Origin of the sequence: Motilimonas sp. 1_MG-2023 (assembly GCF_030547455.1) — a bacterium.
Taxonomy (GTDB): Bacteria; Pseudomonadota; Gammaproteobacteria; order Enterobacterales; family CBDFNC01; genus Motilimonas.
In genome coordinates this window covers 1-105,119 of record NZ_JAUOPX010000015.1, presented here as the reverse complement: position 1 = coordinate 105,119, position 105,119 = coordinate 1, and the positions used below count along the sequence as shown (strand labels likewise).

The window sequence follows — 105,119 nt, the reverse complement described above, 5'->3', positions numbered from 1 at the left end:
CTCAGAAGTGAAACGCAGCAGCGCCGATGGTAGTGTGGGGTTTCCCCATGTGAGAGTAGGACACCGCCAAGCGCCAATTTAGCTCATAGCGAGCAGTAGAAGCCTGATTCGAAAGAGTCGGGCTTTTTTACGTTTGAAGAAAAAACTCACACCAAACAAAAAACCACTCGAAAGTGGTTTGATAAAGGGCTCTGTTGATTCATTTCGAGTAGCTAAACTGTAATTTTTTTGGGGGTTGTTTGAAAATGTCTTTTAAACTCTCGACTAAATTGAGAAGGACTGCTGTAACCCACCAAATGAGCTGCATCATTGACCCTTTTACCTTCTAATGTGATCAGTTCTTTTGCTTTATTAAGGCGAACTTTCTTTAAATATTGTAACGGTGATTCTAGTGTTACCTGTCGAAAAGCGCGATGAAATGCCGATATACTCATACTCGCGCTGGCAGCTAAGTTGTCAACAGTAAGCGGTTGGGAATAGTCTTGATGTACTAAAGTGAGCGCTTTGGCTACGCGCGCATAATGGCCATCTTGCTTGGCAAGATTAAACAAAACATTACCTCTCGGCCCTGTCAAAATTCTATAAATCAGCTCTGTGACAAGGTGCTCTCCTAAAATTTCGGCTTCAGCATGGTTTAGTAATGACTGCAGTAACCTTTCACAAGTCTGCAGCATCGCTTGATCCATTCGTTCTGCGACCAGTCCACACTCAGGAGCGACCGAAGCGGTTGTGTTAGCGTGATGCTTTTCTAGTTGGTTAACCAGTTGCAATAATGTATGTGGATCTACGTCAATGGCGATGCCATAAATAGGTTGGTCATCTCGGCTAAAAGCTTCACATTCTAGCGGCAAAGGCACACCTAGCACCAAGTAATCACCTGGCCCGTAACTGAACGCCCGCTCATTTAAATGCACCCTTTTGTCACCGTGCCCCATAATGATAATGCCAGATTGATACAACAAAGGTTGGCGCTGGCTACTCTGGCCAGTACGATAAAACTTAACGCTTTTTATCGCAGTATCAACAACGCCGTCCAGCTGCTCTAAGTTGTGCTGTATTGCATAAGACAACATCAATTGACCTAAGGGGTGCATGTTCTACCCTTTTTTTGATAGCGGTAAATAAAATCCAACATATCTCTTTTGGTAGGAATAGGCAATAAATCGCGCAGAATATGCCTATTTTAAAGCGGGTTTAGCGACTAATATACATGCTTAGGTTGTATAAACCACTTAGAACCCCATAACTGCAAGAGACTGCGAGGGCATCGAATGAAATTTTCTTATGTAAATCCAACACAGATCCATTTTGGTCAAGGGCAAATAGCCAGCATTAGTCATGCTATCCCGAGTGATAAAAAGGTACTGTTTTTGTACGGTGGTGGCTCGATTAAACACAACGCTGTTTATGACCAAGTAGTTGATAGTCTGAAACAACATCAGTTTGTAGAGTTTGCCGGTGTTGAAGCCAACCCAACGGCTGAAACGTTAGATCGCGCGGTTGAACTGGTGAAAGAACAACAGCTTGATTACATCCTCGCGGTGGGCGGTGGCTCGGTGATAGATGGCGCTAAATATGTGGCTGCAGCCTCGCTATATGATGGTGAAGGTTGGGATATTTTGACAGGTAAGCACCAAGTGACCAAAGCTTTACCCATTGGTGCGATCTTAACATTACCGGCCACTGGGTCTGAATCAAACATGGGGGCTGTTATCACTCGCGCAGCCACTCAAGATAAGTTGGCTTTCTTTGCGCCGGCAGTGCAGCCTAAGTTTGCTGTAATGGATCCAGATGTAATGAAAACCTTACCAGAGCGTCAGTTGATAAACGGTATTGTGGATGCTTGGGTACATACTTGTGAGCAGTACTTAACCATGCCAGTTGGCGCATTTGTACAAGATGGCTATGCACAAGCATTATTAATTAGCCTTAAAACGTTGGCTGAGCAATATGAACAACGCGATAATGATCAATGGCGAGCGAACTTAATGTGGACAGCTAACCAAGCGCTAAATGGCTTAATTGGGTCAGGTGTGCCACAAGATTGGGCGACACATATGATCGGCCATGAGCTGACTGCTTTATACGGTGTTGATCATGCCCGCTCACTGGCGATAGTACAGCCGTGGCTGCTCCGCAATCAGATTGAAGCAAAGCGCGTAAAGTTAGAGCAAATGGGCCAAGCGGTATTTAATCTGGACCCCAGTGAAGATTTAGCTGAGCGTACAATCGATGCCATAGAGCACTTTTACCAAGGTTTAGGCGTTGCCACTCAGCTGGTTGAATATGGTAGCGATAAAGAGGCTGCAATTAATACTATCCTTGCCCAGCTAGAGCAGCATGGCATGGTGGCACTTGGTGAGCATCAAGCTATAACACTTGAGCGCAGTCGTGAAATATTAACAGCTGCGCTTAAATAACCTAATCACACGGGCAAAACTAATCATTTTGTCCGTATTTCTCATTAAAAAAACTATTGATAGCCTCTAAAATAAATAATTTAGTCATTAAAATCTAAAACTGAAACTAAATTAGACCTAGCCAACATTTTTTTTTCAATTCATCAGGCAAAATTTGTCTCTAGTACTGTTTATAGTTTTAACAGTTCGTTCTTTGCAAGGATGTAGAGACGGGTCAGAGTAATTGTTATGACAGCTTTTATTTCAATTGCTTATTTATAAAGGAGTAGGGTGTATGATTTTTTATTTTGCCATTTTTGCTTTGCTGGGGATTACCTTTGCATTGTTGTACAAACAACGTCGAGCGGATGTTCGTTTAGTTAAGAAACTGATTAATAGTCAGACTTTTTATTTAAATAATAGTCCTATTGCTGGTGACAATCTTTCGTTGGTGTCTGTTATTCGCAGTACGCCAAAGCAAAAAGTTGGATTAGAAACACACTTCACTATTTATTGCTTTGATAAAGAAGTACAAAAACCCCTTTGTGTGACATTAGAGTTAGTTCATAACAAACTCAAAAGAGCAGAAATTCGTCAGTCGAAAGGGCTACAATTGCAGAATGTAATGGATAATTTAGTACTTGATTGATTTAAAAGGGTTTCTCAGTATAAATTGACTAGGCTACCATTGGGTAGCCTTTTTTATACCAAGCGTTATGATCAAAATCTTGTTTACCAGCGTTTTTTTTTGCTGGAAACCCGCAGTTACTAGCATTTTTTTGCCAAACTGGTCGAAGATAAACGGGCTGTTGTTTGTTACACTGCACGCTCCTGAGACAAGGATTGTAACGGGAAGAAGCTACTTAACTGGCTTAGGCCAATTAATCATTTCGCACTATCATGGAAGTTTTGGGCTATGAGTCTGATTTTTTTAGCAATGACCTTGCTAATTCTCTGCACGAATTTGGCTGCAGTGGCCGTTGTTGGGCAACGATACTTGGGGCATTATGCGGTTGGTAAATTCGCTGGCACCTTATTATTTTGTCTAGTTTTATTCTTTACTGAGCATTACATTGGCTTGGGTCAGTTGCATTGGCTATGGCCTCTCACCACTCTTGCTTCTGTTTGGTTTTTGTATCAGCAACGACAATGTTTTAAGCAAATGCTGTGGAAGCACGAAGTCGTATTTGTTATTGGCTTGCTCTATGGTTTGCTCTGGAAGATGGCTTTTCCGGAAATTGATGGTAGCTCAGAAGCACTTACCGACTTGTCCTTTGTCAGTAACTACTATGCTGGCGCCCAGCTGCCTCCGCCAGATAACTGGCTACCGGGTTACACTTTCAATTTCTACTACGGTTTTCAGCACTATGCTGCAGCTTTAATGGGCCGAATCCTAAACCTTAGTGTTGGTCATTCCTATAATTTAGCCAGCGCTGTGATGATGGCGTTTATGTTTAGCTTAGTGTGGTCAATTGTCAGCACTTGGTGTCGCAACAAATACTTAAAAATTGTACTGTTGTTGGCAGTTGTAGCAGGTGGCACGGGTGTTTCCCCTTTTGTTTCTTACCTTTATGACTATCCAGAGAATCAACCGACTTATTCTGCGCAAAGTAAACTGTGGGCTAGCGTGCGCTATATCGGTATGTACGATGCTAGGATGAATACTGAGTTTGCTAAAGAAACGCTAGGAGTTGCACCTGATACCAATTTGGAGTTGCCACTTGAAACCATCGGTTATCTGACCTTTCAAGGTGATTATCACCCACCTTTAGGTAGTTTTGCTTTATTGCTGCTAGCCCTTGCCTGTATTTTCCAATTAGAGCGTATTAATACTCGTTTATTTCAGCAACGCATACTAACCGCGATTTTAGTGGCAACCGGGCCACTGATGTTAATTACGAATACTTGGGTGGTGCCATTACAAGCGTTACTGGTTTTTGGTTGGCTGATATATCGTCAGGTTAGTGGCCGTTCACTTTGTTATAAATCTGTTTTGATTGGCGGTCTGGTTCCGCTGATCCTGTCTTATCCTTTTTTATTTGAATTCACCAGCCAAGCGTTAAGCACGCCGATAAAGTGGGTTGGTGAAGGTCAACATGTTGACTTTAAGCAATGGCTTTTGGTGCTGTGGCCACTACTTTGCTTATGGTGCTTAGCTGCATTTATGGTACGAAAATTTCCAATTGTTGCCTTTATCATGGTGATGAGTGGACTGTTTTTAGGCTTAGCAGAGTTAGTTATTATTGATGATCCCATGGGCGGTGTCTGGGAGCGTTTTAACACTAGCTTAAAATGGTGGTCATGGACGCAGGTATTCATGCTAGTCGCTCTAGGCAGTATATTATTTGCTAAACAAAGCAAGTGGTTGCGCTGGGTCAGCTTGATCCCGGTATTAGCGTTGGGTAGCTATAGCATTACCATGATTGAGTATTTCGACGCTGCGGACAAGTCATCGTTTGGTAAGCTTAATGGCCATCATTGGCTAACTAAGTTGCCAGAAAATAGGCAAATGCTGCAATACCTAAAAGACGCACCTGATGGTGTGGTGTTAGAAGGGCTAGATCGTATGGCTTACACCTCTGCATCGGCGATGGCATTGTTTGCCAATAAACCTTCATTTACCGGTTGGCCGTCGCATCAAAAGCAATGGCGTAGTAACTCTGACTTTATTTACCAACGTGGGCGTGAAGCGCAGCTACTGTATGAAGGGAAATTAGACAATAGCTTGGATTGGTTAGCAAAGTATAAAATTGAATACATTGTTTATCGACAATCAGATTTTGATCGAAACAAACAGGGTTGGCTGTTGATCCAGCAGCAGATTGCTCGCGATTATGTTTGGCTGCCGTTTAAAGAATATGGCGATTTAAGACTGGGTATTTGGCAGCGTAAAGAACAAGGAAGTCATTAACCATGCATTATATTTATCTCACCCTCACGCTGGGGATTATTTGGCTTAATCTAGCGGGCTTAACCTTGTTTTGCCGTCGTTGGCTACCTAACTTTGCCTTAGCGCGTGCCTTAGGCGTTTTACTGTTTGCCCTAGTGTTCTTCTTTGTTGAACACTTTGTTGGTTTAGGCTCACTGAACTGGCTCTGGCCTATCACCTCGCTGGCCAGTGCTTATCTAGTGCACCAACAAAAGGATCAGCTTAAAGCCAATGGCTTTTGGAGTGCTGAACTGGTATTTGGTTTGGCATTTTTATATGCCTTTATATGGCGTTTTTCACTGCCTGCTATCAATGTTAGCTCAGAGCGCATTACCGATCTCTATTTTATAAGCAACTACATGGGCGGCGACACGCTCCCCCCTGATGATAATTGGTACTCACCTCATAAATTTGATTTCTACTACGCATTCCAGCATTACCTAGGTGCGCTCATTGGGCGTATTTTCAGCCTAGATATAGGTACGACATACAATTTATCTTTCTGTATTTTAATGGCTTTACCGGTCACGTTAGCGTGGCACTTAGCCGGTCATTTTGTGAAGTCTTCTTGGCTTAAATTGCTATTAGTCGCCACCTTGGCTTTTGGTGGCACCGGCTTATCACCGTTACTGCACTTAGTTTATAAACAGCCTGCCGAGCCACAAATTCTGCAACAAGGATTTGTTGAAACAGCCAGTGAGCGCGATATTACTAATGTGGAAAATAGCTATCGTCATCAGTTCTCTAATCATGCTTTTATGAATTTAGTACGGGGTGCTCGTTTTACCGGTTCTCATGATGAAAATGCCCATGAGGGCGGTGATAAAACCAATGCTGAGATGGCGGAAATCTTCTTTCCAATCGACAAGCCAAATGAACAGTTTGAGCTGCGCGTCCTACCACTAGAAAACTTTGGCTATCAGTATTTTGTTGGTGATTATCATCCTCCGATAGGTGGCTTTTTAATACTGTTAATTACACTAGTATTGATCATGACTATTCAAGCACAGCAAGCAGTGCGTTTGTGCACCGCGATGTTAGGCGCCACGGTGCCATTGATGTTGATCACCAATACTTGGGTATTTCCGTTGCAAGGTTTGTTACTTTGCGGCTGGTTAGCGTTAACTTACTGGCAAAAGCAAAAGCCGGATTGGGCGGCTCTTATCGGGGGCGGCTTATTTGCCGGAATATTGGTATATCCATTCTTAATTGGCTTTACCAGTGGGGGCGTATCCACGCCAGTTAAGTTAGTAACAGGTGATGATCATACGCCTTGGGCACGCTTCGTTGGTATGCAGTGGCCAGTGTTAGCCTTGATGCTATTGGCACTATTTGATCGAAAGTGGCGTCAATTGACGGTGGTGTTCTTGCTTACGTTTGGCTTGTTATTGCTGATCAGCGAAATGATTTACATTGATGACCCGACTGGCGGTAAGTTTATCCGTACCAATACCGTGATGAAATGGTGGGGCTGGATATATGTTGGCGCATTAGTCTTGTTTGGCGCTATCTGTTTAGGTGCAGAAAAGCTATGGATCAAAGTGCCTGCAATCATTGTATTGTTGCTGACCGCTAGTGCGGGGATCGACGTGGTTAACTATCTCACTCACTCTAATAAAGCACACATGGGTAAGCTACAGGGACATGAATGGTTTACTAGCAACCCTGAAAACCGCGACATGTTTAATTTTTTAAAACAAGCTCCGCGCGGGGTGGTATTAGAGAACGTGCCTAATAACGCTTACATGCATTCCAGTGTCTACGCTATTTTTAACAATAAGCCGGTGTTAATGGGTTGGCCTTCTCATTTGCGCACTTGGCATGGCGAAGTGCCACAAGTGTGGAAAATGACAGAAAAAATACGCAGCTTTTATGCTGGTACTTTAGGTGGAAGTCGTGATTGGCTGCAAGCTCACCGCGTAGAATATGTGGTATTTGATGCTGGCCAGCAGCAAAACTGGCATGCTATAAACGAACAAATAAAAAGCCATTATGATTGGTTTGGCTTTAATCGCAACGGTCAGCCGCCAAAAGGGATTTGGATGCGCCGCCAATAATAATTAGATATTACGTTTTCTCAAGGAAGAGAGACATTAGAAGGGGAACATATGGTTATTAACCCAGAGCTTAGCGTCGTGGTATGCGTGCTGAACGAAGAAGAAAGTATCGATCTATTTTTGGATACGCTGACACCAATCTTAGAGCAGGCGGTATCGTCTTATGAGATATTGTTTGTTAACGATGGCAGCACAGATAAAACCTTTGAGATCCTGCATCAAAAAGCACTTGATCCTGATAGCCATGTACGCTTAATCAATCTATCGCGTAACTTTGGTAAAGATGTGGCACTAACCGCAGGCTTAGACAATGTTAAAGGCCAAGCGGTGATCCCGATGGATGTGGATTTACAAGATCCACCTGAATTAATTACTGAAATGGTCGAGAAATGGCGCCAAGGTGCTAATTCCGTGGTGGCCGTTCGTAGTGATCGACGTGACGATAACTTTGTTAAACGTAAAACGGCGATGGCCTTTTATCGTTTGATCGGTCGGATCAGTAAGGTGGATATTCCGCAAAACGCCGGTGACTTTCGTTTGATCGATCAAAAGGTTCTGGATGTAGTGCGTAAAATGCCGGAAAAGGCTCGCTTTATGAAAGGCTTATTTGCTTTTCCTGGGTTTAAAACCGAGTACGTTTATTTCCATCGTCCACAGCGTGCTGCTGGCGAAACCAAGTGGAACTACTGGAAGTTGTGGAACTTTGCTCTAGACGGTATTTTAGGCTTCTCCACAGCTCCTCTTAGGATCTGGAGCTATCTTGGTGCCGGTGTCGCCGTTATCGCGTTTCTTTATATGGCATTTACTATTTTCAAAACCTTAGTGCTAGGTGTTGAAGTGCCTGGTTATGCTTCTTTAATTTCCTTAATTTTATTTTTCAGTGCGATAAACCTGATTGGTATTGGGATATTAGGTGAATATATCGGACGAATCTTTGAAGAAGTGAAAAGTCGGCCATTGTATGTAATTGAGGGAATCTATGACAGCCATGATCAGCAAGCTGAAGCATCAGATAAATGTGCATAATATAAACCTTGGTCAGCTGGTTTCTTTTGCTGTTGTTGGAGTAGGGGCGACGCTCACCCATGCGATGGTATTTCATGCTTTGTACGCTTGGGTGAATGTTGCGCAATTACCGGCCAACATTTTAGGTTTCTTAGTGGCTTTTAGCGTGTCTTATTTGGGGCAATTTAAATGGACTTTTAAGACTGAGGCTCAGGCCGTCACTAGCCAGAAAAAAGCTTTTATTCGCTTTGCAAAGACCGCTGCTATCGGTTTGTTACTTAACTTAACGTGGGCTGGAATAACCATCGATTGGTTAGGGCTACATCATTATGTTTATTTGGTGTTACTGACCTTTGTTACCCCTGTTGTCATTTTTGCCCTAAATAAATTTTGGGTGTTTAAGTAAAGACCTCCAAGTTATGCCTGAATCGACATGAAATGACCGCTAATAAGGTACATTTTGTTTCGATGCAGGCTTGGCTTTGGCGCTGAAATGCCTAGCGCGGAGGGTCTAACTTTTCGGTATTGTTAACCCTGAACCAGCCTGCGATACTGTATCGGTCTCGCATTGCGGGTAGCACTTCATGAGGAAACTCCTCACTTAAAAATATCACCATAGTGCCGAAGGTAGGCATTACTTTTTCTAAAATCGTATTTTGATTGACGGGATCATGTTCAGGGTAGAGCACTAACTCGCCACCATCTTCCGTAGTCCAGCTTGGGTTCAAGTAAAAAACGGTCGTTAAAACTCGGTTGGCTTCGCCACGAAACGCATCCATGTGTTTCTTATAAAAAGCGCCAGGGCGGTAGTGGGCGAAATGACTTTCATAAGAAAACAAGCCAAGAAAGAGGCGTCGATTTAAAAAGTTTTGTAGTCGCTTATTCCAATCTAACCATGCCTGTTCAACAGGGGTTTTACCATCAATCCAGTGAATTTCATCACGGCGCACAAAATTATTCTGCATGTGATCTTGTTGTCTGCCGATACCTGCCATACTAAAGGCTTGCTCTGGCATTTGGCTAGCCTGTAAAAATAACCCTTGGGTTAAGTCGGGCTCAGAAATTAAGGCATCAGGAATAATACAGTAGCCTTGCGTGATTAATGCCTGAGCGATTGCCTCAAAGTGAGTTGGAATGCCATCAGAAGGGGGCTGTTGTTTAATTAACGCAGACATGAGCTCAATCCAAATAAGTCGGCTGACTATTTACAGTAGAAAGAGCTTCAGAGTAAAACGAAATAATTTTGTTGTGGCGGTGAAGAGAAAGCAAGATAAGCAAACCTAAGTTTGCATATCTCTCTGGGGGCTTATTTTGCGACCAAGACAGTGCCTTGGAATCTGATACCACTCCAGCCGTACTTAATAAAATTGCGAATATTGCCGTGGTCGTTACCTTCAGGGTTTTGCAGTACATCTTCACGGTAAAAGCGTCCAAATAAAGCCAGTGTCTGCGCTTGATCTAGCAGGTTCAATTGAGCGAAGGCAAATAAACGGCATGAGCCTTCATTGGTGCCAGCGGCATTAACGACAAGATCATTATCAGCACCATTACTAAACTCTGTCGGGCTGTAGTCATAATTAGCTTCAATGACAGCCATCACATCATTAAACTCAATACTATTTGGTTGGTTTTTTAGTTGTGAAATTAGTTCCGCTATGCTCATTGCTAGTCCTTGTGCTTAGATTAAAGTTAGGCAGTGATAGAAAGTCACCAACAGCCATAAAATAAAAGCATTAGTTTAAGTGATGAGGTTAGATAACTCCAACCCTAGCGAGGGATAAGCAGTGAGAATACAAAATATTAGTTTTATGATATTGAGCGCTTACCTGTGCTTCGCGACCGTTTGGGCTGACGAGGCACTAGTCATGTCGCCGCCGTTCAGCATTGAGGGAGTTGACCCATATTCGGAAGATTTATACTTGTACTTATCTGATGCTAATAAAGTACATCTAGCAATATCAATAGAAGGTGACGGGCAAATATTATTACTTAATGACCAGCCGCCAACTCCCGAGCAATTGAAAGTGTTGAAAAAAGCATTGGCTGACTTGCAGGACCAAAGGCCCATTGACCCACAAGCCAGCCAAGCTATTGACTACATAATTCAGTTTTTGAGCAAATAAGTTAAATTCACTATTTAGGCTAATGTATCTGTGACTGGTAAGACCCATTGTGCTTAGCATGAATCATTTGGGCCTTCTTGTGCCAGTATTCTGTTAACTGAGAAGCACACTGAAACACGACAAGAGGGAGAAATATTCCCAGTTGTAAAGCAAATATAACAGGCTGTTGTAGCGCAAACAGAGTTATAAGCATAGTTGGAATCAGAATGCTGAGTGCAATTATCTCTTTCATAAATCTCCCGCGCTTCTTAGTGATAAAGCAAATAATAGAGTAATAAGTCAAAAGTGCTAGTAAATTTATCAATTTTTTGTAAGTGCGTGATTAGCGATTCACTTTGGCCATTTATGCTATCCACTAATATATTGTTTAGCGGAGTATTTAATTTTAAGCCGCAGTTACCTGTTTCTAATATACCCAGTCAACCTGGAGATGCTTGATTTCAGCAAGATTTTACACGCGTTTAGGCAAGGCATTGATTGCAGGTAATGCCTTGCCCTTATCAAAATCAATAACACAGCATAAACGTGTGTAAAACGTGCCCTTTGGGAGCGCCGCCGTGTTTCCACTACGTTGTTACGCTAATTTGAAAGGTGCCTACATTCCTGCATTAGCGTGCCTAGTATTGAAAACACGGTGGTGCTCTGAAACATGCATCTTCAAGTTGATTGGGTATAAATGTCACGCCTTGTTTATATTCACTGTCTAAACTTAGGGTTAAATCAGCAATATTTTCTCTCCGCATAATTGTTACGCCGCTGGGGGCAAGGAGGTTTAATGTTATATCAAAGTGATGCTCTAAGTGTGATTCAGCACGAGCATGGGATAGCTGAAATTCGTTTCGACAGTGCCGGTTCAGTGAACAAATTTGACCAATGCACCTTAGTCTCTTTCGAACAGGCGTTGCAATGCTTACAAGATATGAGTGAGTTGTCAGGGGTCATTATTAGCCATAATAAGGCTGACTTTATGGTGGGCGCTGATATTACCGAGTTTTTACCTAAGTTTGCCTTACCTGACAATGAGTTAAGTGAATGGTTGGTCAAAGCCAATGACATCTTTAATCAGTTAGAAGATCTAAATGTACCCACTATTACCGCTATGCGTGGCTTTGCGCTGGGTGGCGGTTGCGAATGTGCGTTAGCCAGTGATTATCGGATCGCGACTTCTTCTTTAGTAATTGGTTTGCCTGAGGTAAAACTAGGCATTATGCCCGGTTTTGGTGGTTCAGTACGTTTACCGCGCTTGATTGGTGCAGATAACGCCTTGTTGTGGATCACCTCTGGTCAACAGTTTAGCGCTCAAGCGGCACTGGCGGTGGGGGTGCTAGATGCAGTGGTTGACCATGATCATTTGCAGCATGCCGCTTTAGACATGTTGCGTGCAGCGATTGCTGGCAAGCTAAATTGGCAAGCGCGGCGACAGCAGAAAAAATCGCCACTCACCTTAAGTGCTGTTGAAGCGGGGATGTGTTTTGCTACGGCCAATGCCATGGTCGCAGTCAAGGCCGGTCATCATTATCCAGCACCTATTACCGCGGTAAAAGCCATTGAAAAGGCGGCAGGGTTGGCGCGTGATGAAGCATTAATGGTAGAAAACAAGCACTTCGTCAAATTAGCTAAAACCAATGTAGCCCGCTCGCTTGTAGGTATTTTTCTTAATGATCAGAATCTTAAACAACAAGCTAAAAAAATCGCTAAACAAGGTAAAGATGTTCAGCATTTAGCCGTGCTAGGTGCAGGTATCATGGGCGGGGGGATCGCTTATCAAGGTGCGAGCAATCAGTTAACAACAGTAATGAAAGACATCAACCCTGGGGCGCTTAAATTAGGCATGCGAGAAGCCAATAAGTTACTTAATAAGCAACTTGAGCGGGGCCGAATTGATGGCCAAACCTTAGGTGAAACCCTCATTAATATCACACCGAGTTTACATTACGGCTCTCTCTCTAATGCCGATGTGGTGATAGAAGCCGTTGTCGAACACCCCAAAGTGAAAGCGCAAGTATTAGCTGAAACAGAGCAGCATGTTAGTCAAGATTGCGTGTTAGCCAGTAATACTTCCACTATTCCTATTTCCTTATTATCAAGAAGCTTAGCCAACCCCGAGCGTTTTTGTGGTATGCATTTCTTTAACCCGGTTCACCGGATGCCACTGGTGGAGGTGATCCGCGGCGAACAAACATCAGAAGAAACTATTAATACCGTGGTGGCGTTGGCCAGTAAAATGGGTAAATCGGTAGTCGTGGTCAATGACTGTCCTGGTTTTTTTGTTAATCGTGTTCTCTTTCCCTACTTTTTTGGCTTTACGCATTTAATTGCCAAAGGTGTTGATTTTGCCCAGATAGATAAGGTGATGGAAGGTCAGTTTGGTTGGCCGATGGGGCCAGCCTATTTACTAGATGTGGTCGGAATTGATACCGCCCATCATGCGGGTGACGTGATGGCGCAAGGTTACCCCTCCCGTATGGCCAAGCAGCACGAGGATTGTATTGATATTTTTTATCAAGCGCAGCGTTTTGGCCAAAAAAGTGGTGAAGGCTTTTATCATTATGCTCGCGACAAAAATGGCCAGTTTGTTAAAGAGATTGCTTCGTCAGCATATGATTTACTCGCTCAACATTACCCTGCAGATGCCGTCATCGAGGATGAAGAAATCATCGATTACCTTATGATCCCAATGGTTAATGAAGTACTGCACTGTTTAGATGAAGGCATTATTGATTGTCCAGCACAAGCAGATATTGCGTTGGTTTATGGCTTAGGTTTTCCACCTTTCCGTGGTGGTGCTATTGCTTGGCTACAGCACCTTGGCTTAACGGCGTTTATCGCTAAAGCCGATGCTCTTAGTCATTTAGGGAGTTTATATCAGGTTCCTGAATCCCTAAGACAAAAAGCCATTGCTGGCGAAATTTACTATTAAAGGAGCGAAGCTATGGCTGAATTAAATTCAGTGGTCGTGGTTGATGCGATCCGAACGCCAATGGGGCGAAGCAAAGGGGGAATTTATCGTCATGTTCGTGCAGAGGACTTGAGTGCCCACCTAATGCAGCAGTTACTGCGACGTAATGATGCATTAAAGGCTGATGACGTCGAAGATATCTACTGGGGCTGTGTCCAGCAGACGTTGGAGCAAGGCTTTAATATTGCTCGCAATGCCGCCTTGCTAGCTGGGTTGCCAGTTAATATTGGTGCGGTGACGGTGAATCGGCTGTGTGGCTCGTCAATGCAAGCACTACACGATGCTTCGCGAGCCATTATGTGTGGTGATGGCGATGTGATGCTGGTGGGCGGCGTTGAACACATGGGCCACTTACCTATGACTCATGGCGTCGACTTTCATCCTGGTATTGCTAAATATTCGGCTAAAGCGGCAGGTATGATGGGGCTTACCGCTGAACTGCTAGCGCGTAAATTTTCAATCTCACGGCAGCAACAAGACGAATTTGCTGTCCGATCACACCAACAAGCTTATGCGGCTAGTCAAGCTGGCTTGTTTGCAAATGAAGTGGTTAGTACCTTAGGTCATGATCAACATGGTTGCTTAACGGCGATAGAATTTGATGAAGTAATAAGAAGTGAAACCAATCTTGAGCAGCTAGCACAGCTGCGTCCAGTGTTTGACCCCGTCCATGGCTCGATTACAGCCGCTACTTCCTCTGCCTTATCAGACGGCGCCGCGGCGATGTTATTAATGAGCGAAGCCAGAGCCCATCAGCTCGGTTTACCTATTAAGGCAAAAGTGCGTAGCATGGCTATTTCTGGTTGTGAGCCCTCGGTAATGGGATTAGGGCCGGTAGAGGCGTCACGCAAAGCGCTGCAGCGAGCGCAGTTAAGTCTAGCTGATATGCAGGTGATCGAGCTCAATGAGGCATTTGCTGCGCAATCGTTAGCGGTGTTACAAGGGTTGCAGCTGGATGACTGGCAAAGCAAGGTAAACTTGAACGGTGGCGCGATTGCCTTAGGTCACCCATTGGGTTGCTCTGGTGCGCGTATTTGCACCACCTTACTTAATGTGATGCAAAGTCAAGACGCTCAATTTGGTTTGGCCACCATGTGTATTGGTTTAGGTCAAGGTATCGCAACGGTGTTTGAGCGAGTTAAAAACTAACTCGCTGTTCGATAAAAAAGGATGGTATTGCACTATCCTTTTTTATTGGTCATTTTGAAAATATTTTATCACTTGCTGAATTTGCTCAATTCGATCGCTATCGGGTAAGTAAGCCGCATAAACGCTGCGCTCTAAACTAATCGCATCGGCAATTTGTACCAGCTCGCCAGCCTCAACATATGATTGAATCAAAGCTTGAGGTAAAAAAGCGGCGCCGCCATTTTGCAGTATAAAGTCTAATCCGATGCGCACCGAGCTGGTGTGTAAAATGGGTTGCGGCAAATCAGAGAACTCTCGGGCATGTTGCATGTTAAATGCTGTGCCCCAATCAACTTTAATGTAGTTCTTTATATTTTTAACCAAAGGCTCGCAACTCATATCACTGCTGACCATCACCAACTCAACTTGCTGCAACAGTTCTCGTTTTATGTCGTCAACCTTAGGCGGATCAAACAATACTGCAATATCTAAACTGCGCTCAAGCAATTGACGGGACATTAACTGTGGTGAGATCACGTCTGCACGCAGAGCCAAACCGGGTAATGAGGTGTATACCAAATTGATATAGGGCTGTAAAAATGCGTCCCAAAGATTAGGGGCTGCACCAATAGATAGCTGTAATGCATTGTTTTCACTAAGCGCGATATCTTGCTGTGCGCGATCCCAAGCGTTTAGCATCGCCTCGGCATAGGGTCGCATTCGTTCACCCGCTGGAGTAATTTGAATGTTGTTGCGGTGGCGACTAAATAACTCTACACCTAACAGGCCTTCCAGCTGTTTTATTCTAAAGCTGACGGCAGAAGGAGTGAGGTATAAATTTTCGGCTGCCTTACCAAAGTGGCGCGTATGTCCCACTTCTAAAAAGGTTTTAAGTAGTTCGGTATCCATCAAAAACCTTCACGCTAGAGGAAAAAAAATTTTGATTTAGTAATTGCGAATAATGACTAAGATTCAGCTGAATGCAACTAAAATCAGCAAAAGAAGGAAAATTAATTATGGCTACCAGTTTTGTATGTGGTAAAGCTTTCTATGACGATCAGTCTTTTCCTTATGGTTTTAAACGTAGTGGTGATTTTACCATCAAGGAAGCAGAGCTATTAGAAGGTATTGGACACTCTTTGATGGCTTTGGCTAAAGGTGATCAATCGCCAATGACTGATGAAGAAGCGCGCTTTGTTAAAGTGGCGCAAGGCGAACTACCTGCTGAATCAGTCGTTGAGAAGGTGTGGATCAAGTACCGTACGCTAGCGAAAGGCAAGACGTTCTTTGGCGTAACCGGAAATCCAAATAAGAGCCAACTCAGTCGTGAAGTAGAAGCCGAAGAAGACGAAGAGTAAACATTACCATAGATAAAAAAAACGGCAGCTTATGCCGTTTTTTTATGTCTTAACAACAGCCTTACAGCCATTTTTTCCACCAAAACAAACCAATAAGTGAGCCTGTTAGCGCGAGCAGCAAGGCAATGAAAATGTAAAACGCCGCAGGATTTTCTGAGCCAGGAATACCGCCGACGTTAATGCCTAACAGCCCAGTTAAAAATCCTAATGGTAAAAAAATTGCGGCCACCACTGACATCACATACATGCGCTGGTTTAATTGCTCCGAAAGCAAATCCGAGCGTTCTTCGTAAGCAATTTGGGCGCGCTCGACAATCACTTCAAGCTCTTCGACATAGCGCATCAGGTGGTTAGCTGTTTCCTTAAACTCATGCCGAAACGCTTCGTCAATCCAAGGGTAATTACTTTCATAAAGTTTACTCAGTGCCGCTTGTTGCGGTGCAATATAGCGCTTTAAGGTAATGGTTTGACGGCGAATAGAAGATATCTCTTGGCCGATTGTTAACTCTTCTTCTTGGTATAGTTCATCTTCTATGTTGTCGATACGTTGCTCTAAACTATCGATAACATGCTGCATCCGCATGGTGAGTCGCTCAGTCAGGGAACTGATCACTTCCGTAATACAAGTGGGTCCATCACCCTGCGTCAGTTGTTTTCGAATATCGTCAATAGACAACAGACGGCGTTTTCGCGTACTGATAATGCGGTTGTCATCAACATATAGGCGAATCGAGACCATATCTTCAGGGGTTTCAGTTGGGTTTAAATTGACGCCACGCAGAAAGATTAAGCTGGCACTGCCGTAGTTAGTCCCTGTTACTCGCGGCCGAGTTTCCCCAGCTAACAATGCATCAACGACATGTTCAGATAGGCCTGACTCTTGTGTTATCCAGTGGCGAGACGCCGCGTCAGTATAATCAAAATGCAGCCATAGTTTTCCATCTTCAGGGCGCCATTCTGTTATGGCTTGATGAGTGTCAACAGGAGTGGCACCACCTTTACCATCGAGTAATAAGCCATGAACTAGACCATTTATTGGCATGTTAAATTCTCATTAAGTGGACAATTAGTGCCCTATCATAGCGGAAAAGCACTAGAGTATAACTATATACCCAATCAACCTAGAGATGCATGCATCTTCAAGTTGATTGGGTATATACGTGGTTGCTATAAATAATCACAAGGTCGTGTTATTTTGCTTGTGTGGTTAAGGGTTTAGGTATAAAAAGCATGCCCCTAAATAATCTCAGTTAAGCATGGGTAGGTACAAAGGAGTTTCATGTGAATAAAAACAAATTACAGGTGGGGTGGCGCGAGTGGGTTTCCTTGCCAGAATTGGGTATTTCACAGATAAAAGCCAAGGTCGATACAGGTGCGAGGACGTCCTGCTTACATGCATTTAAAGTAGAAGAATTTGAGCGTGATAACGCAACATGGGTGCGTTTTTGGCTGCACCCAGAGCAACAAAATAATGAGGTTGAGTTGGTCTGTGAGGCACCGGTTTCAGATCAACGTAAGGTAACCGACTCTGGCGGTCATACCGAAACGCGTTACGTGATTACGACTAAGCTTGAGATAGCGGCGCAGTCTTGGCCGATAGAAATAACCCTAACAAATCGCGACAGCATGATGTTCAGAATGCTGTTAGGGCGCACCGCGATGAACGGTCGCATTATTGTGGATCCGGAAGGTTCATACCTTGCCAGCCACTAGGAACTAAATGTAATGAAAATTGGTATTTTATCTCGTAACAGAAATCTTTATTCCACTCGTCGCTTGATTGAAGCGTGTGAGCAGCGCGGCCACGAAGTTAAAGTGATAGATGCGCTACGTTGTTATATGAACATCAATTCAGAACAACCTGAAATTCATTTTAAAGGTGAAGAACTAAGCGGCTTCGATGCGATTATTCCACGCATTGGTGCATCCGTTACCTTTTATGGTTGTGCGGTTTTACGCCAGTTTGAAATGATGGGCGTATACCCAGTTAATGAGTCGGTAGCGATCACTCGCTCGCGCGACAAATTGCGCTCAATGCAGCTACTGTCACGCAAAGGTACCGGCATGCCTATTACCGGGTTTGCTAGTAAGCCCGATGATGTTAAAGACTTATTAGACATGGTTGGTGGTGCACCTGTGGTGATTAAGCTGTTAGAGGGCACCCAAGGTATTGGCGTAGTGCTAGCAGAAACCCGCAAAGCGGCTGAAAGTGTTATTGAAGCCTTTATGGGCCTAAAAGCTAACATTATGGTACAGGAATACATTAAAGAAGCAGGTGGCGCGGATATTCGCTGTTTTGTCATTGGTGAAAAAGTGATCGCTGCGATGAAACGCCAAGCGGGTGAAGGCGAATTCCGCTCTAACTTACACCGTGGTGGCAGTGCATCTTTAGTAAAAATTACCCCTGCGGAGCGTAGAACTGCCATTGCCGCAGCCAAAGCCATGGGGCTTAATGTGGCGGGGGTTGATTTATTACGCTCAAGCCGTGGCCCACTCGTGATGGAAGTCAACTCTTCACCTGGCTTAGAGGGGATTGAAAAGGCAACAGGCAAAGATATTGCTTCGTTGGTGATCGATTTTGTTGAGCAAAATGCGGCATCAAAAAGGACAGCGACACGTGGCAAGGGCTAAAAAAAATAGGTCATTTACCTTACTGGGTGAGGAAATCTTACCGGGTGAACGTAAAACATTAGCGTTAGAAGCGGCGAAGTTATATACCCACTCCACGCTGGACTTCCCCATTGAAGTGATTAATGGGGCTTATCAAGGTCCCGTGCTAATGGTATGCGCCGCGATTCATGGTGACGAACTTAATGGCGTGGAAATTGTTCGCCAGTTGTTGGCGAAAATAAATCCACAGCAACTCAAAGGAACCTTAGTTGCAGTGCCTGTGGTGAATGTATTTGGCTTTATTCATAAATCCAGATATCTACCTGATCGCCGCGACCTAAATCGGTGCTTTCCGGGGTCGGCAAGGGGCTCGTTAGGCTCGCGCATGGCGCACATGTTTTTTGATAATATCGTTAAACATTGTTCCCATATTATTGATTTACATACAGGTGCGATTCACCGTACTAACTTACCGCAAATTCGCGCTAATTTAGATAATCCTGCCACCAATGCCATGGCGTTAGCCTTTGGAACTCCTGTCATTATTGATGCATCTCTGCGCGATGGTTCGTTGCGTAGCGAAGCTGAAAATTTAAATGTGCCCGTTATTACCTATGAAGCGGGAGAAGCATTAAGGTTTGATCCCATTGCAATCGCGGCTGGTCTCCAAGGTGTTGAGCGTGTCATGCGCAGCTTAGGCATGCTGCGGTCGTCACGTAAAAAGCGTTTGAGTGAGCCAGTGATAGCGCGCTCAAGTAGCTGGGTTCGCGCTGAAAGCGATGGCATGTTACGTAGCCAAGTATCTCTAGGTGAGCGGGTCAATAAAGGCCAAATATTGGCTTACATCAGCGCACCGTTAGGGCATGGTGAGTGGGAACTAAAAGCGCCGCGTAGCGGCATCGTCATTGGCCAACAAACTTTACCGCTGGCCAATGAAGGTGATGCTGTGTTTCATATAGCCTTTTTTGCCGAGCCTGATCATTTGGTTGAGCAGCAAGTTGAAAGTTATATTGGTGAAGTGATCGAAGCGGATGACGAAATGTTGCGAGCAGGCTTTGTCCACGATAGTGGTCATTCACAGCCTTGATATTTTGTCCCAATAAAAAAACCAGCGTGAATGCTGGTTTTTTTATACCTACTGATTCTATAAAATCAGTAGGGTTGCTGTCCCTAAGAAGGCAAAAAAGCCAACTACATCGGTCACCGTGGTTAACACCACTGAGCCTGCTAATGCAGGGTCGAGTTTTAGCTTGTCTAATACCATTGGAATGAGCACGCCGAATAATGCGGCGGTGATTATGTTGATACAAATGGCTAACGCAATAATGGCGCCGATCATTGGCGATTGAAACCAAAGTCCTGCCAGTAGGCCAATCACCAGCGCCCAAAGCAAACCGTTTAAAGCACCAATGCCACACTCATTTTTAATTAACGATATTAAGTTACCAGCAGAAACTTGGTTCAGCGCCATGGCTCGGATCATCAAGGTTAAGGTTTGGCTACCAGCGATGCCTCCCATAGAGGCAACAATTGGCATGAGTACCGCAAGGGCGACCACTTCTGAAATCACATCTTCAAATAAGCCAATGGTGATGGAAGCAAAAATCGCTGTAACAAGGTTTATTCCCAGCCAAACAGCGCGTTTTTTCGCACTGTCGATCACTGGTGCGAATAAATCCTCACTTTCGCTTAAACCAGCGCGTGCCATTAAGGTGTTTTCATATTCCTCACGAATAATCGACATGCCTAAGCGCACACTAATTTGACCGATCAAACGATTATGCTCATTGACTATGGGTAGACAATCATATTCGGCATGTTCAATCAGCTCTGATGCTTCTAATAGCCCTAAATCGGCTTGCAATGCGGGTTGTTCTTGATCCGCTAAGCTTAATACTGGGGTGTCCAATGGTGCGTTGAGTAATTTATGTGTCGCTAGCGTAGCGTAGTAAGTGCCATGTTTATCAACAAGATAAATTGTGGGCTGAGCATTACTGGGATCTCGGCTGATTAACCTTAAAGCATGGCGCACCCGCAAGCTTTTGGCCAACACCCACATTTTTCGCTCAGCGTAACGGCCTATTTCTTCATCGTTATACTCGTTAGCTTGATCATAGAGTTCAATTTCTTGTTCATCGATCAGGCTTAAGGCTTTTTGTACTATTTCATCGGGTAAGTAGTCGGCCCATTCAATTAAGTCTGCGTTGTCTAAACGAGATAAAACTAAGTCGAGTTCAATAGCTGAAAGGCTTTGAATGATCGAGTAACGCGCATCTGAACGCATTTCCGTCAGTACATCTACACTGTGGTTTAATGACAGACAGCGCCATAAATGAATACGTTTTTCTATCGGTTGAGACTCAAGAATCAGTGCCAATGCACCATCATCGAGCTCTTTTTCAGCCAAATTAAACAAGGCATCCTGCTGCTCTAGAGGGGCTGCAGAGATTTGTGAAATCACTTGGCTAATGTCTTGTTCCATGATGCCTCCTGTGCGAGCGCATTTAGGCCTGAGTTTTGCCTATTAGGCGTTTTGTGTGCACTTTCTTGGCTTTTTCCGGTGGTTGAATGAGCACCATTACTGGGCGAACTATAAATAAGTTATTGGGGTAAATGACCTTGTTGCCATCTAAATTTTCCATTACCACATTCATCAAGCCCATTTCGATGATCCGGCCTTCCACAAAGTTTGCGCCATCAACCACTCGCACCCAGTGACCGACACGGCAGTCGTTTTGAATAAACAGTAACAAGAATGAAGTCAGGTTACTCAACAGTGACCAGCCCGCAAACAAGGCTACGCCGAGCATGGCAAATAGCGATGAGCCCACAACCAGCAATCCGCGCAGCTCAATGCCCCAAATGATCAATAACAAACACAATAAGACAAAGGCAGAAATAATCTTTAACAATAATCCCGCGCGGTAGCGGCGATGGGGATCAATGCGGCCTCTTACCATATTTTCTAAGATACGATTTTGTATTTTTACAATTTTGGGAAAGCTAACAATGACCAGTATGGTAATTAGCAGCTTATATTGCTCCATGATTAAATAGATGACTTCCATCATTTTTTCCCACCCTAAAACAGTAGGGCAAATGTAAAGTAAATGCCTACAGGATCAACCTTTATTTCGATATTAAAGGAGAGAAAATCTTGTCCAGAAGAACAAATTATTCCAACTAGCCCTCAGTCCACAGTCAACTTTAAGCCATTAGCATCATCTTGTTTGAATAAAATGTAGAAAAAAACATAACCAAAGTGATCCAAAGCAATCAAATACTTGTACATATAGTTGCTGTTAGTACAACTTTTGACTAATTTTAAAACACCTATTGCGTACAAGGACTTTGTTTATGTATCAGTTTGAGCCAGAAAAAATAAAAATCGGAATCAGTTCGTGCCTATTGGGCCAAGAGGTACGTTTTGATGGTGGCCATAAACAAAGTAAATATTGCCGTCATGATTTAAGCCAATATTTTGATTTTCAGCCAATTTGTCCTGAGATGGCGATAGGCATGGGGGCGCCACGTAAAACTATTCGCTTGGTTAATCAACTGGGCGATATTCGTATTAAAGCCTCTGATGACAGCTTTGATGTGACCGATAAATTACGCGAATTCTCAGCTTCTAAATCGGCCCAACTAGGAGGCATTACTGGCTACATTTTTTGTGCCAAGTCGCCAACGTGTGGTATGGAGCGAGTGAACTTATACAAAGACGGCACCAAAGATGCCGTAAAAGAGGGGGTAGGTGTATTTGCTGCTCAGGTGATGAGTGATCACCCGCTTATTCCGGTGGAAGAAGAAGGGCGATTAAACGACCCCATTTTACGTGAAAATTTTATAACCCGAGTTTTTGCTTACCACGATTGGCAAAAGCTGCGTGCAGCAGGTGTGACGCGTGATGCTTTATACAAATTTCACGCACGCTATAAATACTTGCTGATGGCTCACGATGTGAACTTGTACTACAAGCTTGGGCCATTGCTGGCTCATGGTGACGGTGATGCGGAAACAATCGCTGATCAATACATAGTAAAGTTTATGCAAGTGCTAAAAGGGCATCCAACACGTAAGAGCCACGCCAATACCTTGTCTCATATTCAAGGCTACCTAAAGCGTAGCTTGCGCAGTGAAGAGCGTCAGCAATTGGCTAAAACCATAGATAAATACCGTCAAGGCTTGATTCCATTAATGGCTGCAATGACCTTGATTAAGCATTATCAAAGCTTGTATCCAGATGCTTATATCGAGCAGCAAATATATTTAAATCCGCATCCTGAAGAGCTGAAATTACGCTATGAGCATTGATTTAATTCTCAGGCTAAAAATTGAACAGCCGTATTAATAAAGAAAAAATAGAGACATGTTATGAGTATTCATCAGGCGTTATATCCCATCCGCGAAGTGTCTGAGCAAACAGGGGTAAACTCGGTCACGCTGCGTGCTTGGCAGCGCCGTTTTGGTTTACTAAATCCACAACGAACCGCTAAAGGACACCGTTTATACAGCGAGCAAGATATTGCACGGGTACATGACATTGTAAGCTGGTTAGAAAAAGGGGTGCCAATCAGTCAAGTGAAGCCTTTATTGGAGCAACAACCGAGTAATGAAGTGCTGGATAACTGGCAGCAACAAATGGAGTTATTGCTGGCAGCTTCATTTGCACTAAAGGCGAGCAAGCTGAATCAACTGTTAGATCAACTTACCTCACTCTACCCTTATGGCTTGGTGATGAATAAAGTTTTGATTCCTTGGTTAAAGCAATGTGATGAAGACTGTGTCACTCGGGCTGATGGCACTATCGTGATGGTCTGGCTGCAACAACAAATAAAACAACGTTTTTACACCCGATTGCAGCTGGCTAATCAAACCAATCAAGGGCTTGCAGTTTGGTTGCTGCAAGTAGGAGAGCGACCTTGGTGGCAACTATTATTACAAGCTAATGAATGGGCTCTAGCGGGCTATAGAGTGACCACCTTACATCTACCTGATTTAACACCATTGCCGTTGGTGATGGACCGTATTGAAGCGAATGACATCCTATTTGATTTGCCGGCGCAAGTGACCACGAATCAAAAACAATTATTCAACCAGCTTGGTTCACATGCTTATTTAACCGGAGAGTTTGCTGTTTTGCATCAAGTTAATTTAGGTTTAAAAGTTGCCGACTGTCGCCAGCCAAAGGAGGCGTGGCAATGAATTTGGTTTGGTTAAGAAAAGACCTTCGTATTAGTGATAATCCCGCGCTAGCCGCTGCCATGGCCACAGGCCCTACTTTAGCGTTATTTATCAGCAGTCCTGCGCAATGGCATAAGCACAATCTTGCGTCCATTCAAGCAGATTTTATCGAGCAAAATTTACAATCTGTGGTGAATGAGTTGGCGCAGCTAGGTGTGGCAACCTTACATTATCAAGTGGATTTGTTTGCTGATATTCCTTCGTTTTTATTGGATTTTTGTCAGCAGCACCAAGTTGAGCAAATTTTTGCTAATACTGAGCCTGAATTAAATGAGGTGCGTCGTGATCGTGCAGTGTTAGAAGCAGGTTTGCCGTTAAAGTTATTTGAAGGCCATAGCATCATGGCACCGGGCACGGTTTTCACCCAAGCGGGCACCATGTTTAAAGTGTTTACCCCATTTCGCAAACAGTGGCTGGAAAAAGTGATGCAGCAATGGGTTCCGCCATTGGCTAAACCGATTGCCATTGGACCTGCGGTAGAGGCTATTAGCATTAAACTGGACTTTCCAAAGCGCGATAGCAGCGCTTGGTTAGCAGGTGAAGACGAAGCTCTGCAACGCTTAAGCACTTTTGTGCAGCATAAGGTAGCAGATTATAAAACTTATCGTGATATGCCTGCACTCGATCAAACCAGTGGCTTGTCGGGATACCTCGCGGTGGGGGCTATCAGTCCTAAGCAATGCTTGCATCAAGTATTACAACATTACCCCAGCGCATTAAGTGAGCCTGACAGTGGCGCATTTTGCTGGATCAGTGAGCTAGCTTGGCGCGACTTTTACCGGCATCTGTTGATTGCCCATCCAAAATTATCCATGGGCTATAACTTTATTCCTAAAGCCGCCAATATTCAGTGGCGTCAAAATGATGATGACTTTGCCGCTTGGTGCGAAGGCCGTACGGGCTACCCGTTAGTGGACGCTGCAATGCGGCAACTAAATGAAACCGGTTGGATGCACAATCGCTTACGCATGGTGGTGGCGAGTTTTTTAACCAAACATTTGCTGATTGATTGGCGTCGCGGTGAGCAATATTTCAGTCAGCAGTTAATTGATGCTGATTTAGCGTCGAACAATGGTGGTTGGCAGTGGGCTGCCAGTACAGGCTGTGATGCGCAGCCGTATTTTCGTATTTTCAACCCCATCCGCCAGAGCGAGAGATTTGATCCCGATGGCAGTTTTATACGTAAATATTGTCCGGAATTGATTAATTTAACAGCAAAAAATATTCACATGCCAAAGGCCAATGAACGACCGATTCGTTATGTTAAACCGCTGGTGGAACATAGTGTTGCTCGCAAGCAAGCATTAGATGTATTTGCTGTGTTAGGCAAAGGTTAATCGATTAATTGAATCTTGATAGCTAGAAGGATGCGTGAGTGAAATCAGCCATAGTGAGCCAATTTGTAGAGCTGTACCAGCAGCTAGACAAAGACAATTTAGAGCGCTTGGGAGAGGTTTACGACTCTAATATACGGTTTGTTGACGCACTTCATGAAGTGAATGGCTTGGTGGCGCTGATGGAATACTTTGCAGGTTTATATCATTCCTTAGAACAATGTGATTTTGCCATTCATCAGGTGATTCAAGATCAGCAACAGGCCAGTCTTTTTTGGGTCATGACCTATCGCCATCCGAAGCTCAATGGCGGCAAGGCCATTAGTGTCCACGGGGCGAGTCACCTTAAATTTACCGATAAGATCACTTATCACCGCGATTATGTCGATCTAGGCGAAATGCTATACGAACACATTCCACTGCTGGGCGCTTGTATTCGCCAAGTAAAAAAACGTGCTAAGCGATGAGGAAGCAACTATGAAGCAAGTATTGATTACAGGCTGCACCTCAGGCATTGGCCAGCAGCTCGCGTTGGATTATATCAAGCAAGGTTGGCAGGTGTGGGCGTGTGGTCGCAATGAAGTGGCATTGGCCGAACTGAAACAGCAAGGTGGCGAGCGCTTGCACCCTTTATGTTTTGATTTGAACGACACAGTGGCCATGGCGCAGGCGGCGGAAAAAATCACCGCGCTAGATTTAGCCATTCTTAATGCTGGCACTTGCGAATATATTGATGACCCAAAACAATTTGATGGCGCCCTATTTGAGCGTGTGATTAATACCAATCTTATTGGTTTAGGTTATTGTTTAGAAAAGTTTTTACCTCTTCTTAACCAGGGGGGGAAGCTAGCTCTGATGGGCTCAAGTGCCAGTTATGTGGCGTTGCCAAGAGCCGAAGCTTACGGCGCAAGTAAAGCGGCGGTGAGTTATTTGGCTCGCACTCTAGCGATTGATTTAAGGGCCCAAGGAATCAAGGTTAGTTTGATTAGCCCAGGTTTTGTGAAAACGCCACTCACCGCCAAGAATGATTTTCCCATGCCAATGAGTGTTGAAGTGACCGAAGCCAGTCAGGCCATTATGCAAGGGTTGGCACGCAATCAGTTTGACGTACATTTTCCAAAAAAATTTACCTTTATATTAAAAACATTAGCCCTATTGCCTGAATTTTGTTGGCAACAACTGGCTGCAAGGATACAAAAATAATGAAAAAAGTCGCCATTGTTGGAACGGGAATTTCAGGTCTAGTGTCAGCTTATTTACTAAACCGAGAGCATGATATTCAAGTGTTTGAAGCCAATGATTATATTGGTGGTCACACCGCCACGGTGGACGTAGAAGTGGATGGCCGCAGTTGGGCCATCGACACTGGCTTTATTGTGTTTAATGATCGCACCTATCCAAACTTTGAGCGCTTGTTAGCACTGTTAGGTGTGCAAGCTAAGCCAACCGAAATGAGCTTTAGCGTAAACAATGTACAAACGGGCCTTGAATACAATGGTCATAATTTAGATACCTTATTTGCTCAGCGCAGTAATATCCTTAATCCGAAATTTTGGCGCTTTATCGCTGAAATTATGCGCTTTAATGGCAAGTGCAAGGCGCTTTGGGCGCAGCAAAGTATTGATCCTGAACTGACGTTAGGGGACTTTCTCAAGCAACAAAATTTCAGTGAGTTTTTTGCCGAGCACTACATTTTGCCGATGGGCGCAGCGATTTGGTCGTCAAGCTTGGTGGAGATGGAGCAATTCTCGTTGCTGTTCTTCATTCGTTTTTTCCACAATCACGGTTTGCTTAATGTCAGCGACCGCCCGCAATGGTATGTAATAGAAGGTGGCTCGCGTAATTATATCGAGCCGCTGGTGGCAGAGTTTAAAGATAAAATTCACCTAAACACTGCAGTGAGCAAGATTGAGCGTGGTAATGAAGGTGTGGTGCTGACGTTAAATAACGGCCAGCAAGCATATTTTGATGAGGTGGTATTAGCATGCCATAGCGATCAGAGCTTGGCCATGTTGAGTGATGCCACTGAACAAGAGCAAAAAATATTAGGTGACTTAGCCTACAGCGAAAATGACGTGGTATTGCACACAGATACGCGTTTGTTACCTAAGCGAAAAAAGGCTTGGGCGGCGTGGAACTACCAGTTAAATGGTCAGCGCGACAACCCTGCCAGCGTGACGTATGACATGAACATATTACAAAACCTGCCAGCTGACGCGCCGACTTTTTGCGTTACCTTAAATCAAAACCATGCCATTGACCCCAGTAAAATATTACGCAGTTTCAAATATATGCACCCTGTATTTAATCAAGCTAGTTTGGCCGCGCAGCAAAATCGTGAACAAATTTGCGGTCGTAACCACACTCACTTTGCTGGCGCGTATTGGTACAACGGCTTTCATGAAGACGGTGTGCGCAGTGCGTTGGATGTGTGTCAGCGCTTTGGTTTGAAATTATGAGTAGCGCCCCTGCGACGTTAAACCAAGATACCACGCTTGAGCACAGTGCTATTTACACTGGCATTGTGCGTCATCGCCGCTTTTCTCCTGTGGGTCATGAGTTTAAATATCAAGTGTTTTTCTTAGGGTTGGATTTAGACGAACTGGGCGCGGTAGAAAAGCTTGGCTCTTGGTTTAAACAAAATCGCTGGGCACCCCTTAGTTTCAATCACCAAGATTACTTACACAAAGACCAGCCTGTCAGTCGCCAAGCGGTGTGGCAAAAAGTGCAAGATTTAGGCGGAGTGGCACTGAATGGTCGGGTGCTGATGTTGGGGCAATTGCGTTGTTTCGGCATTTATTTTAGCCCAGTGAATTTTTATTACTGCTATAACGATGCCGATGAACTGATTTATTTATTGGCAGAGGTAAGCAACACACCTTGGAATGAGCGTCATTATTATCTGGTGGATATTGCAGCCAATCAACCGACTGACAAGGTGTTTCATGTGTCGCCGTTTATGGATTTGAACATGAAGTATCACTGGCGGATCAAGGCGCCGGGCAAGCAATTACGTCTGCATATGGAAAATCGCAACGAAGCCAAATTGTTTGACGCGAGTTTAATGTTGCAGCGGGTAGATCTAACTAATCAAAACTTACGTAAACAAGTAATAAAACTGCCATCTATGGCCATTAAGACCCTGGCGGGTATTTATTGGCAGGCGCTGAAACTCTATTTAAAAAAAGTGCCTTATATTCCTCATCCAGGGCCATCGACGGAGCAAAAAAATGGATAATTCAAACGTGGCCACCCTGCAACAACAGCCGGTGCATTGGTTAGACAAAATAGCGAAGAAAGCCTTATTTGCCATTTTAAGTAAGTTAAGTGAGGCTGGTTTAACGGTTGAAGACGGCTCGGATGTGATGCACTTTGGTGATGCCAATGCTGAGTTGCAAGCAAAGGTTGAAATACACAACAGCCGTGTTTGGCGTCAGTTGTTATTGGGAGGCAGTATTGCTGCTGGTGAAAGTTATATTCAAGGCGAGTGGACCAGCCCTGATTTAACCAAGGTCATCCAAGTGTTGGGGCGAAATTTAACGGTACTGGATAAGCTTGAAAAGCGCTTTGCTTGGCTGTCGAGTTTGCGTCATTTAAAAGTGCACAAGTCGAATCGTAATTCTGAACACGGCTCGCGCAAAAATATCTTAGCCCACTATGATTTGGGCAATGATATGTACCGCACGTTTTTAGATAAAGAAATGCTGTATTCCAGTGCAATTTATCCGAGTAAAGAGGCAGATTTAGAAGCGGCGCAATTACATAAATTACACCTGATATGTGAGCGCTTGGAGTTAAAACCTGGCGAGACATTGTTAGAAATTGGCACCGGTTGGGGCGGTTTGGCTATTTATGCGGCGCAGCATTACGGCGTTAAAGTCACCACCACCACCATTTCTGATGCACAGTACGATTACGCTTGTGCACGGGTGGCGGAGCTTGGGCTACAAGATCAAATTACCTTACTCAAGCAGGACTATCGTAAGCTTGAGGGGCAATATGACAAGTTAGTGTCGATTGAAATGATCGAAGCCGTGGGCCATGAGTATTTAGAAACCTTTTTCCGCACTTGCAGTGACCGCCTTAAGCCGTCGGGCAAAATGCTCATTCAAGCCATTACCATTGCCGATCAACGTTATGATAGTTATCGCACCGGTGTCGATTTTATCCAGCGTTATATTTTCCCCGGAGGTTGCTTACCCTCCGTTAGCGTGATGAGTCAGCACATCGCCGATAAAACCGATATGGTCATGATGCAGCTCCATGATATCGGGCTTGATTATGCGCGTACTTTAAAAGATTGGTTACACCGTTTTGAGCATTCATTGGCTGACATTCGCCAGCAAGGTTACGGCGAAGATTTTATTCGTTTGTGGAAGTTTTACCTTTGTTATTGCGAAGGTGGCTTTTTAGAGCGCAGCATTAGTACGGTGCATTTGGTAGCTGCTAAACCAGATTTTCGCAGTCCTGACTATGTGACTTATCACCGTTGAAATCTATGTTGAAAATTAATTTCGAACAGCCGTCTTGGGCAGCTGGATCCAGCTGGCTAGCCAAGCATTTTTTATGGCTTAATGCTTTGATGTTTCAGCTGGTTTGGTTTACTGCTATTTTGCTGCAGCAAGATGCTTGGCCTTACGTCACAGCATTACTGTTACTGCATTTTTATTTCAGCCCAACGCGACGTCAAGATTTGCCTTTATTAATTGGGGTAAGTTTGGTCGGCATGATGCTCGATTCGGCGCTGTCTCTGAGCGGTGTGTTTGTCTTTGCCGATCAGGCAATATTACCGATGTGGCTGGCTTTTTTGTGGTTTCATTTTGCGGTAGCGCTTAATCATAGCTTGGCTTGGCTGCGCCGTTTGCCGCTACTGTTAGTGGCATTAATGGGTAGCATCTCAGGTCCTTTAAGCTATCTCGGTGGTTATCGCTTAGGGGCGGTGGAGCTGCCTTTGGGGGCGTTAAGCTCGGCGTTAATTATCGGCGCGCTATGGGCCTTTGCCTTACCTGCTTATGTGCACTATTCAGTTTGGCTCAAGCGTCGGGGTTGATTTACATGCTTGCTTCGCTATCCCTATCGCTGCGCAAAACCGCCTCAAGTACCTCCATGTAGGCTTAGCTGTTTCATCCCTGAAACAGACATTTTGCTACGCGATAGGGTTGGCTTGTTTATGCGGCTTTGCTGGTCTCTCGGTGGTTCGAGTTAATATGTGACTAACGTACTGCCCGTAACTGGTAAAAGTGCTGTCGCTAAATATTTGGTTCAGTGTTTATTTCAGCCCAAACTTTTGAATGAACAATTGATAACGCAGCTCTAGATCGATTATCAAGTTTGCTATATCCCGCTTCATGTTCTTGCTGGACTTCAAATGACTTATACCAAGAATTTAAGGGGCCTAAATATACAGGTTCAGATATCTCATCAAATTGGTCAGCTGTGATATCGATAATAATGGAGTCGCATTCTAACCAAGCGTGGCTGTTTCCGTTTTCACGGCGACCAGCTACATATGAAAAGGCTCCGTAGCCAAGCTCCTTAAGTACTTCAGCTAAGACTTCACAAGTGTCGCCACAAGCGCCATAAGGAAAATCTCTGAAAGTAATGGGGAGGCTTTCCTTGTTTATCTTTTCAAATGCGGCTCTAATTTTCGCTAGATCATCTCTCATAAGCTTCTCGATAAAGTTACTTCAATAACTTTGTTTTAGGTAGTGCGATATTGCTCAAGTTTAGATTTGTATGCGCGACTATTTTTTCAGTGCTCCACTAAGGGGGCTCAGATTACGCTCGAAGCAAGAATTTTAGTAAGTCACGCTCTTGCCGCATCACGTGCAAAATATAAACCTTATCGCGGTCTATTTTATAAAAAACACGGCATGGACTAACCACTACTTCGCGATAACTCAAATTGCTTAACTCAAGCGGTGTTTTTCCTGATTCAGGAAACATTTCGAGGTGTTCGACATGGGCAAAAATTTTTTCGACCAAATTTTTAGCGGCGGGTAAGTTGCTCAAAGCAACATATTCAGCGATATCGTTTAGGTCTTTGAGGGCGGGATTGGTCCAAATTACTTCAGCCATTTATTCATTTTCGCTTTGGCTTCATCATTGGACACGGTTTCGCCACGGCTTATTGCCAGCTCACCTTTAGCTAGCGCTTCAAGAATTTGCATGCGTTTTTGCATAAAGTCGAAGTGTTCAACGTCAACAAGGTAAGCTGAAGGTTGTCCGTGCTCGGTAATTAATACCGGCTCTTTAGAAGAATGAAGCTCTGATAATATCTTCGTTGCTTGGCGTTTTAATGTTGTTACTAGTTCTATTTTCATCATCATCCCCCTCTGATAAGTATCACTATAGTAGCACTCTTTCTGATGGGTGGGGAAATACCGCCTACCACTTCTTCGAACCAAAAATGGTACTCGACCTTGTGAAAATTGCCGATAGAATGGCTGTTACTTATTTATTCATAATTTTAACGGCATGAAATATTTTAAATTTTGGGTCAAAGAACCGTTCGATATAAGGGTTGGCAACCAAGTCGAAACCATTCAATTACTGGTTGGCTCAAATGTTTCAAAAGCGGTGGCTGCCGAGGAAGGCGCGCTACGAGCTAAGGTGATTGAACAGCGCATTGCCGAGCAGCAGCCGAAGCCATTAAATGAATATGATGCTGCGATTAAAGAGCATGTGGCGCAGATTATTGATGATAAGAATATAGTGACGGTATGTCGCTATGGCGCAAAAATTTGGAACACCACGCAATACACCATTTTGGATTTGGATCATTACCGTAAAGGTTGGCTCGATATTTTCAAGCCCTTGCGTAAGTTAAGCCTAAAAGAACGCATTGTGTTTAAGTTTGAAGAAAACCTAACGCGTTATCCGCAGCTTGGCGGCGACTTTCGGATTTATGAAACCGCAAAAGGTATTCGCGTCATCTGTCGAACGTATTTAGACCCCGCCGAACGTGCTCATACTAACTTGTTGCATAAGCTGCATGTGGATTGGCTGTATGTGCAGCTATCCAATAAGCAAAAGTGCTATCGAGCGCGCTTAACGCCTAAGCCTTATCGGATGCGGATTAAAACCATTAAACTCAAAACGCCGCTCGATTGTGAAACCCAAGCTTATGAAGATTGGGCGAAAGATTACGAGTATGCGGCGCAGCAGTTTTCCGTGGTGAGATTGGTTAAGACGATTGGTCGCGATTTTTCCCGTGAGCCAGCGATTGAATATCATGATCAAATGGCGAATTTAACTCGCGGCTGCAAGCTGGCTTAATCGAACGGAGTGAAAAAACATGAAAACCCATCCATGTGCGTCTTTTTTGTTAATCAAAGATGGCCAAGTGTTACTGGAAAAGCGCTCTGAACATAAAGCTTGCGATCCAAATTTAGTCGCGATCCCCTGCGGCCATTTAGAGGCTGGCGAGTCACCTGAGCAAGGGTTATTGCGAGAAATAAAAGAAGAGCTAGGTGTGCAGGCGCAGCAGTTTGTGCATATTTGCTCGCTATACCATCCCAGCACTGAACTTCAACTCATTCATTATTATGCCGTGTTATCTTGGTTGGGTGACATTGCCGCATTTGAAGCGGATGCGGTGTATTGGCGATCGTTTGCCGATGCCAAATATGAGTTGGATACTGATGCGGATAAGCTCGCCCTCGCTGAATATCTCCGATTAACGGGCTGTGGTTACACAGCAATTCAATGGTAATGCGCTTAGTTCGTGCGTTCGGTATTTTTGCCGTTGGACTATGTTGCGGAGCGCTTGGATTGTTTATCTATTGGCAGGGTGAGCAAGCTGTTAGCGCCGAGAGTGACGCCGTATTGAACGCTATTATGCCTTTCACCCAACAGCGAATTCAGCCTGAAAATCAGCATTGTGAAGGTCGTGATCTCGATACAGTTGGCAAGGTGTTTGTTAGTCTGATCTCTGCTAGCCAGAGGGAGGGCGCAAATAGCTTGTCAGTTGGCTGTTTCGATGGCTTATGTAATATATCGTTAAGTGATTGTAAGCCATGGCAAACAGCTGAGTGTAATCAGCGCTTTTTGCAATTTAAACAAAGAGACATGGGGGCGGTTGACCCGCATTCATTTAGCTGTATGGACCTACCATAATCATGTCACTCAGCAATAATGAGAGGCATTCACAAGATCATTGCTTTTAAGCTGAACCTACCATATTCGCGAGGGGTACAGGGGCTGCTGGATGTGAGCTAAAAAAGCGCGTGTAGGGAGTCTTCATTGTGTAAACAAGCAGGGTCCACTGTTTCTGATGAGATGATTATGAGCCATAATACCAGCCTCATTCTTTAATATTTACTAAGGTGTGGTGATGCCTGTAAACAAAAAATTGTCGAAACGAGCGCTGGCGTTTTTCCTTATGTTCGTTGCGATTGTGGTTTATGCGGTTAATTTACAGTTGGCGAAAACCACTTTTTATATCAAAAATAGCAGCAGTGAAGCCATTAATGTTACCGCGAGTTGGGATGGTCAGATTAAAAGCTTGGGGTCGCTAACGCCGCGTCAAGAAGTGCCATTTGAGGTTAAGGAGCAAGGGGCGATAAAATTTAAAGCGAATTATGCCAGTGGTAAAATCAGCACCGCTATCGTGCCTTCTTATACCTTGGGATCGGATATCACCGTCGTGATTAGTGACGCTAATATTACGGTGCGTGGCCAATAGTGTCATTTTCAACCTTATTAAAGGATGTGCGTAGTTGCCGCCATTGCCAAGTGCATTTGCCTTATGAGCCGCGTCCTGTGGTGCAAATCCATCCTGATGCCAAAATTTTAATTGCTGGCCAAGCTCCGGGACGTAAGGTGCATGAATCAGGCATTCCGTTTAATGATGCGAGTGGTGAGCGATTGCGAGAATGGTTAGGTATAGATCGTGAAAAATTCTATAATCCTAAGTTAGTTGCAATTTTACCTATGGGTTTTTGCTTTCCTGGCACGGGTAAGGGGGGCGATCTGCCACCAAGACCGGAATGTGCAGCCTTGTGGCGGGAGAGGTTGCTTGCGCAACTGCAACAGATTGAGTTAACGCTTGTTATTGGTAAGTATGCTCAGGATTATCACTTAGGAGGCGCCCGATTATCGGTGACCGATCAGGTGCGCGCGTGGCAGCAATGTTGGCCCAGTATTGTCCCCTTACCTCATCCTAGCCCAAGAAACAATATTTGGTTAAGGCGTAACTCTTGGTTTGAGTCTGAGTTAGTGCCTGAGTTACGCAAACGGGTTTCAGAGCTTATTTAATCCATCTATGTCATCAACCTGGAGATGCTTGAAACATGTTTCTCAAGTTGATTGGTTATATGAGGCCCCATAAGCGAGGCTTGTTTTATCGCTAACTCCATCATTTCGCCCCATGAAAGTATGCCCGAGCTAACAGATCTTCACTGTAGTCATACATTTATTGTGGTTTTGTCGTTATAAAAAGATACCTCTCTTGAAAATAAGGACATGACGAAAATGGAAAATACCTTTCAACATCCAGAGCCTAACGCGCAGGGCTATTTTGGTGAATTTGGCGGTAGTTTTATTCCCGAAGAGCTACAAAAAATCATGGACCAAATCAGTGCCGCTTATGATCAATGTAAAAATGATCCTGAATATCGCGCCGAGCTTGCCCGGCTATATAAACATTTTGTAGGCCGACCTAGTCCTATTTTTCATGCACAAAATTTATCAGAAAAATACGGCACCGATATTTATTTAAAGCGTGAGGACCTTAACCACACTGGCGCCCATAAAATTAACCATTGTTTAGGTGAAGCGCTGCTGGCGAAAAAAATGGGCAAAAAGAAGCTGATTGCGGAGACGGGGGCTGGTCAACATGGCGTGGCCCTAGCAACGGCGGCGGCGTTAGTTGGGCTTGAGTGTGATATATACATGGGTGAAGTAGATATTAAAAAAGAGCACCCAAACGTAGTGCGCATGCGCATTCTCGGGGCACGGGTGATCCCTGCGACTCATGGCAGAAAAACCTTAAAAGAAGCGGTTGATGCGGCGTTTGAAGCTTATATGAAAGACCCGATCACACAAATTTATGCCATTGGCTCAGTCGTGGGTCCGCACCCATTCCCTGCGATGGTGCGTGACTTCCAATCAATTATTGGTAATGAAGCGCGTGAGCAATTTCAACAAATGACAGGTAAATTGCCTGACAATTTAGTCGCGTGTGTCGGCGGTGGCTCTAATGCGATGGGCTTGTTTAGTGCATTTTTAGAAGATAAAGACGTTACTTTATATGGTGTTGAGCCATCGGGTCGTAGCTTAGACCCAGGTGAACATGCGGCTACTTTAACCTTGGGTGAGCCGGGCATTATGCATGGCTTTAAGTCTTACATGCTTAAAGACAGTGAAGGCGAACCGCAACAGGTTTACTCGGTTGCAAGTGGCTTAGACTACCCGTCGGTTGGGCCACAACATGCATTCTTAAAAGAGTCTGGTCGTGCAAATTATGCACATATCAATGATAAAGAGGCCATTGATGCTTTTTTTGAATTGTCACGTATGGAAGGCATTATTCCTGCTATTGAATCGTCTCATGCCATTGCGCACGCCATTAAGCTGGCACAGCAAGGAGAGAAAGGCTCGATTTTGGTGAACCTATCGGGTCGTGGTGATAAAGACATTGATTTTGTCGTGGAACAATACGGGTCTCAATATGGTATTGATTCGTTGCTGAGCTAGCAAGATAAGACACTGGGCGGAAAAACGCCCACTATTGGGTGGGTAATAGAAGCTTCAAGTAAGCTGAAGTTAAGATGATCAATAAGGTGCACGCAATAGTTGCACCTTATGTCGATGATATTTAACCTCAGTTTTGCTTAGGGCAACGACAAGCGGATAGAATATATTTTTCTTATCCAGAACTCGGGTTATTTAGTTTAAGCTGATCAGTGCTGAAATGACACCTATCACCCCGCCGAAGACACCGCCCCATACGACTAACCAGCCCAAATGTTCACGGATCATCTTCTGAATAATCTCTTTGACTAATCGCGGCGTGAGCTCGCTCAAACGTTGGTCAATAATGCTGTCGACATTGGCGCGAATATCATTGAGCATGTCGGGCTGTTCAAGTTGGGATTTTAAGTTTTGCTTAAACTCGTCTTGTTGGCTAATGTCCAACATTGACTGTTTCATCTTTTCAATAAATGGTTGTTTAAGTGGCTCTAGTGCTTCTTGGCCGCCCATCATGGCTAACATCGCACCAAATTGTGAGTTCAAAATCACTTCAACTAAGCCATTAAAACTCGGCTCTAAGTCGATTTCATCAATCACGGGCTTTAAGTCTATTGAGGCCGCACTGTTCATTTCTTGGCTGAGAAATCGGTCGATATTTTCTGTGGTAAAAAACTGCTCCATCATTAGGCTTTTAATGCCTAATTTAAAATCTTCAAAGCGCGCGGGGATCACGCCTGAGCCATATAAGCCTGGTACTTTCTCAAAGAGCATGTGAATGGCAAGCCAGTTGGTAATGGCGCCAGAGAAAGCAAATAAGCCAGCAAATAATAGTACGGGTTGGTCTAGCCAATAGCCTGCAGCAAGGGCTACTAAAGCTAATAGGTTGGTCACTAAACTCTTGTTCATTGCTAAATGCCTCCAAAAAACGCGATTCTAGCAACCGCTTAGAATTTCTGAAAGTGGCTTATGGTGTTTATGGACATATAGGTGATATGAAGGGAACGGATATGGCGGCAAGTGTTGCTAATTTTGTGGCCCCTATGAGTGATAGAGAGCATGCTGCGGTAAAAGTGGGCTAACTCTACGCTAGCCCCACCGATTTGATATAGAAAACATCGGTTTAAATTTAAACGTATTTATTTTTCAAAGTAGTAGGTATTGGATACTAGTTCGTGGCTAGGTAAGGCGCTAGTCATTACTAGTTTTAAGCAGCCATCGGGTTTGATCTCTAAGGTTTTACTAAAAAATACGTCTGAGTCTTTTAGGATAATTGCCTCTAATAAATGAGGTTTTTTTAGCTCCAAACAATCCTCGTCACCTGACCCTTTACCAGTATAAGGGCGGAATTTACCATCGGGTATCTGTTCATAATGGTGCTTTTTTTCTACGTCACGTTCATTTTTGCTAAAAAATGAAATAACCAAGGTATCGTCTTCTTCACTTATTAAACAGTGCCCACTAACTGGGGGGCTGCCAAACTCAATGTCGGCTCGTTCGGGTAGTAACTGCCAGTCACCCAAAAATTGTTCAATCATGTTTTAAATCCCGGTAAAAAATGAAAATAGGCAAAAATATATGGCCTAGATCTTATCCAAATGTGCTGATCTAGGGGTCTCGTTATCTGTAAGCAAAATTAGTACATTTCCGTTCTTTTTAGCAATAAATATTTACGTCGATAAAGCGGTTTTTCATCGTAATTCTGCTCTTTGTATCTCGTGGAAATATATTTTTGAGGTTATCGCTCGAAATCACATCACTGGTTAAGTTTTGTGGCAATTATTTTTGACTAATGCCGACTCACTAGGACTTTGTGAGCTTTGCTGTCCTTTTGTTGTTCGGTTCAGGGTATATTGTCGAGTCTGACATTGGGTTGGCTAGGTTGCTTGGCTCGGTATGCAGTGGGTAAAGGGTTTACCCAGTTATCATGTTTTTATTGCAGCAAAGGATTGCAGCTATGAAATTGTTTTTTACCAGCTTAGTTTGGCTGTGTTTATGTGGATCATATTCGGCTTTCGCTGAGCCGATCCGAGCCGGTTATTTTCCATTTTGGGCTACTTATAGCCAGTCTTATCACGTTGCTGATATTCCTGTCGAACGCTTAACTCATGTGATTTATGCATACGCCAATATCACTGAGCAAGGTGAGGTAGCATTAGGGGATAAATACGCTGATGTTGATCGTATATATGAAAACGATTCCCCGTTAGGTGGCAAGCGCGGCAGTTATAACCAGTTGCGGCAAATGCAACAAGCTTATCCTCATATCAAAACCTTCATCGCCATTGGTGGGTGGAGTTATTCCAAGTATTTTGCCAATGCTGCGCGTGATCCTGACACCTTTGCTCGCAGTGCTGCAAATTTTGTGCGCGAACATGGCTTTAATGGCATTGAGCTAGACTGGCGCACGCCGGTGATGGCGTATCGTGGTCAGCCAGCCTATTGGGAGCAGCGCGAACAATACTTTACGTTAATTAAGGCCACGCGTGCTGCGCTACAGCGGTTAACAAGAGAAACGGGTCAAGAATATGGCTTGAGTGTGACCTTGAGTGCCGATGATCAAATGATGGAGCATTGGCCGCTGCCGGAAATGCAACAGTATGTCGACTTTATTAGCTTATTAAGTATTGATTTTCATGGCAGCTGGAATGACAAAACCGGTCATTATGTGCCATTAAATGCGCCAGCTGGAGAGGTAAGTGTAGCCGCTGCGATTACTCGTTTTAATGCATTAGGTGGGCAAAGTGACAAATTAGTTCTAATGCTTGCAAGTCAAGGTACTAGTTGGCAAGGAGTGGCTATACCGGGAGTCGGTCAGTCAACCAAAGGCGTACCATTAGGTACTTGGGATAATGAACAGACTGGTGCTAGTGGTGTCTTTGCGCAGCAAGATATTCAGCGTTTTGCTAAAGATCCTTCATGGCAGCAAGGTTTTGATGAACAAGCAAAGACGGCTTGGTTGTATCACCCAGAACAACAGATTTGGCTATCTTATGATAGCCCGAAAGGAATTGATGCCAAGTTGAATTTTGCTCAGCAACAAAGGCTGGCAGGCACTGCGTTATGGACCTTGTCCGGTGATGCCTCTGGTTCGGATAGCGTGTTGCGGCAGATCCATCAGTTTGATGCACCTTGGCAAAGCCTTTGGATTGACAGCCGACAATGGCTAATAGCTGGCTTCATTGCTCTGGCCATATTGCTTTCTCTACTAATGGCTTATCGTAAATTTAAGCCAGCTAAACAAGAAGTACCGATTAGCTTGCCTGATTTAGTGTCTTTACTCGAACAGGGAGCGTACAGCTATCAAGATGTCCCTGAGCCTATGCAACAAATGGTGCAAAAGCTGCAGTCGTGGCAGCAACAAGCGTTAGCTATTGCGCCTAGTGCTGAGCCTGCTCGAGATATTTTACCTGTGTGGCAGCAGAGCCGCAGTGTTGAGGCTTTGCATCAAGAGTTGGTCAGTTGGTTTTCCCGTCAACCGGGGGTGAAGTCGGCCAGTGTATATCAGGGCGAACGGCAACTTGCGGCCAGCGATGATCCGCAGCATGGTGAAGATAGCCAGTCTATTCAGTTGCTACTCGATGATTTGGACGCCTGTGTGCTGCAGCTGCAAGTGAGTCCTGAACACAATCACGAAGGGCATTATCGCCAATTAACAGATCAATTAGGTCAATGTCGACAGTATTTAATGCAGCTATGTCGCCAGCCACAATTGTTAGGTGAGTTACACGCAATTGCGCAAAGCAAAGACAAATTAAGGTATATCAAGGCCGAGCGTGGCTACAGTGGTTTGTATTTGGATGGCCAAGCCGAGCCGAGTTATATTTTATTAAGATTGACAGGTATTAAATTATATTTTGACAATCAAACTCTGCTACAAGTACATCGTTCTTGGCTGGTTAATCCTAATCGAGTTGTCTGCTTAGAAAAACTGCAAAAAGGTAAGTGGCAATTACGTTTAGACTGCGGTGAGGTGGTGCCCGTTTCTAAAAGCTATTTGCAATGGATCCAAGAGCTATTTCCTCATTGGTGGAATAAAAGTGCGTAATTTGGTGATGTTTACAGACTCACTTGATTGATATTAAGTTGTTGTTATTATTGTTTAAATTTTGTTTTTTGAGTGTTTTTGGTGAATGTTTTAATTATATTTGGCAGATAAAGCTGCTCTAGTAAATAGTACGCAGGGATGTTTTAAACCGATAACCTAGCAACTGCGTATTTGGTGTAATAAAAGCTATGTTCGATTGCATGTAAGCGTTTGATTGTTAACTTTTTTGTTGTTTCTTCTTGGTCATTGGTGAAGCTCGGAAGGTGAAGGCCTAGTTTGGTGGGATTTTTACGGCATGATGAAAGGGCTTTAACGCCATTCACACGGAGGAACTATGGCTAAATTAACTTATCTTGCAGGACTAATGACGATTTTATGTGGCACAGCAGTGGCTGCGCCAAGCCCAGCACAACTCGATGTATTACCTACTAAAACCAGCGTGTATGAGACACATACCGTGAGTTGGAATATGTGGTGGGGTGAAAATTCCCAGCAATGGCGCTTGCTTAACAATGGCGAGGAAATTTGTTCGGGCGAGCTGGTTGTACAAGGCAACAGCAAGCAGTCTGCGTCATGCCAAACGCAATTTTTACCGGGTGAAAACCTACTAAAAGTGTCCCTATGCAATGTTAATGGCTGCAGCGACAGCGCAACTCATCAAGTGATTGCTGAAGAGCCCGAGCTGCTTGCTTGGCAAGCGGAAACCCCTTATCCGGCAGGTAGCTTTATTTTAGTTGGTAAAAAGATTTACCAAGCACAGTGGTGGACTAAAAATGAGCAACCACCAGCGAAAGTGTGGGCGTTTGTAACAGAGCAAGGGGCTGCCCTGTCAGCGCAAGTGGCCACTTGGAAAGACAATGCTCAAGCTGCTTATACCATTCAACACGATGATCTTTGTGGCTATATTACGGATGGCATTATTCATAACGGTGTTCCTGAGCTAGAAGCGCGTGGCTTGCAGGGCTCTGTAGGTGTCATCGCGGGAAATTGCGCCGACTATCATTGGCAAGCGGTAGAGAAGTTTGCCGCAGCCGGCCATGAAATATTTAACCATTCTTGGATGCATGTGAGCCCTGTAGGTGACACTTGGTCTGATGAAGTTGAGATCAGCCAAGCTCAGAAAAAAATTGAGCAATACGCACCCGCTGCTGTCGAGTTTTATGCTTTCCCTGAAGATCAAGCGACGCCAGCTTCTATTGCCGCGTTAAAAGCGGAGCCAAACTTAATCGGTATGCGTTCGGTAAACTATTGGCAAGCTCGTGGCGTGAATGATGCGAACACCTTTGACCCATACTTTATTAAAAACGATCTCTTCACTAATTCTGGCATTTGGTCGGTGTATGAGGGCAGTGATGACATTTTACGTGCTTATGTAGATGACGCGATTGCCAAAGGGGGTTGGGCACTGCGCACGTTTCACGGCGTAGAAGATACGTCATGGGAAATGGTGCCGCTAGCCCGTTATCAAGGTCACTTAGATTACGTTAAATCTTTGGTGGATGACGGTAAGCTTTGGGTAGCTGGCGCCAGTGATATTATTCGTTATGGTATGTCGCGCCGCAGCTGTACCACTCAAGCAGACACTCAGTATAATGGTAACCTAGTGGTTAGTTTTGATTTGTCTGATGCACAATGTCAAAAGTATCTTGCTGATGAGACTGAGCTGACTTTAGTGATTAATACTGACCAAGATGTGCTTGGGGTGTCCGCTAGCTACCTTGTTGCGCCAGCAGACGAAGCGCAGCCTAGCGTGACAGCTGTGTCTGCAACTCAATACTTGGTCAATGTTAAACCGCATCTTGGACAAGTGATTTTAGTGGCAAAGTAGCTTGCAGATCAGGGTTAAGAGCTGAACAACATTTGCTAAGATTGTCTCAGCGATTGATGGTTGGGATTGTTGGGCAAGAAAGTAGCATTTAGACTTTGAATAGAATTCAGCCACTACAATGACACTTAATCAAGTAGGCTGTCGGCGTTAGCGACAGCCTATTTTGTGTATTAACGGTTTAGCTTAAAGTGGCTGCCTTAGGTAAGCAATTATGGTTAATTTATCTTATACTCTACGCCGTTGATATATGGCTTGATGAGATAAGGATTGTTTGCCAATGAAGCTCATTTTTTCGCTACTTGCGGGATGCTTATTTACTGCTTCAATCGGGTTTGCTCAAAGCAATTCATCGTCTGAATACTGGCCGCTTGATGAATTTTATCAGGCTTTCCCTCAGCAAGTAGAGCTTTCCCGTAACTTTGAGCAATTAGTGCAGGGAGAGAGCCAGCCGTTGACGGTAGAGCAAGATAAAGAAATTCGTATTTTTGTGGTTTACCCTGGGCACCAAGTATCCGACTATTGGCGCCGCAGCATTGCTTCTTTTACCGCGCGCTTAGATGAGCTAAATATTCACTATCAAATTTATAACCATTACACTCGGCCAACGGTTGCAGTTGAGCAGCAACAGCGCTTGATTGAAAAAGCCGAGCGCTATCAACCAGATTATTTGATTTTCACTCTGGACGTATCAGAACATGCTAACTTGATTGCTCATGTTCTTGAGCAAAAGAAAATGAAACTCATTTTGCAAAATATAACGACCCCCTATAAGGCGTGGCAAGCCAACCCCCCTTTTATGTACGTGGGGTTTGACCATGTTGAAGGCACTAAACTGTTGCATGGCTACTTTACTCAACATTACCCCAAGGCAAAGTATGGCTTGGTTTATCGTAGCCCTGGTTATGTGAGTGAAATGCGTGGTGATAGTTTTATTCGCATGCAAGAAGCCGCTGGTGCGCAATTGGTTGATTCTCATTATTCGGATGCATCCAAACACGGCGCGGCTGTGGCGACTCGAGACATGCTTAAGAAGCATCCGCAAGTTGATTTTGTTTATGCTTGCTCAACAGATATTGCGTTTGGAATTACCGCAGCATTAGCGAGAGACTCGCAATTTGAAGGCCATAAAATTGCCGTTAATGGTTGGGGGGGAGGTGACAAAGAGTTAGATGCTATTTTGTCTGGTGAGCTAGATGTGACCGTGATGCGCATGAATGATGATAATGGGGTGGCAATGGCAGAAGCCATCAAGTTAGATCTTCAAGGTCGAGCAAAACTTATCCCGCAAGTCTTTTCTGGTGATTTTAAGCTTGTTGACAAGCGTATTCATCCCGCTAAGTTAGAAGAGTATAAGAAAAGAGCGTTTCGCTATTCATCAGCTAGCCAATGACCCTAGCAAGCGTCATCTTTTCACTGTATTTTCATTAAACTTTGGTTTCATCAAATACATAATAAGTAAATAGTTATAGACTAGTCGCTGACTTTATCTGTTATCAAGGAGGATAACCCGTGAGTGAAGTGTTAAAAGTAACCATTATTTCTGATGTGATCGCTGCGCTAGATGCAGGAGAATTAAAATTAACGGATGTTGAGTCGGTGGTCGCACATACTGAACATAGTTATGCAAGTGTCATAGATACTTTTGTTGATGATGTCGGCTTAAATTTTGAATTAGCCAAACAAGCCAATCGGTTATTAGCACGCTTTATTTCCAGTGCAGATTATCAATTAACGCCAGCCGAACGTTTGATCGACATGGGTATGATGTATTTGGACTTTGCCGAAAGCCATCCCGGCTTATTTAACTATATGTTTAGTTATGAAGATAAAGACAAATGGTTGGATCAAAACTTTGCGGAAATTGCACATGCAAACTTTGCTTTGTTACAGCAAACTATCAAAGAAGGCATTGAAAAAGGTGTGTTTGTCGCAAAATATGAACCTGTTTTATCCCTCTCTGCTTGGTCGATGATTCAAGGTTTGGCACACATTCAAGCAAACCGGCTGTCACCATTATCAGAGTCGCTATCGCAAGAAGCGAAGCGCCAAGTATTAGAGAATCTTTATTCAGGTTTATTAACCGACAGTTATAAGGCAGTTTATAAAGCTTAAATGAGTCATTGTATTGATTTATAAGCTTTTAAAGTTATCAGTCAAGCGTCTTCTATGGGCAAGCAACAGGCTCAAGCAAAACTGAGGTTATTTGTTAAACCTTAGTTTTGCTTATCCAAAATTCGGCTTACTTAAACTAACCCGAGTTCTGGATAAGCAAAATAGTCTATTTCCCCTGCAAAAACACGGTGAATATGTCCCTACAGGCTTTGCGTTTTCATCTCTGAAAACGAAATTTTTCAGTAAAAATATACTGTATCCATTCGTAATAGGCTTAAGCAAAACTGAGGTTAACTAGTAGCAGTGTTAATGCCATTGGGCTAGCCAAGCTTGGTGCTGCTGTAGTGAGCCAATATGCCGCTCAACCCACTTTTCATCGTAGTAGCAGTCTAAATATCGCTCACCGGAATCACATATTAGCGTCACTATTGAGCCGCTTTCTTGTTGTGATTGCATTTGTTGCGCCAGTTTAAGCACACCAAAAAGGTTCGTGCCAGTGCTAGGGCCCACTTTACGATTCAATTTCTGTTGTAACCAAAGCATGCAAGCAACACTAGCAGCATCGGGCACGGTCATCATATTGTCTATTACACTGGGAATAAAGGATGGCTCAACCCTTGGTCGACCAATGCCTTCGATACGGCTGCTGAGGTGGTTAGTGAGATCTTTCCTACCCGTTTGATAATAAGAATGAAACACCGAATGTTCGGGATCCACCACAGTTAATTGGGTGGCAAGTTGCTGATAACGAATGTAACGGCCTATGGTTGCACTGGTCCCGCCAGTGCCCGCGCTCATTACAATATGGCTTGGTTGCGGGTGTGGCTCCAACTGCATTTGTTGAAAAATAGAATCGGCAATGTTGTTATTGCCGCGCCAATCTGTTGCGCGCTCGGCATAAGTAAACTGATCCATATAATGGCCATTAAGCTGATCAGCTAATTGTTGTGCTGTGCTATAGATTTTCTCTGTTGAATCGACCAAGTGCGCTTGACCACCGAAAAACTCAATTTCTTCTATTTTCTTTTTCGCGGTGCTTTTGGCCATTACGGCAATAAAAGGTAATCCGAGTAGGCGAGCAAAATACGCTTCTGAAATAGCCGTGCTACCACTTGAGGCTTCAATGATAGGGGTGTTTTGTTTGATCCAGCCGTTACACAGGCCATATAAAAATAACGATCGTGCTAATCGGTGTTTTAAGCTGCCCGTAGGATGCGTGCTTTCATCTTTAAGGTAGATATCTATTCCTGAGAATTGCGGCATATCGAGCTTGATTAAGTGAGTATCGGCTGAGCGTTGTATATCCGCTTCGATTATTTGTATAGCTTGTTGGAGCCAAGTCGATTGCTGCATGGGCTGTGTCCTAAATAGATAAGATCTCAATGATAGAGAATATTAGGGAGAAAAAATGTGCTAAAAATCTTATTAACACCTATTATTTAGAAAATTTTTCCGTAATTTATCCAAGGTAAGAAATTTATGCTAGATAGGGTCGATTTGAAGATATTAGCGTTGTTGCAACGAGATGTCAGTTTGTCGGTCAGTGATATCGCTGAGCAAGTTAACTTAACCACAACGCCTTGCTGGAAGCGAATTAAAAGACTGCAAGATGAAGGTGTTATTCGTCATAAAGTTGCGTTACTCGATCCTCTGCAACTTAACTTAGATTTGACTGCCATGGTACAAGTTAAAACGCAGCAACACAGCGTCGCTTGGTCGGAGGCATTTTTATTGCAAATAAAGGACTTGAATGAGGTAATGGAATGCTACCGGATGGCGGGTGAGTACGATTACATGCTCAAAGTGGTGGTAAAAGATATGCGTAGCTTCGATGCTTTCTACAAAAAACTCGTAAACCGAGTATCGGGGTTAACGGAGGTGACGTCTAGTTTTGCCATGGAGCAGCTCAAATATACTACCGAGCTGCCCCTTTCATCGGCTTTGATCAAGGAAGAACAGCCAATTCAGTCGTGAGTATTGGCTAATGCCTTTCCATCTTTGATGGCAATGCTATGACAAGCCATCAAGGATGAAGGGGTTATCGAGCAATATTCTAACCAGGTGATTATTTTGAATCATTACTGGGATTGGCTTTGGCGATATTTTTATAGCGTTCAACTAATTGTGAAAAATCAGCTGTAGGTGGGGGCAACTGGATTGGCGCCATGGTTTGCCATAGGTTGCTGTTTGATTCACTTTGCGCAATGGCAAAGCTGAATGGGTAATACCCGCCCATACCAAGGCGCAGGTCTGTCACTTGCAATTGGTCATTGAGTGGTGAAAACATGAGCAAACCTTGGCTAAACCATTCTAGCCGCTCCAGCTCGGCAGATTGATATTGGTTCAAATATTGACGACCTGTGCGGTAGTGTTGCCAATGTATTGGGTGTGAGTTAAACACATAGGTAAAGCCTTCGGCGTAACTGTCTTGTTGATAACGCAAAACGCGCCAAGCCAAAATATTAAAGGGGGTTGGTGCTACAAAAATTTGCTGGCCCGCGGCTTCATCAGCACTAAGCTGTTGCTGTACCTGCCATTTAGAAAATTGTCCTGCAGCCAGATACAAGCAGCTAAAAGTTAATGCGTAAATGTTAATTTTTTGCCAGCGTGGAGGACGTTTACTTATGGCTAGGCCAATAATGGCGACGAGTAACGGCAAGGTGTAAAGCGGGTCGATAATAAACACGCTGGACCAAGAAACTGGCGGAGAGGTGAGTGGCCACCAAATTTGCGTGCCATAGGTGGTAAACGAGTCGAGTAGTGGGTGGGTGATTAACACAAGCCAAATAACCAAAAAACCCGCCCATGGGTGTTCTTTTACACTTTGCCAATATTGCCTAGCCAGTAAAAAAAATACGCCTGATAGAGCTGTTAGGACAAATAAGGAATGACTAAAACCGCGATGGCTAGTGTAATTGGCAATATCATCGCCATAGTTAACCAGCACGTCCATATCGGGCAGCGTACCCAATAGTGCGCCCGTTAGTAATACTTTTTTGCCAAAGGGTTTAAACCCTATTGCAGCGGCAACTGATGCGCCGAGCGCAATTTGCGTGACTGAATCCATAATAGTAATTTTCCTTTTGCGGTAAGATGCCACAGCGGTTGACTTAAAACATTACTTTACTGTGTGAGTTATGACAATAAAACGATTAGAAACCGATTTATATCTACCCATTAAAAACATGTTAGAGCAGCAAGGCTTTATTGTGAAAGGTGAGATAAAGCAGTGTGATGTTATGGCTGTGCGTGATGAACAGGTGCTGGTGGTTGAGCTTAAAACCACCCTAAACTTGACCTTAGTGCTGCAGGCCGTAGAGCGTTTAGCATTAACTGATTACGTTTATATTGCGGTGCCCGCGGATTGCGCCCCCATTAAAAAACAGCAAAAAAGCATTGTTAAGCTATTACGGCGCTTAGGTCTTGGCTTAATTGTGGTGGCGTTTGTTGGCGAACAAACCTATGTTGAAACAGTGGTTTCACCGGGTGATTATCAGCCACGTAAAAACCATGGCAAAGTTAAGATGGCTTTAAATGAGTTTCATCAGCGTCAGGGCGATCCTGAGCAAGGGGGAGCTAATAATAGCAGTAAGAAAATGACCGTTTACCGACAGCGAATGATACGGCTGGCGCTTTATTTAGAAAGTCATGGTGCGACTAAGGCCGCGAATGTGGCGCAAGATATTAATGAGCCAAAGGCCGGAACTATGTTAGCGAATAACTTATATGGTTGGTTTGAGCGCGTCTCGAAAGGAATATATCAATTGTCTAAACAGGGACGAACTGAGATTGAACAATGGCGCTAGCTCATGCCTTTAGTTAATAAGATTTGTTTGGTCGGTTTAAGCGCGTCTGGAAAGGTATTTTTCAATTTAATGACGCGACCAAGCGACGGTAACTCATGTCTTTAGTCAATAAGCCAGCGTGATTAAGCTTATTCGCTAGTTCAATTGGTGCGACATCAAAAAATTGGTTCTGCGCAAACTTCAAGCCGCTTACTATCACTTCATCACCTTCACGGTGAGAAATATACAGCTCAAAACTGCGTAATGTTTGTAACTCTTGTTTTAATGCAGTTAGGCTTACTTCGTCGCTGATGCTAAAGCTACGAACTTGATGTTGATGGTAAAGCATGACTTGTTTATAGCCATGGATTTCACTCATTCTGGCTAATGCTTGCGATAATGACATTTGCATTGTTCCTTGCCCCCTAATTAAACACTAATATTTAATACATTCGCATTACAGTTTAGTTAAACACTGTCATTCTTTTTTTGGGGTTAAAAACTTTTATTTGTGAGCGCCAAGCGACTACTTTGTCGCACCTTAATTAGCAAGTGTCGAGCAACCCTCTCTGATGGCCTCTTGGTGTTTCCTGCGGCAGATATTTGAATAAGAAAGTGTTTCTATTGTTCAAAAAATATTAATTCAAAAGTATTAGGGTTTATGTTCACGCTTTAGTTTATTTTTGTTTACTCAAAAAAAGATAAAGTTGATAATTCAATGGCTTGATGCTTAACCTGAATTTACCCTAGGACAAACAATGAAAAAACTGATTGGACTCCTCATATTGATCGTGGTGGCGGTACTGGCATATCGCCAATTTCTAACGGCGGAGCCACTGCAAACTTATTATTTTAAAACCATCCCTGTTTCGATTGCGACTCGACCCGATGTAAATGTTGAATCAAAAGTCACTGAAGAAATGACCTTTGAGCTTGCCAGCTCTGGGGCGAAAGACAAGGTGGTTCTGACTGGGTTAGTGTTAGATACAGTGGTAGAAGACATGACACAGCAGTCTATTGAAGAGTTAGACCAAGAAGATTTCTATGAGTTGATCAGTAAAATGGATAAGCGACTAGCGAATGATTCGGTGAGTTTAATTGAACGTGGCTTCGTTGAGCAGGCTGGCCAACGAGGCTATCGAGTTGTATTTAATCTTAATAACAAAGGCAAAGAAATGATAATGGAGCAGCGTATGTTTGTTTATCAGGCTCATATGCTGTTATTAATGACGATGCATCAAGGTGGCTTGGGTGATGAAAAAACCGCTGAAGCTTTTTTTGATTCACTGGCATTTCTTTAATTTAAGGGAGCGTATCAAGGGTAAAAATGGCTAATTGGTTTTTGCCGTTTTTCTTGGCTTGGTAAAGTGCGACATCGGCTTGGTTTAGCAATGTTTTTTCGCTTTGTGGTTGCGCATTATCCAGCTGAGCTATGCCCGCTGATAAGCTAATAAAGCCTAATGGGCTGGCTTGGTGGGACAGTTTTTTGCTTGCCAGCGACTGAATGGCTTGGTTTATTCGCGCTGCTGCCTCCGTTAAGTTAACACCTAACATGACCACCGCAAATTCTTCACCACCATAACGAGCAATGGTGTCATCTGCGCGGCGAAAGTGTGTGGCGAGTAAGTGAGCCACGCTCTTAAGGGCTTCATCTCCTTGCAAGTGTCCATAGTGATCGTTATAAGGCTTGAAGTTATCAATATCTAACATGGTGACGATGAGCGGTAGTTGGTGGCGGCAGGCTTGATGCCAAGCGCGATTCAGGCATAAGTCCAGTGAACGTCGATTTGCGACCCCCGTTAATGAATCGGTTTGAATTAGCTGCTCTAGTTTTAGGTTGGTTTGAGCTAGGTTTTGATTGGCTAGCTCAAGCTCTAATGTACGCAGTTGAACCTTGTCTTCTAATTGTTTGTTTAATTTTATTAAGTCTTCTTCTGCTTGTTTGCGGGCAATCATTTCAGAAAGGTTCGCGCCGAAGATCCTTATGAGTTGCTGGGTATGTAGGTTCAGAGTATGGCCGTGAACCAAATTATCAGCAAAGATAAAGCCGATGACTTTATTATCGCTGCGCAATTGTAAAATGGCATTCCAACCTGTCCCTACTGGCTCATTATTGTGATAGAGGGTCGCTGGCTCCTCAACCACAAGGACATTTTCATTAGCGATGGCGTCTTGAATTAAGGTGCTTTTTGGAACTAAGGTGTGATACCAGGTTTCATCGACTAGCTGGCCGTTGATATCCGTTCCATAAGTACCACGAATCGTCTTACCATTATCATCACTCAAAAAGATAGCCACTCGATCCAGCATGAGTTCTTTTTTGGCAAGCAATACTGCGGCGCGACATACATCCAGTACGGTATCGGCATGAGACAACTGTTCGAAACTGTTGTAGAGCATTTTTAAACTTTCTTCAGCACGTTTTCGAACCAAAATTTGGCTGAACATGTGGGAAAACGAGCGCAGGATTTCTTTATCGTGCCGCGTTATAGGTTTGTTATTTATGAGGTTATCTAACGCTATCCAGCCGAGAAATGCTTCACCATCACGCAGGATCAACATGGCATTCCAGCCGTGGCCAGCAATGTAACTGTCGGTAAAAAGAGGCACGTCTTCTAACACGACAAAGTAGTCTTTGGTCTCTAAGCAAGTTTGCATAAATACGGGAGACATTTTATGTACATCATATACATGGGTATGCTCATCTGTCGTGTTGCCATGAGCATCGGTACCATAGGTTGGGTTAAAGGTTGCTGTTAAGGGGTTCATTAAAAATAACGCTGAACGGTCAAAGCCGAGGGGTGAGCGCAAACTTTCAACGGCTTGTTTATGTAACTGATCAAGAGAACTTGCATTACTCAACTTTAAATTGATATTTTGCAATAGCATTAAGGATTCTATAAATTGCGCTTCTTGGATTTTTTGTTCTTCTGCTTGTTCAGCAAACGCTTGCTTAGCTTGTACTTTTTTCTTTAACAGCTGCTGGGTTTTTTGTAGTTGATATTGATAACCCATTTGTCTAAGTAGACTTGCAAACTGTGGCCGCTGTGTCAGCCAAGAAAGTGAAAAGTGTTGGCTAGCAAACACAATACATAAGTCAGGGCTAATGGCTTTCGGCCAAGCTAATATGTGCCAGTTATTAAGTGGTATAAATTGGTAGTGCCAACCTGCTTGGTCTCTTGCCATTGCATTTGTAAGTTGCTGGTGAGGCAGTGTTTCAGTGTCTGTTTGGTCAAACACACACGGTTGGCCTACCATTTTTAATGCCAATTGGTGGGGCTCTGGAACTAAATCAATTAATCTAATTTCAATCGCTTTACTTATCGACAGGAACAACTCGAGCGTCAAGGCAATCAACTCGCTTGATTGTTGGCACTGTTCGAGCCGTTCTTGTATCTCATTAACTTGTGTGACCGATAAATCCAATTTTTCACTCGCATAGCCAAAGTGTCTATTCTGAATAATATAGGCAAAAACTTATCTGGTTTAATTATTTATTAATTTACGACATAGTAATCGGCTAACTTTTGAACTAAATCGATGTTTCTACTTCGGTATGAATTGTGCTGTGACCCTTCATTAACTGATCAAAGTGAACCAACAAATGCTGCTCTGCACCGCGATAAAGCAGTGCCGGACGGTTTTGGCTTCGGTCTTTTTCTCCTGTTTCGACCAAAATATCAGGGCGATTCATGCGGCGCCGAAAAGCTGCTTTAGGTAATTTGCTGCGTAATATAGTTTCAAAAGCGTCCTGAAGTTCAGGCAAGGTAAATTGATCTTGAAAAAAATGCACGGGCAGGCTGGTGTATTGAGATTTGCTTATTAAACGCAATAGCGCCTGTTGGATTAAGGATAAATGGTCAAATGCCAAATTAACTTTTGAGTTAATTAAGTCAAACACATTGATCCACTTACAGTGGGTAAATACTTTTTGCTCGGGGGTAATAATAGCCAAGAATAAGCAGCAAATTGACCAGTCTCTTGGATCGCGGTGATTATTGGCTAAGGTGTTTACTTGCTCTAGATAGGCACTTTCTATGTGGGCTCGTTGTTGCAAAATGCGGGTGGCCGTGTCGCGAATATCTGTATCTTCTGCTGGTTGGATCCCCCCTCCGATTAAGCCAAATTGATTAAGGTAAGGCTCACTTTTACGCTTAGACAGCAAAACTTGTAGCTGTCCTTGCTGAAGTCGAAAACAACATACTTCGATAGTGCCAATCATTTTTTCGCCCTTGGTTAAATAGATATCTTAAGTATTGCACAGGTACTTATATGAAATTTAGTTACTTTTATCCATTTGGTAAAGAGATTACAGCGATAAACTTGCTATGTTTTATGCGTTTAGCACAATAATTGGCCTCTTTAGGCCTGAGTTGCTCATGCCAAGCTTTGCCCAGTGGCTCGATAATGCTAAATTTGTTGCCTATTTATCGTTAGCTGCAATAAAGGATACAAGTATGAAGGCGCAAATATTGGCTGAAATGAAGGTTCAGGCTGAAATCGATGTTGAGTTTGAAATTGATCGACGCATTGCATTTATCCAGTCACGCCTAACTCAGTCTGGTTGTAAAAGCTTAGTGCTTGGTATTAGTGGCGGTGTTGACTCCAGCACTGCAGGCCGTTTGTGCCAGCTCGCTATTGAAGGTTTAAATCAGCAGCAAGACGGTTCCGATTACCAATTTATCGCCATGCGCTTACCTTATGGTGTGCAGCAAGATGAAGATGAAGCGCAATTAGCTTTAGATTTCATTCAACCAAGTCAGCGTGTCACGGTTAATATTAAAGATGCCGTTGAAGGTTTACATGCCGCCAGTGTCGCGGGCTTGCTGACGTCGGGTTTGAACTTGCCGGAAGAAGGGGCCGTTGATTTCGTAAAAGGTAATGTGAAAGCGCGTCAACGCATGGTGGCGCAATATGAAGTGGCCGGTTTGACCCGCGGGCTAGTGGTTGGAACCGATCATAGCGCTGAAAACATTACTGGTTTTTATACCAAGTTTGGTGATGGCGCTTGTGATTTAGCCCCTTTATTTGGTTTAAATAAACGCCAAGTGCGATCAGTGGCGAGCGCCTTGGGCGCGCCAGAATTGCTAGTAAATAAAGCGCCGACCGCTGATTTGGAGTCTCTAAAACCACAACTTGAAGATGAAGTGGCTCTTGGTATGACCTATGATCAAATTGATGACTTTTTAGAAGGTAAAACGGTGCCAGCTGAGATAGAGGCAAAGTTGATTGCAATTTACCAACGTACTCAGCACAAGCGTCAGCCTATACCTACTATTTATGACTAAGTTGGCGCTCTAGGCCCAACCATTATCATGTATTTTTCGGTGGCTATTTGATTGCCGCCGCACTATTTTTGGATTGAATAACGTGGAACTAGCTTCAAGTCTCAGCCAGCAAGACGAAATATTACTATCAGCCTGGTTAAACAGCGCCGAAACACCTAATAACACTTTTTCGTTGATGGCGACAAAAGGGTTTTTATTCGCTTTGGTTTGCGCCCCCAAGCCAATAGAAACCGATGTTTGGTTAAGTCAGATTTTAGGTGGTGAATTACCTGCAGATATAGCAGAAGACAAGCTATTTGCTCTGATTACGCTACACAATCAAATTGGTAATCAAGTTTATGAAGAGGGCATGAAGCTGCCGCAACAATTAGAATTTTCGGCGGGCTGTGAAGCTAACTTTCTTGCTGGGCATCCGTTACACGAATGGTGCTTAGGCTTTGCGGTAGGCAGTGGTTTTTATGCCCAAGATCTCATGGATGCTTTGCCGGAAGATGAAGATTTATTTGAAGCATTTTCGATGGCTTATATGACGCTGAGTTTTTTTGCCAGTAAAGCCAACGCAGAAGCCATTGCCGAATTTCAAGATCATGGCGACTTACAAACTTTTAGCCAAGAGATGTATGGCCTCATGCCTGATTTTAGTTTGGGTTTTGCTGCGCTAGTCGAAGAAGCGGCATTAGCTTCAGGTTTAATTGCTGAAGATGATTGGGACGAAGAAGTCGATGCCGATGACAACCAATAGGTAGTAAACGTGACAGAGCAAATTTTAACTTGGATGCAAACTCTCGCGCGAGAGCATGAAGACGAATTACATGGTTGCGCAGTATTGAAGCCTTACTTGAAGGGCTATTTTCCTGAGCCGTATTTACAGCAAACCGCGTTCATGGTGGTGGACACCTTGCCATTGCCAAACTTAACTGGGCTAAAAGGCATGTTGGCGCAGCAGTTTATGCCGAAAAATTTGCGTTCAATTTCATATGCCCACGGCTACTACATATTGCGTGAGTATGCTGATGATTGGTCTCTGCATTGCCGAGAATTGGTGCATTTAGCACAATGGCGGCACCTTGGCGCAGAAGGCTTTTTAGAGCAGCTGTATCAGCAAGTAAAGTCAGATGGTTACCAGCAAGCAAGTTTAATTAAAATGGCTGATGCAGTGGTTGAACATTTTAGGCAAGATAGTGAACTAGATAATATTCCAGCATTAGTCGTGCAAAGTTTACAAGCGGTAGAGAAATAACATGAGCGTATTATCTAGACAGTGAACCAGATAATATTCCTGTGTGAATAAATAGTCGTGCAAAGTGTACAAGCAGTAGAGAAATAACATGAGCGTATTATCTAGACAGTGAACTAGATAATATTCCTGTGTGAATTAATAATCGTGCAAAGTGTACAAGCAGTAGAGAAATAACATGAGCGTATTATCTAGACAGTGAACCAGATAATATTCCTGTGTGAATTAATAGTCGTGCAAAGTTTACAAGCGGTAGAGAAATAACATGAGCGTATTATCTAGGCAGTGAACTAGATAATATTCCTGTGTGAATTAATAGTCGTGCAAAGTTTACAAGCAGTAGAGAGTTAACATGAGTGTAGAGCAGTTAGAAAAAGTCGACTTGATGAGCATCGACAAGGAAAACGAAACCTTAGTGCTGACCATTTTAGATGCCCTTGAGTGGGATGAAGAGGATGTACACTTATTTACGCTGCAAAGTAAGATTAATGCGTATCTTGAGTTTATCCGTACCGGGGAGGTATATAAGGCGGAGCCTGAGGCCCAGGGCATGCGTATGGCGATAGAAGCTATGTTTAAGCATAAGCCCCATGCCGCAGCTGAAGCCTTTCTGGCAAAAGTGGAAACCATGCTTTACGAGCAAACCCGAGTGAAATTTAGCTATGGTCCCAACCCCGCTACCGGGTATGTGGACAGCGATTCTTAACCGTCAATGTCTGTTTATGCGCGCGAGAATAAGTGTTCGCGCGTCTTTAAATTAAAATTGCGCCACCTCTTGGGCGGTTAAATAACGCCACTCTCCTTCCGCCAAATCTGTTAAATCAACGTGGCCAATAGTGGCGCGGTGCAATCCAATCACTTTGTTATCTAACGCCGCAAACATGCGTTTTACTTGGTGATATTTGCCTTCCTGCAAGGTGATTTTTACTTGCGTTGGACTAATCATCTCAAGTTTGGCTGGTAGCGTTGGCTTGGTTTCATTATTAAGCATTATGCCTTCTTGGCAGCGCTCAACCGCGTCTTCGCGTAAAGGTTCAGCTAGCGCCACAAAATAAGTTTTTGCACAACTTTTCTTTGGCGAGGTAACGCGGTGTGACCATTGGCCATCATCGGTGAGTAGCACTAAGCCTGTGGTATCCACATCGAGTCGACCTGCTGGATGCAGTTTATCTTTTTTCTCATGCTCTATGAGGTTTAGCACACAAGGGTGGACTTCATCTTGGGTCGAGCAGATATAGCCTTGTGGCTTATGTAGGGCAATGTAGATAGGGCCGGTTAATGTTAGGGGGGAACTATCAAATAACACGGTTTGTGTGATATCTATTTTTTGTGCTGGGTTAGTGATCAGTGCATCCGCTACTTTTACTCGGCCGCGTAGAATCGCTTTTTTGGCGTCAGCCCGAGACAGCTTGGTGGTTTCACATAAGTATTTATCTAGACGCATGCCAATTCTCTTTCTTGATGGTATGAATGGCGATCCACTCAATAAGGCTGCAGTCTAATCAAGAATAGGCAGTGAAACCAGTGGATATCGCTTTAGTTGGTATCCCTTACCTTAAAGGGATCGACCTATAGTGTATTTTGCGCGATAAATTGTAGTCTTTAGCCAGCTTATCCAAAGTGCCACTGCTCTCAAGTAGCTGAAAGTATCCAAGCAATTCATCTTGTGAAATAAGTGCTCGATGACTCAACAAAGCTTGATGCTGGTAGCGCTGATCCCAGCGCTTTGAACTTAATAATAATTTTTTACTTTCAGGGTGTTGTTTTAAATAAAATTGCAAGTAAGACCAAGTAACAGGAGCAACTTCGCCTCGCTCTCTTAATACTGCCTCGATACTGGCGTGATTGTTGTTAACGAACGAAACATCAAATTCTTTCTTGAGCAAAGCTTTATCGGTGATATCACGGGTAATGTTGTAATGATAACCATCGACTAAAACCAGCTTTTTACTTTTTAGGTCCTCGAAAAAATCTTGGTTACGATCGGGTCTATTCTGTGTGATATACACTTCGCCGTCATCGAGTGGGAGCGGAATGGTGTAAAAGTTGACGTGTTGCCAGCCCCACATTTTATTTTCAAATAAGATTAACTCAAAACGGTTACGGCTGAAGGCTTGATATCGATATAGGCTTGACGTTGAAACAAAAGTGAAGTCGTATTTATCTTGTATTTTATTTAGCTGCTTAAGTACGTCTAACGTTAAGCCGGAATAAGTGCCATCAGGCGCTTTGGTTACATAAGGAGAGAAAGGATAACCGCCAACCTTAATTACAATTTTGGCGTGGGCGTATGCACTTAATGAAAAGTAGAATAAAAAAAATATTGATAGTGCAAAGCGCAGCAACATAAGCTTTTATTATTTCTTAATAGTGAAAATATAAAATAAATATAGCTTTTTTATCTGTGTGTTGACCAGTGCGAAAGCTATTTATTGCTGCGCAAGCTATTTGTTACAGTCCAATCTGTGTTGTTGCGTTATTTTCCCAGAGGGAAGTGAACACAATTTCCTGTTCTTGCATATCACAGCTGGCGTGGAAACAATGTCCCTTCGGGTCTTGATGTGTCAGTACAATTTCCTTTCTTACTCTTTGCTTTTGCTGTGTTTTTTTGTCGTAGTCAGCGCAGAAAATAATGTGAGCCATAATTGCATCCTGTGATAATGATATGCTGACACTATATGAAGAATAGGGCTACCTCACTATCAGGGATAACCCATATATTTACTGAGTAAGAGGTTATTTTTTGTGATCGCTGCGATTAAATACACTAAAAGCCGTTGCCACGTGATGGCAATACACCTCAATTAAATGCTGGTCGTACTCAGAAAACTCATGGCGAGGTTTGCCCCGCGAATAAAGTATATGTTCTGAGCCTTCCTCGGTTCTGAAGTAAGCGATATAACGATCGCCATAATATAGGCTATTTTGAGTGCGATGTACTTCGCTTAATTCTGCTTGGATACATTCAGGTAGTTTATGGATTTTAAAATCTGAATATTCAGCAAACTCTCCGATCCCCACTAACACCTCTCGTTCGTCTGTATTTTCCGCAATGCGATAATACAGGGCGTCATCGCCTAAATGCAGTAAGGTGGTTAATTGCGTTAATACATGAGTGGCAAAGTCATGAATAGCTTGTTCGTGTAAGAGTTCATGTGAGTATTTTATCATCGACTCAAGACTACGTTTGGTCAACTCAATGGCCTGTATATCGCGATAGTTTCTGAGGGAGGCATAGATAGTGGTGCGTAGTTTTTGTGACGTCAACTCCGCTTTTTCTTTGTAGTCGTTAATATCATATTCAACAATAACATTAAGCTCTGGTGCTTGCCCCGGCTGGCCTGTGCGAAGAATAATGCGGGTTTGGGTATTTTGTAATTCATCGCGCACATATTTAACCACATCTAAACCAGCATGGTCTGTTTCCATGACTACATCAAGGAACATTAAGGCCGTGTCTGGATTTTCTTTGATCATTTTCTTTGCTTCGGCACCCGAATAAGCACTGATGGTTTTAACGGGTAAATCCATGAACTCCATTTGATGGGTGACCATGCGCGTCACGGAGTGAATGTCCTGTTCGTCGTCAACAATCATCACTTTCCAATAGCGACCTTCTGCTGATTTAGCGTGTAAAGTTTCCTCTGCAGGTTCATCATCCTCAAAAATTAGAATGTCGTCATCATCTGCCATGTTAAAGCCTTGTTTGATTGCTGATCGAAGCGGGTTAATTAAGGTTTTAGACCTCGAGTCGGCCGCTGTCTAGGTTAAGGTTGAAATTCTGTTAGGTAGAGCATAACTGGTTTAGGGTGAATTATTTAATCTATTTCGGTTATTGTGGCTATTTTTACCAACTATGTGAATTATAAGGGTGAATTATTGCGACTATTGAAGGTAATGAATCAAAAATAGCGCAGTCATTGCGTGTGTGGCTATTTATACTGGTGCTTCTTCACAAAATAAGTCAATGCTAAGGGTTTTTTATGTCGTCATTTAATCACAAAAAATATAAAGCGTTTCAACCAATAAAAATGGTTAACAGACAATGGCCAGACCAAGTGATTAGTCAGGCTCCACTCTGGTGTAGTGTGGACTTGCGCGACGGCAATCAAGCCCTGATTGAGCCTATGTCGGTAGAACAAAAAAAAGTGTTATGGGCTTTGTTAGTTAAAGTTGGCTTTAAAGAGATTGAAGTGGGCTTTCCTGCTGCATCACAGCCTGACTTTGACTTCGTACGCTGGTTAATAGAAGAAGACCAAATTCCTGACGATGTGACCATTCAAGTGCTGACCCAAGCCCGCCCTGCTTTAATTGAACGTAGCTTTGAGGCATTAAAAGGGGCAAAACGCGCTGTTGTACATTTATATAACTCCACCTCGACGGTGCAGCGTGAGCAAGTATTTAAACTTGATCGTGCCGGTATTCTCGATATTGCGGTAAAAGGCACACAGTGCGTAAAAGCGTTAGCACAAGCAAACCCTGAAACCCAGTGGACCTTGCAATATTCGCCTGAAAGCTTCACGGGTACAGAGCTGGATTTTGCGGTGGAGATTTGTGATGCCGTAGTCGCGACTTGGCAGCCAAGTGGTGGGGAAAAGGTGATTTTGAACTTACCAGCGACGGTTGAGATGTCGACGCCGAATGTGTATGCCGATCAAATTGAATGGTTTATTAATCATGTCGCGCAGCGTGAAAACGTCATCATTAGTTTACACACTCATAATGACCGTGGTTGTGGTGTTGCTGCCGCTGAATTAGGCGTCATGGCTGGAGCCGATCGCATTGAAGGTACCTTGCTTGGTAACGGCGAGCGTACCGGCAATATGGACGTCGTGACAATGGCGATGAACCTTTACAGCCAAGGCATCGATCCTGAGTTAGATTTCTCCAATATTGATGAAGTGGTGCAAGTGGTTAAAGCTTGTACTCAATTACCAGTGCATCCACGTCATCCTTATGCTGGTGAGTTAGTGTTTACTGCGTTTTCTGGTAGCCACCAAGATGCAATTAAAAAGTGCTTAGCATTACGCCAGCCTGACGATATTTGGAATGTAGCTTACTTGCCAATTGACCCAACGGATTTAGGCCGTGATTACCAAGAAGTGATCCGTATTAATAGTCAATCGGGTAAAGGCGGCATAGCGTGGATTTTAGAGCGTGAATTAGGAGTGCAATTACCGCGTTGGGCGCAAATTGAATTTAGTAGCGTGGTGCAAAAAACCGCCGAACAAACCGGTGCAGAAGTGTCAGCGCATCAAATAAGCGATCTATTTAAAACGACTTATCTATCAACCACGGGGCCGTATGTGTTAGGTGACTATCACATTGAGCGTAAGCACAGTGATCATGTTAAAGCTAAGCTTGAATATCAAGGACAAGGCGAGGTAACAGCATTAGAAGTGGAAGGCATTGGTCGTGGCGCGCTAGATGCTTTTGTTAATGGCTTGCAACAACAAACGGGCCTAGCCATAGACGTGATTGATTTTGCTGAGCATGCCATGACTTCGGGCGCGGAAGCAGAAGCGATTACATATCTATTAGTGAAGGTGGAAGACACGCGTGTATTAGGTGTTGCTGTGCATCAAGATATTATGACCGCCTCGTTGGGCGCAGTGTTAACTGCGTTAAACATTTACACCGCGCAGCAAGTTGCTGAGGTGGCGGTAGCGGGTTAATCCTACCTTTAGAGTTTAGTGAACCCTGTTTAGTTTTGGTGATAACCCCAGATTAAGCATGGTTCACTCTGCAAATCGCGCTAGCCACCCTTGGTTGCTCAACAAAAATCGTCCCTGCCTTTTGATGTCTGCCGATTGAATAATGCTTCAACTATCAAAAATACTGAAAATAATTAGTTTTACATCTAGGTATCAAAATTGATTTTAAGTTTTTGTTATTAAAAGAATAGTGCTGTTGATATGTTGTTTTTAAGAATGCCATATTTTATTCTGAATTAAGAAACTTCGTTTGGCCTATCAAATAGAGAGCTTTAAAAATGATTATCGATTATGTGCAGTCTTTTACCTCAGTTGTATCCGCTTTAGCGGCGGCCTTTGCTACGTATTACGCTTACAGGGCTATGCGAGAAAACAAAAAAAATATATTTCTGAAAGATAGGAATCGGCTAGCCTTAGCTCTGCACCGGCTACATAAGGAGTTTCAGCATGAATGGATGTCTTTTAAATTTTCAGAACATATTGAAGCTCAGAATATAATACTCGCTTCAAAGTATATAATTTCTACTGAATTATATGATGAGTTGATGGTTCTAATGGTTCAATTGCATAAGTTTGAGAATGATGAAAATCGATCAATGGGGACTAATGACAAAGCAGAAGAAATAGACATTCTTTTCAAGAAGGTCACATGTAAGAACAGGCTTGATGAATGATCAATAAGTTGAAATGAGGCAACAGTGGTCAATGTAGCAGACGTTAAAAGGCAGGGATGCCTTTTTCCGAGCGACCATGGATGGCCCGAGCGATCTGCAAAGTTGACCGACTGTTGCCAAAGTGATTGTTTTAGTAAGCTCAAACTTAAGGCGATAAATAATAAGGGGCAGCTGTGGTTTGGAACAAAATGAAGTACGTGGCTTGGCTGGTTATCTGGTTGATTTTATTGGCTACGCCCAGTGTGTTATTGCTTGAGCATCAAGCGCTATTCCCTTGGCTTGACTTAACCAGTGGGTTTGCTGCCGCAACTTATTTGTTAACCTCAACGGGCACAGCGCCTTATGCGGTGATGACTGTGGTGATCTTTTTAGCGGTGAGCTATTTTTGCATTCCTAAACCTAACTGGCTAAGAATGACAGCGGCCATGGCCCTTAGCTTGCTCAGTAGCCTTGGATTAAATCATCAGTTGAAATCGTATTTTGCGGAAGCGCGGCCTAACATTACGTTTCTTGCTAGCCAAATGGGCTCTCCTGTTGATCTTTATTCGTTTTATAATCAACATTCTAGCCAGAGAAGCGCGTTAGTTGCGCAGGCTTTAGAGCAGTATCAGCACCCTGATAATCGCGCCCAATTAACCACCCAACCGCCGCTCCAAATATCGCCGACGATCCAACAACATTGGATCAATGAAGTGGGGTATGCATTTCCCTCTGGCCACACTATTTTTGCCACCACATTAGTACTCACCGCGAGCTATTATTTATTATTATCCGGTGCGCTTGGTTTGAATATTATTTTGCTGTGCTGGGGCGCGGCAATGGGACTGAGCCGAATGTTACTGGGTATGCATTGGTCGCAAGATGTTTTAGTCTCTACCTGCTTAGCGGCGGTGATCAGTGTTGTCTGTATCAGCGTTATTGAGAAAGTCCAACGGCCAAAATAATCACCGCTACAGCGCTGCCATGGTTTATTGCAGGGCTGAGCTTGGGGCAATGATGTTGGCGCGATCAGACCAATGCATTTTGTTCTTTAGATGCTACCCTAGTTCGCAGTTATTCATTGTGGAGTATGTAAATGAAACAAGCGCCATTTTTATCGTTATTAGCAGCATTAGCTCTGGTTGGTTGTCAGTCAAAACAAGCGGCTCAAGAGACCAAAACGACAGCACCTGAAACCATGATAGTCGTGGATGCTGCCAACGCCCGTTCGTCATTGGATTGGAATGGCGTGTATCGTGGGATTTTACCTTGTGATGATTGTGATGGCATTGAGGTTTTTATCGAGCTCAAGCCCAATAATACTTATGCGCTTAGTCGTAAGTTTCTTGGCAAAATGGGCGTTGCGGTTGTTGAAGCTGCGCCATTTACCTGGAACGATGCAGGTAACACCATCACCATTGAAGGTGGTACACAGTTTTTTATTGGCGAAAATAAAATGTGGCTAGTTGATGAGAATGGTGAGCGCCTGATGGATGATGCTCGCGCTATTCTTAAAGAAATGTAATTTGCCAAACAAAGGCGTGCAGCCGTCATATCGACTCTGCACTAAGCCGCGAGTTGGGTATAATAAGGCTGAGTTAATTACTGAGCCTTTTTTATGCCTAAATTTACCCTGCGCACTTACCAGCAAGAATCGGTAGATGCTACGCTGAATCACTTTCGACGCAGTGATGCGCCTGCGGTGATTGTGTTGCCAACGGGGGCGGGGAAAAGTTTAGTGATTGCTGAGCTGGCAAAATTGGCGCGGCGTCGGGTGCTGGTACTGGCACATGTGAAAGAGTTGGTTGAGCAAAACCACGCAAAATATCAAAGCTATGGCTTAACGGCGGGGGTATTTTCCGCTGGTTTAAAACAAAAAAACACCCAACACCAAGTTACTTTTGCCAGTGTGCAATCGGTATCGCGCAACCTTGAGGCATTCGCCAGTGAGTTTTCGTTGTTGATTATTGATGAATGCCATCGCGTGTCGGATCAAGACACCAGTCAATATCAGCAAGTGATCCAAAAGTTGCGCGAGTTTAACCCCAAACTTAAAGTGCTAGGCTTAACCGCTACGCCTTATCGCATGGGCACCGGCTGGATTTATCAATACCACTATCACGGCATTGTACGATCCCATCAACCGCGAGTATTTGAGCGCTGCATTTATGAATTGCCATTGCGTTATATGATCAAAAATAAGTTCCTGACTCCACCCAAGCAAATTGACGCAACTGTTGCCATGTATGACTTTTCTAGTTTGTCGGCCACGGCTAATGGGGAATATAAGGCGGATGATGTTAATTTGTTGCTCAAACAACAGCAGCGTGCCACTTTGAGTATTGTGCAGCACATTACCCAGCTTGCCCAACAGCAGCAGCGCCAAGGCATTATGATTTTTGCCGCCACCGTGATGCACGCCAAGGAAATTGCGGGTTATCTGGCTGGCTATTCTTGCGCCTTGATCACTGGTGATACGCCAACCCCTGAGCGTGATGCCTTGATCCAAGCTTACAAAGCGAAACAAATTCAATACTTGGTTAATGTGTCGGTGCTCACCATGGGATTTGACGCCCCTCACGTTGATTTTATTGCTATTTTACGCCCGACCGAGTCGGTCAGTCTGTATCAGCAAATCGTTGGTCGGGGTTTGCGTTTAGCGCCGGGTAAAGAAGACTGTTTAGTGATTGATTACGCGGGTAATCAATATGACTTATATGCGCCAGAAGTGGGTGAGAAAAAGCCTGCGAGTGATACGGAACCAGTGCAAGTATTATGTCCGGCATGTGGTTTTGCTAATGTGTTTTGGGGCCGTACTGATGGCGCAGGTAAGGTGACTGAACATTTCGGTCGGCGCTGTCAGGGCTTTTTCGAAGAAGATGATGGCACGATTGAAGCCTGTGATTTTCGCTTTCGCTTTAAAAATTGTCCTAATTGTAATGCTGAAAATGACATTGCCGCGCGGGTGTGTCACGAATGTCTGCAGCCCTTGGTGGACCCAGACGATAAGTTAAAGGCAGCATTAAAGTTAAAAGATGCCTTAGTGATCCGCTGCTCGGGTATGGTGTGCAGTGAGCATAAGGGCAAATTGAAAATCACTTATTTTGATGAAGAGGGCTTAGAGCTGCAGGAATACTTTAATCTTGCGAGCAAAGGCCAGGCATTTATTTTCAATCAACAATTTGGTCGACGGGTTGAGCAAGGGAGTGCGCCTAAGGTGTTTACTCAGTTGCAACAAGTTCTCGATGAGGCCGAGCATTTTATTGCACCTGATTTTGTGATTGCGCGTAAGCAAAAGAACTTTTGGCAGATTAGCGATAAAATATTTGATTATGAAGGGGCGTATCGTAAAGCGAACCAGCTGTAGGTTTTATTTTATTCGTTAATTAATATTTAACACTGAATTAAATATATTAAAATATTCTTACCTTGTTGATTAGTTTACACTCAGTGTATGTAGTTAATGAGGCACACACCATGAGAAGTATCAGACAACGAACCACTATGATCCATACGCCAATGGCCGGTCTTGCGCTAGCCATTGCGAGTTTAGGTTGGGGTTGGGATCAGGTGTCCAATGGTGCGGGGCACTTTCAGTTGTTAAGTGCGCAAGTTGCTGCATTACTGCTGTTACTGTTGCTGGTTAAATTTGTATTACATCCCAATAGCCTACGGGCTGATCTTGCCCATCCTGTGGTGGGCAGCGTAGTGCCTACTTTCGCCATGGCGAGCATGGTGGTGGCGAGCACGTTTGCTAGTCATCATGTATTGGGCGCTAAATTGGTTTGGTTAGCTGCGATTGCGCTACACATTACTTTTTTACTGATGTTTACTTACCATCGTGCGCGTCAGTTTAAGTTAACTGACATGGTGCCTAGCTGGTTTGTGCCACCAGTCGGGATTATTGTGGCGGCACTGACTTGTCCTGCGGTGCAATTTAATGGCTTAGCAACTGTGTTGCTCTACTTTGGCTTAACTTGCTATGGCGTATTATTGCCCTTAATGCTGTTTCGTTTGTGTTGCTGTGGTTCATTACCTGTTGCTGCTAAACCAACATTAGCTATTTTAGCGGCGCCCGCCAGTTTAGGTTTAGCTGGGTACTTAAACTTAGTGACTCAACCCGATTATCATTTGTTAGCCGTGCTTTTGGTGTTGGCAATATTGATGACCGGCTTTTTGTACTTAGCCTTCTTTCGTTTACTGCAACTACCTTTCAGCCCCGGTTACGCTGCTTTTACCTTCCCTACGGTAATCGGTGCCACTGCGTTGTTTAAATTAGCAGGCTACATCGAACAGCAGGGCCATAATCCTGCATGGGTTGAGGTGTTACAGCACTTGGCTAAATTAGAGCTGGTGGTTGCCACTGTGGTGGTCAGTTATGTCGCATTGCATTATCTGGTTGACCAAGTGCAAAGCCAACGCGGTTTTCAGGTGAAATGTTAATTAGCCCGAGTTATGGATAAGCAACACAGTCTGTTTTTCCTGCAAAGACGCGGTGAATAGACCCAAACAAGACCCTGTAAATAATTATCAACCAGAAGTTCTTAAGCTTGTTTGGGTATATATCCCTATATGCTTTGCGTTTTCATCCCTTAAACGAAATGTTGCTGCAAATATATACTTTATCCGCTGGTCATAAGCTTAAACAAAACTGAGGTTAATTAGCCATTAACACTCTGCTTTAAATGCTCGACAAAGCGTTGAAATAGTACGCTTTGTCTCTTGTTCTCTTGGAATACTAAATACAGTGGTCGGTATAACGGCTTGGCTAAATCGAGTGCCACTACCTTGCCGCTTTGCAGGGCATCGGTGGCGGTTAATTCGGAGATACAAGACAGCCCTAAATTACTCGACACGCAGTTAATAATGCCCATGGCTTCATTAAGCTCAAGGGCGAGGTGCCACTGGTTTAAATGTGGGGCAACTTCACGATTAAATAGGGCGCGACTGCCTGAGCCATCTTCTCTTAATACCCAATTTTGCTGATCGAACGCGTGCAGTGGCAGTTGTTTCTGTTGTGCTAAAGGGTGGTTGGGAGGCGCAATAATACACATGCTGTCTTGATGCCAAGGGATCAACACTTGGCCGGGTAAACAGACATTAGCTTCAATTAAGCCTAAATCGAGCTCGTAGCGGGCCACTAACTGGCACACATCACGGCTGTTCATAATTTGCAGGCTTTGTCTTTGATGGCCAGTCAGTTGACGAAATTGTGCTAACAACGCCGGCATCAGTTGATTACCAATGGTTTTACTGCAACCTATGTGCAACTCACCACTGAGCTGGTTGCCATCAAACAAGCTGCTAATTTCGTCACTGCGCGATAGTAACTCATGGGCTAAAGGCAGTAATAGCTCTCCTTGGCTGTTGAGTTTGAGACGGTTAGGCAAACGCTCAAATAGGCTTTGATTAAGCTGATGCTCTAGCTCTTTGATGGCCATGCTCACGGCTGGCTTAGTCAGTGAGAGGGCCAGTGCAGCCTGGCCGATATTGGCGCTTTTTGCCAAGGTGGTGAAGATGCGCAATTGCTTCAGCGTGATATTCATTAAATGCCTTCTCGTTAGTGCAATCTTTATACCCAAGTTACCTCAAGATGCTTGTTTAGCGAGAATTTGTAGGCTGTTAGGCGCGACGCTGATTTGAGACATAGTTATTCTACGTTGAAAATCAGCAACAAAGCATAACAGCCTACAAAACTCGCCCTTTGGGAGCGGCTCTGAATCCTGCATCTTGAGGTATCTTGGGTATATCATGGACAATGTTAACCGATGAGTGTTCACTAAGACTAATTTTACAAAGAGCGAGGTCTTGGAAGAAGTGTGTAACTTTTACCTAGTTCACTTTTATTTTGTAATATGTACCTATCGAGTAGTATTTTGATACTGGGTGAGAATGTTAAATATCTTTAACATTCATATTGTTATAGTTTTTTATGTTTAGGCATAAAACTTGAAGACCATACAGGTAACCGCGTATCGCTAACTATCAGGAGAGTCACTGCAATGAAAATGACCAAGTACTACGTGCTACTACTATTAATAGCAGCTTGCTTTGTTTGGTTTAGTTTTGGTCATTGGTATCTATTGATACCCAGCTTGTGGCTTTTTACTGCTCTTGCGAGTGTGACCTTTGCTTACACTATGAATTATCCGGCTTTATTTCGGAAGTCGGTGACAGGTCAAATTCCTTGGTGGGTTAAGCTAATTTTACTGCCTTACTTGGTTGGCGCTCAGTTGTATAACTCTTTTATGCGCTTGTACGACTCAGTGCCCGCCATACAACAAATTACACCAAACTTATATTTGGCTGCTCGGCTTTTCCCCAGCGATATTGAAACACTTAAAGCTGAAGGTGTTACCGCCATTCTAGATGTCACCTCTGAGTTTGATGGCTTTAATTGGTCGGCAGAGCAAGAAGGGCTTTATTATTTGAATATTCCTATTTTGGATCACTTTTCACCAACTGAGGCACAGCTGCAACACGCTATCCGCTGGATTGGTGCACAACATAAGTTAAAGCAAAAGGTGGTAGTGCATTGCGCCTTAGGTAGGGGCCGTTCGTTTTATATGACCTGTGCGTATTTGTTGATGTCTGAGCCAGATTTAACGGTCAGAGAAGCCATTGAAAAAATCCAAGCAGTTAGAACCACGGCTAGATTGAATGCGAAACAAATGAAGTCATTGCTAACCCTAAGTAAAGACATGGCAGAGCGAATAAATCCCCAGCTTCATTTGATTGTTAACCCCGTTTCAGGTTCAGGTAAGTGGCAACAGTATGCGAATCAAATTGTGGGCCAGTTAACGCAGCAATATGAACTGAATTTTTATTTTACTGAGCCTGACGTCAATGTTACTGATGCGGTGAAATCCATGCTGCAACAAGATCAAGCCATGACTTTTGTTGCCTGTGGTGGCGACGGTACGGTGGCTGAAGTGGCAACCGCAGTGAAAAATAGCCCACATCGTTTAGCTATTTTACCTTTTGGCACGGCGAATGCGTTGGCTCACGTGCTGTTTGGTGTTGGCACTAAAATTGATCCCATTACTCAAGCCTGCCAAGCATTGTTTAAAAATGAAGAAAAGCAAATGGATACCATGCTTTGTAACCAGAAAATTGTACTGTTAGTGATCGCCGTTGGTTTTGCAGAGCAAATGATCGATCAGGCCGATCGTACGCAAAAAAATCAGCTTGGCCAGCTTGCTTATATACAAGGCTTTATCAACGCGGTCATAGATAATAAAGCGCAAGACTTAAAGGTGCGAATAGATGAGGGTGAGCAGCAAGATTTTTCTTGTTGTAGTTTAGCGATTGCTAATGCTGCCCCGAGTACCACAGTGTTAGCGCAGGGTGGTGGTGAGCCTGATTGGCAAGATGGTTTGTTGGATATTACACAAATTGAGCATGATCCAAGTGTCACGCACCGAGTTTTAAGCTTGGTAGAGCTAATTAATAACTCTTTAAACAATGCGTTAAATGGTGAAGCGTCTCCTAACTATCGTGTTGCTCATTGCCAAGCGAAGAAGGTTCAGTTGTTTAGTGAGGCTGGCTTTCAATACAGTATTGACGGTGAAATAGCCCAGGCAACACAGTTGGATATCGAAGTGTTGCCTGCCAGCTTGCGCGTTATATGCTAGGGCAATGATCTTTGGTGATGATTTTTATAACAAATGCTGTCCGAAGGGGTCGGCCAAAGCCCTTCTGGCGTAAACATTTTCTTTTTGTTGAGTAGTATTTGTTTAGGATGCCTAAGCGGTACACTACTCGTCACGATAGACACGCTTTTATCTCGAGCAGAATTAAACCATGAAAGCTCAGTAGACTCTAACAATAGTTAATATAAATCAGTCAATTAATAGGGTAGAGTAGTATAGATACTGGTTGAAAGGATTAAAAAAGTGAAGACAGTTTTACTCGTTGATGACGATCTTGAATTTACTGAGTTAGCTTGTCGTATTATTGAATATCTTGATTGCGATGTTTATTCTGCCGCCACTTTGGCAGAAGCAAAGCAGTGGCTGAATAGCCAGTTATTCGATCATATTTTACTCGACTTTATGTTGCCTGATGGCAGTGGCTTGCATTTAATTGATTTCGTAAAAGCGAATAAAATTAAGTCAACTATTACTATGATCACTGGTCATCCGGCGGTTAAAACAGCCATTTCAGCGATGTGCCATGATGATATTGGTCATTTAACTAAACCTATTGAGGCGGAAGACCTTAAAGCAATTTTTTATCCTCGCTCGGCTCGAGCTAAAGCGAACAAAGAACAACCCGATGCTGTGCTTTACTTTGACTGCTTACTTGGCGAATCAGCACCAATGAAAGAGATGTACACCATGATTGAGCGGGTGGCAAAAACCAATGCCAATGTCATGTTGCTGGGTGAAAGTGGTGTCGGTAAAGAAATGGTGGCACAAGCAATACATAATGCCAGTGAATATACTGGAGAGCGTGTTTCTGTTAACTGTGGAGCGATCCCGAAAGACTTGATTGGCAGTGAGTTATTTGGTCACGAAAAAGGGGCGTTTACTGGTGCAAGTGGACAAAAACAGGGGGTTTTTGAATTAGCTCAAGGTGGTACCTTGTTTTTGGATGAGCTAACTGAAATGCCTATTGATATGCAACCAAATTTATTGCGTGTGTTAGAAACACAAACGGTTACTCGAGTGGGTGGTAATAAGAGCATCCCTATTAATTGTCGTGTCGTTTCAGCAACGAATCGCACTGTAGAAGATATTGCAATGAACAATGTGCTACGCGAAGATGTGTATTTTCGCTTAGCCGTTTTTCCTATCACGATTCCTCCCTTACGGGCTCGTAAAGAAGATATTCCTTTGCTTGCACATTATTTTTTAGGGTTATTAAACAAAGAACATAGTAGTCAACTTCGCCTGCGAGATGAAGATATGGCAAAGCTTTTAGAGCATCATTGGCCAGGTAATATTCGCGAGTTAAAGCACACCATTCATCGCGCCTTTATTATGGCTGATATGCAAGCGGGCAATCTGGTTTTTCCGACTACTTTTGAGTCTCCTTTCTCTCTTGCGCGAGACTCACTTACGGGGAAAGGAGGCGCGAACGCAGTCAACGTTTCGGCTGATTCTGAGCCTGCTAACTTACAATATGTCGCACCTAGCGCACCGATAACAGCCGTGGAAACTTCAATTACCGTTGGCCAAACGATTGATGAACTTGAAAAAGAATTGATCTATAAGACGTTGGCTTCAGTAGAAGGTAACAAAACTAATGCTGCTAAAATGCTGGGTATTAGCACCAAAACATTATACAACCGCCTGAATGCTTATGAAGAGTCTTCCGCACCTTAAAATCAACCCAAAGGAGTGATGGGAAATGCAGCAGCCAGAAGAGTTAGAAACCGTCATCCATGATGCGCGTAAACCCCTTAATCATATTTCAATGCACGCAGAGTTAATTAAGCTGATGGCCGATCAATCAGCGAGTGAAACAGATTTAAAACAAGCCGCAGACCAGATCATTAAAGCCGCTAAAGAATGCAGCGCTATCCTGCAAACTCTCGTTAAATAGTCACAGGGAATTAAAAATTAATGCAGCTATCAAGCCTTTACAATCGGTTAAATACCACTAGTTTGGCGTGGTTAGGTGCGGCGATCATTGTGGTAGCGATTATTGTTAATGCTGCCATTGGTCTTGATAATATTCAGGATTTGGCAAACATACAAAAGCGGTTACAAAACACCAGTAAAGTCATGTTGGTCGTCGATAGCCTGCATATTGATATTTTGAACGCTGAAACGGGTCAACGGGGATATTTATTATCAGAAAACACCAGCCATCTTGAGCCTTTCATTAAAGCTTTGGAAAAATTTTCTGACAGCTTAAAGCAAGTAGAACAGGTTCAATCACAAAGCCACGAACAGCAGCAAAGAATTGATGCTTTCGCTCGGCTTGCAGAAGCTAAGCTGAAGTCGTTGCAGGAAAGTGTTGAACTCGCGGTAGGGTTAGGGGCAGAAGTTGCGCAGCAGGGTGAGGAAGAAGTTGATTTAACTCAAATGAATATTCGCCATTTGTATCAGTCGATTATTATCCAGGAAACCAATATTCGCAATGACTTGCTTGCTCGCTTAGATGACTCTCGAGCTAAGGCAAACCGTAATATTATTTGGTTTACGTTGCTCAGCATACTGATGTCTGGTGCGGTATTGGTGCTGATAGCAAAACATTTAAATAGTATTCGAACGGCAAAAAGCAATTTAGAGAAATACAATGCCCAGCTAGAGTCGAAGGTGCAAGAGCGCACTCACGCACTGGAAGTGTATGCCGAAGAGCTAAATCGAAGTAACCGAGAGCTAGAAGATTTTGCGTTTGTTGCTTCCCATGATCTGCAAGAGCCACTGAGAAAAATTCGTGCTTTTGGTGACCGTCTTAGCAGTAATTATGCGGATCAGCTTGGTGACAGGGGCATGGATTATTTAGCTCGTATGAACTCAGCGGCGCAGCGTATGTCTGTTTTGATCAGTGACTTATTAGAGCTTTCTCGTATTACCACGCGAGGCAAACCTTTCCAGTTGGTTGATCTCAATGACTTGTTAATGCGAGTGCTCGATGACTTAGAAATTGCAATCCAAGACAGTGGGGCCCAAATTACGGTCGCTTCACTGCCCTGCATTCAAGCTGATGCCAGCCAGTTGAGTCAGTTATTTTCAAACTTAATTTCTAATGCGATTAAATTTCGCGAACCAGAGCAAACACCCAATATTATCATCGGAGCTAATAGTATTAGCCCTCCTGTACAGGCGAACATATCGAATGATAAACCTTGGCTTGAACTCACTATAGCTGATAATGGCATTGGTTTTTCAGAGCAATACAGTGAAAAAATATTTACTCCATTTCAACGCCTGCACAGTCGCAGTGAATATGCCGGAACAGGCATAGGCTTAGCCGTTTGTCGGCGGATCATCGAGCGCCATAGTGGCCAAATTTCTGCATCCAGCACACCAGGTGTCGGTGCTACTTTTACTATATTACTGCCCATAGATGCAGACCTTTTTACAGTTGAGGACGGAAAAGTTGAATTACTTAAAACCCCAAGCAATTAGTATTCTAATGGCAGATGATGATGAAGATGATCGCATGCTGACTCAAGACGCTCTTGATGAAAGCAGAGTGTTAAACACGATTAATTTTGTTAATGACGGCGTAGAACTGATTGAGTACTTACGCAATGAAGGGCGTTATCAAGACCGTGAGCTTTATCCTCGCCCGAGTTTGATCTTACTTGATTTAAATATGCCGAGAATGGATGGTCGTGAAGCCCTTAAAGTCATTAAAGCAGATGCGGATTTACGTTCAATTCCTGTGGTGATATTAACCACTTCCAAAGAGGAAGAAGACAAGCTTCGTGGCTATGATCTAGGTGCGGCCTCTTATATTGCTAAGCCCGTTAATTTTGAAGGGTTGGTTGAGCTAATGAAACATTTAGGCAAATATTGGATTGAGATCGTTGAGCTGCCTTAAAAAGTGAACTACGCCAACGTTACATTTATTTTTTATGCCGAGGCAGGTTAATGGATAATCGCATTGTTAAGTTACTACTGGTTGAAGATGATGAAGATGACTACATTCTTGCCATGGATTATTTGCAAGAAATACCAGATTTTACATTTGAAATTAAATGGTTAAGTGACTACCAATCGATTATTGAGATATTGCAACAAGAGTCGTTCGACTTATGTTTACTTGACTACCAATTGGGCGCTCATACTGGGCTTTCAGTACTAGAAGCAGCTAAAGCAATGGGTTGTGACACGCCTTTTATCATGCTAACGGGGCAGGTTGACGAAGTGCTTGATGCCAAAGCGTTAGCGTTGGGGGCTGAAGATTTTCTGGTAAAATCGGAAATTAATAGTGTGCGTTTTATCCGTGCCATTCGTTACGCTCTTGCGCGCAAAGAGTTGGAAAATGAAAGGTTAGAGCGCTTGAGAATTGAGTCAGACAGCCGTGCTAAAGATCGGTTTTTAGCGCACTTAAGCCATGAATTGCGGACGCCATTAACTTCTATTATTGGTTACACCGACTTACTGCTCAGTCGAGCCGAGCTCGATGCGATTAAGCCAGAGTTATCAATTATTAATAGTAATAGTCAGCACTTATTAGCGCTGCTTAATGAGGTGCTCGATCTATCCAAAATCAGAGAAAATAGCTTATCTTTGAATAAAGATACCTTTTTGCTATCGCCTTTTTTAGCAGATTTACAAAGTTTATTTAATATGGCTGCGGCTAAAAAAGGTCTTAGCTTTAAGATTAACAGCAAGGAGCGACTGCCCGAATCAATTTTTTCTGACTCAACTCGACTCAAGCAAGTGTTGATTAACACCATATACAATGCGATAAAATTTACCGAGTCTGGTCAGGTCTCCGTCGATTTAAGGTATCAGCAGCAAGCCGAAAAGGGGTTGTTATTTTTTTCAGTGGTGGACACTGGGATCGGTATACCAAAGGATAAGTTAAAGCGAATTTTTAAGCCTTTCGAACAAGTGCAGGAGGTGACGACCCGCACGGAAGAGGGCGCTGGTTTGGGCTTGGCCATCAGCGCTTCGTTAATCGAGTTACTAGGTGGGGAGCTAAAAGTAGAATCAGTTTTAGGTGTTGGTAGTACTTTCACCTTCTCTATTGATACGGGCTTAAAGCGACCTAACTTAGTACCACTTATTCTTGCTCCACCGTTAGCGGGACAAGAGAAAGAAGCATCACGGCCAATGAAACTTAATGGCCAAGTGCTGGTTGTTGAAGATGTTCCAGAAATACGCACTTTACTTTGTAATATTATTTCAGCTACCGGCGTGACGGTTACCAGTGTGGCAGACGGTCAGCAAGGTTTGGCTCTGTTAACAGGTAAGCAGCATCATTTTGATTTGGTTTTCATGGACCTTCACATGCCTGTGATGGGTGGACGAGATGTTGTAGTCGCAGCAAGAAATCAAGGGCTTGAGCTGCCAATTGTGGCGTTAACAGCCGCCGCACTAAAAGGCAGTGAAGAGACTTTACAAGCACTTGGATTTAATCGCGTGTTGACTAAGCCGATAGACACCGCACAATTACAAGCTTGCTTAGCGCATTTTTTACATCCGCAAGCCAGTGTCAGCTCGTTAGCAAGCAATAATGAACAACCCGGTAAGTCAGGCAAAAAAATACTATTAGTAGAAGATGATGATGATGCTCGTGAGTTGATGTGCATGCTACTTAAGTCATTGGGAGCCGAAGTTTATTGTGCGGCCAGTATTCAATCTTGTTTAGCCCTTTATAGCCAGGTTGATGCCCTTGATTTAGTGATCCTTGACTTAATGTTGCCTGATGGCTCAGGGTTGGATGCCGCCACGCAAATTAGGGCACAAAACTCGGAACAAAATTTGGCTATTATCAGTGGTTATGAACCAGAGCCAGAACAGTTAGTGTCGCTGGGGATAGCGCATGTATTGTTAAAGCCTGTTTCATTGTCGGATTTGAGCGCATTGTTAACTTAATTTAACCGCTTTCGATATCATTTAGCCTCAGCCTGTGTCTGGCTATCTTAGCCAGATAAAGTATGTTTTACAGCAACATGTCTTTGTCTGGGAATGAAAGCATAAAGCGAATAGCAGCACATACATTGCGCTTTTGCAGGAAAGCACACCGTTCATTAACCCAAGATCCGGGTTATCTCGGTTTTATAAAACTGTCTGCTAATCGTTTAAGCATGACTACTTTTCTTAATGTTGAAAACTTACCGTGGCGTAACATGATTATTGATGTAATAGCTGCCCCGGTAACGAAGATGGGTGAACTCGCTAGGCTTTTACAGTGGGCGCTCAAGATTTTCTGGTGTAAATGGCTATCGAACACACAGGCTTGATATTTGGCTTTTTTTACCATGACATCTTGATTTACGGATTGATATATAAAATCGGCAAGGCGTGTCATAAAAATCCTATTTTATCTGACTAAAAAATCCATCTATAAACTCATCGTAAGTGATATCAAACAACCAACTTGCGGTGGATAATAGATAATAAATAGCGATCAAGTTAGCGACTAACACAAGGCCAGAAGCCGCAAATACATTTAACCCTAGGCTGATGAGCGAGAAAGCAATCAGTACTTGCAAGCCAACCCATACGGCACAAGTTAAAAATACGGCAGTGGCGATCAGGGTGATGATAGCAATCAGCATTTTTAAGTTAGCCTTTGCTTTGGCTTTTATTAACGCAAATACAGCGTTAAGTAAGCATGCGTAACTATCTATTAAGCGGCTACCTAACGCAGGGAGCGCGTTTAGCTGCGCCCCCAGCTCTGCTGAGCCTTGAGTTTTATACCCCGAACTCTGTGACTCTTGCATCTTACTTATTCCTTAATAGCATGGTTAACAATGCGCCAGCAGTGAAAGCGATACCTACTGTTTTCACTGGGTTTTCACAAGCGTATTTTTTAACTGGTGAATTATTCCATTTTTGTTGTAGCAGGCGTGTTTGCGCTTTCATTGCTGCACTGGATTGGCCACTTTTTGCTCTTAAACTCTCCTCTGTTGAGGCCGCTGAACCATGCAGCGAGTCGACAGTGCTGTGTAGTGATGCCGCGACTTGGTCTGCCACTGGGTGAGCCGGCGCCTGATTATTGGCTTGTTGTGATTCAGTTTTTGCGTTATTTGTATTCTTGGTAGGCATAGTGTCTCCTCAATAATAAAAAAGTATTCACTTCTGGAAAATTTTTGAGTTAGCGGAAATGACGCTCATAATGAGCGTCATGAATTTGATTCTAAGAGCTTTTTACTATATCTAAGTTGGCCGTTACGTCTTTCACATCTTCTGCATTTTTAGAAATACTAATGGCTAAATCTTTTTCTGCTTGTGAATCCACTTCACCAGTTAATGTGACGATGTTATTTTTAACGTCCACATCAATATCGGTACCACTGATATCAGTATCAAACAGTAGGCGAGTTTTGATGACCGTAGCAATTTTGACATCAGTAAAGCTTGATTCAGCCATACCTCTTTGTTTTTCTAGCTCCTTACGGTCGATGCCTTCCACCACTGTAATCTGGTTATCGACTTCTTTTACGCCATCAATGCCAAGCACTAGCTCTCGGGCAAGTTTTTTATCAACGTTATGGTCCACTTGACCTGTCAGTATCACTACACCATTTTTTACATCAGTATTGATATCGAAAGAGTTAACATTTGGATTAAATAAAAGTGTCGCTTCAGCTTTGCCATCAATCCAGGCGTCGTTTGCTTCTTTTTCCCAAACGTTGTTTGCTTGTGCAGTTGAAACAGAAAGTGCAGATACCATAGCTAATGAAATAAGAGTGCGTTTCATAATATTTCTCCATTTTAAGTTTAACGATTAAGTTGATGTCACAGCTAAGGTATTGCAGAACACGTGCCAATTATTATTTTCCTTTAAAATCAGTCGCTTGTTGTTTTTTGTTTGTTGTGGCGAATATATTTTTGTAAGGTTTACAGGTTGTGCTGTAACTTTTTCAAGTAATAAATACCGGATTTACCTCATTGCTACACGGCGAGTAATAAGAATGGGCTCAATCTCTTGTATTGAATGTACTATGTGATGAAACCTGGTATTAATTAGGGAGATGATTTGTTTTATGTTTTTGTTTAATAAGTAAAAATATTTTTTGAAGAGGGTGTTGGTCTTCTCTTTGCATTACCTGAAGCCTATGCAATCCAACCATTAGGACCCCGTATTTATGAAAACCTTTCTTATCAACAATCATCTGGCTGATCTCACCACCTCCACTCCCTCCGCGCCGACATTAGAACAACCCTGGCAGTTTTCTATGCAGGGAGTAAATGCTCAAGTTGTTGAGTTTTTACATGCTGCAGGAGAAATGCTACCTGCTTTATTACTTGGCGTTGTGGCAATAATAAGCAGTTATTTTTTGGCTAAGCCACTGTCTTACCTATTACTTAAACCGTTGGGCTATATCAGTGAGAGCCGTTTGTTATATGTTGTCACTCGGCGATTCATTAGCATCTTAATTATATTGTTTGGCGTATATTTATTTCTAAAGTTAGCTGGCCTAACACAATATGCTGTTGCGGTGATGAGTGGTACTGGACTGCTAGGGTTAATCTTAGGCTTCGCGTTCAAAGATATTGCCGAAAACTTTATATCGAGTCTGTTACTGAGTGTGCAACGGCCTTTTAAGATTGATGACGTAATTGAAGTGGATGGCCGCCTTGGAGTAGTAAAAAAAGTAACGGCGCGTGCGACAACATTAGTTGATTTTGATGGCAATCATATTCAAATACCTAATGCTACTGTCTATAAGAATGTGATTAAAAATCTAACCGCTAATCCAAAGATGCGCGGGCATTTTATGTTAGGTATTGGGTACGATAATGATATTCGCCGCGCACAAAGCCTTGCCGTTAGTATTATAAAAAATCAGCCTGCAGTATTAAGCGATCCCGCCCCACAAGTGTTGGTTGATAATCTAGGCTCAGCAACGCTCAACTTCAGCATCTATTTTTGGGTGAATAGTGAACAGCATAGTGCGATGAAGGTTTCCTCACACTTAATGCGGGAATTGGTTAGTGGATTTATGCATCATGAGATCAGTATGCCTGATGATGCACGCGAGCGAGTGCTACTTAACAGCCAGGGCAGGGATATCTTCTCTATGGAAACCAGTGCCCAACCTCCAGCACCTAATGCAAAAAATAGATTGCATCATCCGAAGCCATCAGTCATAGAGCAGCGCGAGCAAAGTAATGTGGATGATACTAGCAGTGACGCAAATGAAATTCGTGAACAGGCCGATGAATCACGAGATCCAGAACAGGGTAATAACATTATTTAGCTTTGGATTTGGCCATGGCATGGTTGAGCAGTGCTCCTTCGCTCTGGTTTGTACCTAATGAACCGCTTTGCGGTTCTTTGCTAATTTATTAGGCGAATAGCTTCACCTGGGGAGTAAGGTCACCATTTGGTCTAAGGTGGTGCAACTTTATAGATATGCTTTCTTTGCTCCTCTCTAGGAAGAAATGTTTACAAATTATTCATAAGTGATGGTGAGTACTAATTACATTGGGCATGTAACTGTTACAGAGTGGAAGGTTTTACGTGGTAGCTATTATTTCCTAAGTGGTTGTTTATTAATTGCTTTTATAGTTGGCATGTCTTCTGCATTAGTTCAGGTGTAATTAACTGATTACATTTAATTTAAACCATAAATAAGTGAACAGGAGATAGAGTATGTCTAATTCAAATTATGAGATGGGCCCAATTAAAGAATTGGTAAAAGTGTTGAATGGTGGCATTGAATTTTACAGTGCAGCAAAAGAAAAAACCTCAAATGGTAACCTTGTTCGTGTTTTTGAACGCAATATTCAAGAAAAAGCCCTTGCCATTTCTGACTTACAAACATTCATTTTAATTGACGATGGTCAAGTCGAGACCGATTCAGCCCTGTCCGTTGAGCTGCGAGAAGCCTATACCAAGATCATTGCACTGGTTAGCTCTGACTCTGATCATACTTATATTTCACAGTTAGAAGAAATTGAAGATAAAGTGCTAGAAAAGGTAGATGCGGCATTGCAAGAGATGCTACCTGCAGACTGTAAAAGTAAGCTATTGCAAATCCAAGTACGAATGCAAAATTGTCATGATGAAATGAAGCAGTTGCAATTAATGACAGCTTAACTTTTTAACTAATTTTGAGCTGATTTCTTAACTAAGTTTGAGGAGGTAACATGTTACATTGGGCATTGACTTTTCTAATTCTTGCACTGATTGCCGGTGTATTGGGGTTTGGCGGCATAGCTGGTGCGGCAGCTGGAATAGCTAAAATATTGTTTTTCGTTTTTATCGTATTTTTAGTTTTGTCTTTTATCGTTCCTATGTTCAAAAGACCCCGAAGTTAAATGGAGAAACACATGAATACAATTATTAATCTTGCAAAAGTTTTTGGTGTTGTCGCTATCTTATCTTTAGTTGGTTGTTCGGAAGGTCCGGCAGAAGAAGCGGGTGAGAAAATAGACGAAGTTGTTACTGATAGTAGAAATGCACTTGAAGATGCTTGTGAGGATATTAAACAAGCTGCTGATGCTCAAGAAAGTGACTGTTAAGGTTGCATCTGCCAGACTCTTTAAGTCCATTGTTGACTCACAACCTGTAATTTTAAAATACAAAGCCCCTTGTGCCAATAACTCGTACGGGGGCTTGTTACCTTGATTGCTTCAATTCGTAAATAACATCAATTTTTTGCCCTTTCTTAGTATTTTCTTGCCTAGGTGTGAAGTTTACAAAGTTTTAAGCCTTCTCTGTTGTTGCTTTATGGTGCAATATAAAACTGAAATTTAGTCATACAAGGATGTGATGATGACAACCAGAGAAAAAACCGAATTTATTAAATTGATTGAAGGTCTAGAGCAAGGCAGTACGGATCAAAATTCCCTTTGGCCGGTCTTCTTAAATACGGCATTTTATATTCCATTAAATGCTATTAAAACGGCACAAGGCGAGAGCCATACGCCTGCTTACGCGCCATCTCATGTTAATGAAGGCGTTAAGTCGTTAGTTATCTCGCAATTCGCGGCTGATGTAGCAGAGCTAAGCCAACATATTAGTAAGGTTCAAGGCGGCGATTTACTGCAAACATTGCCACCCAAAACCGAGTTAATTATTCCGATTGGTGATAATGCTTTTAACATCTCCGCTGAGACGGTGTCTTGGTTGCGAGAGAACGCTCGTCCGGCTTAATTGATATCAAGTAACACCACTGCTTAGTCGGTGTTACTTCTCCTGTGCAAGTAGTTAATAAGTTAAAGTCTGCTGTGAAGGCTGCCCAGAGTAGCGAAACGCAATTGCTTTGAGTTTATCTAACTCCTGCTGACTAGTTTTTTTGGTTACCAAGGCAAAATCACCTGAATAGACTTGTGGTACCATTGCCGATTTTCCCGCTATATCCAATTTAATCGCTTCGGCCATGGCTACGCCATTGTCATCATTCATCCGCATAATAGTGACGTCTAATTTACCTTGTTGCAGCGCGGCGAGTTCTTGTTCTCCTCCGCCCCAACCATTCACCATGACTTTATCTGCCAGCCCTTTTTCCCTGATGGCATCTAGCACCCCTAGGGCTAAATCTGTCGCGCAGGCGTAAATAAATTTAACCTGAGGATGCTGTGTGAGAATGTTTATTGCACTGCGGTAGGCCGACTGTCTTGATGCTTGAGTGTAGTAGCTTTGCACCATTCTTAGGGATGAAGTTTGCGTTATATCATCAATAAAGCTTTGCCCACGTGTCTCACTGATGACGCCGGGAGACCAAAGCACCACGCCATAATCACCTTGGCTCTGAGTTTTCTCTTTAAAGTATTGGCTTAGGGTTTGACTGCCTCTGGCATGATCAAAGCCCACATACAAAAATGGTGGCGTATCTTGCCATTGCAACACAGGTGTGGTGATATTTTGCAGAATAAGTTTACTCATACCAATTTTCAGAATGCGACTGATGAGCTCACTGTGCTTCACGGTATCTAAGGTAAAAATGATGTAGTCGGCGCGATAGCGAGCGGCTTTATTAATCAGTCGCTCTTGTTGCTCTTGCGCCATATTTGGGCGGGTGTAGTGGGTTTTTATCTCATATTGAATATTAAGCTCATTGAGACGAGCTGTGAAAGAAGCAATGCTACGACGCCAATAATCTGAAATTTGTTTACCAGGGTAAATAACAAATATGCGTAGAGGTCGAGGTTGTATTATCTGACTTTTTTGACTGGGAGAGCTAACAATAGAGGCAAACTTTTGGCTGATAAAACGCTGCTCTGGGTGCTGCTCTAAGTAAGTAGAAAGTGGGGTGAAAGTGATAGGGCTGGCAAGGAGAATGGGGCTATAGATTAGAAAAAATGAACACAGAATATTTGTTACTAATGTTCGCCACGCAAGCTTAGTTAAAATATACATCATTCCCTTCGTCAAAAAAGTTAATCAATAACATTAAGATACATTATTCTTTACTTTATTTTGACAACTTAAAGCTTAAATAAGTGAGATCTGTTCAGCACTTTACTTGATTAAGTCAACGGCTGTTGACCTAATCCAAGCTTAAGTATTTAGTATGGTTTAAATGTTTGCGGCTTTTGACTCGTTAGATGCTTGATCTTGTTCGGCTAACTTTTTGGCTCGAAGTTCTGCGATAGCACGATCTTGATTTAATTTTCGACGGCGGTTGAGTAAGGCTAGTTGTGCCGCAAAAGTACCAATAAGTGCGCCCACTAAAATATCTTCCGGTCGTTGCAAACCCATTAGTAAGCGGCTGAACATAGCCACAGCCGCCCAGCCTAAAATAATGAAACCAGTGAGGGTTTGTTGGCGTGAAAAGAACAAGGTGGCAAAGTAGAGTGCGATTGTCATGCTAGCAATAGCATGTGCAGAAGGCATCGCATAGCTGGTCTCCATGACCCATTCAGATTTAACGTATTCAGGCACACCATGGGCTTGGGCTAATGCATTTGACATTAGGGCGTGTTTTTCTGCCATTGGCTGTTGGTAGTACTCAGCAGATAATAAGCCAGCATTAACTAAATTGACCACATTCGGTCTCGGTTGCTCGGCAATAAATTGCAATCCCCAGCCGAGTAACAAGGCAATGGTGAGTAGTGGAAAAGCACAATAAAACACCCGCCAACATTCCTTTGCGGTGCTGGCATAGTGAATTGATAAAAAAATGAGAGGAATAAAAATTCCTTGTGTAGATCCTAAAAAGCTTAAAGAAATTAATGTATTACCAATAAGTTCTTGTTGGGGAATAAAATCAAACCAAGAAAATTGAAATAGATGGCTCAGCAAAGAGAGGCTAAGCAAACTAAAACTAAATAGAACAGAAAAGCGCATGGTATTTCCAACTTCGGGTGTGATTTTACAAAAGAGAGGTAGTGTAAACGGGGTTGCGTTGAGACTCAAACCAGAATAATAACATAATCAGCAGGCGGCTAGTGCTGTGGTGAGCCTAACTGCAAGGAGAAGCAAAATGACATATTGTAAATTCCATATGGGTCAGCTGGTCGATCATCAAGTACATGGGTATCGAGGCGTGATTTATGGTGTTGATGCCACTTTTAATTTAGCTGAACAGCAATATCAACATTTAATTAGCGCGCAGGTAGAAATGCTACAACCTTGGTATTTGGTCATGGTTGATGGTTCTAATAAGTTGGCTTATATTGCCGAGTCCAACCTGTTAGTTAGCACCGATCATGAACATATAGAGCATCCTATGCTAGCGCTTATTTTTACTCACTTTAACGGTGAGCGTTATTTTCTAAATGAATCTATCCATTAGGGTTACCTAACCCCCTCTGGGTAGTGGCTAGGATGTAAATTGCTGTTTTGTTAGCCACTTCCCTGTTTCTTTCCGCATTTTGTTGTACCCTATCCGGCTCAAATTAGCATGGGGCGTGTCACCTTACTGTTAATGTACACATTATAAGAAGAGGAGCCTAAGGTCGACAGACCCTAGCGCTATCCACAGGGATATATTAAATGGACGATAAAATTACAAAAGATCCCGCCTTTTTGGACCTGTTAGGGCAAGGGCAACCGTTACAAGCACAAAAGTATTTGGTCGACACTTATCAATTGGGGGTCGTTGATGCTTCACTTCGCGTTCGCGCGATGCAATCTATCAGCCATACCACACTGAAAGGCCGATTTTACCGCGCATGTTTGCGCATTGGGCAAATTATGGGACTCGCTTTATTTGCGCTTTCTATTTACTGTTTCTTGCATTTAGGTGAAGTAAACAAGGTAACTGAGAACATTCAAGCCTGGCCTCGAGTTACCGCCGATCAGTGGCAACGCCAAGGTGATCAAATTGTGTACCTTTACCAAGTAGCGAGTGAAGAGTACCAAACCGAGCAGGCGCGTCGTCCAGCATTAAATGTTGCGACGGGGTTGGCTGAAATGGCAGGACAACCTTTGGTATTGGCTTATCAGGCTGACCAACCTAGTGTGGCTTATCTTTATGCGAGCAATAATTTGTATACGAGTACTATGCTGTTGTTAATTACTGGTTTATTGTTATTAGCTATGTGTCAGTTTTTTTTGTGGCGCCATCGGTGTAAACATCGTCGCCCATAACATCCGTTGGAGTGGTGTTTAGGCAGGTTACGTTAAACCGTCACGCACTGTAACTTTTTCGGTTTACAGTGCTGGTGAAAGGCCATCACATTGGCTTGGTAAGCTGGTTTATGAAGGTAGAACCCCTGAAACCAATGACAACCGTACGATTTTAATAATTCATGCTGCGCCTGCGTTTCTACCCCTTCTGCTAATGTTTCAACTGCTAGGGCTTTAGATAGCTCTACAATGGCTTTTATGAATGCTTGGCCTGAACTGGATTGGTCTAGTTGTTCGATAAAGCTATGGTCAATTTTCAGGCCGTCAACAGGTAGCTTGTGCAAGTAGCTGAGTGATGAATAGCCAGTCCCAAAATCATCTATCCACAAGGTAAAGCCTGCCGCTTTGAGTTTAGCCAGCTGTTGGCAGCAAAAATCAATGTCAGTTAATAATTGTGTTTCAGTGATTTCTAGGATGATACGGCTAGCTTTGATGTGGTATTCACTGAGGCTAAATAGCAGTAGCTCAGCCAGTTCGGGGTTGTTTAACATACATGCGGCGACATTGATAGATATTTTAAAACCTTCTTGCTCATTAGTGAGCAGCTCTTCAAACGCCGCACAGCTTTGCTCTAGTACGTATAAGGTTAAATCTTCAATTAATACCGGGAACTGTTCTGCTATTGGAATAAATTGTGCTGGTGAAACTGGACCCAGTTTTTGGTGATTCCAGCGCACTAAGGCTTCCACACCCACCATGCTATTGTCGGGATCAAAAATGCCTTGGAAGAGTACATAGAGCTCCCCTTTATCAATGGCTAGTTGCAGGGATTTTTTCAGTGTTTCAGGTTGCCACTCATTTTGATTACCACCAGCGATAAAATGAGTATATTTGTTTTTCCCTTCATATTTGGCGGTGTGCATCGCTATTGAAGCCGCTTTTAATAAACTATCAAATTCATTTCCATCGCGTGGCCGAGACGAAATGCCAATACTCATGGTGAGTTGGTGAGCACTTTGTTTGGTATTGAGTGCTTGCTGTGACATGGCTAATAGTTCACTGGCAATTTGTGTACTGATCGCTTCACTTTGTTCATGTGCAACAACCAATAAAAATTCATCCCCAGATACGCGCGCAATTAAAGCCGTTTGTTGATATTTTCTAACTAGTTGTGTGAGGCGTTTGGCAAAAGCACGTAAGGTTTCATCACCTTCTTTATAGCCCATGGTGTCATTAATACGTTTGAAACCGTCTAAGTTAATAACGGTTAAACTAGCTTGAGCACCTGTTTTTTCACCGAGTAATAATCGTGAATGATGGAAACAGCCTTCACGATTATAGAGGCCAGTAAGGGGGTCATACCATGCCAATTGTGACATTTCATTGTAGCTGTCGACTAAATTGTTACGCATTTTTTGCAATGACTGCGACAACTTCCCTAACTCATCAGTGCGCTCAAGTGCCAAGGTGACATCTAAATCTCCTTCGCCAAGACGTTGCGAGCGACTGGTTAGCAATCGAATCGGGTGAATAAAATGACTGGTAATCATATAGCAGGCCGCGAGAGCGAGTAGAGTAAAGATCAAGGTGCCGCTAATAGCTTGGATTAAAAACTGCAGTGAGCTATCACTTAAACTACGCTCAAGATTATTGCGTAGTAAGCTGGTTTCTTTGGCAGTACTTATCGGGAAACCTATAACTAGCATGGTGTGACCACCATTATTGGGGCTAGGGATGGGGCTGAACAGGTTGACGATATCATTAGTCACCAGCTCTGACTGATACTGTAATTTAGGTAGGTTATGTGGCCATAAATTTTCTTGTTGCTGATAAGGCCCAATTAAGTGTCCTGTTTGATCATAGATAAATGCATAGCTTAATTGGTTTTTTTCAACAAGCTCAGCTAAATTTTGTAGGCTAGATAGTTGATTTATTTGATTGGTTTGGCTGAGCTGAGCCACGAGTAACTGGCTTGTGATTTGCCCTTGCTCGCGCACTTTGCTAACGAGTGTGTCACTTAGTTGATTTTGTGCATTGCTACTGAATTCCTCTGCAATATCTTTACTGATATTAGAGAATATATAGATAAATAAGCACAGTAAAACACCTGTTAAGCCGAGTAAGGTTAAGCTATATTTGGCTTGTAATGGCAGGTCTTTTTTTAACAACACCATGTCCTTGAATGAGGAGTAAGTTAATCTTTTATACCGAAAGATGGTTATTTCAGGGCAAACTCAATGCTTCGCTGATTACATCAGTGTATTTTGCAGGCATATTTTTTAGCTGTTTAATATTTATGTCTATATTTAGTTTCCATACAAGTTGTTAAATGTGAGCCCTCGCTGATATTAGTACTCTACTCCAAATATTTGGGCTGATAAAGTTAGCATAATGGATGTCGCGATGATGGTCGCACCCTGTTACTGGTATATACAACCTGAAATTGATGTGTATATCGAGTTGCAATCTTCTTGAACTAAAAAGGAACGCCCAGTTGTCAACTGATACGCGTAATCGAATCCTGATCGTAGATGATGAGAAGGTCAACATTAGTATCTTGGTCGAGCTGCTAAAAGACCGTTATGACACTGTGGTGGCGAAAAATGGTGAGCAAGCACTGCGACGCGTGCTAGAGCACAAACCAGATCTTATTTTATTAGATATAGTGATGCCTGGGATGAATGGCTTTCAAGTTTGTAAAGCCCTTAAAAGTAATCCTGAGACCGCTGATATTCCGGTTATCTTTATCACCGCCAAAGATTCAGAGAACGATGAAGAAGAAGGGCTGAGTGTTGGTGCTATTGATTATGTGACGAAACCATTTAGTAGCGCCATTATTCGTGCGCGAGTGCATAATCATCTGGAGTTAAAACGGCGCGGTGATTTATTAAAAGCGTTAAGCACCATCGACCCTTTAACAGAAATTGCCAATCGGCGCCGGCTAGACGAGTTTCTTACTTTCCAATGGCAGCAATTGAAGCGTAGTGGCGGCATGTTAGCGATTTTGCTGCTTGATATTGATTACTTCAAAGCCTTCAACGATCACTATGGTCACCAACAAGGGGATGAATGCTTAGTTCATGTTGCTCACACATTAAGTTCATTGCCGTTACGAAATGTTGATTTAGTAGCGCGTTATGGTGGTGAGGAATTTGTTATTGTATTGGCGCTGACCGAGCTATCCGCTATCGAAAAGGTGGCCTTAAGTGTGCAACAAGCGTTGCAAGAACATCCTGTTAAGCATGGTTATTCATTAGTTGCGCCTTATGTCACTGTTAGTATAGGGGGGGCAAGTATTTATCCAAGCCAAGGTGGCTCAGTGGCACTATTATTTAATCAAGCAGATGCTGCGTTATATCAAGCCAAGGACCAAGGGCGAAATCGTTTTGTGTTGGCCGATTTTCAGGATGAAAGGTAATTTATGATATTGAGACTGACCCGCTCCCTCGCAATGAAGATGTTGACTATTTTTATTGCGACGGCTGCTGTTGGCTTAACCCTGTTGTTTGCGATTTTAGAATATCGCCATTACGTTAATGAGCGAGAGTCTTTACACAGCCACCTCGACCAGCTGGTGTCCGTGCAGTCTGAAGCGCTTGGTTCCCATATGTGGAATTTAGATAACCAAGCCCTAGAGTTGGCGTTAAGCTATATCGCTTCTGATGAAGCTTTTGTATCTGCAGTACTCATGGATGAATTAAACAATGTGTTGTTAGAAATTGGTGAGCAAGAAGTAGAGCACCAAGGTCACATCAGTATTATGAAACATATTCGTTATGAATATGGTAACGACTCCCTTGTGATGGGGGCATTACGGGTGGTGTTTCGTGATGACACCATTCGCAGCAAAAGCTACCAGCGTATCAAATCAGATTTGGTGATGTTGGTGGTGTTTATCTTACTCATTGCTGGGGTTTCATTACTCAGTACCCATCGTATGCTAGGTATTCCTTTGCGGCGTTTACTTGAGTCAATTAATGGTATGTCAGTTGGCAAAGAGATTAAAACCGTTAGCTGGCAGTCGCGTGATGAACTGGGTCAAGTGATAGCGGCTTATAACCGTATGATTGTGCAGCGTGAAATAGATGAGCGACGCATTCGTGAAGGTGAAGTGCGAACCCAAGCCATTTTGAATAACGCCAGCGCGTTATTTTATTTGAAAGACGTCGACAACCGTTTTGTATTCGTTAACCGTAGTTTTGAGCGGCTATTTGGCGTTAAGAGCCAAGAAGTGATTGGAAAAACAGCGGATGAAGCATTTTCAGATGCGGCTCATCGGCTATTTTTCATTGGCGATAAAAGCATCTTAACGCAAAATCAAGGCGATGAAATGGAGGTTGAGCTGGACAATAATGGGCAGCAGCTGACCTTTTTACGTAGTCGTTTTGCACTTTTTGATGAGGTTAATACCGTAAGTGGCGTTTGCGGCACAGCATCTGATATTACTGAACGTAAAAGTATGGAGCTGGCACTGCGGGACAATGAAGCACGTTTACGTAATGTGCTCGATCTGAGCCCTATTGGTGCGGGGATTGTTCAGCATGAAGGTGGCGGGCTCATTTATTCTAACTCGCAGTTGTATGAACTGTTAGGTGCCGACTTATCATTTCTATTAACGCCTGGACAGTATCAGTTTGGCTGGGTGGATGAAGCACAGCGCGCGGCTTGTCAGTCTGAATTTCAAGCAACGGGTCGTGTTAGACCGCGAGAAGTGCAGCTAAAGGGTCGCTCTGGACATATTTTTTGGGCAATTTTATCACTAGAGCGGTTAGTGCAATCTAATCAGCAGGGTGTATTACTTTGGTTGTATGACATCAGCGATCGTAAAGCGGCTGAACAGCAATTAGAAAAGCGCGTATTAGAGCTAGAAGAAGCCCGTCAACGTGCTGAGCAGGCTATGCTCGAATTAAATATTGCCAAGCTGGACGCTGAGCAGGCTAACCAATATAAGAGTGATTTTTTGGCTAACATGAGCCATGAAATCCGTACGCCAATGAACGCTATTATTGGTTTAAGTCACTTAGCGCTGAAAACGGGTTTAGACGAGACGCAAGAAGATTATGTTAATAAGATTCAAGCCTCTTCTCGTAATCTGCTTGGTATTATTAACGATATTCTCGACTTTTCAAAAATTGAAGCAGGCAAGCTGGAGTTAGAGTCAGTACCGTTCGAGCTGGGTGCCATTTTAGAAGAAGTTGCGGCACTGTGCAGTACCAAAGCAGAAGAAAAAGACATTGAGTTGTTAGTGCATTGTGAGCCCGATGTGCCTTCACATCTGGTTGGTGATCCACTTCGATTGGCCCAAGTGCTGACTAACTTAACCAGCAATGCGGTTAAGTTTACCGAAACGGGAGAGGTTCTGGTTAAAATAAGTGCCAAGCCAGCCAGTTCAGGAAAAGCTAGATTACTTTTTGCCGTTAAAGACACAGGTATAGGTTTAACGGAAGCTCAGGTCTCGCAATTATTTGAATCTTTTACTCAAGCGGATACTTCTACTACGCGTAAATATGGTGGCACCGGCTTAGGCCTTGCCATTAGTAAGCAGCTAGTGATGAAAATGGGTGGTGATATTTGGGTAACGAGTACGCAAGGTAAAGGTAGCACGTTCTTTTTCTATGTTGATTTGGTGGTTGGTGAAGGTGAAGTGACAAAGACGCAAGAAAGTGCCTTGAAAGACAAGCGGGTGTTGGTCGTTGATGATAATGAAAGTGCGCGTTTGATCTTTTCCGATATGCTAACCCAATTTGGTATGGAAGTGGATGTATTGGAGTCAGGTGAAGCGGCCATTGAGCATCTATTAAAAGATAACCACAGTGCCTATGACTTGATTTTGATGGACTGGAAAATGCCGGGCCTAGATGGCATTGAAACCAGCAGGCGCTTACTTAAAGCAAAATCTCAGTTTAACTTACCTACCATAGTGATGGTGACATCGTTTGGTCGTGATGATGCACTAGAGCAAGCAAAAGGAGCGGGGATTGTCGACTTAATTACTAAGCCGATTAATCAGTCAGTGTTATTTAATACCTTACACAATATTTTGCTCGGTCAGCGCACTGATAACAATAAATCTGAGCCGTTGGCAATCTCGACGCTAGAGGGGAGAGTGCTATTAGCAGAAGATAATCTAATTAATCAGCAAGTTGCAAGAGAATTAATCAAAGCGCTAGGCATTAATATTGAGATAGCTTCAAATGGGGTGGAAGCGGTAGCCATGGTTGAGCAACAAGAGTTTGACCTTATCTTTATGGATATTCAAATGCCTGAGATGGATGGCTACCAAGCGACTAAGCTGATACGAGAAAATCATCAAATCCCGATTATTGCGATGACCGCTCATGCCATGGCTGGAGATAAAGAGAAGTGTTTGAAACAAGGAATGGATGATTACCTTAGTAAGCCGATTGATCCTGATGAGCTAAAACGTGTTTTAAAAAAATGGTTACCGACACCAGCAAAAGAAAGCTCGGAGATTGCTCAAGAAGTTAATCAAGAAACGACCCAGATAACTCAAGAGCAGCCGAGTGAAATTGTTGCGAAAAAATTAACAAGCGTAACAAAAGATAGCGCCTTTCCTTGGTCTGAGTCTCCTCCTGAAGTGGAGCTTGAGACGGTAATGAAACGTTTGGCTGGGAATGCTAGCTTGCTAGTAGAGCTGTTGGCTGAATTTGTGAAAGGGCATCAAAACGACTTAGACAATATTAGGCAAGCCCTACTGTTTAATGATGCAGAGCAAGCAAAAAGTATTGTACATGGCCTTAAAGGAGCCTCGGGCAATATTGGTTTGGAACAGTTACATAAGTTGTCCGAGCAGCAAGAGTTGCAGTGGCATTCTGTTACGGCAGCGAATTTTGAACTCTTAGAGCCATTTCATCATTGCTTATCTTCGACCATAGCACAACTACAAGCTTGGCTCGCTGCTGAGCAATTGGTATCAGAGCAACTGACTTCGCACCCAAATCAAGGCGCAGACAATGAAAAGCAAAGCGCATGGCTAGAGCTACAGCAATTATTAGCCCAATCTAGTGGTGAAGCACAGCAACGTTGGCAGCAGTTGCGCACAGGCCTTGCTAAGCAAGCGCCTGAGGTTGCAGATAAAGTTGATCACTTGATTGATGAATATGAATTTGAAGAAGCAGGACAAATATTGGCTGACTGGCTTGAGGGTTAACTTGCTGTCAGTCGCGCTGGATATCTTTCAAATGAAGCTGGCGGTGAAGATAAAGCGCTCAACTCTGCATCGTATAGCCGTCCCTCTTTTTAGCGTTTAAAAAATAAGCCCAGCATTTGCTGGGCTTAGTTGTTTATGGGATTGAGCTTATGCTTGGCTTAATGTCAGCCCCTGCTTAAAGCACTGCTGAGCTTCGCTAATGACACCTTGTTGTTCTAGTAATAAACCTAACTGGTAGTAATCATTGGCATTGGGCGTTAGCTCTATCGCAGCTTGGTAGGCTTTAATCGCCAGTTCAATGTTGCCCGCTTTCTGTTGGCATTGTGCATAAGCGGATTCTAATGCCGCACTGGCTGGGAATTTCTTCCGGCCATGTTCCAAGCTGTTTATGAGCGCTTGATAGTCAGCTAGTTTGAGCTGATTAATCACTGCCAATACCCTGTCTGGGGCAGACTTTTTGATGCCGTTTAGTAGAATAATTTTGGCACCATCATGATCGTCAAGGGCAATCAGCTCTTCACCTATTGCAGCAATCAAGCTTGGCTCGGCTTTTAGCTTACGGGACATTTTGTTCCAATATACTTGCAAGCCATGGCTGCCTTCTTGTTGTGCCAATTGTTGAAAGATTTTGGCATAGGCGGTTAGTTCTAACTGTTCAGCATCATCATTGGCCACTAATCCGGCTTTACGTAAACTTGGCAGTACATCCAATAATTTTTGCCACTCTCCCAGCTGTTGGTATGTTTCACTGAGTAATTTTAATACTTGTTGGTGTTTGGGCTGTTTATTATGCAGTAGGCTTAACGCGGCATGGGCTTCTTCATATTGGCCTTGGCGTAAATGAAATTTGGCTTGAGTTAAGCCAATGGCAAAGTTGTTATCGCTATTTTGCTGCGCCTGTTTTAAGTAGGTGTCACGCTTGGCGTTATCACCTTGCTCTTGTGCTGCTTCCGCGGCAGCAAGATAGTTTAGCAGGGGAGTGTCACTATGCGTGGCTGAATTGGCAGTAAGGCGCTCTGCATTTTTAAAGTCGCCTTCGGCTAATGCGAGCATACCTGCGTAGGTATTTTTACGTGCTTTACGTACATTGCGACCACGTAGCCAATCATAAGATGTTTTACTGATACCCAATGTTTTAAGCAATAGCCATTCAATACCCAATAATAAAAGGTAAAATAAAACACATAGAATGATTGCTTTGGTGACGCTTGTTTCAATGGTGTAATTGCCCATTGCCACCAAAACATAACCTTTACTGCCAGACACTTCGGGGCCAAAAATGAGGCCCGCAATAATAATGGCAACAAGAATCGCCGCTTTAATCATTGCTTAACTCCTGTTTCATTGAGTTAGAAAGAGACTTCTTCACACGATGATCAATGACGTCTTCTAAGATAGGTTTCGATTTCAACTGATCTGGGTACTGAACGGTGATGGCTTTTTTGCTGAGCTCCGTAAGACTTTCTACCAAGTACTGTGTGTTTGGATTGTTTTGATCATAGTACTGGTTGATCCAACTAGCGGCCTTTTCTAGTGACTCGGTATAAATAGCTTGGTGCTCGCGATAGACAGCAAGCTGAGCTTTGACCAGTTGGTTTTTAATGTTCTCTTTTAAATACCAAGCTTGGTCAGGTGCTAATAAGGCTTCTACTTTGCCATCTCGGCGTTCAATGGTAATAAAACTGTCGGCAAATGAGCGCCATGATTTTTTTAGGTTGTCTTGCCAGTCACTGATATCTGAAGACAAAGTATTGTCGGTTTCAGTCAACACTTCTGGTAACTTGATTCCGGCAATGTTGAGCTTATCTATTTGTTGCTCCAAGCTAGTGAGCCTCAATACTAAGCCGTCTTTGTCGAGGTCAGGCAGCGCTTCTAGTTGAGAGATATCGTTAATGATGGCTTGGCGTAACGGGTTTAAACTGGGATCGGAAAGCTCGGTAATCCGTTGGTCCGTCGCCAGTAGTAGGGCAATACTGGATTTCACGTCATGCTCTAGCCATAGCTTCCGACCCGCCATACGCATTAAATATTCCGCTTCTGCTAGCATCCAGTCACTAGGGCGGCGCACGTCCATTTCTGCAATATTGCGTTGCAAGTTGCCGATGTCTTGTTCAATTAACGTTGCTTGTTTAGCTTGCGCTTGCAAGCTTTGCTCTAGGGCTTTATTGCGCTCAGAAGTGGCTTGATTAAGCGCTTTTAGGTCGCCAATATCACGCTGCTGTTGATCGAGGGCCGACGTTATTTGTAACTGTAAGCGGTCTAAAATTTGGTTTTCAAGTTGGTCTAACTGACTTTGTTGGTTGGTTAGAGTTTGCTGATGATGCCAATATAGCCACGAGCTTAAGCCGGCACTGAGTATGATAGCTGCGATGCCTAAGTAAAGGCCGCCTTTATTTGGCTTACTGCGTTCTTGGTTGGTGGCTGGTTGAGGCGTCGCAACGGCGGCTTTTGACGGCGCCTTTTTATCGACCTGAGCCTCTACCTTGGCCTTATCTTTATTTTCAGGCGTTGACGGCGTGCTTTTGGGGTTGGTTGAATTACTGTCTTTAGCGGTCATTGACACCTGTCCTATGTTATTCAATATTATGAAGGCATTGGATCAAGGCTGATTGGCTGGCGCCTTGAGCGATCCAAACTTTGATAAACCCAGCTTCTCGGGCCAGTTTTGCGATTCTGTGGCTAATTACAATCAAGTTTAGTTTAAACAGCCAGTTACGCTCGCAATTTGGTACAACATTTATCAGGGCGGTAAGTATCTCACCGCTAGTGATAATAACACTATTTATGTGATTTTGTTGCCATTTAGTTAGAGTTTCAGCTTGATTTAAGGGTATCGGCTGACGTTGATAGGTGCTGACATCTGTGACCTTAGCTCCTGCTTTTTGTAAGCTTGATGCGATCAGGTCGCGGCCTGCATTACCTTTGAGTATGAGTATTCTTCTCTGGTCGATGGCTTGCAATGCCGGCATGGCGATTAAGCCTTCTGAATCCGCTGACTCTGGGTAGCACGCGTTTATTTGCGCGAGTTGATGCCAACAGTCTGCGGTGTTTTTGCCGACGGCTAAGTATCTAGCCTGTCTTGGCCAATTTAGATGGTGCCGTTTTAGATAGCTATTAGCATAACGTACGGCATTGTCGCTAATGGCGATGATGAACTGAAAGTTATCTAGTTCATGTTGTGACATGGCCAATGATTCTATGTCAGGGCTGGTGCTGATTTCGAGCAAAGGCTGGCCGATAGCAAACCAACCTTGTTGCTCTAATGCATCAATTAGCGGCTGCTGGTGTCGCTGCGGCCGCGTAACTAAAATGCGTAGCGACCTCATGCGTTTTGATAAACCTCTGCGAGGATCGCTTTCGCTCCCGCGTCCAATAAGCTATTGGCCAAGGTTATGCCAAGTTGCTCTGCTTGTGCGATGGGACCGCGGGTTTCACGGTATAGCATGGCGCTACCATCTGGACTTCCCACTAATGCGCGTAAGTAAATCTCTTCGCCTTCTAGTTCAGCATAACTGCCAATAGGCACTTGGCAACCGCCTTCTAAAGTATTATTAACGGCGCGCTCTGCCAAGACTCGAATACGAGTTTCGGGATGATCTAATGATGCCAGTAAGGCAATTGTTACGTGGTCGTCACTGCGACACTCTATGCCAACCGCGCCTTGGCCAACTGCGGGTAAACTTTGTTCAGGGCTAATATAGCTGGCAATGCGATCATTCATTTCAAGGCGTAGTAAGCCAGCCGCGGCCAAAATAATCGCATCGTATTCACCAGCATCCATTTTTGCTAAACGCGTGTTAACGTTACCGCGTAGGTCTTTCACCACTAGATCGGGACGGCTCGCGCGTAGTTGGCATTGACGGCGTAAGCTTGAGGTGCCAACCACTGCACCAGCAGGTAACTCTTCAATGGTTTGGAAGTGATTTGAAACAAAAGCATCGCGTGGGTCTTCGCGTTCACAGATCGTTGCTAAGCCTAATCCCGCAGGAAACTCCATCGGAACGTCTTTCATTGAATGTACGGCAATGTCCGCTTCACCTGCGAGCATGGCATTTTCCAGCTCTTTTACAAATAGCCCTTTACCACCCACCTTGGCCAACGGAGTATCTAGGATAATGTCACCCTTAGTGACAAAAGGAAGCAAAATCACTTCAAGGTCAGGGTGGATCGCTTCTAAAGCGTCTTTAACAAATTGTGCTTGCCACATTGCTAGCGGGCTTTTGCGCGTGGCGATACGTAATGTTTGTGTTGCCATGTTCATTCCATTGGTCTGAGTAGGGCTCTGAATGTTATCAAAAACCCTTAAACAACTCATTAATGCTGCGAATTTATATTTTCATCATAGTGTTGTTTTGATATGTTTCAGCGCGAAAATATTTTGCTATGAATGGTTAAAGCTGATTTTACCAGCACTGATGTTGGTTTTATGAGCAGTTGTGTTTACCTATCACTAATATACTGTTAACATGATCACACTTTTTGTGTGGTCTTAAGTTGACTCTGTAAGCAGCCTGTTTGGGCTTGGTGAGTGAGTCATACTTTTTAGAAAGGGTCATTTTTTGCAGCAGCTAGAAGCATTACAACAACGTGCAGATGAATTTAATCTTTTGCGTTTACAATATGCGCGGGATGCATTGCCGGCGCAAGGCCGTTATGTTTTTAACTTTATCCCTGTATTGCTACATTATAATAACCCACTATTACCAGGCTTCGTTAATGGCGAAGTGCCCCATGGTATTGCCGCATTTGAACCTTCTTGTGAACAACGGAACTTCGTTCAAGACTTATCCCTCACCGCTAACTGTGACGCCAATATCGATGTAAATGAAACCACTATCTTAGGTTTGTATACCATGGGTAGTACCTCATCGATTGGTCAGTGCTGTGACAGTGATTTAGATATTTGGATTTGTCATCAGCATGAATTAAGCCGTGAACGGCGTTTATTGCTTGAGAATAAGTGTTTGCTGATTACACAGTGGGCCGAAACCCGCGGTATTGAAGTTAACTTTTTCTTGGTTCCTGACAATAAATTTCGCGTCCAAAATAGCGCTCACATGAGTAAAGAGGGCTGTGGTAGTGCATCCCATCTATTGTTGCTGGATGAATTCTATCGCAGTGCTTTGTGTATTGCGGGCAAGCCTTTATTGTGGCCTATGATCCCCGCCGAGCAAGAAGGTAATTACGACGAATATGTGGCTCAGTTGGTTGGGCAGAATAAGATTAATTTAGATGACTGGCTTGATCTGGGTGGCTTTGGCCGGATCCCAGCAGAAGAGTACTTTGGCTCTAGCTTATGGCAGCTTTATAAGGGAATTGATAGTCCGTACAAAGCAGTTATTAAAACCTTGCTGATGGAAGCGTATTCTTGGGCTTATCCTAATACCGAGTTAATTTCGGTTCGCGCTAAAAAAACGTTCCATCAACAAAGTTTTTACGACAAAAAATTAGATGCCTATTGGTTGATGCTGAATCAGGTCACGGAGTATCTCGAAGCCACCAACGACCATAAGCGCTTAGATTTAGCGCGACGCTGTTTTTACCTCAAAACCTGTGACCGCTTATCTCAACTAGCGAAAGAAGATGAACCGGCTTGGCGTCGAAATTCATTGCAAGAAATTGTTGCGCAGTGGCAATGGAGTGAGCAAGTACTGCAGCATTTAGATAATCGTGAGTATTGGAAAGTGCAGGAAGTGCGTGGTGCTCATGGTGAACTGCTCGAAGCACTTATGGTGAGCTATCGTAACCTGATCCGTTTTGCCCGCCGTAATAATATTGGTGAGTGTATTAACCCCGAAGACATCGGCATTTTGTCGCGCAAGTTATACGCTGCATTTGAAAGCTTACCTGGTAAAGTCGCGTTAATAAACCCGAGTATTTCACCTGATCTTTCTGAACCAAACTTGAGTGTGGTACAGGTGCCAGAGGGGCGTTCTAACCCTGAAGGGTGGTACTTGTATAATTCAACCCTAGAATCGAGAGCGATTATAGGACGTGCGCCTCTTGAGCATAGCCCCTATTTATCTAAGCTAATTGCTTGGAGTTATTTCAACGGTTTGCTGGTCAAAGATACTAAATTGCACTTGTTTAATCAGGGCTCGGATTTAGTACAAGAAAACTTCTTACAGTTTAGCCAAGATTTGGCGCAGACATTTAAAGTTAAAGTATCTAATGCGACTAACCTTGCTTTGAGTCGTCCTTGTGAAATTCGCCATTTGAGCATTTTTCTCAACTTAGAGAACGACCCGACTTGTCACTGGGCCAACAAGGTGATTGAGTTTGATGTTAACGCCAGTGATGTTTTTTCTTTTGGTGCCAATAAAGAATGCTTAGTCGGTAGTGTTGATCTGGTTTATCGTAACTCTTGGAATGAAATTAGAACCTTACACTTTAATGGTGAAGAGAGTGTGGTGGATGCGTTGAGTACTATTTTAGGTAAAATGCATAATGATGCCGCCTCTCCCGATCGGATTGATGTGTTTTGTTATGCGCAACATTTCCGTGGTTTAATTCGTAATCGTTTCCAGCAATTAGTCGCAGAAGGTATCACTACACGGTTGAGCTCTGAACGCGATCAAGCGGTAAAAACTTTAGTGGTCGGCAATCAAAAATTTGGCGTATTCTACGAACGCCGTGGTGTGTCAGTTAAGAAACTGGAAAATGCCATTGATTTTTATAGCCAAATTGCGGATACCAAACTGGAGCGAATGCCACTACGGTTGGATAAAACCCATCACACCAAAACCCCTGAGATTGTCGCGTCTCATTCTAGTGAAGGACTCGTGCAGTTCTTTTTTGAAAACCATGACACTGGCTTTAATATCTATATCGTTGATGAAATCAATCGTGTAGAAACTTATCAGCATTTCAGTGGTAACAAAGAAGAATTGGTGCAAGGGGTGAATCGTTTTTACACTTCTGCCCATTCGCGTCAAGATGATAAGTCTATGATTAACTTCAACTTGCCGCAGTTTTACGAAATAGTAAGTGATGCCAATGGCGACTTGGAATTATTGCCTTATCGTTCACCGTCCATAACCAGTGAGCCAATAAAGCAATTTAGTAGCGCTTCTTAATTTTGGGCCTATGGCGTTCGTCATTCATTAGGCCTTAAAACATTTATATCGCAGACCCTAAACGTTGCCTTAGCCAGTAGCTAATATCGGCAAGTTGTTGCGCACACAAACTATGGCCCATGCGGTAGGTTTGCCATTTTACGCTAAAACCATGTTCGCTCAAGGTTTGCTTAGCTTGCTTGGCTGCTTGTAGTGGCACGACCTCGTCAAACTCACCATGATGCATCAAGAAGGGGGTATCTTGATTAGTTGACGTTTTCTCTTTACCCAGTTTCTCTGGTTTACACATGTAGCTGGATAACGCCATCACGCCAGCAAAGTGATGTTGGCTACGGCAAGCTAAGTGTAGCGCGATCACGCCCCCTTGTGAAAACCCTGCTATCACGATATTTTCTGGCTTTATTCCTTGCGCAACTTGTTGCTCAATTAATTCGCTGACTAACACCATGGACTCGAGTACGCCTGTTTCATCGGCGCGATTATTTAAGTCCATCGTCTTAATATCATACCAAGCGCGCATGGTTTGCCCTTGGTTCACGGTGACCGCGCGGATTGGTGCATGAGGAAAGATAAAGCGGATCCCATGCTGCTTGGGCAGTTTCAGCTCTGGCACAATAGGAGCAAACCCTGCACCTGAGTCACCTAAACCGTGCAACCAAATCACACAAGCTTGGGCTTCACCGGTTGGCTCGATCGTGATGGAATCAAGCATCGCCTAGGTCAACCTTGATACCAGATTGCTTTTCAATTGCTGCACTCAGGAAGCTTAATAGCTCGCCGCCTTCGCGGTTATCAATCCAAGGACCATCTTTGTATTCAAAATGATGGCCGTTAAACTTAGTGGCAACCCAAATCTGATGCAGTGGCTCTTGACGATTGATAATGATTTTAGAGCGGTCAGCAAATTCCAGTTCAAGCACGCTACCATTGATTTCCCATTCAATATCGTCTTCGTATGGGTCGACCTTTTCTGTTAGTAGTTGGTAAAAATCATCGGCTAAACGGTGAAATTCAGTATCATTCATTGCGTAATCCCTATTGCTTTTATCATGGTGAATGCGATTATAGTGTTCATAACCGAATTAACATAGAGTCTATCATGACCAGAGTAAACCAAATGGCCTTTGGTTTAGGCTTGGTTTTACTGCTTGCCGGATGTGGTGTCAAGGGGCCGTTGTATTTACCAACCCCTGAGCCTCAGCCCGAATCGTCATTGGAACCAACGCCGATGCCGACAGCAGATGTAACCAATAATAACGAAACAGATCAATCTAAGTAGGGGTAGAGCTTTGGACTTTTTTAATTATCAGGAAGATGGTCGTCTTTTCGCGGAAGACTTAGCGGTAGAAGACGTTATTAAGCAAAGCGGTACGCCTGCTTATATTTATTCTCGTGCCACTATCGAGCGCCATTGGCATGCTTTTGACCAAGCCGCAGGCGATCATCCCCATATGATTTGTTACGCAGTGAAGGCAAACTCAAACTTAGGTGTATTGAATCTGATGGCTAAGTTGGGCTCAGGTTTCGATATTGTGTCTGTTGGTGAGTTACTACGAGTATTAAAAGCCGGCGGCGATCCAAAAAAGGTTGTATTTTCCGGTGTCGGTAAAACGGAATTAGAAATTCGTACCGCGTTAGAAGCTGGCATCTACTGTTTTAACGTTGAGTCTGAAGGCGAATTATTACGTATTAATGAAGTTGCCGCTCTTATGGGTAAAAAAGCGCCTATTTCTATTCGCGTTAACCCTAATATAGATGCAGGTACGCACCCTTATATTTCGACAGGTTTAAAAGAAAATAAGTTTGGTATCGATATCGAAAAGGCGTCTGCGATTTATCAAATAGCCAGTGGACTAGAAAATCTTGAAGTGAAAGGTGTCGATTGTCACATTGGCTCTCAGCTAACGGAAATTGAACCCTTTATTGAAGCTATCGATAAGTTGTTAATATTGATCGATAACTTAAAGTCTAAAGGCATTGAAATTAGCCACTTAGATGTTGGTGGCGGCTTGGGTGTGCCGTACAACGGTGAAACACCGCCACAACCGGCTGAATACACTAAGGCACTTAAAGCGCGTCTTGGCGATCGTAAGTTGAAGTTATTGTTTGAACCAGGCCGTGCGATCATGGCCAATGCTGGGATTTTGGTGTCTAAAGTTGAGTTCTTGAAATTAACTGAGCACAAAAACTTTGCCATTGTTGATGCGGCAATGAATGACTTAATTCGTCCATCACTTTATAGCGCTTGGCAACGTATTGAGCCGATGAACATACAAGCCGACCGAGAAACCCGCAACTATGATGTAGTGGGACCGATTTGTGAAACGGGTGATTTCTTAGGTAAAGATCGTGACCTAGCAATTGCTGAAGGTGATTACGTTGTTGTGCGCAGTGCTGGCGCTTATGGCTCTACCATGGCGTCAAACTACAACAGCCGTTGTCGCCCCGCAGAAATTATGGTCGATGGGGATCAAGCTTACCTAGTGCGAGCGCGTGAAACTCATGAAGACCTGTGGAAAGGTGAAAACGTTTTACCTTCCTAAGGAACGAAATTAGATGTTAGTGAATTTTTCGAAAATGCACGGCTTGGGCAATGACTTTATGGTGGTTGATAATGTAACCCAAAATGTGTTCTTTTCTAATGATGCGATCCGCCGTTTGGCGGACCGCAACTTTGGTATTGGTTTTGATCAACTGTTAATTGTTGAACCGCCATATAGCCCCGATTTAGATTTTCATTACCGTATTTTTAATGCGGATGGCAGTGAAGTTGAACAATGTGGTAACGGCGCGCGTTGTTTTGCCCGTTTTGTGCGCATGAAAGGTTTGACCAATAAAAAACGTATCGGTGTCAGTACCGCCAAGGGGCGTATTGAGTTGATAGTGCAGCCGGATGGCAACATCACGGTGGACATGGGCAAACCAATATTTGAGCCAGCTAAAATACCTTTTAAAGCGCAAAAAGAAGAGAAAACTTACTTAGTGCTTACTGATGAGGGCGCGACTATGTGTGGTGTGGTGTCGATGGGCAATCCTCATTGTGTGGTATTGGTTGATGATATAGATACTGCACCGGTAGAGATATTGGGTCCCCTGCTAGAAAAGCATGAACGTTTTCCGCAAAAGGTAAATGTGGGCTTTTTACAAGTAGTTAATGAAGGTTTAGGCAAGCTTCGAGTATGGGAGCGTGGTGCTGGGGAAACATTAGCTTGTGGCTCGGGTGCTTGTGCTGCCGCGGTGATTGGGCAACTGCAAGGTAAGCTTGGACCTAAATGTACTTTAGAGTTGCGTGGTGGCAAGTTGTCTTTTGAGTGGCAACCGGGCGGCTCAGTGATGATGACTGGCGCGGCAGAACATGTGTTTGACGGACAAATTCAAATATGAATGACAGTAGTGTTGCGCCACATCAGGTTGCATTAGATGAAGAAAATGTGGCGCAATTTTTAGCTAACTCACCTGAGTTTTTTATGCGCCACCCTGAATTGTTAAGCTCGCTAACTTTACCTCATGAAGAGCATGGCACGGTTTCGTTGGTGCAGATGCAAATGCAACGCCAACGGCAAAAAATTAGCCAGCTTGAAGAAGAAATTACTCAGTTGATGTCCATTGCGACTCATAATGAGAAAATTTCGCGGACTTATGGTGATTTGTATCCTGAGTTACTGCAGGCAGAATCTTTGGTTCAGTTAGTGCGAATCTTAGGTCGGGTTTTTCGTGAACAATTAAGGTTAAACGCATTTGCCATCAAGTTAGATACGGACTATTTTGATCTGCCAGCGCAGCATGCTATCTATAGCCTAGATAAATCGACTCTTGATGGTTTGCGAGCGCAGCGGATCCGTAACGAAGAGCATTATTTTGGTCGTATTGATTACGCCGACAAAAACGCTATTTTTGGTGAAAAAGCCTTAGTTAACTCAGTTGCTTTAATTGAGCTAGGAGAGCAAGGTTGTCTGGGGATCTTGGCCGTTGGTAGTGCTAATGCGAACCATTTTGTGCCAGAAATGGATACCCTGCTATTAGACCAGCTTTGCCAGATTGTGGCTATTTTATTGCCGCGGTTGGTAAAAATTAAAACCGACAGCGCGTAACGTCATTCCAAATAATGAGGTGTGTCATGCAAGAGTGGATGGATGCGTTTTTGCAGCACCTCAAATCCGAACGTCAGTTAAGTCCTCATACTCTCCAGAACTATCAGCAGCATTTAGTGCAGTTTATGGCGTTATTGGCCGAACGAAACGTAACGTCTTGGCGGCAGGTTGATGCGCAAATGGTGCGCTTACTGATTGCTAAGTTGCATAAAAAAGGCATTAGCTCTGCCAGTATTGCCACCAAACTATCTGCTTTACGTAGTTTCTATGAATTTGCCTTGCGCCAAGATTGGTTGTTAATTAACCCCTGTAAAGGTATTAGCCCACCGAAGCAAGGCCGGCCACTGCCGAAAAACCTCGATGTTGACGATATGCTTCGCTTGCTTGATTTAGATACCAACGACCCGTTAGTTATCCGCGATAAAGCCATTATGGAATTAATGTATTCTTCTGGTTTGCGCTTAAGTGAGCTGGTTAATCTGGATCTAACGTCAATAAAGTTAGATGAGCGGCAGGTGCGAGTGATCGGTAAAGGCAACAAAGAGCGTATCTTGCCTGTGGGTCGCCAAGCGATCGACAGTATTCGGGCTTGGTTAATGGTGCGTAGTGAATATGCACTAAGTGATGAGCCAGCCTTGTTTTTGTCGAAGCGTAAGCAGCGTATTTCGGTACGTAGTGTGCAAGCAAGAATGGAGCAATGGGGCTTAAAACAAAGTTTAAATAGTCATGTTCATCCCCATAAACTGCGTCATTCCTTTGCCACTCATATGCTGGAGTCCAGTGGTGACCTACGCGCGGTGCAAGAGTTACTTGGCCACGCCAATATTGCCACCACGCAAGTTTATACCCATTTAGACTTTCAACATTTAGCGAAGGTTTACGATAATGCTCACCCAAGATCAAAACGAAATAAAGAGTCTGAATAATGAAATGTTACCGCCGTTTAAAACCTTTCAAAGCCATTAGTTTTGACTTAGATGACACTTTATATGATAACCGCCCGATCATCATAAAAGCTGAACAACAAAGCTTTGATTATTTACGCCAACAAGACCCAAGATTAGCGCGATTGACCAAGCAACAATGGTTTGATTACAAGCAACAAGTTCTTGCTTTAGATGCAGCTTTGGTTGGTGATGTTACAGCTTGGCGTTTAGCGGCGTTACAAGCCATCTTCGTTGAGCTACAAGTAGCAGAGCCAGCGCAAATGGCGCAGCAAGTGTTTGAATATTTTCTACATGTACGCAGTGACTTTACCGTGCCTGCAGCAAGTCTTGATGTGCTTAACCGGCTAGCGCAAGTTTATCCTGTGATCGCGATTACTAACGGCAATGTGAATTTAGCGCAGATAGGTTTAGACCATGCATTTAGCTTGGTGTTAAAAGCGGGGGATGGCTTAAGGGCGAAACCCTATATCGATATGTTTGCTTACGCGGCTAATCATTTAAACATTGAAATAGCTGATATTCTACACGTTGGCGATCACTTAACTACCGATGTGTTGGGCGCTAAAGCGAATGGCGCGCAAGCTATCTGGTTTAATGACCAAGGGCATCAGTTGCGCACTCATCAAGATAGCCGCATGTTGCCTGATATTGAAATGACACATCTTAGCCAGTTATTAAACCTGCTTTAATCACATATGCCTCAGCACCTTAAGGCTGCTTGGGTATATTCCCTACTAGCGAGATTCGCATCTTTGGCTGGTTTGGGTATAATCCCTTTATTACTGAATAAATAAACAGTGCTTTTATGAATCCTGAACTTTTGCTCGACGGTCTTAACGACAAACAGCGCGCCGTAGTTGCTGCGCCACAATCCAGTAAACTCGTCTTAGCGGGCGCGGGCAGCGGTAAAACCCGCGTGCTGGTGCACCGCATTGCTTGGTTACTGCAAGTCGAGCATTGTTCGCCTTACTCGGTACTGGCGGTGACCTTTACCAATAAGGCCGCCAAAGAAATGCGTGCTCGGGTTGAGGCTTTGTTAGGCAGTGGTGCGGGCGGCATGTGGATTGGTACTTTCCACGGTTTAGCCCACCGTTTATTACGTGCTCATTATAATGATGTTGGCTTGCCGCAAGATTTTCAGGTGCTCGATTCTGATGATCAATTACGCTTACTGAAGCGCCTATGTAAGGGCATGAATCTCGATGATAAAACCTTTCCGCCTAAGCAAGCGCAGTGGTATATCAATGGTAAAAAAGATGAAGGCCTACGCCCTAAGCACCTTGATGCATTTGGTGATGTTATAGAAGGTACTTTTATTAAGATCTATCAGGCATACCAAGAAGCCTGCGACCGTGCCGGTCTGATTGATTTTGCCGAGCTGCTATTACGTGCCCATGAGTTATTCCTCAACAACCCGTTTATTCTCGAGCATTACCAAAAGCGTTTTCGCAACGTGCTGGTCGACGAATTTCAAGATACCAACAATATCCAATACGCTTGGCTACGACTTTTAACCAGTAGCGACAATAACCTCATGATTGTCGGCGATGATGATCAGTCTATTTATGGCTGGCGTGGTGCCCGTATTGAAAATATTCAGCGTTTTCTTGATGACAATAAAGGCGCGGAAACCATCCGCCTTGAGCAAAACTATCGCTCAACCGCCACTATTCTAAAAGCCTCAAACAAACTCATTGCTAATAATAGTGAACGCATGGGTAAAGAGTTGTGGACCGAAGGTGACGCTGGCGAGCCAATCTCGCTATATGCTGGTTTTAATGAAGTGGATGAAGCGCGTTTTGTGGTCGGGCAAATTAAAGAATGGCGCGATGAAAAAGGCGATTTAAAAGACTGCGCCATTTTATATCGTAACAACGCGCAATCACGAGTAATAGAAGAAGCCCTAATGCAGGCCAGTTTGCCGTATCGAATTTATGGCGGCCATCGCTTCTTTGATCGACAAGAAATTAAAGATGCACTGGCTTATATGCGAGTGATTAATTCGCGCTTAGACGATGCTGCGTTTGAGCGCATCATTAATACCCCAGCGCGAGGCGTTGGCGATAAAACCTTAGGCATATTACGTATCGCCGCACGTGATCGCGGCCAAACCTTGTGGCAAACATTGATTCAACTATTAGATGAAAGTGTGTTTGCTGGGCGTGCTTCCACTGCATTGAAAGGTTTCGTCCAGCTAATTAATCAAATGGAACAAGACACCACCGAGTTGCCATTGCACGAGCAAGTGGATTTTGTGATTTTGCACTCTGGCCTCCAAGCCATGTATTTGGCAGAGAAAGGCGAGAAAGGTAAAGCAAGGATTGAAAACTTAGAAGAGCTGGTAACGGCGACTAAGCAATTTGAAAAACCAGAAGAAGCGGAAGAAATGTCAGACTTGACCGCTTTCTTAACTCATGCCGCACTAGAAGCGGGTGAGCAACAAGCCGATGAATTTGATGATGCGGTGCAAATGATGACCATGCATTCAGCCAAAGGTCTCGAATTTCCATTGGTATTTGTAGTGGGAGTAGAAGAAGGCATGTTCCCAAGCCAACAATCCGCCGAAGATCCAACACGATTAGAAGAAGAACGTCGTCTTTGTTACGTAGGCATGACCCGTGCGATGCAAAAACTCTATTTGTGCTACGCCGAAAGCCGTCGTTTATACGGCCAAGAAAAGTTTCATCGCCCATCACGCTTTCTTAAAGAGTTGCCCGCTGAGTGTGTCACGGAAGTGAGATTGAAAACCCAAGTGAGCAGACCAACGCAATTTGGTCGTTTTTCCAATACTTCAGTTAATGAATCGTTTGAGAACACCGGCTTTGCCTTAGGTCAGCGGGTTAATCATGTGAAATTCGGCGATGGTACGGTGCTTAATTATGAAGGAAGTGGGGAGCATAGCCGCATTCAAGTGCATTTTGACGACCAAGGTAGCAAGTGGCTAGTCACTTCTTATGCTCGACTAGAAAAACTATAAGCTGATAAAAGCGCCATTTTTATCAAGTTTAGTGTGGTTTTTGAGCGTTTCGGTGTGAAAACATCAAAAGAGCGATATTTTTACAAATTAGCTCAATAAAAGGGTTGCGCTTAAATCGAATCTCCCTATAATGCGCAACCACTGAGACGGCACAGCGCAAGGCGCAACGCAATATCAGGTGGTTAAGAAGCTGCGGTTTCTAACCAGAAAGATAAATCGAAAATTTCTCGAAATTAACGATTGACTTTCA

Annotated in this window: 102 protein-coding genes; 68 read left to right on the top strand and 34 right to left on the bottom strand. The window is 43.5% G+C overall.

The window, feature by feature from the left end:
- Window positions 1-212: 212 nt before the first annotated feature.
- Complete coding sequence (locus Q4519_RS10425) at window positions 213-1,094, bottom strand: AraC family transcriptional regulator (RefSeq protein ID WP_303512001.1); 882 nt, start codon at window positions 1,092-1,094, stop codon at window positions 213-215.
- Between the two features lie 177 nt (window positions 1,095-1,271).
- Between Q4519_RS10425 and Q4519_RS10420 the strand changes: the two genes are divergently transcribed.
- The 6 genes from Q4519_RS10420 to Q4519_RS10395 all read left to right on the top strand — a co-directional run bounded on the left by Q4519_RS10420 (window position 1,272) and on the right by Q4519_RS10395 (window position 8,796).
- Window positions 1,272-2,420, top strand: a complete 1,149-nt coding sequence (locus tag Q4519_RS10420) for an iron-containing alcohol dehydrogenase (protein WP_303511999.1) — start codon at window positions 1,272-1,274, stop codon at window positions 2,418-2,420.
- Window positions 2,421-2,694: 274 nt separating this feature from the next.
- Entirely contained in the window at window positions 2,695-3,048 is a 354-nt protein-coding gene (locus tag Q4519_RS10415; RefSeq protein WP_232802691.1) for a hypothetical protein, read from the top strand.
- A gap of 267 nt (window positions 3,049-3,315) precedes the next feature.
- Entirely contained in the window at window positions 3,316-5,310 is a 1,995-nt protein-coding gene (locus Q4519_RS10410; RefSeq protein WP_303511998.1) for a DUF2298 domain-containing protein, read from the top strand.
- Window positions 5,311-5,312: 2 nt separating this feature from the next.
- Window positions 5,313-7,385: a DUF2298 domain-containing protein gene (locus Q4519_RS10405; RefSeq protein ID WP_303511996.1), complete on the top strand. Its 2,073-nt coding sequence runs from the start codon at window positions 5,313-5,315 to the stop codon at window positions 7,383-7,385.
- Window positions 7,386-7,436: 51 nt separating this feature from the next.
- Window positions 7,437-8,411 carry a glycosyltransferase family 2 protein gene (locus Q4519_RS10400; RefSeq protein WP_232802688.1) on the top strand — a complete coding sequence of 325 codons (975 nt, stop codon included), beginning with the start codon at window positions 7,437-7,439 and terminating at the stop codon, window positions 8,409-8,411.
- Window positions 8,374-8,796, top strand: a complete 423-nt coding sequence (locus Q4519_RS10395; protein ID WP_303511995.1) for a GtrA family protein — start codon at window positions 8,374-8,376, stop codon at window positions 8,794-8,796. Before Q4519_RS10400 ends, Q4519_RS10395 begins: the two co-directional genes overlap by 38 nt.
- Window positions 8,797-8,887: 91 nt before the next feature.
- Here Q4519_RS10395 and Q4519_RS10390 read toward each other — a convergent pair whose 3' ends face one another.
- The gene (locus tag Q4519_RS10390; protein WP_303511993.1) at window positions 8,888-9,565 is read right to left on the bottom strand and encodes a 2OG-Fe(II) oxygenase; all 678 of its coding nucleotides are present in this window, start codon (window positions 9,563-9,565) and stop codon (window positions 8,888-8,890) included.
- A gap of 131 nt (window positions 9,566-9,696) precedes the next feature.
- Complete coding sequence (locus tag Q4519_RS10385; protein ID WP_232802685.1) at window positions 9,697-10,053, bottom strand: HopJ type III effector protein; 357 nt, start codon at window positions 10,051-10,053, stop codon at window positions 9,697-9,699.
- 121 nt (window positions 10,054-10,174) lie between these two features.
- On the opposite strand from Q4519_RS10385, the gene Q4519_RS10380 reads away from it, so the two are divergent.
- The 3 genes from Q4519_RS10380 (at window position 10,175) to fadA (ending at window position 14,621) form a co-directional block, all read left to right on the top strand.
- Window positions 10,175-10,513, top strand: a complete 339-nt coding sequence (locus tag Q4519_RS10380) for an N-acetylmuramoyl-L-alanine amidase (protein ID WP_232802684.1) — start codon at window positions 10,175-10,177, stop codon at window positions 10,511-10,513.
- A 775-nt stretch (window positions 10,514-11,288) separates the two neighbouring features.
- On the top strand, window positions 11,289-13,433 hold the full coding sequence (fadB, locus tag Q4519_RS10375) for a fatty acid oxidation complex subunit alpha FadB (protein WP_303511991.1): 2,145 nt from the start codon (window positions 11,289-11,291) through the stop codon (window positions 13,431-13,433).
- 12 nt (window positions 13,434-13,445) lie between these two features.
- A complete protein-coding gene (fadA, locus tag Q4519_RS10370; RefSeq protein ID WP_303511989.1) occupies window positions 13,446-14,621 on the top strand; it encodes an acetyl-CoA C-acyltransferase FadA in 1,176 nt (391 codons plus the stop codon).
- A 42-nt stretch (window positions 14,622-14,663) separates the two neighbouring features.
- Here the strand turns inward: fadA and hdfR are convergent, their stop codons facing one another.
- Window positions 14,664-15,509, bottom strand: a complete 846-nt coding sequence (hdfR, locus tag Q4519_RS10365; protein WP_232802681.1) for an HTH-type transcriptional regulator HdfR — start codon at window positions 15,507-15,509, stop codon at window positions 14,664-14,666.
- A 107-nt stretch (window positions 15,510-15,616) separates the two neighbouring features.
- Between hdfR and maoP the strand changes: the two genes are divergently transcribed.
- Window positions 15,617-15,958, top strand: a complete 342-nt coding sequence (gene maoP, locus Q4519_RS10360; RefSeq protein ID WP_232802680.1) for a DUF413 domain-containing protein — start codon at window positions 15,617-15,619, stop codon at window positions 15,956-15,958.
- Between the two features lie 61 nt (window positions 15,959-16,019).
- Here the strand turns inward: maoP and Q4519_RS10355 are convergent, their stop codons facing one another.
- Window positions 16,020-17,000 (bottom strand): zinc transporter ZntB, encoded by a 981-nt coding sequence (locus Q4519_RS10355; protein ID WP_232802679.1) that lies wholly within the window; start codon window positions 16,998-17,000, stop codon window positions 16,020-16,022.
- A 239-nt stretch (window positions 17,001-17,239) separates the two neighbouring features.
- Between Q4519_RS10355 and Q4519_RS10350 the strand changes: the two genes are divergently transcribed.
- From Q4519_RS10350 to Q4519_RS10340, 3 genes are read left to right on the top strand one after another with little or no spacing between them, the layout of a single operon-like run.
- Window positions 17,240-17,671: an ATP-dependent zinc protease gene (locus tag Q4519_RS10350; protein WP_232802678.1), complete on the top strand. Its 432-nt coding sequence runs from the start codon at window positions 17,240-17,242 to the stop codon at window positions 17,669-17,671.
- Window positions 17,672-17,683: 12 nt separating this feature from the next.
- The gene (gene rimK, locus Q4519_RS10345) at window positions 17,684-18,589 is read left to right on the top strand and encodes a 30S ribosomal protein S6--L-glutamate ligase (protein ID WP_232802677.1); all 906 of its coding nucleotides are present in this window, start codon (window positions 17,684-17,686) and stop codon (window positions 18,587-18,589) included.
- Window positions 18,576-19,655 (top strand): succinylglutamate desuccinylase/aspartoacylase family protein, encoded by a 1,080-nt coding sequence (locus Q4519_RS10340; RefSeq protein ID WP_232802676.1) that lies wholly within the window; start codon window positions 18,576-18,578, stop codon window positions 19,653-19,655. The genes rimK and Q4519_RS10340 overlap by 14 nt, the downstream gene beginning before the upstream one ends.
- 57 nt (window positions 19,656-19,712) lie before the next feature.
- On the opposite strand, the gene Q4519_RS10335 is transcribed toward Q4519_RS10340, so the two are convergent.
- Window positions 19,713-21,050 carry a magnesium transporter gene (locus Q4519_RS10335; protein ID WP_303511984.1) on the bottom strand — a complete coding sequence of 446 codons (1,338 nt, stop codon included), beginning with the start codon at window positions 21,048-21,050 and terminating at the stop codon, window positions 19,713-19,715.
- 22 nt (window positions 21,051-21,072) lie between these two features.
- Window positions 21,073-21,636, bottom strand: a complete 564-nt coding sequence (locus tag Q4519_RS10330; RefSeq protein ID WP_303511982.1) for a mechanosensitive ion channel domain-containing protein — start codon at window positions 21,634-21,636, stop codon at window positions 21,073-21,075.
- Between the two features lie 289 nt (window positions 21,637-21,925).
- Here Q4519_RS10330 and Q4519_RS10325 point away from each other — a divergent pair, with 289 nt between their 5' ends.
- Genes Q4519_RS10325 through Q4519_RS10285 form a run of 9 tightly spaced genes read left to right on the top strand, consistent with a single transcriptional unit; the run spans window position 21,926 to window position 30,196 of the window.
- Window positions 21,926-22,882, top strand: a complete 957-nt coding sequence (locus Q4519_RS10325; RefSeq protein WP_303511980.1) for a DUF523 and DUF1722 domain-containing protein — start codon at window positions 21,926-21,928, stop codon at window positions 22,880-22,882.
- A gap of 60 nt (window positions 22,883-22,942) precedes the next feature.
- The gene (locus Q4519_RS10320) at window positions 22,943-23,773 is read left to right on the top strand and encodes a MerR family transcriptional regulator (RefSeq protein ID WP_303511978.1); all 831 of its coding nucleotides are present in this window, start codon (window positions 22,943-22,945) and stop codon (window positions 23,771-23,773) included.
- Window positions 23,770-25,149: a deoxyribodipyrimidine photo-lyase gene (gene phrB / locus Q4519_RS10315; protein ID WP_303511976.1), complete on the top strand. Its 1,380-nt coding sequence runs from the start codon at window positions 23,770-23,772 to the stop codon at window positions 25,147-25,149. The genes Q4519_RS10320 and phrB overlap by 4 nt, the downstream gene beginning before the upstream one ends.
- A 38-nt stretch (window positions 25,150-25,187) precedes the next feature.
- A complete protein-coding gene (locus Q4519_RS10310) occupies window positions 25,188-25,613 on the top strand; it encodes a nuclear transport factor 2 family protein (protein ID WP_232802671.1) in 426 nt (141 codons plus the stop codon).
- A gap of 10 nt (window positions 25,614-25,623) precedes the next feature.
- Entirely contained in the window at window positions 25,624-26,349 is a 726-nt protein-coding gene (locus Q4519_RS10305) for an SDR family NAD(P)-dependent oxidoreductase (RefSeq protein ID WP_303511974.1), read from the top strand.
- Window positions 26,349-27,605 carry an NAD(P)/FAD-dependent oxidoreductase gene (locus Q4519_RS10300; protein ID WP_303511972.1) on the top strand — a complete coding sequence of 419 codons (1,257 nt, stop codon included), beginning with the start codon at window positions 26,349-26,351 and terminating at the stop codon, window positions 27,603-27,605. Before Q4519_RS10305 ends, Q4519_RS10300 begins: the two co-directional genes overlap by 1 nt.
- Window positions 27,602-28,384, top strand: coding sequence for a DUF1365 domain-containing protein (locus tag Q4519_RS10295; RefSeq protein ID WP_303511970.1), 783 nt, complete (start codon window positions 27,602-27,604; stop codon window positions 28,382-28,384). Before Q4519_RS10300 ends, Q4519_RS10295 begins: the two co-directional genes overlap by 4 nt.
- Window positions 28,377-29,639, top strand: coding sequence for a cyclopropane-fatty-acyl-phospholipid synthase family protein (locus Q4519_RS10290; protein WP_303511968.1), 1,263 nt, complete (start codon window positions 28,377-28,379; stop codon window positions 29,637-29,639). Before Q4519_RS10295 ends, Q4519_RS10290 begins: the two co-directional genes overlap by 8 nt.
- A gap of 5 nt (window positions 29,640-29,644) precedes the next feature.
- The gene (locus Q4519_RS10285; protein ID WP_303511967.1) at window positions 29,645-30,196 is read left to right on the top strand and encodes a DUF2878 domain-containing protein; all 552 of its coding nucleotides are present in this window, start codon (window positions 29,645-29,647) and stop codon (window positions 30,194-30,196) included.
- A gap of 199 nt (window positions 30,197-30,395) precedes the next feature.
- On the opposite strand, the gene Q4519_RS10280 is transcribed toward Q4519_RS10285, so the two are convergent.
- The 3 genes from Q4519_RS10280 to Q4519_RS10270 all read right to left on the bottom strand — a co-directional run bounded on the left by Q4519_RS10280 (window position 30,396) and on the right by Q4519_RS10270 (window position 31,469).
- Entirely contained in the window at window positions 30,396-30,812 is a 417-nt protein-coding gene (locus Q4519_RS10280) for a hypothetical protein (RefSeq protein ID WP_303511965.1), read from the bottom strand.
- Window positions 30,813-30,924: 112 nt separating this feature from the next.
- On the bottom strand, window positions 30,925-31,224 hold the full coding sequence (locus Q4519_RS10275; RefSeq protein WP_303511963.1) for a type II toxin-antitoxin system RelE/ParE family toxin: 300 nt from the start codon (window positions 31,222-31,224) through the stop codon (window positions 30,925-30,927).
- On the bottom strand, window positions 31,212-31,469 hold the full coding sequence (locus Q4519_RS10270; RefSeq protein ID WP_303511961.1) for a type II toxin-antitoxin system Phd/YefM family antitoxin: 258 nt from the start codon (window positions 31,467-31,469) through the stop codon (window positions 31,212-31,214). The genes Q4519_RS10275 and Q4519_RS10270 overlap by 13 nt, the downstream gene beginning before the upstream one ends.
- Before the next feature lie 154 nt (window positions 31,470-31,623).
- Here Q4519_RS10270 and Q4519_RS10265 point away from each other — a divergent pair, with 154 nt between their 5' ends.
- From Q4519_RS10265 to trpB, 6 genes are all read left to right on the top strand, one after another.
- Entirely contained in the window at window positions 31,624-32,424 is an 801-nt protein-coding gene (locus tag Q4519_RS10265; protein WP_303511959.1) for a hypothetical protein, read from the top strand.
- 19 nt (window positions 32,425-32,443) lie between these two features.
- Window positions 32,444-32,860: an NUDIX hydrolase gene (locus tag Q4519_RS10260; RefSeq protein WP_303511958.1), complete on the top strand. Its 417-nt coding sequence runs from the start codon at window positions 32,444-32,446 to the stop codon at window positions 32,858-32,860.
- On the top strand, window positions 32,860-33,264 hold the full coding sequence (locus tag Q4519_RS10255; protein WP_303511956.1) for a hypothetical protein: 405 nt from the start codon (window positions 32,860-32,862) through the stop codon (window positions 33,262-33,264). The genes Q4519_RS10260 and Q4519_RS10255 overlap by 1 nt, the downstream gene beginning before the upstream one ends.
- Window positions 33,265-33,481: 217 nt before the next feature.
- On the top strand, window positions 33,482-33,832 hold the full coding sequence (locus Q4519_RS10250) for a hypothetical protein (protein WP_232802659.1): 351 nt from the start codon (window positions 33,482-33,484) through the stop codon (window positions 33,830-33,832).
- 26 nt (window positions 33,833-33,858) lie between these two features.
- The gene (locus Q4519_RS10245) at window positions 33,859-34,404 is read left to right on the top strand and encodes a uracil-DNA glycosylase family protein (RefSeq protein ID WP_232802694.1); all 546 of its coding nucleotides are present in this window, start codon (window positions 33,859-33,861) and stop codon (window positions 34,402-34,404) included.
- 207 nt (window positions 34,405-34,611) lie between these two features.
- Window positions 34,612-35,844, top strand: coding sequence for a tryptophan synthase subunit beta (gene trpB / locus Q4519_RS10240; protein WP_232802658.1), 1,233 nt, complete (start codon window positions 34,612-34,614; stop codon window positions 35,842-35,844).
- Window positions 35,845-36,036: 192 nt separating this feature from the next.
- Here the strand turns inward: trpB and Q4519_RS10235 are convergent, their stop codons facing one another.
- Window positions 36,037-36,747, bottom strand: coding sequence for a DUF445 domain-containing protein (locus Q4519_RS10235; RefSeq protein WP_232802657.1), 711 nt, complete (start codon window positions 36,745-36,747; stop codon window positions 36,037-36,039).
- Between the two features lie 230 nt (window positions 36,748-36,977).
- Entirely contained in the window at window positions 36,978-37,376 is a 399-nt protein-coding gene (locus tag Q4519_RS10230; protein ID WP_232802656.1) for a hypothetical protein, read from the bottom strand.
- Window positions 37,377-37,795: 419 nt separating this feature from the next.
- Between Q4519_RS10230 and Q4519_RS10225 the strand changes: the two genes are divergently transcribed.
- From Q4519_RS10225 to Q4519_RS10210, 4 genes are all read left to right on the top strand, one after another.
- On the top strand, window positions 37,796-39,886 hold the full coding sequence (locus Q4519_RS10225) for a glycosyl hydrolase family 18 protein (protein ID WP_303511952.1): 2,091 nt from the start codon (window positions 37,796-37,798) through the stop codon (window positions 39,884-39,886).
- 334 nt (window positions 39,887-40,220) lie between these two features.
- Window positions 40,221-41,714: a chitinase N-terminal domain-containing protein gene (locus tag Q4519_RS10220; protein WP_303511951.1), complete on the top strand. Its 1,494-nt coding sequence runs from the start codon at window positions 40,221-40,223 to the stop codon at window positions 41,712-41,714.
- Window positions 41,715-41,991: 277 nt separating this feature from the next.
- The gene (locus tag Q4519_RS10215) at window positions 41,992-43,104 is read left to right on the top strand and encodes a substrate-binding domain-containing protein (protein ID WP_303511950.1); all 1,113 of its coding nucleotides are present in this window, start codon (window positions 41,992-41,994) and stop codon (window positions 43,102-43,104) included.
- Window positions 43,105-43,223: 119 nt separating this feature from the next.
- Window positions 43,224-43,826: a TetR-like C-terminal domain-containing protein gene (locus Q4519_RS10210; RefSeq protein WP_303511948.1), complete on the top strand. Its 603-nt coding sequence runs from the start codon at window positions 43,224-43,226 to the stop codon at window positions 43,824-43,826.
- A 306-nt stretch (window positions 43,827-44,132) separates the two neighbouring features.
- Here the strand turns inward: Q4519_RS10210 and Q4519_RS10205 are convergent, their stop codons facing one another.
- Complete coding sequence (locus Q4519_RS10205; protein WP_232802651.1) at window positions 44,133-45,179, bottom strand: PLP-dependent cysteine synthase family protein; 1,047 nt, start codon at window positions 45,177-45,179, stop codon at window positions 44,133-44,135.
- 126 nt (window positions 45,180-45,305) lie between these two features.
- Between Q4519_RS10205 and Q4519_RS10200 the strand changes: the two genes are divergently transcribed.
- A complete protein-coding gene (locus tag Q4519_RS10200; RefSeq protein WP_232802650.1) occupies window positions 45,306-45,800 on the top strand; it encodes an Lrp/AsnC family transcriptional regulator in 495 nt (164 codons plus the stop codon).
- A gap of 91 nt (window positions 45,801-45,891) precedes the next feature.
- Here the strand turns inward: Q4519_RS10200 and Q4519_RS10195 are convergent, their stop codons facing one another.
- Window positions 45,892-46,893 carry a metal-dependent hydrolase gene (locus Q4519_RS10195; protein ID WP_303511943.1) on the bottom strand — a complete coding sequence of 334 codons (1,002 nt, stop codon included), beginning with the start codon at window positions 46,891-46,893 and terminating at the stop codon, window positions 45,892-45,894.
- Window positions 46,894-46,963: 70 nt separating this feature from the next.
- Here Q4519_RS10195 and Q4519_RS10190 point away from each other — a divergent pair, with 70 nt between their 5' ends.
- Window positions 46,964-47,632 carry a DUF2161 family putative PD-(D/E)XK-type phosphodiesterase gene (locus Q4519_RS10190; RefSeq protein WP_303511941.1) on the top strand — a complete coding sequence of 223 codons (669 nt, stop codon included), beginning with the start codon at window positions 46,964-46,966 and terminating at the stop codon, window positions 47,630-47,632.
- Between the two features lie 61 nt (window positions 47,633-47,693).
- Here Q4519_RS10190 and Q4519_RS10185 read toward each other — a convergent pair whose 3' ends face one another.
- Entirely contained in the window at window positions 47,694-48,017 is a 324-nt protein-coding gene (locus Q4519_RS10185) for a hypothetical protein (RefSeq protein WP_232802647.1), read from the bottom strand.
- Window positions 48,018-48,369: 352 nt separating this feature from the next.
- Here Q4519_RS10185 and Q4519_RS10180 point away from each other — a divergent pair, with 352 nt between their 5' ends.
- The gene (locus Q4519_RS10180; protein ID WP_303511939.1) at window positions 48,370-48,912 is read left to right on the top strand and encodes a hypothetical protein; all 543 of its coding nucleotides are present in this window, start codon (window positions 48,370-48,372) and stop codon (window positions 48,910-48,912) included.
- Between the two features lies 1 nt (window position 48,913).
- Here Q4519_RS10180 and Q4519_RS10175 read toward each other — a convergent pair whose 3' ends face one another.
- Entirely contained in the window at window positions 48,914-51,037 is a 2,124-nt protein-coding gene (locus Q4519_RS10175; protein WP_303511937.1) for a GGDEF domain-containing protein, read from the bottom strand.
- A gap of 106 nt (window positions 51,038-51,143) precedes the next feature.
- Complete coding sequence (locus Q4519_RS10170) at window positions 51,144-51,833, bottom strand: NUDIX domain-containing protein (RefSeq protein WP_232802644.1); 690 nt, start codon at window positions 51,831-51,833, stop codon at window positions 51,144-51,146.
- A gap of 235 nt (window positions 51,834-52,068) precedes the next feature.
- Here Q4519_RS10170 and nadE point away from each other — a divergent pair, with 235 nt between their 5' ends.
- The 4 genes from nadE to Q4519_RS10150 all read left to right on the top strand — a co-directional run bounded on the left by nadE (window position 52,069) and on the right by Q4519_RS10150 (window position 54,842).
- Window positions 52,069-52,899 (top strand): ammonia-dependent NAD(+) synthetase, encoded by an 831-nt coding sequence (gene nadE, locus Q4519_RS10165; RefSeq protein ID WP_303511935.1) that lies wholly within the window; start codon window positions 52,069-52,071, stop codon window positions 52,897-52,899.
- Between the two features lie 82 nt (window positions 52,900-52,981).
- Complete coding sequence (locus tag Q4519_RS10160) at window positions 52,982-53,641, top strand: UPF0149 family protein (protein WP_232802642.1); 660 nt, start codon at window positions 52,982-52,984, stop codon at window positions 53,639-53,641.
- A 9-nt stretch (window positions 53,642-53,650) separates the two neighbouring features.
- Window positions 53,651-54,139 (top strand): hypothetical protein, encoded by a 489-nt coding sequence (locus Q4519_RS10155; RefSeq protein WP_232802641.1) that lies wholly within the window; start codon window positions 53,651-53,653, stop codon window positions 54,137-54,139.
- Between the two features lie 349 nt (window positions 54,140-54,488).
- Window positions 54,489-54,842: a DUF6572 domain-containing protein gene (locus tag Q4519_RS10150; protein WP_232802640.1), complete on the top strand. Its 354-nt coding sequence runs from the start codon at window positions 54,489-54,491 to the stop codon at window positions 54,840-54,842.
- A gap of 51 nt (window positions 54,843-54,893) precedes the next feature.
- Here the strand turns inward: Q4519_RS10150 and rsuA are convergent, their stop codons facing one another.
- The 4 genes from rsuA to Q4519_RS10130 all read right to left on the bottom strand — a co-directional run bounded on the left by rsuA (window position 54,894) and on the right by Q4519_RS10130 (window position 57,829).
- A complete protein-coding gene (gene rsuA / locus Q4519_RS10145; RefSeq protein WP_303511932.1) occupies window positions 54,894-55,580 on the bottom strand; it encodes a 16S rRNA pseudouridine(516) synthase RsuA in 687 nt (228 codons plus the stop codon).
- A 106-nt stretch (window positions 55,581-55,686) separates the two neighbouring features.
- Window positions 55,687-56,484, bottom strand: coding sequence for a transporter substrate-binding domain-containing protein (locus tag Q4519_RS10140; protein ID WP_232802638.1), 798 nt, complete (start codon window positions 56,482-56,484; stop codon window positions 55,687-55,689).
- 103 nt (window positions 56,485-56,587) lie between these two features.
- Window positions 56,588-56,779, bottom strand: coding sequence for a hypothetical protein (locus Q4519_RS10135; protein ID WP_303511930.1), 192 nt, complete (start codon window positions 56,777-56,779; stop codon window positions 56,588-56,590).
- 93 nt (window positions 56,780-56,872) lie between these two features.
- Entirely contained in the window at window positions 56,873-57,829 is a 957-nt protein-coding gene (locus Q4519_RS10130) for a DUF3369 domain-containing protein (RefSeq protein WP_232802636.1), read from the bottom strand.
- A gap of 290 nt (window positions 57,830-58,119) precedes the next feature.
- Between Q4519_RS10130 and leuA the strand changes: the two genes are divergently transcribed.
- From leuA to Q4519_RS10100, 6 genes are all read left to right on the top strand, one after another.
- Window positions 58,120-59,811 carry a 2-isopropylmalate synthase gene (gene leuA / locus Q4519_RS10125; RefSeq protein ID WP_232802635.1) on the top strand — a complete coding sequence of 564 codons (1,692 nt, stop codon included), beginning with the start codon at window positions 58,120-58,122 and terminating at the stop codon, window positions 59,809-59,811.
- Window positions 59,812-60,128: 317 nt separating this feature from the next.
- Entirely contained in the window at window positions 60,129-60,524 is a 396-nt protein-coding gene (locus tag Q4519_RS10120; RefSeq protein ID WP_232802634.1) for a hypothetical protein, read from the top strand.
- A 173-nt stretch (window positions 60,525-60,697) separates the two neighbouring features.
- Window positions 60,698-61,468 carry a phosphatase PAP2 family protein gene (locus Q4519_RS10115; protein WP_232802633.1) on the top strand — a complete coding sequence of 257 codons (771 nt, stop codon included), beginning with the start codon at window positions 60,698-60,700 and terminating at the stop codon, window positions 61,466-61,468.
- 131 nt (window positions 61,469-61,599) lie between these two features.
- Complete coding sequence (locus tag Q4519_RS10110; protein WP_303511927.1) at window positions 61,600-62,028, top strand: copper resistance protein NlpE; 429 nt, start codon at window positions 61,600-61,602, stop codon at window positions 62,026-62,028.
- A gap of 93 nt (window positions 62,029-62,121) precedes the next feature.
- Window positions 62,122-63,870: a DEAD/DEAH box helicase gene (locus tag Q4519_RS10105; protein ID WP_303511925.1), complete on the top strand. Its 1,749-nt coding sequence runs from the start codon at window positions 62,122-62,124 to the stop codon at window positions 63,868-63,870.
- Between the two features lie 110 nt (window positions 63,871-63,980).
- The gene (locus Q4519_RS10100) at window positions 63,981-64,946 is read left to right on the top strand and encodes a TDT family transporter (protein WP_232802630.1); all 966 of its coding nucleotides are present in this window, start codon (window positions 63,981-63,983) and stop codon (window positions 64,944-64,946) included.
- A 218-nt stretch (window positions 64,947-65,164) separates the two neighbouring features.
- Here Q4519_RS10100 and Q4519_RS10095 read toward each other — a convergent pair whose 3' ends face one another.
- Window positions 65,165-66,049, bottom strand: a complete 885-nt coding sequence (locus Q4519_RS10095; RefSeq protein WP_232802629.1) for a LysR substrate-binding domain-containing protein — start codon at window positions 66,047-66,049, stop codon at window positions 65,165-65,167.
- A 456-nt stretch (window positions 66,050-66,505) separates the two neighbouring features.
- Here Q4519_RS10095 and Q4519_RS10090 point away from each other — a divergent pair, with 456 nt between their 5' ends.
- The 6 genes from Q4519_RS10090 (at window position 66,506) to Q4519_RS10065 (ending at window position 74,011) form a co-directional block, all read left to right on the top strand.
- Complete coding sequence (locus tag Q4519_RS10090) at window positions 66,506-68,137, top strand: diacylglycerol kinase family protein (protein ID WP_303511923.1); 1,632 nt, start codon at window positions 66,506-66,508, stop codon at window positions 68,135-68,137.
- 261 nt (window positions 68,138-68,398) lie between these two features.
- The gene (locus tag Q4519_RS10085) at window positions 68,399-69,832 is read left to right on the top strand and encodes a sigma-54 dependent transcriptional regulator (RefSeq protein ID WP_232802627.1); all 1,434 of its coding nucleotides are present in this window, start codon (window positions 68,399-68,401) and stop codon (window positions 69,830-69,832) included.
- 25 nt (window positions 69,833-69,857) lie between these two features.
- On the top strand, window positions 69,858-70,052 hold the full coding sequence (locus Q4519_RS10080) for a histidine kinase (protein ID WP_232802626.1): 195 nt from the start codon (window positions 69,858-69,860) through the stop codon (window positions 70,050-70,052).
- A gap of 20 nt (window positions 70,053-70,072) precedes the next feature.
- Window positions 70,073-71,587: an ATP-binding protein gene (locus Q4519_RS10075; RefSeq protein ID WP_303511921.1), complete on the top strand. Its 1,515-nt coding sequence runs from the start codon at window positions 70,073-70,075 to the stop codon at window positions 71,585-71,587.
- On the top strand, window positions 71,559-72,005 hold the full coding sequence (locus tag Q4519_RS10070) for a response regulator (protein ID WP_232802624.1): 447 nt from the start codon (window positions 71,559-71,561) through the stop codon (window positions 72,003-72,005). The genes Q4519_RS10075 and Q4519_RS10070 overlap by 29 nt, the downstream gene beginning before the upstream one ends.
- Window positions 72,006-72,055: 50 nt before the next feature.
- On the top strand, window positions 72,056-74,011 hold the full coding sequence (locus tag Q4519_RS10065) for a response regulator (protein WP_303511920.1): 1,956 nt from the start codon (window positions 72,056-72,058) through the stop codon (window positions 74,009-74,011).
- Between the two features lie 443 nt (window positions 74,012-74,454).
- Here the strand turns inward: Q4519_RS10065 and Q4519_RS10060 are convergent, their stop codons facing one another.
- The 3 genes from Q4519_RS10060 to Q4519_RS10050 form a co-directional block, all read right to left on the bottom strand.
- Window positions 74,455-74,862 carry a hypothetical protein gene (locus Q4519_RS10060; protein ID WP_232802622.1) on the bottom strand — a complete coding sequence of 136 codons (408 nt, stop codon included), beginning with the start codon at window positions 74,860-74,862 and terminating at the stop codon, window positions 74,455-74,457.
- Window position 74,863: 1 nt separating this feature from the next.
- Entirely contained in the window at window positions 74,864-75,187 is a 324-nt protein-coding gene (locus Q4519_RS10055) for a hypothetical protein (RefSeq protein ID WP_232802621.1), read from the bottom strand.
- 91 nt (window positions 75,188-75,278) lie between these two features.
- Window positions 75,279-75,842, bottom strand: a complete 564-nt coding sequence (locus Q4519_RS10050) for a BON domain-containing protein (RefSeq protein ID WP_303511918.1) — start codon at window positions 75,840-75,842, stop codon at window positions 75,279-75,281.
- Between the two features lie 388 nt (window positions 75,843-76,230).
- On the opposite strand from Q4519_RS10050, the gene Q4519_RS10045 reads away from it, so the two are divergent.
- From Q4519_RS10045 to Q4519_RS10025, 5 genes are all read left to right on the top strand, one after another.
- Window positions 76,231-77,346, top strand: coding sequence for a mechanosensitive ion channel family protein (locus tag Q4519_RS10045; RefSeq protein ID WP_303511916.1), 1,116 nt, complete (start codon window positions 76,231-76,233; stop codon window positions 77,344-77,346).
- 395 nt (window positions 77,347-77,741) lie between these two features.
- Entirely contained in the window at window positions 77,742-78,188 is a 447-nt protein-coding gene (locus tag Q4519_RS10040; RefSeq protein WP_232802618.1) for a PA2169 family four-helix-bundle protein, read from the top strand.
- A 50-nt stretch (window positions 78,189-78,238) separates the two neighbouring features.
- Entirely contained in the window at window positions 78,239-78,409 is a 171-nt protein-coding gene (locus Q4519_RS10035) for a DUF1328 domain-containing protein (RefSeq protein WP_232802617.1), read from the top strand.
- Window positions 78,410-78,421: 12 nt separating this feature from the next.
- Window positions 78,422-78,613, top strand: coding sequence for a hypothetical protein (locus tag Q4519_RS10030; protein WP_232802616.1), 192 nt, complete (start codon window positions 78,422-78,424; stop codon window positions 78,611-78,613).
- A 253-nt stretch (window positions 78,614-78,866) separates the two neighbouring features.
- Window positions 78,867-79,247 carry a hypothetical protein gene (locus tag Q4519_RS10025; RefSeq protein ID WP_303511911.1) on the top strand — a complete coding sequence of 127 codons (381 nt, stop codon included), beginning with the start codon at window positions 78,867-78,869 and terminating at the stop codon, window positions 79,245-79,247.
- Window positions 79,248-79,301: 54 nt separating this feature from the next.
- Here the strand turns inward: Q4519_RS10025 and Q4519_RS10020 are convergent, their stop codons facing one another.
- Window positions 79,302-80,456 carry a substrate-binding domain-containing protein gene (locus Q4519_RS10020; protein WP_303511909.1) on the bottom strand — a complete coding sequence of 385 codons (1,155 nt, stop codon included), beginning with the start codon at window positions 80,454-80,456 and terminating at the stop codon, window positions 79,302-79,304.
- 156 nt (window positions 80,457-80,612) lie between these two features.
- Entirely contained in the window at window positions 80,613-81,383 is a 771-nt protein-coding gene (locus Q4519_RS10015) for a phosphatase PAP2 family protein (protein ID WP_232802613.1), read from the bottom strand.
- Window positions 81,384-81,519: 136 nt separating this feature from the next.
- Between Q4519_RS10015 and hspQ the strand changes: the two genes are divergently transcribed.
- Both hspQ and Q4519_RS10005 read left to right on the top strand, forming a co-directional pair.
- Entirely contained in the window at window positions 81,520-81,831 is a 312-nt protein-coding gene (gene hspQ, locus Q4519_RS10010) for a heat shock protein HspQ (protein WP_232802612.1), read from the top strand.
- A gap of 200 nt (window positions 81,832-82,031) precedes the next feature.
- Window positions 82,032-82,628 carry a hypothetical protein gene (locus Q4519_RS10005; protein ID WP_303511907.1) on the top strand — a complete coding sequence of 199 codons (597 nt, stop codon included), beginning with the start codon at window positions 82,032-82,034 and terminating at the stop codon, window positions 82,626-82,628.
- 32 nt (window positions 82,629-82,660) lie between these two features.
- Here the strand turns inward: Q4519_RS10005 and Q4519_RS10000 are convergent, their stop codons facing one another.
- Entirely contained in the window at window positions 82,661-84,775 is a 2,115-nt protein-coding gene (locus Q4519_RS10000) for an EAL domain-containing protein (RefSeq protein WP_303511905.1), read from the bottom strand.
- A 326-nt stretch (window positions 84,776-85,101) separates the two neighbouring features.
- Here Q4519_RS10000 and Q4519_RS09995 point away from each other — a divergent pair, with 326 nt between their 5' ends.
- Window positions 85,102-86,025 carry a diguanylate cyclase gene (locus Q4519_RS09995; protein WP_232802609.1) on the top strand — a complete coding sequence of 308 codons (924 nt, stop codon included), beginning with the start codon at window positions 85,102-85,104 and terminating at the stop codon, window positions 86,023-86,025.
- 3 nt (window positions 86,026-86,028) lie between these two features.
- Complete coding sequence (locus tag Q4519_RS09990; protein ID WP_303511903.1) at window positions 86,029-89,778, top strand: PAS domain-containing hybrid sensor histidine kinase/response regulator; 3,750 nt, start codon at window positions 86,029-86,031, stop codon at window positions 89,776-89,778.
- A 147-nt stretch (window positions 89,779-89,925) separates the two neighbouring features.
- On the opposite strand, the gene Q4519_RS09985 is transcribed toward Q4519_RS09990, so the two are convergent.
- Genes Q4519_RS09985 through hemC form a run of 4 tightly spaced genes read right to left on the bottom strand, consistent with a single transcriptional unit; the run spans window position 89,926 to window position 94,033 of the window.
- Window positions 89,926-91,104 carry a heme biosynthesis HemY N-terminal domain-containing protein gene (locus tag Q4519_RS09985; RefSeq protein WP_232802607.1) on the bottom strand — a complete coding sequence of 393 codons (1,179 nt, stop codon included), beginning with the start codon at window positions 91,102-91,104 and terminating at the stop codon, window positions 89,926-89,928.
- Window positions 91,097-92,335, bottom strand: coding sequence for a uroporphyrinogen-III C-methyltransferase (locus Q4519_RS09980; protein ID WP_303511900.1), 1,239 nt, complete (start codon window positions 92,333-92,335; stop codon window positions 91,097-91,099). Before Q4519_RS09980 ends, Q4519_RS09985 begins: the two co-directional genes overlap by 8 nt.
- Before the next feature lie 16 nt (window positions 92,336-92,351).
- A complete protein-coding gene (locus Q4519_RS09975) occupies window positions 92,352-93,104 on the bottom strand; it encodes a uroporphyrinogen-III synthase (RefSeq protein ID WP_303511898.1) in 753 nt (250 codons plus the stop codon).
- Window positions 93,101-94,033, bottom strand: coding sequence for a hydroxymethylbilane synthase (gene hemC / locus Q4519_RS09970; RefSeq protein WP_232802604.1), 933 nt, complete (start codon window positions 94,031-94,033; stop codon window positions 93,101-93,103). Before hemC ends, Q4519_RS09975 begins: the two co-directional genes overlap by 4 nt.
- A 304-nt stretch (window positions 94,034-94,337) precedes the next feature.
- On the opposite strand from hemC, the gene Q4519_RS09965 reads away from it, so the two are divergent.
- Entirely contained in the window at window positions 94,338-96,854 is a 2,517-nt protein-coding gene (locus tag Q4519_RS09965) for a class I adenylate cyclase (RefSeq protein WP_232802603.1), read from the top strand.
- A 43-nt stretch (window positions 96,855-96,897) separates the two neighbouring features.
- Here the strand turns inward: Q4519_RS09965 and Q4519_RS09960 are convergent, their stop codons facing one another.
- Together Q4519_RS09960 and cyaY are read right to left on the bottom strand one after the other, a co-directional pair.
- The gene (locus tag Q4519_RS09960; protein ID WP_303511895.1) at window positions 96,898-97,566 is read right to left on the bottom strand and encodes an alpha/beta hydrolase; all 669 of its coding nucleotides are present in this window, start codon (window positions 97,564-97,566) and stop codon (window positions 96,898-96,900) included.
- Window positions 97,559-97,879 carry an iron donor protein CyaY gene (gene cyaY / locus Q4519_RS09955; RefSeq protein WP_232802601.1) on the bottom strand — a complete coding sequence of 107 codons (321 nt, stop codon included), beginning with the start codon at window positions 97,877-97,879 and terminating at the stop codon, window positions 97,559-97,561. Before cyaY ends, Q4519_RS09960 begins: the two co-directional genes overlap by 8 nt.
- A gap of 74 nt (window positions 97,880-97,953) precedes the next feature.
- Between cyaY and Q4519_RS09950 the strand changes: the two genes are divergently transcribed.
- The 7 genes from Q4519_RS09950 (at window position 97,954) to uvrD (ending at window position 104,869) form a co-directional block, all read left to right on the top strand.
- Window positions 97,954-98,133, top strand: a complete 180-nt coding sequence (locus Q4519_RS09950; RefSeq protein WP_232802600.1) for a lipoprotein — start codon at window positions 97,954-97,956, stop codon at window positions 98,131-98,133.
- Window positions 98,134-98,143: 10 nt separating this feature from the next.
- Entirely contained in the window at window positions 98,144-99,397 is a 1,254-nt protein-coding gene (lysA, locus tag Q4519_RS09945; RefSeq protein WP_232802599.1) for a diaminopimelate decarboxylase, read from the top strand.
- A 13-nt stretch (window positions 99,398-99,410) separates the two neighbouring features.
- Entirely contained in the window at window positions 99,411-100,238 is an 828-nt protein-coding gene (dapF, locus tag Q4519_RS09940) for a diaminopimelate epimerase (protein WP_232802598.1), read from the top strand.
- Window positions 100,235-100,945 carry a DUF484 family protein gene (locus tag Q4519_RS09935; RefSeq protein ID WP_232802597.1) on the top strand — a complete coding sequence of 237 codons (711 nt, stop codon included), beginning with the start codon at window positions 100,235-100,237 and terminating at the stop codon, window positions 100,943-100,945. The genes dapF and Q4519_RS09935 overlap by 4 nt, the downstream gene beginning before the upstream one ends.
- Window positions 100,946-100,971: 26 nt before the next feature.
- On the top strand, window positions 100,972-101,871 hold the full coding sequence (gene xerC, locus Q4519_RS09930) for a tyrosine recombinase XerC (RefSeq protein WP_336623446.1): 900 nt from the start codon (window positions 100,972-100,974) through the stop codon (window positions 101,869-101,871).
- Window positions 101,871-102,581 (top strand): HAD-IA family hydrolase, encoded by a 711-nt coding sequence (locus Q4519_RS09925; protein ID WP_303511889.1) that lies wholly within the window; start codon window positions 101,871-101,873, stop codon window positions 102,579-102,581. Before xerC ends, Q4519_RS09925 begins: the two co-directional genes overlap by 1 nt.
- A gap of 116 nt (window positions 102,582-102,697) precedes the next feature.
- Window positions 102,698-104,869: a DNA helicase II gene (gene uvrD / locus Q4519_RS09920; RefSeq protein ID WP_232802594.1), complete on the top strand. Its 2,172-nt coding sequence runs from the start codon at window positions 102,698-102,700 to the stop codon at window positions 104,867-104,869.
- The last annotated feature ends 250 nt before the right edge of the window (window positions 104,870-105,119 follow it).

Bases quoted from the DNA above. Each gene is read 5' to 3' on its own strand.
- hemC (WP_232802604.1), bottom strand. From the start codon at position 94,033: ATGGCAACACAAACATTACGTATCGCCACGCGCAAAAGCCCGCTAGCA.
- Q4519_RS10295 (WP_303511970.1), top strand. From the start codon at position 27,602: ATGAGTAGCGCCCCTGCGACGTTAAACCAAGATACCACGCTTGAGCAC.
- Q4519_RS10135 (WP_303511930.1), bottom strand. From the start codon at position 56,779: ATGGCTCACATTATTTTCTGCGCTGACTACGACAAAAAAACACAGCAA.
- Q4519_RS09980 (WP_303511900.1), bottom strand. From the start codon at position 92,335: ATGACCGCTAAAGACAGTAATTCAACCAACCCCAAAAGCACGCCGTCA.
- Q4519_RS10270 (WP_303511961.1), bottom strand. From the start codon at position 31,469: ATGAAAATAGAACTAGTAACAACATTAAAACGCCAAGCAACGAAGATA.
- Q4519_RS10130 (WP_232802636.1), bottom strand. From the start codon at position 57,829: ATGGCAGATGATGACGACATTCTAATTTTTGAGGATGATGAACCTGCA.
- Q4519_RS10120 (WP_232802634.1), top strand. From the start codon at position 60,129: ATGATTATCGATTATGTGCAGTCTTTTACCTCAGTTGTATCCGCTTTA.
- Q4519_RS10035 (WP_232802617.1), top strand. From the start codon at position 78,239: ATGTTACATTGGGCATTGACTTTTCTAATTCTTGCACTGATTGCCGGT.
- trpB (WP_232802658.1), top strand. From the start codon at position 34,612: ATGACGAAAATGGAAAATACCTTTCAACATCCAGAGCCTAACGCGCAG.
- Q4519_RS10235 (WP_232802657.1), bottom strand. From the start codon at position 36,747: ATGAACAAGAGTTTAGTGACCAACCTATTAGCTTTAGTAGCCCTTGCT.
- Q4519_RS10105 (WP_303511925.1), top strand. From the start codon at position 62,122: ATGCCTAAATTTACCCTGCGCACTTACCAGCAAGAATCGGTAGATGCT.
- Q4519_RS10100 (WP_232802630.1), top strand. From the start codon at position 63,981: ATGAGAAGTATCAGACAACGAACCACTATGATCCATACGCCAATGGCC.
- Q4519_RS10250 (WP_232802659.1), top strand. From the start codon at position 33,482: ATGCCTGTAAACAAAAAATTGTCGAAACGAGCGCTGGCGTTTTTCCTT.
- Q4519_RS10150 (WP_232802640.1), top strand. From the start codon at position 54,489: ATGAGTGTAGAGCAGTTAGAAAAAGTCGACTTGATGAGCATCGACAAG.
- Q4519_RS10305 (WP_303511974.1), top strand. From the start codon at position 25,624: ATGAAGCAAGTATTGATTACAGGCTGCACCTCAGGCATTGGCCAGCAG.
- Q4519_RS10220 (WP_303511951.1), top strand. From the start codon at position 40,221: ATGGCTAAATTAACTTATCTTGCAGGACTAATGACGATTTTATGTGGC.
- Q4519_RS10190 (WP_303511941.1), top strand. From the start codon at position 46,964: ATGACAATAAAACGATTAGAAACCGATTTATATCTACCCATTAAAAAC.
- Q4519_RS10335 (WP_303511984.1), bottom strand. From the start codon at position 21,050: ATGGAACAAGACATTAGCCAAGTGATTTCACAAATCTCTGCAGCCCCT.
- Q4519_RS10260 (WP_303511958.1), top strand. From the start codon at position 32,444: ATGAAAACCCATCCATGTGCGTCTTTTTTGTTAATCAAAGATGGCCAA.
- phrB (WP_303511976.1), top strand. From the start codon at position 23,770: ATGAATTTGGTTTGGTTAAGAAAAGACCTTCGTATTAGTGATAATCCC.
- Q4519_RS09925 (WP_303511889.1), top strand. From the start codon at position 101,871: ATGAAATGTTACCGCCGTTTAAAACCTTTCAAAGCCATTAGTTTTGAC.
- Q4519_RS10170 (WP_232802644.1), bottom strand. From the start codon at position 51,833: ATGATTGGCACTATCGAAGTATGTTGTTTTCGACTTCAGCAAGGACAG.
- rimK (WP_232802677.1), top strand. From the start codon at position 17,684: ATGAAAATTGGTATTTTATCTCGTAACAGAAATCTTTATTCCACTCGT.
- Q4519_RS10185 (WP_232802647.1), bottom strand. From the start codon at position 48,017: ATGTCATTATCGCAAGCATTAGCCAGAATGAGTGAAATCCATGGCTAT.
- Q4519_RS10180 (WP_303511939.1), top strand. From the start codon at position 48,370: ATGAAAAAACTGATTGGACTCCTCATATTGATCGTGGTGGCGGTACTG.
- Q4519_RS10355 (WP_232802679.1), bottom strand. From the start codon at position 17,000: ATGCCAATAAATGGTCTAGTTCATGGCTTATTACTCGATGGTAAAGGT.
- hdfR (WP_232802681.1), bottom strand. From the start codon at position 15,509: ATGGATACCGAACTACTTAAAACCTTTTTAGAAGTGGGACATACGCGC.
- Q4519_RS10050 (WP_303511918.1), bottom strand. From the start codon at position 75,842: ATGAAACGCACTCTTATTTCATTAGCTATGGTATCTGCACTTTCTGTT.
- maoP (WP_232802680.1), top strand. From the start codon at position 15,617: ATGGCTACCAGTTTTGTATGTGGTAAAGCTTTCTATGACGATCAGTCT.
- Q4519_RS10025 (WP_303511911.1), top strand. From the start codon at position 78,867: ATGACAACCAGAGAAAAAACCGAATTTATTAAATTGATTGAAGGTCTA.
- Q4519_RS10255 (WP_303511956.1), top strand. From the start codon at position 32,860: ATGCGCTTAGTTCGTGCGTTCGGTATTTTTGCCGTTGGACTATGTTGC.
- cyaY (WP_232802601.1), bottom strand. From the start codon at position 97,879: ATGAATGATACTGAATTTCACCGTTTAGCCGATGATTTTTACCAACTA.
- Q4519_RS09985 (WP_232802607.1), bottom strand. From the start codon at position 91,104: ATGATTAAAGCGGCGATTCTTGTTGCCATTATTATTGCGGGCCTCATT.
- Q4519_RS09950 (WP_232802600.1), top strand. From the start codon at position 97,954: ATGACCAGAGTAAACCAAATGGCCTTTGGTTTAGGCTTGGTTTTACTG.
- fadA (WP_303511989.1), top strand. From the start codon at position 13,446: ATGGCTGAATTAAATTCAGTGGTCGTGGTTGATGCGATCCGAACGCCA.
- Q4519_RS10045 (WP_303511916.1), top strand. From the start codon at position 76,231: ATGAAAACCTTTCTTATCAACAATCATCTGGCTGATCTCACCACCTCC.
- dapF (WP_232802598.1), top strand. From the start codon at position 99,411: ATGTTAGTGAATTTTTCGAAAATGCACGGCTTGGGCAATGACTTTATG.
- hspQ (WP_232802612.1), top strand. From the start codon at position 81,520: ATGACATATTGTAAATTCCATATGGGTCAGCTGGTCGATCATCAAGTA.
- Q4519_RS09990 (WP_303511903.1), top strand. From the start codon at position 86,029: ATGATATTGAGACTGACCCGCTCCCTCGCAATGAAGATGTTGACTATT.
- Q4519_RS09975 (WP_303511898.1), bottom strand. From the start codon at position 93,104: ATGAGGTCGCTACGCATTTTAGTTACGCGGCCGCAGCGACACCAGCAG.
- Q4519_RS10055 (WP_232802621.1), bottom strand. From the start codon at position 75,187: ATGCCTACCAAGAATACAAATAACGCAAAAACTGAATCACAACAAGCC.
- Q4519_RS10330 (WP_303511982.1), bottom strand. From the start codon at position 21,636: ATGGAAGTCATCTATTTAATCATGGAGCAATATAAGCTGCTAATTACC.
- Q4519_RS09935 (WP_232802597.1), top strand. From the start codon at position 100,235: ATGAATGACAGTAGTGTTGCGCCACATCAGGTTGCATTAGATGAAGAA.
- Q4519_RS10320 (WP_303511978.1), top strand. From the start codon at position 22,943: ATGAGTATTCATCAGGCGTTATATCCCATCCGCGAAGTGTCTGAGCAA.
- Q4519_RS10400 (WP_232802688.1), top strand. From the start codon at position 7,437: ATGGTTATTAACCCAGAGCTTAGCGTCGTGGTATGCGTGCTGAACGAA.
- Q4519_RS10200 (WP_232802650.1), top strand. From the start codon at position 45,306: ATGCTAGATAGGGTCGATTTGAAGATATTAGCGTTGTTGCAACGAGAT.
- Q4519_RS10275 (WP_303511963.1), bottom strand. From the start codon at position 31,224: ATGGCTGAAGTAATTTGGACCAATCCCGCCCTCAAAGACCTAAACGAT.
- xerC (WP_336623446.1), top strand. From the start codon at position 100,972: ATGCAAGAGTGGATGGATGCGTTTTTGCAGCACCTCAAATCCGAACGT.
- rsuA (WP_303511932.1), bottom strand. From the start codon at position 55,580: ATGCGTCTAGATAAATACTTATGTGAAACCACCAAGCTGTCTCGGGCT.
- Q4519_RS10285 (WP_303511967.1), top strand. From the start codon at position 29,645: ATGTTGAAAATTAATTTCGAACAGCCGTCTTGGGCAGCTGGATCCAGC.
- nadE (WP_303511935.1), top strand. From the start codon at position 52,069: ATGAAGGCGCAAATATTGGCTGAAATGAAGGTTCAGGCTGAAATCGAT.
- Q4519_RS10280 (WP_303511965.1), bottom strand. From the start codon at position 30,812: ATGAGAGATGATCTAGCGAAAATTAGAGCCGCATTTGAAAAGATAAAC.
- Q4519_RS10040 (WP_232802618.1), top strand. From the start codon at position 77,742: ATGTCTAATTCAAATTATGAGATGGGCCCAATTAAAGAATTGGTAAAA.
- Q4519_RS10415 (WP_232802691.1), top strand. From the start codon at position 2,695: ATGATTTTTTATTTTGCCATTTTTGCTTTGCTGGGGATTACCTTTGCA.
- Q4519_RS09960 (WP_303511895.1), bottom strand. From the start codon at position 97,566: ATGCTTGATTCCATCACGATCGAGCCAACCGGTGAAGCCCAAGCTTGT.
- Q4519_RS10300 (WP_303511972.1), top strand. From the start codon at position 26,349: ATGAAAAAAGTCGCCATTGTTGGAACGGGAATTTCAGGTCTAGTGTCA.
- Q4519_RS10205 (WP_232802651.1), bottom strand. From the start codon at position 45,179: ATGCAGCAATCGACTTGGCTCCAACAAGCTATACAAATAATCGAAGCG.
- Q4519_RS10385 (WP_232802685.1), bottom strand. From the start codon at position 10,053: ATGAGCATAGCGGAACTAATTTCACAACTAAAAAACCAACCAAATAGT.
- Q4519_RS10060 (WP_232802622.1), bottom strand. From the start codon at position 74,862: ATGCAAGAGTCACAGAGTTCGGGGTATAAAACTCAAGGCTCAGCAGAG.
- Q4519_RS10395 (WP_303511995.1), top strand. From the start codon at position 8,374: ATGATCAGCAAGCTGAAGCATCAGATAAATGTGCATAATATAAACCTT.
- Q4519_RS10090 (WP_303511923.1), top strand. From the start codon at position 66,506: ATGAAAATGACCAAGTACTACGTGCTACTACTATTAATAGCAGCTTGC.
- Q4519_RS10405 (WP_303511996.1), top strand. From the start codon at position 5,313: ATGCATTATATTTATCTCACCCTCACGCTGGGGATTATTTGGCTTAAT.
- Q4519_RS10420 (WP_303511999.1), top strand. From the start codon at position 1,272: ATGAAATTTTCTTATGTAAATCCAACACAGATCCATTTTGGTCAAGGG.
- Q4519_RS10265 (WP_303511959.1), top strand. From the start codon at position 31,624: ATGAAATATTTTAAATTTTGGGTCAAAGAACCGTTCGATATAAGGGTT.
- Q4519_RS10410 (WP_303511998.1), top strand. From the start codon at position 3,316: ATGAGTCTGATTTTTTTAGCAATGACCTTGCTAATTCTCTGCACGAAT.
- leuA (WP_232802635.1), top strand. From the start codon at position 58,120: ATGTCGTCATTTAATCACAAAAAATATAAAGCGTTTCAACCAATAAAA.
- Q4519_RS10080 (WP_232802626.1), top strand. From the start codon at position 69,858: ATGCAGCAGCCAGAAGAGTTAGAAACCGTCATCCATGATGCGCGTAAA.
- Q4519_RS10425 (WP_303512001.1), bottom strand. From the start codon at position 1,094: ATGCACCCCTTAGGTCAATTGATGTTGTCTTATGCAATACAGCACAAC.
- Q4519_RS10015 (WP_232802613.1), bottom strand. From the start codon at position 81,383: ATGCGCTTTTCTGTTCTATTTAGTTTTAGTTTGCTTAGCCTCTCTTTG.
- Q4519_RS10140 (WP_232802638.1), bottom strand. From the start codon at position 56,484: ATGTTGCTGCGCTTTGCACTATCAATATTTTTTTTATTCTACTTTTCA.
- Q4519_RS10230 (WP_232802656.1), bottom strand. From the start codon at position 37,376: ATGATTGAACAATTTTTGGGTGACTGGCAGTTACTACCCGAACGAGCC.
- Q4519_RS10075 (WP_303511921.1), top strand. From the start codon at position 70,073: ATGCAGCTATCAAGCCTTTACAATCGGTTAAATACCACTAGTTTGGCG.
- fadB (WP_303511991.1), top strand. From the start codon at position 11,289: ATGTTATATCAAAGTGATGCTCTAAGTGTGATTCAGCACGAGCATGGG.
- Q4519_RS10195 (WP_303511943.1), bottom strand. From the start codon at position 46,893: ATGGATTCAGTCACGCAAATTGCGCTCGGCGCATCAGTTGCCGCTGCA.
- Q4519_RS10390 (WP_303511993.1), bottom strand. From the start codon at position 9,565: ATGTCTGCGTTAATTAAACAACAGCCCCCTTCTGATGGCATTCCAACT.
- Q4519_RS10095 (WP_232802629.1), bottom strand. From the start codon at position 66,049: ATGAATATCACGCTGAAGCAATTGCGCATCTTCACCACCTTGGCAAAA.
- Q4519_RS10065 (WP_303511920.1), top strand. From the start codon at position 72,056: ATGGATAATCGCATTGTTAAGTTACTACTGGTTGAAGATGATGAAGAT.
- Q4519_RS10020 (WP_303511909.1), bottom strand. From the start codon at position 80,456: ATGATGTATATTTTAACTAAGCTTGCGTGGCGAACATTAGTAACAAAT.
- uvrD (WP_232802594.1), top strand. From the start codon at position 102,698: ATGAATCCTGAACTTTTGCTCGACGGTCTTAACGACAAACAGCGCGCC.
- Q4519_RS10225 (WP_303511952.1), top strand. From the start codon at position 37,796: ATGAAATTGTTTTTTACCAGCTTAGTTTGGCTGTGTTTATGTGGATCA.
- Q4519_RS10110 (WP_303511927.1), top strand. From the start codon at position 61,600: ATGAAACAAGCGCCATTTTTATCGTTATTAGCAGCATTAGCTCTGGTT.
- Q4519_RS10325 (WP_303511980.1), top strand. From the start codon at position 21,926: ATGTATCAGTTTGAGCCAGAAAAAATAAAAATCGGAATCAGTTCGTGC.
- Q4519_RS10215 (WP_303511950.1), top strand. From the start codon at position 41,992: ATGAAGCTCATTTTTTCGCTACTTGCGGGATGCTTATTTACTGCTTCA.
- Q4519_RS10005 (WP_303511907.1), top strand. From the start codon at position 82,032: ATGGACGATAAAATTACAAAAGATCCCGCCTTTTTGGACCTGTTAGGG.
- Q4519_RS10030 (WP_232802616.1), top strand. From the start codon at position 78,422: ATGAATACAATTATTAATCTTGCAAAAGTTTTTGGTGTTGTCGCTATC.
- Q4519_RS10290 (WP_303511968.1), top strand. From the start codon at position 28,377: ATGGATAATTCAAACGTGGCCACCCTGCAACAACAGCCGGTGCATTGG.